Here is a 112,560-nt window from a genome sequence, read left to right on the forward strand (position 1 = left end):
GCAGGCCGCCGTGGTGCTGACCGGCGCGGACACCGTACTGGCCGACGGCGCACGCCTGACCGTGCGCGCCGACGAACTGGGTCTGGATGCCGAACAAACCGCACTGGCCATCAGCCGTCCGCCGCTGCGGGTGCTGATCGACGGGCGCTTGCGGGTGCCATTGGACGCGCCGTTCTTCAAGGCCGGCCCGGCGCTAGTCGCCACCTGCATGGCGGTCGAAGAGCAATATGCCAATGGCCCTGAATGTTTGATCGTGCCGGGTGACGACGGTCAGGTCGATCTGCATCAACTGCTGATCGAACTGGCCAACCGTGGCGTCAACGAAGTGCTGGTCGAGGCCGGCCCGCGTCTGGCCGGCGCGTTTGCCCAACTCGGTCTGGTCGACGAGTTCGTGATCTTCATCGCCGGCAAGTTCCTCGGCTCCACGGCGCGGCCGTTGCTGGACTGGCCGCTGGCCTATATGAAGGACGCCCCGGAGCTGAAAATCACTGAAATCCGCGCGGTTGGCGATGACTGGCGAGTCACTGCGACGCCAGTCGTTTCGGCGAGCGTATAATTCCCGGCCATCGCCTTAGCGCTGGCTTCGTTCTCAAGGAGAACCCCATGTTTACCGGCATCATCGAATCCATCGGCAGTATCCGTGCACTGACCCCCAAGGGCGGTGATGTGCGGGTGCATGTCGAAACCGGCAAGCTCGACCTGAGCGACGTCAAACTCGGCGACAGCATCGCGGTCAACGGCGTGTGCCTGACGGCGGTTGAACTGCCGGGCAACGGCTTTGCCGCCGACGTCAGCCGCGAAACCCTCGACTGCACCGCGATGAATGACCTGAAAAGCGGCAGCCCGGTCAATCTGGAAAAAGCCCTGACCCCGACCACTCGTCTCGGTGGGCATCTGGTCAGCGGTCACGTCGACGGTGTCGGCGAAGTGGTGTCGCGCAGCGACAATGCCCGCGCCGTGGAATTTCGCATTCGCGCGCCGAAGGAACTGGCCAAGTACATCGCCCATAAAGGCTCGATCACCGTCGACGGCACCAGCCTCACCGTGAATGCGGTGGATGGCGCCGAATTCCTGCTGACGATCATTCCGCACACCCTGAGCGAAACCATCATGGCGTCCTACAAGCCGGGCCGCCGGGTAAATCTGGAAGTCGACTTGCTGGCGCGCTACCTGGAGCGTCTGCTCCTCGGCGACAAGGCTGCTGAGCCAAGCGCTGGCGGCATTACCGAAAGCTTTCTGGCCGCCAACGGCTACCTCAAATCCTGACTGAAGGGGGTGCCTTGTGGCGCTCAATAGCATCGAAGAACTGGTTGAAGACATCCGCCAAGGCAAGATGGTCATCCTCATGGATGACGAAGACCGCGAGAACGAAGGCGACCTGATCATGGCCGCCGAATGCTGCAAGGCCGAGCACATCAACTTCATGGCCAAGCACGCCCGTGGCCTGATCTGCATGCCGATGAGCCGCGAGCGCTGCGAGCTGTTGAAGCTGCCACTGATGGCCCCGCGCAACGGTTCCGGTTTCGGCACCAAGTTCACCGTATCGATCGAAGCCGCCGAAGGCGTCACCACCGGTATCTCCGCCGCCGACCGTGCGCGCACCGTGCAAGCGGCTGCGGCAAAAGACGCCAAGGCTGAAGACATCGTCAGTCCGGGCCACATCTTCCCGCTGATGGCTCAGGCCGGCGGCACCCTTGCCCGCGCCGGCCACACCGAAGCCGCCTGCGACTTGGCGCGCATGGCCGGTTTCGAGCCGAGCGGCGTGATCTGCGAAGTGATGAACGACGACGGCACCATGTCCCGTCGCGCCGAACTGGAAGCGTTTGCTGCCGAACACAACATCAAGATCGGCACCATCGCCGACCTGATTCACTACCGGATGATCCACGAACGTACCGTTCAGCGGATTGCCGAGCAGCCGCTGGACAGCGAACTGGGCCAATTCAACCTGGTGACCTATCGTGATTCGGTGGAAGGCGACGTGCACATGGCCCTGACGCTGGGCACCGTTTGCGCCGAGGAACCGACTCTGGTTCGTGTACACAACATGGACCCGCTGCGCGACCTGCTGATGGTCAAGCAACCGGGCCGCTGGAGCCTGCGCGCCGCGATGGCTGCGGTGGCCGAGGCCGGCAGCGGTGTGGTGCTGTTGCTCGGTCACCCGCTGGACGGCGATGTACTGCTGGCGCACATCCGCGAGACCGGTGAGCAGGCGGCGGTGAAAAAACCGACCACTTACAGCATTGTCGGCGCCGGTTCGCAGATCCTGCGTGACCTCGGCGTACGCAAAATGCGCCTGATGTCTGCGCCAATGAAATTTAATGCGATATCCGGTTTCGATCTGGAAGTTGTAGAATACGTGCCCTCCGAATAATGACCCGGTTGTTTCCGGCATTGTTGACATGGATTCTTGTGGTGAGGGGATGAATCCCCTCGCCACAGGGGTGTAGTCGAACAGCAATGCGGTGTTTCCGGTCATGAATTTGTGGCTAATATCACTGAGGGATGCGTACGAAACGCGTCCCGGCTCTTTAAGAGATCTGACGAATGACCCTGAAGACCATCGAAGGTACCTTCATCGCCCCTAAAGGCCGCTACGCTCTGGTAGTGGGCCGTTTCAACAGTTTCGTGGTTGAAAGCCTGGTCAGCGGTGCAGTTGATGCCCTGGTTCGCCACGGCGTGAGCGAAAGCGACATCACCATCATCCGCGCGCCTGGCGCCTTCGAAATCCCGCTGGTTGCGCAGAAAGTCGCCCAGAAAGGCGAGTTCGCAGCCATCATCGCCCTCGGCGCGGTCATTCGTGGCGGCACTCCGCACTTCGAATACGTGGCAGGCGAGTGCACCAAGGGTCTGGCCCAGGTGTCCATGGAGTTCGGCGTACCGGTCGCGTTCGGCGTCCTGACCGTTGATTCCATCGAGCAAGCCATCGAACGTTCCGGCACCAAGGCCGGCAACAAAGGTGCTGAAGCTGCCCTGTCCGCTCTGGAAATGGTCAGCCTGCTGGCGCAGTTGGAGGCCAAGTGATTAGCGACGATAGCGATCGTTTCAACCCGCGCGATCCGAAACCTGCGGATGCCGGCAAGCCGTCGAAAAGCGCCAAGCGTCGCGAAGCTCGTCAGCTCGCCACTCAGGCCCTGTATCAATGGCACATGGCCAAGCAGTCGCTGAACGAGATCGAAGCGCAGTTCCGCGTTGATAACGATTTCATCGATGTCGATGGCGCTTACTTCCGCGAGATCCTTCACGGGGTTCCGCAGTTCAAGAGCGAAATCGACACCGCCCTGGCGCCTTGCCTGGATCTGCCGATCGAAGAGCTGGACCCGGTTGAACTGGCCGTGCTGCGCCTGTCCACCTGGGAGCTGCTCAAGCGCGTCGACGTGCCGTACCGCGTTGTGATCAACGAAGGTATCGAGTTGGCCAAAGTCTTCGGTTCGACCGACGGCCACAAGTTCGTCAACGGCGTTCTCGACAAGCTGGCTCCGCGCCTGCGTGAAGCTGAAGTGAAGGCGTTCAAGCGCTGATACGCGCTTGAGACCTCATGGGCGAGTTTGAGCTGATCCGCAATTTCTTCGCTGCCGCGCCTTGTGCGCAGGGCGGCGAGGGCGTTGCTCTGGGGATCGGCGACGACTGCGCCTTGCTGGCGGTTCCCCCCGGGGAACAGCTGGCGATCTCCACCGATACGCTGGTGGCCGGCGTGCACTTCGCCGATCCCTGCGATCCGTTTCTGCTCGGTCAGCGCTCGCTGGCCGTCGCGGTCAGCGACCTGGCCGCCATGGGCGCCACGCCCGTTGCCTTTACCCTTGCCCTGACTGTGCCGACGGTGACCGCCGATTGGCTGCAAGCTTACGCTCGCGGTTTGAACCGCATGGCGCAGGGCTGCGGCGTCGCGTTGGTCGGCGGCGATACCACGCGCGGGCCGTTGAGCCTGACGGTCACCGTGTTCGGTCGGGTTCCGGCCGGGCAGGCGTTGACCCGTAGCTGCGCGCAACCGGGCGATCTGCTCTGTGTCGGCGGCGAGTTGGGCAATGCCGCCGGTGCCTTGCCGCTGGTGCTTGGCCAGCGTGAAGCCGATCCGCAGATCGCCCAACCGTTGCTCGATCATTACTGGTCGCCTCAGCCGCAAATTGCGCTCGGTCAGGCCTTACGCGGCAAGGCCACTGCGGCTCTCGATATCTCCGACGGCCTGCTCGCCGACTGCGGGCATATCGCTCTGGCTTCGCAGGTTCGACTCGAAGTTGAACGTGAGCGCGTACCGTTGTCCGATGCTTTAGTGGCGTTTCTCGGCCAGCGCGGCGCGGAACGGGCGGCGTTGAGCGGCGGCGATGACTATGTGCTGGCCTTCACGCTACCGTCCGTCGAGTTGCCGGCGCTGCTGGCCGATGGCTGGCCGATCCATGTGATCGGGCGTGTGGCGCAGGGTCAGGGCGTGGTGCTGCTGGATCGCGCAGGACACGACATCACCCCGCAAATCCGGGGTTATCAACATTTTCAGGAGACACCGTGACAGATCACCCGAAACAGGTTCCGGCCGAATTCGTTCCGCCGTCGGTCTGGCGCAATCCCTGGCATTTTCTCGCGTTCGGCTTCGGCTCCGGCACCCTGCCGAAAGCGCCGGGCACGTGGGGTTCGTTAGTTGCGCTACCCTTTATCCCGTTGTGGCAGATGCTGCCCGACTGGGGTTACTGGCTGATGCTCGGGATCACCATGCTGTTCGGCTTCTGGCTGTGCGGCAAGGTCGCCGATGATCTGCGGGTCCACGACCACGAAGGCATCGTCTGGGACGAAATGGTCGGGATGTGGATCACTCTGTGGCTGGTGCCGGAAGGCTGGTACTGGTTGCTGGCGGGTTTTCTGGTGTTCCGCTTCTTCGACATTCTCAAGCCATGGCCGATCCGCTGGATCGACCGGCATGTTCACGGTGGCGTCGGCATCATGCTCGACGACGTGCTGGCCGGCGTGTTCGCCTGGCTGGCGATGCAGGGGCTGGTGTGGATTTTCGCCTGATCCGCAGCAGCCGGGTTCAGTGAGGAGACCAGGGATGGCTCGATGCTGGCTGGCGCTGGTGTTTCTGACTTTGCTGGGCACTGTCGCCAGTGCGCAGGAAGTCGCGCACGCGCCGTCGGTCATCCACCTGGCCAGCGAGGACTGGGAAGATTACACCGCCGCCGACGGTCATGGCCTGGGCTGGGACGTGCTGCGCAAGGTGTTCGAACCGGCCGGGGTGAAACTCGACATTCGCAGCGAACCTTACACCCGCTCGGTCGGGCTGGCTGAGCGCGGCGAAGTCGACGCCTGTGTCGGCTCCTATCATGACGAGGACAGTGAGCTACTGTATCCGCGCTGGAATTTCGACACCGACCACATCTACGCCCTGGGCCTTGCGAGCAATCCGCCGGCGAGCCTGGACACCCTTGGCAACTATCGACTGGCCTGGGTTCGCGGTTACGACTATCAGAAATACCTGCCCAATGTACGTAACTACAATGAAGTCATCCGGCGTACCGGGATCCTGTCGATGCTCACCCACAACCGCGCCGACTATTACATCGATGCTTTGACCGAAATCGATTACGTGCTTGGCCGGGCCAGGGATCCGACGCAGTTTCGCAAGACGCATATCGCCGAATTGCCGCTGTACCTGTGCTTCGCCAACACACCGCAGGCCCGAACCCTGATGGCGCTGTTCGACAGGCGTATGGAGCAGTTGGTAAAAAGTGGCGAGCTTAAGCCGATTTTCGAGCGGTGGAAGCAACCGTATCCATTCGAGCCGAACTGACAGCACCTTCCCCCCTGTGGGAGCGGGCTTGCTCGCGAATGCGGTGTTTCCGCCGGCCTATTGATCAACTGACACGACGCTTTCGCGAGCAAGCCCGCTCCCACAGGGGGCCACGCAAACCGGGTGTCATCAAACTTTTTGATCGTTATGCCCGATAATTCAGCCTAAGCGTCTGCGGGAACCTGCTGTTACAATGCCGGCCTGCGAATCTTCAGACTTTTTAGATCAGGAGCACACCGGTGCCTGTCGTTTTTGTCGCCGCTTCCAAGCTGCCAACGCCTTTTGCGCAATTCACCATGCACGGTTTTCTCGATGAGGCCACCGGCCGCGAGCACGTTGTGCTGAGCCTGGGTGATTTCGCCGACAGTGCCCCGGTTCTCGGCCGGTTGCACTCCGAGTGCCTGACCGGTGATGCCCTGTTCAGCCAGCGCTGCGACTGCGGTTCGCAACTGGAAGGCGCCCTTAAAGCCATTGCCCGTGAAGGCCGTGGCGTGCTGCTGTACCTGCGTCAGGAAGGTCGCGGCATCGGTCTGTTGAACAAGATCCGCGCCTATGAATTGCAGGACGGCGGCGCCGACACTGTAGAAGCCAACGAGCGCCTGGGCTTCGCCGCCGATCAGCGCGACTACGCCATGTGCCTGCCGATGCTCGAGCATCTGGGTGTGAAGTCGCTGCGCCTGATGACCAACAACCCGCGCAAGGTCAAAGCCCTGACCGACATGGGCATCGTCGTCGCCGAGCGCGTGCCGCTGCACACCGGCCACAACCCACACAACAAACTGTACCTGGCGACCAAGGCCAGCAAGCTCGACCACATGATGGGCAACGAGCATCAGGGCGAGGTCGACCGCGCGTGACCCGCGGTCAGGTGCGACGCCGCCTGGCGGTCGACTGGTGGAAATACCTGGCGCTGGCGCTGGTACCGCTGTTTGTCCTCAATGGCCTGTTCGGCCAGGGCGAAGGCATTCTGCCGGTGCTGGCCATGCCGTTGTTCATTGCCGGCGTGGCCTCGATGTTTGTCAGTCTGAAGTTTTTCGGCCGCTACAAGCACGCGCTGATCGCCACGCAAAAAGCCCTTGATACCCCCGACGAACCGGCGGCCTGGATTGCCTTGGCGGCCCGGCGTCGCAGTGCATTTCTCGCGGCCGCATTGCCGGCATGGATCGGCGCGCTGGCGGTGTTCGTCGGCCTTGAAGCCGTACCGCTGATGCTGCTGGCGTTGTCCACGGCGGTGCTGTTCTACCTCTATCGCATCCCGCGTCAACTCGGCTGATGCGTCATCTGTGGCTGGCGGTTCTGCTGCTGGCCTGCGCCGGCCCGGTGCTGGCGAACCTGCGAGTGGTCAGTCTCGCGCCTTCTCTGTCTGAAATCGTTGTTGAGCTGGGCTCGGCCGATCTGCTGGTTGGTGTGCTCGATGCCGGCGAGCGTCCGGCTGCCATTGCCGATGTTCCCTCGGTGGGGCGTTATGGCCAACTCGACATGGAGCGCTTGCTCAGCCTCAAGCCGGATTTACTGCTGCTGTGGCCCGGCAGTGTCGGCCCGGCGCAACGCGATCAGCTCAAACGCCTGAACATCCCGACTTACGTCGCCGAACCGCACAATCTCGAACAATTGTCTGCACAGATCGAAGCGATTGCCGCGCAACTGGGGCGACCTGAGCGTGGGACGAAACTGGCGGCGGACTTACGCAGGAAGCTCGATGACCTGCGCCAGCGCTATCGTCGGGACACGCCGCTGAAGGTGTTCTATCAAGTCTGGGACAAGCCCCTGTACACCGTCGGTGGCGGGCAGATCATCAGCGATGCTCTTGAAGTCTGCGGCGCACGCAATGTGTTTGCCGACCTGAGTTTGCCGGCGCCACAGGTGAGTATCGAGGCGGTGCTGCAGCGTAATCCGCAGGTGATTCTGGCCGGTGATCAGGGCCAGCTCGATGCGTGGAAGGCCTGGCCGCAGGTGAGTGCGGTGGCACATGGTCAGTTGCTGCTGATCAGCGACAAAGGCCTGGAGCGCCCAAGCGGCCAGATGATCGAAGCGACCGCCAAGCTCTGCCAACTCATTCAGCCACACCGCTAGTTTGTGGCGAGGGAGCTTGCTCCCGCTGGGTTGCGAAGCAACCCCAAAACCTGTCCCCCCAATCCGTCTGTCACTCTGAGCAAGCCGGGGTTGCGACTGCTGCGCAGCCGAGCGGGAGCAAGCTCCCTCGCCACAGTTGATTGAGGTTTACCTTAGAGCTCCGGTGTCCAGGTCACCCCAAACACCCACACCCGACCTTCCTCGCGGTAGCCATACTGGCTGCCGTCATAGCTGTACAGCGCACGGCTGTAGCCTTTGTCCAGCAGGTTATCGACCTTCAAATCCAGTTTGATCTCGCGATTCAGCGCCCAACTGCTGCGCAAACCGATCAAGCCGTAGCCGCCCAGTGAGTGGGTGTTGTCCTTGTCGTCGTAACTGCCGCTGACCAATTGCCAACTGGCGCCCAGCCCCAACCGGTCGAACTGGCGATCCAGATCCCAACTGGCTGTGCGCCGCGCACGCCGCGCCAGGGTGTGCCCAGTATCGCGATCACGCGGATCGATAAACGCCACACCGAGGCTGCTCTGCCAGCCGAACAGTTCCTGTTTCAGCGCCGCTTCGAAACCATTGATCCGCGCCGAGGCCACGTTCTCCGGGCGTGAGTTGCTGCCGAAGATGATCGCGTCTTGCAGATCCGTGCGGTAAATCGACGTCTCCAGTCGGCTGCTATCGCTCAACTGACTGCGCCATTGCAGCTCGTAGCTTTTCGAGGTTTCCGGCTTCAGATCCGGGTTGCTGAAGTCCGGGTAGTACAGGTCGTTGAAGGTCGGCGCGCGGAAGCCTTCGCTGTAGCTCAGCAGCAGATCGTTGTCCGGGTTCAGCGGCAGGGTGAAGGTGCCGCTCCAGGTGTTCTGGCTACCGAATTGCTGGTTGTCGTCGTGACGCAGACCCAGTTCCGTGGAGAAGCTGTCGGCCTGATAGCGATGCTGTATGAACGCGGCACGGTTCCAGCGGCTGTCCTCGTTGAATGCGGTGCTGCTGTTGACCTGGTCTTCGTACCAGTCGCCGCCGAGGATCAGGCTGTTGCGCGCATCCAGAGTCAGGTCGTTCTGCCAGTTCACCGAATCGCGATAGGTATTGAACACCGTGCGCTCGTCGCTGAGCTTGTCGAAGGTTTTTTCGCGATTCTCGCTGTGGCCGAATTCGACGCGGGTTTTCCAGATTTCGTTGACCCGGGCATCGACGTAGCTGCTGACACTGCTGACGTTGAAGTCGCTGTAAGGCTGCTGTTGCACCGACTCGAAAGTGCTCGTATCAAAGCGGCCGAACGGGTTGTCGAACTCGCTTTTGCCACGGTTATCCAGCAGGTTGGCGCCGACTTCGATGTCGTCGGTCAGCGCATGGCTGAGACTCAGGCTGACGGATTTATTGCGATAGGCATCGTGATCGCTGTCGCTCGGGTAAGACTCGTGGGTACGGTCTATACCGGCGGTGTCATCGAGGCTGGCGCCAAGATTGAAGCGGGTCTTCTCGTCGCCACCGGACAGGCCGAGGCTGCGTTCCCTGGTCTGGTTGCTGCCGAAGCCGACGTGCAAGCGCGGTTGCAGGCCTTGCTCGGTGCCGCGCCGGGTGAAGATCTGAATCACCCCGCCAATCGCATCGCTGCCGTAAATCACCGAACGCGAACCGCGCAACACTTCCACGCGTTCGATCTGGTTGATGTTCAGGTGCTGCAGGTTGCTGTCGCCGGAGGTCGAACTGCCGATGCGCTGACCGTCGACCAGCACCAGACTCTGCGCCGATTGCGTGCCGCGAATGTAGATCCCCGGCAGACTGCCGCGTCCGCCAGCCTGCGCCACTTGCACGCCCGGCACCCGTTGCAGCAGATCGGTGACGCTGCCCGGTTGCAGGCGGTCGATGTCTTCGCGGGTGAACACGGTGTTGGCGGCGCTGCTGTCGTTGCGCGCTTCGACCTGGCGGTTGGCGCTGATCAGCGTATCCGGCAGCTTCAGCGCTTCGTCGCGTTCGAAGGTGTCGGCGAGAGCGCTGGCGGCTGGCAGCAGGAGGAGGGGCAGGGCGAGGCGCGAGAGGTTCATCGGTGTTCCCGTGGGTATTTCTGATGTACACAAATCAAATGTGGGAGCGGGCTTGCTCGCGAAGACGGTGTATCAGTCAACTCATCATCGACTGATCCGACGCCTTCGCGAGCAAGCCCGCTCCCACATGGGTATTGCGTGTTACTTGTTGAGCAGTTCCAGACGCTCGCGAATCGACGCTTCGATCCCCGCTTCATCCAGCCCGCACTCGGCCAGCATCTGCGCCGGTTTGGCGTGCTCGACGTAGATGTCCGGCAAGCCCAGGTGCAGCATCGACTTGAGAATGTTCTCGCGCGCCAGGAACTCGCTGACCGCGCCACCGGCGCCGCCCATGATCGCGTTCTCTTCGATGGTCACCAGCAACTCGTGGCTGCCGGCGATCTCGCGCACCAACGCTTCATCCAGCGGCTTGACGAAACGCATGTCAACCACGGTCGCATCGAGCTTCTCGGCGACTTTCAGTGCTTCGGTCAGTTGCACGCCGAACACCAGCAGAGCGACTTTGCTGCCCTGGCGGCGGACGATGCCCTTGCCGATTTCGATCGGCTCGAGATCCTTGTCGATGGTCGCGTTCGGGCCGGTGCCGCGCGGGTAGCGCACCGCCGCCGGGCCGTTATACAGGTGGCCGGTGGTGAGCATTTTGCGTAGTTCGTTTTCGTCGCTCGGGGTCATGATGACCATGCCCGGGATGCAGCGCAGGTAGGACAGATCGAAGCTGCCGGCGTGGGTCGGGCCGTCTTCGCCCACCAGACCGGCGCGGTCGATGGCGAACAGTACGTCGAGGTTCTGCACCGCCACGTCGTGCACCAACTGGTCGTAACCGCGTTGCAGGAACGTCGAGTAGATCGCCACCACCGGTTTGGCGCCTTCGCAGGCCATGCCCGCAGCGAACGTCACGGCGTGCTGTTCGGCAATCGCCACGTCGAAATAGCGCAGCGGGAAGCGTTCGCTGAACGCCACCAGGTCCGAGCCTTCCTTCATCGCCGGGGTGATCCCGACCAGACGCGGATCAGCTGTGGCCATGTCGCAAAGCCATTCGCCGAACACCGCCGAATACTTGGGCCCGCCGGCCTTTTTCGGCGCAGCGGCCGGGGCGTCGACCGGTTCGAGCTTGGTAATCGCGTGGTAACCGATCGGGTCGACTTCCGCCGGGGCGAAGCCTTTGCCTTTCTTGGTGACGATGTGCAGGAACTGCGGGCCCTTCAGATCGCGCATGTTGCGCAGGGTGGCGATCAGGGTCGGCAGGTCGTGGCCATCGATCGGGCCGATGTAGTTCCAGCCCAGCTCTTCGAACAGGGTGCCGGGAACCAGCATGCCCTTGGCGTATTCTTCGGTGCGACGGGCGATTTCCCAGGCGCCGGGCAGGCGCGACAGGACTTTCTTGCTGCCTTCACGCATGCTCGCGTAAGTGCGGCTGGAAAGGATCTTCGCCAGATAGTTGGACAAACCGCCAACGTTGCGCGAGATCGACATGTCGTTGTCGTTGAGGATCACCAGCATGTTGGCGTTGACTTCCGGCGCATGGTTCAGCGCCTCGAAGGCCATGCCGGCGGTCAGCGCGCCGTCACCGATCACCGCAATCGCCTTGCGATCGCTGTCTTGCAGGCGGGCGGCAATCGCCATGCCCAGCGCTGCGCTGATCGAGGTGCTCGAGTGGCCGACGCCAAAGGTGTCGTACTCGCTCTCGGCGCGACGCGGGAAGGCGGCGATGCCGTCCTTCTGACGCAGGGTTTCCATGCGCTGGCGGCGACCGGTGAGGATCTTGTGCGGATACGCCTGATGACCGACGTCCCACACCAGCCGGTCATCCGGGGTGTCGAAGACGTAATGCAACGCGATGGTCAGCTCGATGACGCCCAGGCCGGCACCGAAATGCCCACCGGTCTGGCCGACCGTGTAGAGCAATTCCAGGCGCAACTCATCGGCCAGGGTTTCCAGCTCGGCTTCGCCTAACCGGCGCAGGCCGTCCGGCGTGTTCGCGCGGTCGAGCAGGGGCGTGGTCGGGCGCTTGCGGGGAATCTCATGAAACGTCGTGGGCATCAGGCGAATCGTTATAGGTATAAAAGATGCGGCAGTTTACCTGATGCATCGCCCCCTGCCCACGCGTTGGTCTTTTTTGGCAGGTTGGCGTTCAGTTACGCCGCTCGACGATATACCGGGCCAGGTCGCGCAAAGGCTCGGCAGCCGCGTCAAACGGTCGCAGTGCGTGCAGGGCCTGATCGCGCAGTTCCAGAGCGTAGACCTTGGCCGCGTCCAGCCCCAGCAGGGCCGGGTAGGTCGGCTTGTCGCGGGCGATGTCGGCGCCCTGGCGTTTGCCAAGGGTTTCGGTATCGCTTTCGACGTCGAGAATATCGTCCTGCACTTGGAAGGCCAGACCAATGGCCTGTGCATAAATCTGCAGGGCCTTGAGTTCATCCTGCTCGGCACGGCCGCTGGCCAGGGCGCCGAGCTTGACGCTGACTTCGATCAGCGCGCCGGTCTTGTGTCGGTGCATCTGCTCCAGCGCTTGCTGATCCAGCTTCAGGCCGACCGAACCGAGATCGATGGCCTGACCGCCGACCATGCCCGCCGGGCCTGCCGCGTGCGCCAGCGCCGTGACCTGTTGCAGGCGAATCTCGGCGTCGAGGTTACTCAGACGCGGGTCGAGCAGAGCGCTGAAGGCCAGGCTCTGCAAACCGTCGCCAGCGAGGATCGCGCAGGCTTCGTCGAACTTCTTATGAGTCGTTGGCTGGCCGCGACGCAGATCGTCGTCGTCCATCGCCGGCAAATCGTCGTGCACCAGCGAATAAGCGTGGATCAGCTCCACCGCGCAGGCCGCGCCGTTGGCTTGCTCAGCCTTGCCGCCCAGCGCTTCGCACGCGGCGTAGGCCAGCAGCGGACGCACGCGCTTGCCGCCGATCATCACGCTGTAGTGCATCGCCTCATACAGGCGCGACAGCTCCGGCAGCGGAGCCTTGAAGAGGATTTCCAGTGCCGCATTGACCCGCGCCTGGCTGGTCGCCGAATACGCCGCAATCATTCTGGCTGTTCCGCGTCGAAGGGTTCCTCGGCGAGTTCGCCATCGCGCTCCAGCAGCACTTGCACCTTCTGCTCGGCCTGGGCCAGCGCTGCCTGGCAGTCACGGGTCAGACCGATGCCCTGCTCGAAAGCGGTCAGCGAGTCTTCCAGCGACAATTCACCGTTCTCCAGACGCTCGACCAGTGTTTGCAGGTCGGCGAGGGACTGTTCGAAATCCAGTGCAGCTTTTTTGCGGGCCATGGCGGCGATTTCCGGTTGACGTTAAACCGGCGCGACACTAGCAGATAGGGGGTTTATGGGCAAATGAGCGGCCCGCTACGTTCGTGCAAATTCTAATGTGCCAGACCAAGATTTTTCCTAGGTTTTTGTATTAACAGAATCAGCATGTGTTGGCATTCGATTAAGGTCGTAGAGAAGAAGGAGTGGCGGTGTGCCATCTTCAAGGTGTCTATAAAGGAGATAACCCAGATGGATGTTGCACGCTGCACTTTGAATGGTGAGAGCTACACCGTTCGGCAATTTGAAGGTTTAAGTGAACACCATGTCGCACAGCTTCGCCGTTTTTTGGCTTGCCCAGTATGCGCTGGCCCGGCGTTCTATCGAAAAGAGTCAACAAGTGGGCAGGCGGCTTGCTTTGGTGCTAGACCACACGCGCCTGGGTGTTCCTTGGCCGCCGCAGAACCACGATATCGTGGAGGTGCAGGACCTGATCAAGTCGAGCGCATTAATTCAGGTGAACGGATTGAAATCGATTTTGTTTACGGTGCAGGCCCAGTAACTCATGTAAATCCGAATGAACCAGCGAATCCACAAGGACGAGGAGGGCGATTCGTAGGAGGAGGAAGCGGTCCTAGTAATGCCGTCATGCATCGACGTCTAAGCACGTTGTTAAAAAATCTTATGCACAGTGATGGTTTCAGGAACTCAGACCAATTAATTGCCATGCCAGCAGGTGAGTTCCGAGTCAGGAACTTTTTTGTCGAGTTCTCTGATATCGACGGGAGTCATGAAGGGGCGTATCGCGGCTACTGGGGCATGATTTCCGATGCTAAGGGCGATGGTGGCGGAAGCCTTTGGTTAAACAGTGGCGGACGTGATGATGTGAGTATCGTGATTCCCAATGAACTTGTGAACGTGTTCGCGCAGCGGTTCAACGTCGACGATATTGAGGAATTGGCGGGTGCTTATGCGCTTTTCCTGGGTGAGCTAAAAATCTCGCAAAACGGTAAGGCTTATTTGGCGTGCAATGATATTCAGGCGATTTCCGTGAGTCTCGCCGAGTAACAATGGGTCGAGAGATCTCAACTTTGTAGCCCTTCACATGCTTATTCGGCTCATTATGTGAGCCGAATAAGTCCGCTATTCGGCTCACGCCCAACAACCCTGCGTGATTCCCACCGCAAATCCAGATGTATCCGATTGTTAAAAAACTGCCGAATCGCTAATCTTCGCGCCTTCTACGACCCTATATTCACGGGGTCTTTCAGACGAAACGCAGTTAACATCGCTGTGAAGTACCGAGGATCGGGTGCAAGGTTTCGTTCAGGCATGGCAGGAGGCAATACATGCGTTCATTTCTTTGGCTGCTGATCGGCCTGGCTTGCGCGCCTGCGCTGCTGGCGGCGCCGAGCGCTGAACTGTCGGAACCGTCCGGCGGCTGGCGTTACAACGGTCTGCTCGACCGCAGTGAAAACCCGCAAGTCGCCTACCCCACGCCGCCGATCGATCGCGGCATTCAGCGCAATCGCACGATGATCCAGGGCCAGCTCAAGGCCATCGGCAATCAGCGCGGGCCGCACACGCTGGCGGTCAACGGCAATCCATTGAATCTGTACACCGACGATGACGGGCGGTTCGCCCGGCCGTATGCGTTTGGCGCCGGTTCCAACAGTGTCGAAGTGCGCAGCGCCGAGGGCCAGTCGCTCAAGCGCGTGCAGTTCTATGAAGCGAACAACCTGCGCACCCCGGTGAAGATCCGTGTGGTGCTCGGCTGGGACGATCCCAAGGCCGAACTCGACCTGCACATCATTACGCCCGACGGCCAGCACGCGTTCTTCGCCCATACGGCGCTGAGCAACGGCGGTGGTCTGGACCCGGACGGTGTCGATGGCCCCGGCCCGGAAATGTTCACCATGACCGCGCCGCTGCATGGCACCTATCTGGTTTACGTCAACTATTGGGGCAACTTCGGCGACGGCGGCTATAACTTCGAGGAGGCCAGCAATCAGAACGAGGTGATCACCTCGCAAATCACGCTGGTGCTCAACGAAAACACGGTCGACGAAAGACGTGAAACGTTCATCGTGCCCCTGCGGGCGATCGGTGATCTGCTGCTGGTCAAGACTTTCAACTATTAAGCATCCCGCACCACGGATGAACTTCGGGTTTTGTGAACATGAGTGATAACGCTGCTTCTCCGGCCGTCCCGACAGCTGCCGGCCAACCTTCCCGGCGCTGGCCGGCGCTGCTGATCGGCCTGGTTCTGGTGGCCGGGGTGGCCGGTGGTCTTGGCTGGCTGCTGCATAAACCCAAGGTGCCGGCGGCCATACTGGCAAGTGACAAACTCGGCCTGAGTCGTCCGGATGCGCTGCTGGAAACCCGCTCCCTGAGCCAGTTGCCCAAGGACCTGCTGACGGTGCCGTTCCTCAAGGCCACGCTCACCGAGGATTTCGTCTTCTATTACGAAACCCACGCCGACCGCCTGGGGTTGATCGGCAGCCTGCGCCGGATCATTTACGAACACGACCTGAAGCTGCAGGACAGCCTGATCGAGCAGCTTTTCGATCAACCGGCCGACGTCGCGCTGTGGCGTGGCGTCGATGGCCGGCTCAAGAATTTTCTGTCGGTGATGGATCGCGGCGGCTTGGCGAAGCTGCTCGAACCGCTGGCGAAAGTGGCGCTGGACGATTCGCAACTCAGCGTCTTCGGCAGCCTCAAGGTCGGCAGCGACGAAGTGCCGCTTTACCAGCTCAGCTACAACGCCAGCAAATCGCTGCTGTTCGCTTCGCGCGGCGACAAACTGGTGGTGCTGTCCAACCCGAACAAATATTACGACCCGGCCAACGGCGAGTCCGAGGAGTCGGGACATGTCTCGCCGCAAGCGCTGGCGGCCTTACTCAATGGCGACAAACTGTTCCCCGAGGCCTTCGGATTGCCGGCCAAGGCGCCGGAGATCAAACAGCGTCTGTCGGTCAATTCCAGCGTCCTTGCGATGGGCTATCAGCGCTTCATCCCGAACTTCGCCGGGCTGCGTTTCGACATGGATGACAAGGGCTGGCACAGCTACCTGGCCATGGACGAACTGGAAAACCAGCCGGACTTCGATTTCAAACCGGTGTGGCAAGCCATGCCGCTGGGCGCCAGTGCCTGCGTGACCTTGCCGGTGGCGGCCGAACCGCAGAAACCGCTGTTGGTGAAACTCGGCGCCGACGAAGCCGTGGCGCAGAAACTCACCGAGCATGTGGCCGGTGCGGCGGGCCTGTGCTGGTACGCCGATTCGCGATTGTACACGCCGTTGCTGGTCGCCAGTCTGAAGGATGAGGACAGCAGCAAGCTCGATGGCGACCTGGGCACATTGTTCGGTTCGATGGTGGGCGCCTATGAGTCGAATGTCGCCGAACACGCGTTCCCGGTAGTCGAGAAACAGGAAGGGCAGAGCCATGTCTGGCAGCGTCAGGTCAGCTCGAACTTCGGCCCGTACGCCGCCAAGACTGCCGAGAACCCGGCCGCGATCAGCGGGCGCGCGTTCATGAAAGTCAGCCTCGCCCGCCATGGTTCGACGCTGCTGTTTTCCCTCGACGACAAACTGCTCGACAAGGCTCTCGGTACCCTCGACAAACGCTTCCCGCCGATGGCCGACGTGCTGCCGAAAGATGTGCTGATGCCGATCTACTTCGGCCCGGATTCGATGGCGCAACTGATGCAGCAGGAAACCCTCGACAGCCTGCCGCAGGACATGGAACCGGTGTTCTACAACGCCGCGCAAACCTACCTGATTCCGAAACTGCGCACCCTCGGCGGCTACGGCAAATACGCGTTGACCTTGCCTGAAGGCAGCGAGCCTGACGGCCACTGGCAATGGCTGCCGCTGGAATGGAAAGCGCTGTGACTGGATTGATCCGTAGCCTCGGCTTGCTCGCGCTGTTCTTGAGCGCGGGCGTGCGAGCCGTCGAATCCCCAGCGCTAGATCCGGCGCAATCCCAGGTCTTTCGCGCCTGGTTCGTGCGCATCGCTCAGGAGCAACTGAGCCAGGGCCCGAGCCCGCGCTGGTATCAGCAGGACTGCGCCGGGCTGGTGCGTTTCGCCGCCAACGAAGCGCTGAAAGTCCACGACGACAAATGGCTGCGCAGCAATGGCCTGTCCAATCGCTACCTGCCGCCGGAGCTGACGCTCAGCGACGAGCAGCGCAAGCTTGCCCAGCAATGGCAGCAGGGCGGCGGCAAGGTCGGGCCGTACGTCAACGCGATCAAACTGATTCAGTTCAACAGCCATCTGGTCAGCCGCGACGTGTCCCAGGCACGCCCCGGCGACCTGATGTTTTTCGATCAGGGCGACGACCAGCACCTGATGATCTGGATGGGCCGCTACATCGCCTATCACACCGGCACGACCACCCCCACTGACAACGGCATGCGTTCGGCAAGCCTGCAGCAACTCATGACATGGAAGGACACCCGATGGATACCCGACGCAGCCAACCCCAACTTCATCGGCGTCTATCGACTGAACTTTCTCTCCCAATGACCGGTGCCCGCATGTTGCGACTCTGCGCTCGAATTCCTCTGCTGCTGGCGCTGTTGCTGCCATTGGCGACCGTCAACGCTGAAGACTCGGTGGAACCGAGCGGCTACACGCCGGTCGCCGGTGAAAGTTTCTTCCTGCTGGCCGACAGCAGTTTCGCCGCCGACGAGCAGGCGATGGTGCGTCTCGAAGCACCGGGCCGCGACTATCGGCGCTTCCGCATGGAACCGTATGGCGGCGCCGACATTCGCGTGTACCGGATCGACAAACCGCTGGATTTCCTCAAGCGCCAGAAGAACCTGCATCGCGTGGTCAGCGACGGCCAGTTCAAGGGCGAAGGACTGTCCAACACCCTCGCGTACCTGTGGGACAACTGGTACCGCAAATCGCGGCGGGTGATGCAGCGTGCGTTCTCTTACGAGTCGCGCAAGCAGGTCACCGAAGAGGTGCCGGAGCTGAAGATGGGCACCGCCATCGCCGCGCCGACCCCGTACGACGCGCAGCCGCAATTCGCGCTGATTCCGGGTCTGCCGGTGGTCAGCCAGTTCCGCTATCCGCTGTGGCAGGCCAAACCGATCCAGCCGCCGGCCGGTGTCAATCTGGCCGGGTCTTCCAGCGAGTTCGTTAGCGTTGCACCGGGTAACGTGTACATCCCGCTGGGCAACCTGAAGCCGGGCCTGTACCTGGTCGAAGCGCTGATCGGCAAGTACCGCGCGACCACCATGGTGTTCGTTTCCAACACCGTGGCGGTGAGCAAGATTGCCGGTGACGAATTGCTGGTCTGGGCCGCACGCAAACACGAAGGCAGTTCGGTGCCGAAGGTCAATGTGCTGTGGACCGACGGCCTCGGCGTGATGAGCAGCGGCGCCACCGATGCCGATGGTTTGCTGCGTCTGAAACACGTCAGCCCCGAGCGTTCGTTCGTCATTGGCGAGGATGAGGAGGGCGGTGTATTCGTCTCCGAGAACTTCTACTACGACAGCGAAATCTACGACACCAAACTCTATGCGTTCACTGATCGACCGCTGTATCGCCCGGGGGATTGGGTGTCACTGAAGATCGTCGGTCGCGAGTTCAAGAATGCGCGGGATTCGGTGCTGCCGGGCGCTGCTGACGTCAACGTCAGTGTGCTTGATGCCACCGGCACCGAGCTGCAACGCCTCGACCTGAAACTCGATTCCAAGGCCGGTACTCAAGGCCGGTTCCAGTTGCCGGATAACGCCGTGGCCGGTGGTTACGAGATCCGTTTCAACTACAAGGATCAAGCCTACAGCAGCGCCTTCCGCGTGGCCGAATACATCAAGCCGCACTTCGAGATTTCGCTGAATCTGGCCAAGCAGGATTACCGCACCGGCGAGCCGGTGAAGGGCAGTCTGGTGCTGCTGTACCCGGACGGCAAACCGGTCGCCAACGCCAAACTGAGCCTGAGCCTGCGTGCCCAGCAACTGTCGATGGTCGACAACGAGCTGCAATACCTCGGGCAATTCCCGGTGGAGTTGACCAGCACCGAACTGACCACTGACAGCAAGGGCAACGCGACCCTCGACCTGCCGGCCGCCGACAAACCGAGCCGCTACATGCTCACCGTGTTTGCCAGCGATGGCGCGGCGTATCGGGTCAAGACCACCAAGGAAATCCTCATCGACCGTGGCGCCGCGAGCTTCCGTCTGAGCGCGCCGCAACGCTTCAGCGCGGTCAACGATAAGGTCGCGTTCAGCTACGCCAACGAAGGTGGCAGCGAGCAGAGCAAAGCCGTGACCCCGAGCAGCTACAGCTGGGTGCGCCTGGAAGACCAGAGCACCGGTGAAGGCAAACTGGCGGCGACGGACAAGGGCTTCAACATCGCCTTCGAACGTCCGGGCACTTACAACCTGACGCTGAAAGATCAGCACGGTCGCGTCCTCGGCGCCACCGGCCATTCGGTCACCGGCGACGGTGTCAAAGCGGTGCCCGGCACCGTGGAGATCGTCCTCGACAAGCCCGAGTACAAGGCCGGCGATGAAGCGCTGGCGCTGATCACGTTCCCCGAGCCGGTCAGCGATGCACTGCTGTCGCTGGAGCGCGACAAGGTCGAAGCCACTGCGTTGCTGGCCAAGGGCGGCGACTGGCTGAAACTGGAAAAACTCAGCGACACCCAATACCGCGCGCGCATTCCGGTGAAGGACAACTTCGCGCCGAACCTGACCTTCTCCGTGCTGTACACCAAAGGCGGTCAGTACAGTTTCCAGAACGCCGGGATCAAGGTGATCGCGCCGCAAATCGACGTGGCGATCAGCACCGACAAAGCGGTGTATCTGCCGGGTGATACCGTGACCGTTGACCTGACCACGCAGTTCGCCGGCAAAGCGGTACCGGCGCACCTGACCGTCAGCGTCGTCGATGAAATGGTCTACGCGCTGCAACCGGAAGTCGCACCGACCATTGACCAGTTTTTCTATCACCCACGGCGTAACAACGTGCGCACCAGCGCCAGCCTCTCGTTCATCAGCTATGACGTGGCGTTGCCGGGCAGCCCCGGCGCGCCGGGCAAGGCCAATCGCAGCGAACGTGGCGTGAAAGTACTGGAGCGGCCGCGTCGTGAAGACGTCGACACCGCCGCATGGCAGCCAGAGTTGTTGACCGGTGCCGACGGCAAAACCCGTTTCACCTTCAAGATGCCGGACTCGCTGACCCGCTGGCGCATCACTGCCCGGGCCATTGCCGATGACGGTCAGGTCGGGCAGAAGAAGCAGTTCGTCCGTTCGGAAAAACCGCTGTATCTGAAGTGGAGCGGGCCGAGCAAATTCCGCAAAGGCGATCAGCCACAACTTGGTGTATTCGCCTTCAGCCAGGCCGAAAAACCGGTCAAGGCTGAACTGGTCACCCATTACGCTGGCGCCGAACAGCGCCTGCCGGTGACTCTGAACAACGGCATCAACTATGTGCCGCTGCCAGCGTTCGCCCTGGCCTCGGGTGAGTGGACCGCCGAGCTGGTGCAGGACGGCAAAACCGCTGACGCCCTCGCCGTGCGCCTGAGCGCGACCGGTGACGGCTGGCAAGTCACGCAAACCCAGAGCCTCGATGTGGCCAGCGGCGACACCCCGTTGAGCCTGCCGGCTGACGCCACGGACATTCGTCTGCGTCTGGATGACAGTCCGCAAGCGCTGTTCCGTTCCGCGCTCGACGATCTGCTGAACTACCCCTACGGCGGTGTCGAGCAGACCGCCAGCCGCTTGCTGCCGCTGAGCATCGCTTATCCGTCGCTGGCGTCGAGCCCGCAGATCCGCGATCGCCTGCGCCTGATCATGCAGAACAGCCGTCTGCGTCTGGTGCAAATGGCCGGGCCGTCGGCGAGCTTCACCTGGTGGGGCTTCGACGGTGAACCGGACGCCTTCCTCACTGCTTACGCCTACTACGCCGACTGGAACGCCAGTCAGGTGCTGGAACTGACCCTGCCGCCGGAGCATTGGCAGCGAGTGCTGGAGGTTTACGCCAAGCAGGCGCCGAACACGCCGCTGCTGCAGCGGGCGCTGATCCTGTCGTTTGCCAAGCAGATGCACCTGCCGGTGAACACCTTGCTCAGCGGTTTGATGGACGATCTGGCCAAGGCCGGTGAGGGCAACGCCGAAACCCTGATGGACGACGGCGAAGACAGCCTGGTGATGAGCGACCCGGATTCGGCGCTCGGTCTGGCGGCGGCGCGGGTGTTGACCGCGGCGCTGGCGACCCAGTCGAAAGTCGCGTTGCCGGAGGCATTCAATCGTCAGGTCGGCGCTGCGCAACAGCGTCTGGCGGTGAGTTCGCAGCCATTCGCCGAAGCGCTGAACCTGTCGCTGCAAGCGTTCGATCAGACCCGCGCGACGGCGTTGCTGCAACGTCTGTTGCCGCAGCAATCGACCCTCGAACGCGCCCTGGCGCTGAGCTGGTTGCAACGCAGCATCGCTCAGGCGTCGCCGACCATCGCGCTGCTGCCGGGTGAAGGCTGGAAGAAAAACTACGGCGCGACCGGCGAGATGTTCTGGACCTGGCAGGGGGCGACACCAGTGCCGAGCGTGTTGTCGGTGTCCGGTACTCAGGAGCGTCCGCTGCGCGCGGCGCTGAGCTTCCAGACCCAGCAACCGGCCGTCGATCCAATGGCCGTGACCATCACCCGGCGCCTGTCGCGACTGGTGCCGGGCGATGAAGCGTTCACCTTCAAACTGGAGCCGGTCGGTAGCAAACCGCTGTCCAGCGACAGCCTGTATCTGGACGAAGTGATCCTCACCAGCAAGGCGCCGAAACCGCTGCGCTACGGCATGCTCGAAGTGCCGCTGCCACCGGGCGCCGATGTCGAGCGCACCACCTGGGGCATCAAGTTGCAGGGCAAGGACGGCACCGAGCCGACCGCGCTGGAAAAGGCACGCTTCGAGCCGGGGCAATTGGCTTACGCGGTGCCGGTGGATGCGCTGAGCGGCGAACTGCGTCTGCGCCATCTGGTGCGCTTCTCGCAGAAGGGCCAGTTCAACTTGCCGCCGGTGCGTTTCACTCAGGTCTACGCGCCGCAGCATCAGGCCCAAGAAGCGAAAGCCGCCCTCGGTCAGGTCACGGTCAACTGACATGAACCGGCCGCTGCTGTGGCTGCTGATGTGTGTGATGCCTGCGCTGGCGACGGCGCAGGATGAGCAGTTGCGGCTGGCGTACAAGGGCGAGTTGCTGTCGTTGAATCAGACGCAACTGATCGCTCGCGAGCCATTGTCGCCGACGCTGGATACGCCGCTGGGCAGTCTGTGGAAATTGTTCGTCTACGCGTGGCTGGTGGATACCGCTGCGCACGAGCCGGCGTATGAATGTCGCGGGCAGTCCAAGGAAGAGGTTTATTGCTGTTCGGCGGGCGGCAAGATCGAGCGTGATCAGGCGTTGGTCAAATCCTGCGGCTTGTACTTTGAGCCGGCGCGGTTGGGCATTGCTGCTGCCGATTGGCGCACGTATTGGCAGGCGCGGCAGGCGCCTTCGTGGTTGCTGGATTTGCCGTCCGTGCAACCGGCTACCCGGGTTTCCGTGGCTGATTTGCTGAAGGTGTTGTCGTTGCTGCCAGCGCAGGAGCAGATGCGCCGCGTGTTGCTCGACGTCGTGCTGAATGCGGCAGACGGCAATGTGGTTGGTGAGCTGGGTGGCCGCCTGCGGGTGAAAACCTGGAGCTGGCTCGGTGATCAGGATCGGCAATCGCGGCAGGGCGGTTTCGCCGGTTGGACGGCGGACGGCTCGCCGACCTGGGCCGGTGGGCGTGGCACCAGTCAGATGGTTTTGCGCCATTACGGGCAGGCGTTGGCGACGGTGCTGCCTGCTTCCTGGCCGGCGGAAGCAGGGCGTTGTGTTGAGGTTGGACTGTTCTCGCGTTATCCGCTTTCGCGAGTCCTGTCGGGTGAGCGCGTTGCTGGCTCCGGGCCTTTGCGGGGCGACTACCGCGTCGAATTCGCCAACGGTAACGCGCTGGATATCCACAGCGCCGGCGAACTGTTTCTGCTCAACGACAAACTCGTCGCACGGCTCGATCGTGAAGAATACGTTGCCCGCGTCCTTGAGCGCGAAGCCAGACCCGAACCCGCCGAAGCCGCCAAAGCGCTGGCGGTGGCGATCCGCACCTATCTGCTGCAAAACGCCACGCGCAACGGCGATTGCCTGAGCATCGACGACAGCAGCAACCGTCAGCGCGTCGCCCCGCGTCCTGCTTCCGCCGAGTCGCGCAACATCGCGGCGTGGACCGCGGATCTGGTGCTGGCCGGCAGCACCGTCACCTATCACTCCGATCAACCCGGCCCGGACAAACTCGCCTGGCAACAAGCCGTCGAACAGGCCAACGCCGGCCAGCGTTATGACGCGATTCTGCTGCACGCCTATCCGCGCGCCAGCCTCAGCCGTTGGGACAACCCGGTCGCCTCCTGCGAAGCACTGCCCGCCGCGCAAGACTGGCTCCAAAAGCAGCGTCGCGGCTGGCGTCCGACACTGGAAAGCGAAACTGGCTACAACGAAGTCAGCACCTTTGCCGTGTGCAAACTGGCGTTCGGCCGCCCGTTTGTCGACCGCGAACGCCAGCGCATCTACGTGCGCGGCGTGCTGACGCTGCAGGATCGCCTCGACCTGACTCACGAATATCTGCACCTGGCCTTTGAAGCACATCCCAATGGCCAGGATGAAACCTACATCGAAGGGCTCGCCCGTCACCTCTTGCTGGAATAGACCATGACACTCCGTTATCCACAGGTCTTGCTGCTGCTCTGCGCATTCAATGCATTGCCGATGGCAGTGGCCGCTGACAGCGTCAAACTCGACACCCCGGTCGGCGGCTGGCGCACCGGCGCGCCCGAGGGCGAAGGCGAGAGCTTCCGCCAGACCGTCAATTACCCGGCCTCCTCGGTCAACACCCCGCTCGGCCAGGCCAACACCGCGCGCATCAGCGGTGAAATCAAAGCCACCCCCAAGAGCAAGGAACCCGGCCGGCTGATCGTCAACGGCGTCAGCATGCCGCTGAAAATCGACGACAGCGGCCGCTTCGACCGCCCGTTCTCCTTCCCTAATGGCAGCAACAGCGTCGAAGTGCGCAGCCCCAACGGCCAGCAACGGCACCGCACGCAGTTCCTCAACACCAGCGGCGGCGCGACCCCGGCCAAACTGCGCGTGCTACTGGCCTGGGACAGCGATGGCACCGACCTCGACCTGCACCTGATCACCCCTGATGGCGCGCACATCTGGTACGGCGACCGCACCGCACCCAATGGCGCCGCGCTCGACGTCGACGTCACCACCGGCTACGGCCCGGAGATCTTCGCCATGCCGGCACCGATCAAGGGCCAGTATCTGGTGTATGTGAATTATTTCGGCGGTGGGTATCGCGTGGATGATGAAGGCGGGGAAGAGGCGGTGCAGCCGCTGACCACGGCGCAGGTGACGGTGATTACCGAGGAAGGCACGCCAAGCGAGAAAATGGAGACGTTTCTGGTGCCGATGCGGGCGGTGGGTGAACTGACGTTGGTGAAATCGTTCAGTTATCCCTGAGCAGCTGCCTGCTCAGGGGGGCACTAGAAACCAGGCGGAATATAACCAGGCACGAACGGCACGTTGAGGCACTTGCCGTGAATGATCTTTCCGTCTTCGATCCTGAACAGCACGATCTTTTTCGCCTTGTTGACGGTGGCTTCGAGTTTGCAATCGGAACTGTGACCGACCGTCTCGTAGTACTCGGTGTAAACCATGCCGTTGCCGGTGTGATTCATTGAGGTACCGGCCGCTTCCGTGGTGGTCCAGCTGGACGATTTGTACCAGGTGAGCACCGCCAGATTCTCACCGTTGGCCACGGTCTGTTTTTTCATCGAGTCGGGTTTGCCAAACAGATCGAGCGCTTCCTGCACATCGCGTCCCTCCCAGCGCGACTGGGCAATCAAGTGGCAACCATTGATCAGCAAAACAGCGGGCGTTATCAGCAGCGCCAATAACGTTTTAGTCCATGGGGTCATCGTGATTCCCGCCGCTTACTTGTTGCCCAGGATCGAGTCGAGGTTGTCCATCATCTGGCCTTTCTCCTGAATCGGCGCCAGCTTGAAGAACATCTGCTGCAGACCCTGAATCATCTGCAGATACTCCATCTTGCCCAACGCGATCATGTCCTTTTTGGCAGGTGAGCAAACGAACTCGCTGGTGCGCTGCACCCAGAACTCCTTCGGCTGCTGCCATTGGTCATTAACTTTCAGGTTGCGCATCATGTAGGCGATGCGATCTACGGACTGGCCGTTGAGAATTCGGACCTTGTTCGTCGAACACTGAACTTCGAGGTTGTAGGCATCGATCATCGGTTTGCCGGGTTCTTCATATACCAGCGTCACGGCCACCAACTTGGCCCCCTTGGTTTGCTTCGACGGCACGACTGAAGTGCTGTCGGCTACATACATGATGTTCTTGTGGGGTATGCCGTTACCGTAAATGATCCACCAGTCACCGACGAGCTTCGGCTCCTCTGCCAAGGCTGAACTGGTAGCGGTCAGGAGTGCGGTCAGTAGAACAACGGATTGATTGAGTTTGAAAAACGATGACATGGTGTTGCTCCATTCCTTGGCGCTTTTGTAATGCACAAAAACAGAATGGAAATTTAGTGGTGAGGTTGGGCACGGGGCAATTAGGGCGGATGTGCTAATGGCTTATTGCGATGCCTGAGTGGCGGGCGCTGCCCGGTTAATCTTGCGAAAGGCTCAGGTATAAAGAACGCAGGGTTTGCAATAGGAGCAGGTCAATTCCATGAGGTCCCATGAGGAATCAATAACGTAATCCGGTCGGAGGATGAGGATAGAAAACACTGGGATTTGCGCTTGACGGGATTTAGCACTCTGGGTCTTAGAGGTTACAGGTCATCCAGGCTTATCTTGATCCTTTGCGGAGCTACAAGACGTTTGATGACTGCAGCGATGAGAGCCTTATCCTCTACAAAATTCAATTCTGTTTTGAGCGGTGGCTGATACTGATCAGCGAAGCGCTGCTTCAGATCGTCGTCAGTAGAGGGTTTAGAAAATGCCACGATGGAAACCCGTAATGAAGTTTGTCTTTACGATAACAAGGGGGCCTTCCTGGCGGTAGGCTTGGCTTTCTTTCAGGCATTAAAAAGCCGGCTTGTGGCCGGCTTCTCGGGGACTGGCTTGGTTTATTTTTGGTAAACCGCGTCAGCCTTCAAAACGTACACCCGGATCTGCGTCCGGCTGTGGGACTTGGTCAGACGTTGGTCTGCCGCGTCGGGCGTCATCTGAGCCGCGGGAGCGGGGCGATGCGCAAATGTGGGGCGCAGGATACTGAGTTTTGTTGGGGATTCCCAGTCTCAACTGCGGAATAGAGCCACTGCGGTGGTCGATATTTGTAATTTGTACTGATTTTCGGGGCCTCTTCGCGAGCAGGCTCGCTCCCACAGGGTTTGGTGCAGGGTTGAAGATCCGTATCCGATCAGAGAAACGGTACCACCGGCCGGCGTTTGCCCAGGGTCGACCACCAGAATACCCAGCCCAGAATATGGATCCGCTGCTCATCGATCTGCGCTGCGCGGAAGATTTCGTCCGGGTATTCGGCGCTGTTGTGGCTGCGCAGGCGCAGGGCGTTGCCGGGCATGCGGTGCAGGTATTTGATGCGCAGCATGCCGTCGTGTTCGATGGCGTAGATTTCGCCGTCGACCACCTGGGTCAGGCCGCGGTCGATGCCGACGATGGAGCCGTCTTCGATGCGCTCGGCCATGCTGTTGCCGATCATGTGCGCGCAGATGGCGTCGCCGGGGCGGATTTCCAGTTGGGCGAGATGGGCCCGGGGCAGGCGGACGGTTTGCTCGGGGTCGAGGATGACGTGGGTTTTGTCGGCGCCGGCGCTGAGCGGTGTTTCCTTGAAAAACGGCAGTTCGATGTCGTTGGGATTGATGATGGAATAGACGCCGTTGACGGACTGCGCGTCAAAGGTGTCGCCGTTGCTGGCAGGCGTTTGCAGGCGGGGTGACTCTTTGCTGCCTTCGCCGGTTTTCAGCCACTCGCTGTTGACCGAGAGCAGGCGTGAGACTTCCTCCATGCGATACGCCGGGACGCCCCGGGTGTACCAGTTATGAATGTTTTGGGCTTCCGTGCCCCAGAACTTTGCGAATCCCGTGGTGGTGATGTTCGCTGCTTCCAGGAGTGCCTTGAATCTTGGACCGCTAGTGTTCTTTCTCATAAACACCGAGTCTACGGCCGTGCCAGAGCGGTTTGAATAAACCGGCTGTTCAAAAAAAGCCTGTATTTTGCGACTGGATGTAAGGCGTGCTTGTGGGAAATCACTCACTTCGAAACTTTTCTGTAGTCCGCGATAAACACACTGTTTAAAGGGGCGTTTTTCAGGCACAAAAAACCCCGGATCAACCGGGGTTTTCTTCAAGCGTCATGCAGCCAGCCGGCGCTTAGCCCTTGTAGGCAGCAACCGACTTGGTGATCGCGTCGCGAGCAGCATCAGCGCCAGCCCAGCCTTCGATCTTGACCCACTTGCCTTTTTCGAGATCTTTGTAGTTCGCGAAGAAGTGCTCGATCTGCTGGATCAGCAGCGGTGGCAGGTCGGTGTATTCCTTCACGTCGACATACAGCTGGGACAGCTTGTCGTGTGGGACTGCGATGACTTTGGCATCGCCGCCGCCGTCGTCGGTCATGTTCAGGATGCCGACTGGACGCGCGCGGATCACCGAGCCTGGGGCAACCGGGTAAGGGGTCACAACCAGCACGTCGAGGGGATCACCGTCGTCAGCCAGGGTGTTCGGGATGTAACCGTAGTTGGCCGGGTAGAACATTGGGGTGGCCATGAAACGGTCAACGAACAGGCAATCGCTGTCTTTGTCGATTTCGTATTTGATCGGCGCGTGGTTGGCCGGGATCTCGATCGCGACGTAGATGTCGTTCGGCAGGTCTTTGCCAGCCGGAATCTTGCTGTAGCTCATTGGGCGTTGCCCCCGTAGTTGACCAAAAACACTTGGCCGGATTGACCAAAAAGTGGCGGCGATTATAGGCATATTCCTACGCCGATGCCACGTACCAGAAGTCGTGCAGCGCTTACTCGTGCGCCTGATAGACCGGGTCTGTGGCCTGAAGTTGCCGCAGCCTGCCCAACGGATCCTGCCGGTAGAAAAGCTGCAGTTGCAAGTAGACATGTGGATAAGCCGCGTGCAGCAGATCCGGAGCGCTGAAGAAGTATTCGCTGGTGACCGCGAAGAACTCCGCCGGGTTTTCCGCGGCGTAGGGGTCGATGGCGGTTTCGGCATCGGGGTTGTGGTCGAGCTGGCGGTTGAGGTCGTCGTAGGCGTGCTGCATGACTTCGGCCCAGTCGCTGACGCGCATGTCGGTGTGCAGCGGCGGCAAGCCATTGGCGTCGCCGTTGAGCATGTCGAGTTTGTGCGCCAGTTCGTGGATCACCAGGTTGTAGCCTTCCCAGCCACCACTGGCCATCACCCCCGGCCAGGCGAGGATGATCGGCCCCTGTTGCCAGGCTTCGCCGCTGTGCTCGCCGTCCCACTCGTGCTCGACGCCGCTGGCATCGCGATGGCGTTGCGGGCTGAGGAAGTCGTCGGGATAAAGGACGACTTCGTGGAATCCCTGATACCAGTTCAGCTCACCCAGATTGAGCAACGGCAACTGGGCCTGAGCGGCGAGCAGCAGGCGTTGTTCCTGATGCAGTTCGACGCCAGGCAGGGCGGTCAGGTGTTTTTCTTCGAGAAACAGCACACTGGCTTCACGCAGCCACTGGTCTTCGGCGGCGCTAATGCCGTCGAGAAAGCTCAGGTGATGGCGCACCCGTTGCCACATATCGTCGGCAATCGGGTGTCTGGCCAGGATGCGCCGGCGACGCCAGGCGCTCAACGACCACATCGGCTTAGTGCGATTGGGCTTTGGTGCCGCCAAAGCGGCTGCGCACCACACCGATGATCATCGGTATCAGCGACAGCAGGATGATGCCGACCACCAGCAGCGACAGGTTCTTCTTGATGAACGGTACATTGCCAAAGAAGTAACCCAGGGTCACCAGGCCGCCGACCCACAGCACGGTGCCGAACACGCTGAACGCGAAGAAGCGCGGATAAGGCATTTTCCCCACACCCGCGACGAACGGTGCAAACGTACGGATGATCGGCAGGAAACGCGCCAGGGTTACGGTCTTGCCGCCGTGCCTGTCGTAGAAATCGTGGGTTTTCTGCAGGTAATCGCGACGGAAAATTTTCGAGTTCGGGTTGCTGAAGAGTTTTTCACCCGCCGTTCGGCCAATCACATAGTTGGTGCTGTCGCCGAGGATCGCCGCGAGCATCAGCAGACCGCCCAACAGCACCGGATCCATACCACCGCCCGCTGCCACGGCACCGGCGATGAACAGCAGCGAATCACCCGGCAGGAACGGCATCACCACCAGACCGGTTTCACAGAAGATGACAGCGAACAGAATCGCGTAGATCCACGGCCCGTAGTTGGTTACCAGCAAATCGAGGTACACATCGAGATGCAGGATAAGGTCGAGCGGGTTGAAATCCATGGGGGCACCTGTGGTGACGGCCCGACTCGGCAGGCCTGTGCGGATGGTTCGGGTGTAAGCCTACAGCGGGATGTAGTTTTTCTTACAAGCCGGAAAGCACGGGATTATACGGTCTGAGAGGTGAAAAGCGCGTTGGTTTTGTAGCGAGGGATGTCGGGGTGTGAACAAATGTCAGGCAGGCATTGATGGTGGCGGCAAGGTTGGTGTGGCGAGGGAGCTTGCTCCCGCTGGAGGGCGGAGCACTCCCAAGCCTTGATTTGCCTGACCTGTTGAGATGACTGAGGTGGGGCCGCTTCGCAGCCCGGCGGGAGCAAGCTCCCTCGCCACAACAGGCCCTTGATGAGCGCTAGAGCTCGTCGCTGATCGGCAGCACGTAGTTCTTGAACTCAGTGTCTTCCTTGAAGCCGATCGATTCGTAGGTTTTCTGCGCCACTTCGTTGTCGGCACTGGTGGAAACGCGCATGCGCACGGCCTGGGTTTCCTTGGCCATTTTCTTCGCGGTGCGGATCAGGTTATCGGCCACCAGTTGGCGGCGGGCGTCTTCGGCGACGTAAATGTCGTTGAGGATCCACACGCGCTTGAGCGACAGCGAGGAGAAGCTTGGGTAGAGCTGGCAGAAACCCATCAGTTTCTTGTCGTCATCATCGGCCAAGGCCAGATAAATCACCGATTCCTTGCGGCGCAGGCGTTTTTCGAGAAACGCGCGGGAGGAATCCGGGTAGGGCAGGGAACCGTAGAACTCGCGATATTTGACGAACAACGGGGTCAGCAAATCCAGGTGCTCGAGGGTCGCTTGAATAATCCGCATGATAGGTCTCGTCTTCAAGTGGCTGTCTTCAACTGCTCTGACGGCGATGGGAAACCCTGCGGCCGTGCATCGATCCTGCCTGAAAGCACCGCAGAAACGCAATGCGGAAACGGTTCAGGTTGTGGGTGGATCAAGCAGGAAGTTTCCCTTCATGTCCGCACTGGTGTCCGACTCCAGCGTCTGCACCTGTGCTTCGTCCTTCAGATTGACCCCCGACAGCTGCCGCCGACAGGCTTCGCGCATCAGATACAGCAAGCGATGCGCCGCCATGCCGTAGCTCAAGCCCTCAAGCCGCACGTTGGAGATGCAATTGCGGTAGGCATCGGTCAGCCCGACTTTTGGATTGTAGGTGAAATATAAACCGAGGCTGTCGGGCGAGCTGAGGCCCGGACGCTCTCCGATCAGCATGACGACCATTTTTGCACCCAGCAACTGGCCGATCTCGTCACCGATGGCGACGCGACCCTGTTCCACCAGCACTACCGGGGCAAGCGACCAGCCGTCGGCGCTCATCTGCTCCTCCAGGCGGGTCAGAAACGGCAGGGTATGCCGATGCACCGCCAGTGCCGACAGGCCGTCCGCCACCACAATCGCCAGATCGACCCCACCGGGGTTGGCCTGCGCGTAATCCCGCAGGCTCTGCGCCGAGGTGTCGCTGAGCTTGCGCCCCAGATCCGGGCGTTGCAGGTAGCTGTTGCGATCGGTCGCCGCGCTGTGCAGCAACAAACTGTCACGCCCGCGTTCGCTCAATTGCGCGCTGAGCCCGGCATGATCGAACGGCAGATGCACCGCATCTCGCGCCTGAGCGTGAGCGAACTGGAAATCCAGCTGGGCGCTGGTCGGCAGGCTGGTGCCGGTGCGGCCCAGAGCGATGCGCGCCGGGGTCAGGCGGCGCAGCTCCAGCCATGGGTTTTGCGGGTCGACAGGCGGTTTTTCCATCACACTCATCCCAGTTGCGCCAGCGCCTGGCGGAAGGCCGGCGGCAGGTTGTTGCCAAAGCGAACCTTGCCGTCCGCCTGGGTGAAAATGCCCATGTTCGCCAGCCATTGCTCAAACTCCGGCGCCGGTTTCAGGCCCAGGGTCTGACGGGCGTAGAGCGCGTCGTGGAACGAGGTGGTCTGGTAGTTGAGCATGATGTCGTCGGAGCCGGGGATGCCCATGATGAAGTTGATCCCGGCCACACCGAGCAGGGTCAGCAGGGTGTCCATGTCATCCTGATCGGCTTCGGCGTGATTGGTGTAGCAGATGTCGCAACCCATCGGCACGCCGAGCAACTTGCCGCAGAAATGATCTTCGAGGCCGGCGCGGATGATCTGCTTGCCGTTGTACAGATATTCCGGGCCGATGAAGCCGACCACGGTGTTCACCAGAAACGGCTTGAAGTGCCGCGCCACGGCATAGGCCCGGGTCTCGCAGGTCTGCTGGTCGACACCGTGGTGGGCGTTGGCCGACAGCGCGCTGCCCTGACCGGTCTCGAAATACATCAGGTTCTGTCCGAGGGTGCCGCGTTTGAGGCTCAGCCCGGCGTCATAGCCTTCTTGCAATACGTTGAGGTTGATGCCGAAACTTGCGTTGGCCGCTTCGGTGCCGGCAATCGACTGGAACACCAGATCCAGCGGCACACCCCGGTTGATCGCCTCGATCGAGGTGGTGACGTGGGTCAGTACGCACGCCTGGGTCGGGATGTCGTAGCGCTGGATGATCGCGTCGAGCATCTCCAGCATCGCGCAGATCGAGGCGATGCTGTCGGTGGCCGGGTTGATCCCGATCATCGCGTCACCGTTGCCGTACAGCAGGCCGTCGAGAATGCTCGCGGCGATGCCGGACGGCTCGTCGGTCGGATGATTCGGTTGCAACCGGGTCGACAGACGCCCGCGTAGGCCGAGGGTGCCGCGAAACTTCGTCACTACGCGTATCTTCTGCGCCACCAGCACCAGATCCTGCACGCGCATGATCTTCGACACGGCGGCGACCATTTCCGGGGTCAGGCCGGGCGCGAGGGCGCGCAGGCTGGTTTCGTCAGCCGCGTCGCTGAGCAGCCAGTCGCGGAAACCACCGACGGTGAGGTGGCTGACCACGGCGAAGGCCTGTTTGTCGTGGGTGTCGATGATCAGTCGGGTGACTTCATCGCTTTCGTAGGGAATCAGCGCTTCCTGCAAAAAATGCGTGAGCGGGATGTCGGCCAGCGCCATTTGTGCGGCTACGCGTTCGCCGTCATTGAGCGCGGCAACGCCTGCCAGGAAGTCCCCGGAGCGCGCCGGGCTGGCCTTGGCCATGACATCCTTGAGGCTGTCGAAGCGGTAAGTCTGGGCGCCGACCGTGTGAGCGAAACTCGCCATACAGAAATCTCCGTGACGGCACAGGCCAGGCCCGCGCCGTGGTTTTCGACCGTCAGTGCAGGGCTTGTTCGGCCTTCTGAATCGCCGCAAATTCTTCTTCCGGCGTACCTGCTACCAAGTGATGTCGACTGTAGAAAGCAAAGTAAGCAATTAACACTCCATAGATGATAGCGGCGCCGATCACGACCCGTGGATCGACGAGGAACCCCGCGATCACGGCGATGCAGGCCAATACCAGCGCCACACCCGAGGTAAAGATGCCCCCGGGCGTGCGGTACGGGCGATCCATTTTGGGGCGGCGGATGCGCAGCGTGATGTGCGCGGCCATCATCAGTACGTAGGAAATGGTCGCGCCAAACACCGCCACCAGAATCAGCAGGTCGCCCTGGCCGGTCAGCGACAGCCCGAAACCGATGACTCCGGGGATCACCAGCGCAAGTACCGGGGCCTTGCTTTTATTGGTCTCGGATAATTTGCGCGGCAGGTAGCCTGCGCGGGACAAGGCGAAAATCTGTCGCGAATAGGCATAGATGATCGAGAAGAAACTGGCGATCAGCCCGGCCAGGCCCACGAGGTTGACGAAACCGCCCATCCAGGTCGAGCCGCCGTAGGCTTTGCTCAACGCTTCAACCAGCGGGTTGCCCGACGTCAACAGCGAGTTTGCACCTGCGCCGCCGGGCCCGACGATCAAAATCAGCAGGGCAAACGCCAGCAGCACCAACATGGCGCCGATGAGCCCGCGTGGCAGGTCGCGTTTCGGATTTTTGGTTTCTTCAGCGGCCAGCGGCACACCTTCCACCGCGAGGAAAAACCAGATCGCGTAAGGAATTGCCGCCCACACGCCGACGTAGCCGAACGGCAGGAAAGGGCTGGCGCCGGTAGCGCTGGTCACTGGGATGTCGAGCAAATTGGCGACGTCAAAGTGCGGCACCATGGCCACCAGAAATACACCGAGCGCCAGAGCGGCGATGGCCGTGATGACGAACATCAGCTTCAACGCTTCGCCAACCCCGAAAATGTGGATGGCGATAAAAATGATGTAGAACGCCAGATAAATCATCCAGCCGCCGATGCCAAACAACGATTCGCAGTAAGCGCCGATGAACACGGCAATCGCGGCAGGAGCGATGGCGTATTCGATCAGGATCGCGGTTCCGGTCAGGAAGCCGCCCCAGGGGCCGAAGGCGCTACGGGCAAACCCGTAACCGCCCCCCGCCGTGGGAATCATCGAGGACAGTTCGGCCAGGGAAAAGCACATGCACAAATACATGGTGGCCATCAGCAGTGTCGCGAGGAACATGCCGCCCCACCCGCCCTGAGCCAGGCCAAAGTTCCAGCCTGCATAGTCGCCGGAGATCACATAAGCGACCCCAAGCCCCACCAGCAGCACCCAGCCGGCGGCGCCTTTTTTCAATTCGCGTTGTTGGAAATAGTCCGAACCGACTTTTTCGAAGTCTACGGAAGAGCCGGTCGCCGGAGCGCCAGCAGGGGATTCGCCAGGCATAGGGTTCACCATTTTTATTGTTGTATTGGCCCGGCTGTTCCGTCAGGAACTATCGGGTTGAATGGCACGCAGCTTTCGCGAGCAAGCTCGCTCCCACAGATTTCCGTGGTTAGCTCAACATTGAGATCTGATACAGATCCCTGTGGGAGCGAGCTTGCTCGCGAAAGCGGACGAGAGGGCGACACAGAAATATCTGTGTCGCCCAAGGGCTTTAGAAGAAACCCAACGGATTGATGTCGTAGCTCACCAGCAGGTTTTTGGTCTGCTGATAGTGATCGAGCATCATCTTGTGGGTTTCACGGCCGACGCCGGACTTCTTGTACCCGCCGAACGCGGCGTGCGCCGGGTACAGGTGGTAGCAGTTGGTCCACACGCGACCGGCCTTGATCGCGCGGCCCATGCGGTAGGCGCGGTTGATGTCGCGGGTCCACAGGCCGGCGCCGAGGCCGAACTCGGTGTCGTTGGCAATCGCCAGGGCTTCGGCTTCGTCCTTGAAGGTGGTGATGCTCACTACCGGGCCGAAGATTTCTTCCTGGAACACGCGCATTTTGTTGGTGCCCTTGAGCAGGGTCGGCTGGATGTAATAGCCGGTCGCCAGATTGCCCTCGAGTTTTTCCACCTTGCCGCCGGTCAGCAGCTCGGCGCCTTCGCCCTTGGCGATTTCCAGGTACGACAGAATCTTGTCGAATTGCTGCTCGGACGCCTGCGCGCCGACCATGGTGTCGGTGTCGAGCGGGTCGCCACGTTTGATCTGCAGGACTTTCTTCATCACCACTTGCATGAATTCGTCGTAGATCGATTCCTGTACCAGTGCGCGGGACGGGCAGGTGCAGACTTCGCCCTGGTTGAAGAATGCCAGCACCAGACCTTCGGCAGCCTTCTCGATGAAGGTTGGTTCGGCCTGCATGATGTCTTCGAAGAAGATGTTCGGCGACTTGCCGCCCAGTTCCACGGTCGACGGAATGATGTTCTCGGCCGCGCATTTCATGATGTGCGAGCCAACCGGGGTCGAGCCGGTGAAGGCGATCTTGGCGATGCGCTTGCTGGTGGCCAGCGCTTCGCCGGCTTCTTTGCCGAAACCTTGCACCACGTTGAGCACGCCCGGTGGCAGCAGATCACCGATCAGCTCCATTAGCACGCAGATGCCCAGCGGGGTTTGCTCGGCAGGCTTGAGCACCACGCAGTTGCCGGCGGCCAGTGCCGGGGCGAGTTTCCACGCGGCCATCAGCAGCGGGAAGTTCCACGGGATGATCTGGCCGACCACGCCCAGCGGTTCATGGATGTGATAGGCCACGGTGTTGCCGTCGATTTCGGCTGCGCTGCCTTCCTGGGCGCGCAGGCAGCCGGCGAAGTAGCGGAAATGGTCGGCCGCCAGCGGGATATCGGCGTTGAGGGTTTCGCGGATGGCTTTGCCGTTGTCCCAGGTTTCGGTGATCGCCAGCAGTTCGAGGTTCTGTTCGATGCGGTCGGCGATTTTCAGCAGGATCAGCGAGCGCGCCTGCACTGAGGTCGCGCCCCACGCATCGGCTGCGGCGTGGGCGGCGTCCAGTGCCTTGTCGATGTCTTCGGCAGTGGAGCGGGGGAATTCGGCAATCGGTTGGCCATTCACTGGCGAGGTATTGGTGAAGTACTGACCTTTGACAGGCGCGACGAACTCGCCGCCGATGTAGTTACCGTACTTGCTCTTGAACGAGACTTTGGCGCCTTCAGTACCGGGGTGAGCGTAACGCATGATGTTGTTCTCCTTGGCTTTGTACTTATTAGAGAAACGCGCAAGTGCGCTTGCTATAAGCGTAGAGCAAAGGTCGGGCCACTGCCGTGCAGCTCAGGCAAATCAAGGCCTTGCGTGTTTTTTGTCGGACAGGCGGACGGCGCCTGTGATGGTTTCGGTACAGAGGGGGTGACAGTTTGTACCGCTTTTGGCACAGCCTGTGACCGACCGGTCTTGCCAGCATTGCAATGCGCCGATGGCTGGAGGATGCTGGCTGCGAATCGCCCAGCGGTTGATTTTTGTGGCGAGGGAGCTTGCTCCCGCCGGGCTGCGCAGCAGTCCTGAAATGTTTACTGCTCATATACTTTGGCGAGCGCTTCGCACTCGAGCGGGAGCAAGCTCCCTCGCCACAGGTCAGTGTTGGTAGTCTGGAAGGGCCGACCTTTCGGGGAGAACAATAATAAATGCACGACAACCATTTGAGTCGCCATGCCCAGCAGGTGCTCACCGTCAGTCAGGGCAAGCCGCACCTGCACGGGCCCGGTGCCGATCCGTCGATTGCCCGTTCGTGGCTGCGCTGTCTTGAGGACTATCACCTCGATCCGGCCCTGACCATGGCGCCCACCGTACTCGAACACGGGCGCGTGCTTGAAAGCCGCGAACGCCTGCAACAGGTGTTGCAGATCGCCGGTAATGAAATGAGCAGCCTGCATCAACAACTGTCCGGCGCCGGTCATGCGGTGCTGCTGACCGACGCGCGCGGGGTGATCCTCAACTGCGTCACCGCGCCGGCCGAGCGCAAGATTTTCGAACGCGCCGGTCTCTGGCTCGGCGCCGACTGGAGCGAAGCCTGCGAAGGCACCAACGGCATCGGCACCTGTCTGGTCGAACGTCAGGCACTGACCATCCATCAGGACGAACACTTTCGCGGCCGCCACACCGGCCTGACCTGCTCGGCGAGCCCGGTGTTCGACCCGCACGGCGAATTGCTTGCGGTGCTCGACGTGTCCTCGGCGCGTCACGACGTTTCGCGGCAGAGCCAGTTCCACACCATGGCGCTGGTCAATCTGTCGGCGAAGATGATCGAGAGCTGTTATTTCCTGCGTTGCTTCGATAACCAATGGCTGCTGCGTTTCCATCTTCAGGCCGAATCCGTCGGCTTGTTCAGCGAAGGGCTGCTGGCGTTTGACGGGGAAGGGCGGATCAGCGCGGTCAACCAGAGTGCGCTGAACCTGCTCGGACATATTCGCGGAGGCTTGCTCGGCAAGCCAGTGGAAGCGTTTTTCGATTGCTCGCTGGATGAGCTGCTCGGTCGTGCCAGCGCCAATGCCAGCGCCAGTTGGCCGCTGCGCACCCGCGACGGCCGGCATCTGTTCGCCTTGCTGCGCGGCGAATCGCGCAAACCGGCGCCGGTCCTGTCGGCCCCGGTCGTGGCCAAGCCGCAAGCGCTGGCGGGCATTTGCCTCGGCGACGCGGCGCTGCAAGCGGATTTTCGCAAGGCGCTGCGGGTGTTCGAGCGCGACGTGCCGCTGCTGATTAACGGCGAAACCGGCTCTGGCAAGGAAGCCTTCGCCAAGGCTGTGCATCACGCCAGCCAGCGCGCCAACAAAGCTTTTGTCGCGCTCAATTGCGCGGCGATTCCCGAAAGCCTGATCGAGAGCGAGCTGTTCGGTTATCGCGGCGGCAGTTTCACCGGCGCGCGCAAGGACGGCATGCGCGGCAAGTTGCAGCAGGCCGATGGCGGCACGCTGTTTCTCGACGAAATCGGCGACATGCCGCTGGCGCTGCAAACCCGTTTGTTAAGGGTGCTGGAAGACCGGCAGGTGGTGCCGATTGGTGGCGAGCCGGAGGCGGTCAACGTGCGGATCATCAGCGCCACGCATCGCAATCTGCTGGAGCGCGTGGCGGACGGCAATTTCCGCGAAGATCTGTATTACCGGCTCAATGGCCTCGAAGTTGCGTTACCGGCGTTGCGCGAACGCAGTGATAAATCGCAGTTGCTGGATTTCCTGCTGGCCGAGGAGGCTGGCGGCGAAACAATCGTGATCGACGAACCGGCACGCCAGGCGTTGCTGGCCTTCAACTGGCCGGGCAACGTTCGGCAGTTGCGCAATGTCCTGCGCACATTGGCGGCATTGTGTGATGACGGGCGGATCGGGCTGGAGGATTTGCCGGTGATGATTCGGCAGGGGCGGCCGCCGTTGGAGCTGAAGTCGGTTGAGTCCGAGCATCCGCTGGAAGACGCCGAACGTCTGGCGTTGCTCAATGTGCTGGAACAAACGCGCTGGCACATGACCCAGACCGCGCAGCAGCTCGGGGTCAGCCGTAATACGCTCTACAGAAAGCTGCGTAAGCACGCGATCTCCCGTTAAACCGCGTCGCGCCAATCGCGAGCAAGCCCGCTCCCACAGGATCCGCGCCAACCTTGTGGGAGCGGGCTTGCTCGCGAAGGCGTCGGTGCAGGCGAAACACCAGGTGCGATTTCCCCCTCCCTGCGCTAACCTGCGGCCATGTTTTACGAGGTCGACTATGCACATTCATATTCTGGGTATCTGCGGGACTTTCATGGGCTCGATGGCGGTTCTGGCCAAAGAGCTGGGCCACCACGTGACCGGTTCCGACGCCAACGTCTATCCGCCGATGAGCACGCAGCTTGAGGCCCAGGGCATTCAACTGACCCAGGGCTACGACCCGGCCCAGCTCGATCCGGCACCGGATCTGGTGGTGATCGGCAACGCCATGTCCCGTGGCAACCCGGCGGTGGAATATGTGCTGAACAAAGGCCTGCCGTACGTCTCCGGCCCACAATGGCTGGCGGATCACGTGCTGCAAGGGCGCTGGGTGCTGGCGGTTGCCGGTACGCACGGCAAGACCACCACCAGCAGCATGCTCGCCTGGGTGCTGGAACACGCCGGCATGAGCCCGGGGTTCCTGATTGGCGGCGTGCCGCAGAACTTCTCGGTGTCCGCGCGTCTGGGCGGCACGCCGTTCTTCGTGATCGAGGCGGACGAGTACGACAGCGCGTTCTTCGACAAGCGTTCGAAGTTTGTCCACTACCGCCCGCGCACCGCGATCCTCAACAACCTTGAGTTCGATCACGCCGACATCTTCCCCGATCTGCCGGCCATCGAGCGGCAGTTCCACCATTTGGTGCGGACTATTCCGAGCGAAGGTCTGGTGATCCACCCGACCACCGAACCGGCCTTGCAGCGCGTGATCGAAATGGGTTGCTGGACCCCGGTACAGACCACCGGTGCCGGCGGGCAGTGGCAGGTCAAGTTGCTCAAGGACGATGGCTCGGCTTTCGAAGTAATGTTCGAAGGCGTGTCCCAAGGCACCGTCGAGTGGGAGCTGACCGGTCAGCACAACGTCGCCAACGCCCTGGCTGCGCTGGCAGCGGCGCGGCATGTCGGTGTGGTGCCTTCGATGGGCATCGCCGGGTTGAGCGCATTCAAGAACGTCAAACGCCGGATGGAGAAAGTCGCCGAAGTGCGCGGCATCACCATCTACGACGACTTCGCCCACCACCCGACCGCGATCGCCACCACCCTTGATGGCTTGCGCAAGCGCATCGGCGACGCACCGCTGATAGCGATCATCGAACCGCGCTCCAACTCGATGAAGCTCGGTGCGCACCGCGACGGCTTGCCGGACAGCGTGGTCGATGCCGATCAGGTGATCTGGTACGCCCCGGCCAACCTCGGTTGGGATCTGGCAGCCACTGCGGCACTGTGCAGCGTGCCGTCGATTGTCAGCGATTCGCTCGAAGGCATCATCGAACGCGTGAAGAGCCAGGCCCAGCCCGGTACTCACGTGGTGATCATGAGCAACGGCGGCTTCGGCGGCCTGCACGGCAAACTCGCCGAGGCGCTGCAATGAACACTTTCGCCCAGAGCGGCGGCCCGGAACGCATCACGCTGGCGATGACCGGCGCGTCCGGCGCGCAGTACGGTTTGCGCCTGCTCGATTGTCTGGTGCGGGAAGATCGTGAAGTGCACTTCCTGATTTCCAAGGCTGCGCAACTGGTGATGGCCACCGAGACCGATGTCACGCTGCCGCCCAAGCCGCAGATGATGCAGTCGTTCCTCACCGAGTACACCGGGGCGGCCGCCGGGCAGATCCGCGTGTACGGCAAGGAAGACTGGATGTCGCCGGTGGCCTCGGGCTCCGGCGCGCCAGCGGCGATGGTGGTGGTGCCGTGTTCCACCGGGACCTTGTCGGCGATTGCCACCGGTGCCTGCAACAACCTGATCGAGCGCGCAGCGGACGTCACCTTGAAGGAGCGTCGCCAGTTGATTCTGGTGCCGCGCGAGGCGCCGTATTCGAGTATTCATCTGGAACACATGCTCAAGCTGTCGAACATGGGCGTGACCATCCTGCCGGCCTCGCCGGGCTTCTATCACCAGCCGCAGACTATCGATGACCTGATCGATTTCGTCGTCGCGCGGATTCTCAATCTGTTGGGCATTCCTCAGGACATGCTGCCGCGTTGGGGCGAGCATCATCTGAGCAGCGATGAATAAGCTGCTGGCAATTGTGCTGGCGCTGCAACTGGTCGGCTGCGCCACCGCGCGCACGCTGGATGCGGCCAAACCGGGGGCGCCGGTGGTGTATTCCGGAACGCGCCTGGATTTGTACGCGATGAATGGCGGGTGTTGTGCGATGGACCGCTTCGGGGCCGAGGCGCCGAGTTATCCGGGAGTGGACCTGCCGGCGAGTGCGTTGCTTGATACGCTGCTGTTGCCGTTGTCTTTGCTGACCGTGATTGGCGTTGGATTTCAGGCGACGGGCGGATTGTAAATCAAAAGATCGCAGCCTTCGGCAGCTCCTACAGGGTTAACGGAAATCCCGTGTAGGAGCTGCCGAAGGCTGCGATCTTTTGATTCTGGGAGTGCGTTGCACTCCAGCGCCAGCAGGTATACGCAGTGCAAATGTGGGAGCGGGCTTGCCCGCGAAGAGGCCAGCCCAGACACCACAAAACTACTTGCCGAGCTTGCGTAATTCATCCGACTCGACGACCCGCACGCCATCCTGTTCTTCCAGCGCCAGGCGCCACATCGCCCGGGCCAGTTGGCAGGCTTCGATGCCGCGATATTTGCCGGGAATCAGTTTGGAGAACGGCGCCGCCAGTTGTTCGCCCAAGCGCGGCTCGGTGCGATCTCCCAGCAATAGCGATGGTCGGCAGATGGTCAGCTGCGGCCAGTCCTGCGCGCGCAATGCCTGCTCCATCTCGCCTTTGACCCGGTTGTAGAAAATCGACGATTTCGGATCGGCGCCCAGTGCACTGATCACGATCAGGTGCCGTGCGCCCATCTCCCGCGCGCGTTTGGCGAACGCCACCACCATGTCCAGATCCACCGCGCGGAACGCGGCTTCGGAGCCGGCCTGTTTGATGGTGGTGCCGAGGCAGCAGTAGGCGATATCGACGCGACCACTGAGTTGCGGCAGAAACGCCTGTGGGTCGCCCACCGGGTTTTCCAGGTGCGGATGCTCCGCCAATGGACGACGGGACGGGGCGAGCACGCGGGTGATCGTCGGCTCGTTGAGCAAACGGTCGAGCAGATGTTCACCGGTCAGTCCGGTGGCTCCGGCAAGCAATACGTGCTGAGGCGTCAAGTACATAGTGTTTCTCCCTTGATACTGTTCAGCTTAGTTGCTGTTTGTTGCTCCGTCGTTCAATGCAGCGCTTTGCAACGCTTTTCTCGCTTGCTGTTTGCGTAGCAGTTGCCAGTGCGACAGCACGGTTTTCGGTGCCCAGATCTGCGGTTCCGAGGCTTCGAAGTTGTCTGCCAGTTCGCGTTCGGCGACGGTGGCCTTGGCCAGTTTGAAGGCCTGCTCCAGATCGTCGGTCTGGTTCAGTGCCTGAGCGAACAAGGCATCGCCGAAGTAGGTGAAGTTGGCTTCTTCCGAGCAACCGAACGACACGCGATCGGCACGCGAGGCGGTCATGATCAGGGTGCGCTCATCTTTCAGCGCGGGGATGAAACCGCCGGAATAGCACGATGAAATCACGATCACCTTGTCGCGGTTTTTCAGTGGCGCGAGCACGGCGGCAAGTTCGTCGGCGGGCAGATCGGCGAGCTCCATGCGCGGCTGGTCGAGTACCAGCTCGTGTTCGGCAGTGCCGTGGCTGGTCAGGTAGATGAAGATCAGGTCTTCCGGGCCGCTGCGTTCAGCGAGGGTCTGCGCGGCGCGGCGCAGGTTTTCGCGGGTGGCCATCGGCCGGTCGGCGAGATGCTCGCGGTGGTTGACCAGACGAATCTGGCCATAAGCGCCGAAACGCGTAGTGAGCATGTTGGCGACGTAATCGGACTCGCGCAGGAACACGCTTTGCTTGCCGTCGCCGCCGAGGGTCAGGGTGTACAGCTCGACTGCTGGCGTCGACGCAGGCACGGCGGCCAGTGCGTCATCGAGCAGACGCCCTTGGGCCAGCAAGCCGAGTTCGAGGGTGTCGGGCAACAGCTTGCCGTCGGCGTCACGTACGCGCTGGCCGTTGATCCAGGTGCCGCTGAGCACGGTGCCGTCGGTCAGCACCAGAGTGCCGCGTCCGGCGTAGCTGTCGCCGTCGAACCCGCCGATGTAGAAGCTGCCGTCAGACAGGTTCAAGCGGCCCTGACCGCTGAAGCGCCAGTCGTTGAAGTAGCCGATGTAGTGGCTGCCGTCGGCACCGATCAGCTCGCCCTTGCCGGTCAGCGCACCTTCCTTGAACTGGCCGAGCCACACGTCGCCGTCGGCGTTCTCGTAGCGGCCCTTGCCGTGCAGTTGGCTGTTCTTGAAACCGCCGACATAGATGTCGCCATCGGCACTGTTGAACGTGCCATTGCCTTCGAGCTGGCCGTTGACGAAATGGCCGCTGAACGTATTGCCGCTGGAGTCGCCGCGCTGGCCTTCGCCGTTGGGTTTGCCGTGGGCGAACTGGCCCTGATAGGAACTGCCGTCGTCCATTTCCAGACGACCCAGCCCGGAATACTGGTCAGCCTTGAACTCGCCACGGTAGGTCATGGCGTTTTCTTTCAGCGTACCTTCGCCATCGCGCCGGCCCTGCTTGAAACCGCCGGTGTAACTGCTGGCGTTGGTGGTCAGGCTACCCTGGCCATCGAACAGGCCCTGCAGGAACTGGCCACGATAGACCTCGCCGTTGCTGCCGTGCCACTCGCCCTGGCCATGCCATTGGCCCTTGTCGAACTGCCCGGCATACCAACTGCCGTTAGGGTAGTCGACGCGGCCCTGGCCTTGCAGCAAGCCGTTGACCAGTTCACCGCGATAGCGTCCGCCGTCCGGCAGCCGTGCATCCGGGGGCAACAGCGATTCGCCGTCGCCGCACGCGGTGAGCATCAGGGTCAGGGCAAGGGGTGCAAGAGAAGCGAGTGGGCGCATAGCGGGATCCGGGCAATTAGGCGACCGAGTATGCCGCAGCTATGTGACCTTATACAGCCGGTAAAAACAGCGCTGATGCGAAACAGCGTGCGCTGTTTCGCATCCCGTGACTTAAACGAAGCAGAGCGACAGCGGTTCAGCGATATAGGCCGGTTTGTCCGAGCCTTCTATCTCAAGCGTCGCGGTGGCCTTGAGCAGCCATTGACCGGGTTTTTTCTCGGTCACTTCGGCCAGATCGACCTTCAGGCGCACTTTTGAGTTGACCTTCACCGGCTGGATGAAACGCACGCTGTCCAGACCGTAATTGACCACCATCTTCAGGCCTTGCGGCAGCACGAGGATGTCCTCCATCAGTTTCGGGATCAGCGACAGTGACAGGAAACCGTGGGCAATGGTGCTGCCAAATGGCGTTTGCGCGGCTTTGACCGGGTCGACATGGATGAACTGATAATCCCCGGTGGCTTCGGCGAACAGGTTGATGCGCTCCTGATCGATGGTGAGCCATTCGGAACGTCCGAGTTCCTTGCCGACATAATCTTTGAGCTCTGCAACGGGAACATAGGGCATTGAGACTCTCCTTGGGTTCATCGGTTTTATAGTTTTTCAGGTGGGGGATTTGACCGCCCTGCGAACCACTGTAGATCAACATGGCGATTTGCTCCGGTCAACCGACCATGCTTTTGGCGAATGCCGATCCATAGCGCAGCCGTGCTTATAATGCCGAGGACTTGCGGGGGGAGATGTCTGATGTTGTTACGTGGCCTGACCATGCTGGTGCTGTTCCAATTGCTCGGCACGGCACTCAACCATTTGCTGTTGCCTGTGCTGCCGGGGCCGATCATCGGCTTGCTGCTGTTGCTGGTGTTCCTGATCATTCGCGGTGAAGTCGGCGAGCCGCTGAACCTCGCGGCCGGCAGCCTGCTGCGTTATCTGCCATTGCTGCTGGTGCCGCCGGCGGTGGGCGTGATGGTTTATGCGAGCGACATTGCCGCCGATTTCTGGGCGATCGTCGGCGCGCTGGTGCTGTCGTTGATCCTGTCGATGGCCTTCGCCGGGGTGCTGATGCAACGCCTGGTCAAGCGTCACGCGCCGCACTCGGAGGAGTCCTGATGCTCTTCGACTGGCAAGGTGCCTGGGCCTCGGTCATCCATCATCCGCTGTTCGGCATCGGCATCACTCTCGGTGCCTATCAACTGGTGCTGGCGGCGTTCGAGAAAACCCGCTGGATCTTTCTGCAACCGGTGCTGGTCTCGATGCTATTAGTGATTGGCGTGCTGGTCGGCTGCGGCCTGACCTACGCCGAGTACCGCAAGAGCACCGAGATCCTCAGCATTCTGCTGGGGCCAGCGACGGTGGCGCTGGCGGTGCCGCTGTATCTCAACCTCAAGCGCATCCGCCAATTGTTCTGGCCGATTTTTACTACGCTGGTGATAGGCGGGGTGGTCGCCACGGGCATGGGCGTATTGCTGGGCTGGTGGTTCGGTGCCGAGCACATGATCCTGATGACCATGGCGCCGAAGTCGGTGACTTCGCCGATTGCCATGCTGGTGGCCGAGCAGATCGGTGGTGTTGCGGCGCTGGCGGCGGTGTTCGTGCTGATCACCGGGGTGATCGGCGCGATCTTCGGCCCGGCGTTGCTGACCCGCCTCGGCGTGCACAGCCCTGAAGCGCGCGGCATGGCGCTGGGCATGACCGCGCACGCGGTCGGCACTTCGGTGGCGCTGCAGGAAAGCGATGAGTGCGGCGCCTTCGCGGCGCTGGCGATGAGTCTGATGGGCGTGGCCACGGCGGTGTTCCTGCCGTTGGCGGTGTCGATGGTGGTGTAAGGAAATGTCTATGAGTCTGCCGCTTTTTCCGCTGAACACAGTGCTGTTTCCCGGCTGCAACCTCGACTTGCAGATCTTCGAGGCACGCTACCTGGACATGATCGGCCGCTGCATGAAACAGGGCGGCGGTTTCGGCGTGGTGTGCATCCTCGACGGCCACGAAGTCGGCGTTGCCCCAGAAGGCTTTGCCCTGGTCGGCTGCGAAGCGCGGATCACCGATTTCCAGCAGCAGGACAACGGTCTGCTCGGGATTCGCGTACAGGGCGGGCGGCGTTTTCGGGTATTGCGCACTGAAGTGCAGCGCGATCAGTTGATCCTCGCCGACGTCGAGTGGCTGGACGATGAGCCGGAGCAACCGCTGCAGGACGAAGACGCCGATCTGGTGGCGCTGCTCAAGGCCTTGGCCGAGCACCCGATGGTCGAGGCGTTGAACATGGGCAGCGAAGCGCTGGGGCAGCAGTCGCTGGCCAACCAGCTGGCGTATCTGCTGCCGTTCGCCGAAGAAGACAAGATCGACCTGCTGCAACTCGACGATCCGCAGCAGCGACTGGATGCGATCCAGGCGCTGCTTGATGAGTTGCAGGGCGAGCTGTTCGCCTGATCGAAAAGGATCGCAGCCTGCGGCAGCTCCTACAGGGTTTTGGTTTCACATTCGCGCGATGGCGTGGGTGTGAAACGAAATCTCATGTAGGAGCTGCCGCAGGCTGCGATCTTTTGATTCTCAATAAGCGTAACGCAACATCGTTTGCGGCAGATGCCTGAAGACAAACAGGCTGAACAGCAACAGCAGCGCCGGCAGAATCAGCCACCAGACCTTGAACGGCATGGCATTGAGCGGCGTCTGGCGCTGGCTCAGCCACAGACCCGCCGCACACACGCATGCCGCCAGCATTGCGCCGGCCAGAATATCCGTCGGCCAATGCGCACCCAGGTACACCCGTGACAGGGCAATCGACAGCGCTGGAATACAGCCGAGCAGCAGCCAGGTCAGGCGCATGCGTGGCGGTTGGCCGCGACCGGCGAGAACCGCCAGCACCAGAAACAGCGCGAAAGCCCCCGACGCATGGCCGCTGGGCATGCTGTAACTGGTCAGCGGATCGGTCAGCACCTCCGGGCGGACCCGGGCGAAAAACTGTTTGGTGACGGTATTGAGCAGTGCGGTGCACAGCAGCACGCCACCGGCAAAGATTGCCTGGCGCCATTGCCGGCACAGCAGCAACAGGCCGGTAAGCAGGGCGCTGAACATCAGCATGTTGCGAAATTCACCGATCAGGGTGAACGTCACCGCGATCTCGTCCAGCATCGGTTGGCGATGTTCCTGCACCAGAGTCATCACGCCTTGGTCGAGGGCGTGCAGATACGGATAGCCAGTAAACAGGCCGATCAGAATCAACAGGCTCATGCTGCTGATCCAGATCGTCGCCCGGCGATGCTGGCGCAAGCTGCTGTTGACGCTCATGCCGACCATCACCGCAATACTGGCGGCAACGATGCCGGCCTGCAGCCAGAAACCTTCCGGCAGCGGCAAGCGGATCGCCGCGCCGGTGGCCCAACCCGGCAACAGGTAGGCGACGCTCCAGCCGGCGGCGGCCAGCAGGCTGACGGCGGCGAAACGCGGGAAGGGCATGTCGCACATCCCGGCGACCATCGGCAGCATCGGCCGCAACGGCCCGATGAAGCGCCCGACCAGCAGGCTGGCAATGCCGTAACGCTGGAAGTAGGTTTCGGCCCCGGCCATCCATTCCGGATGGTGGCGCAGCCCTGGCAAACGGCGGATATTCTGGTGGAAGTGGCGGCCGAGGAAGTACGAGATCACGTCGCCGAGAATCCCGCCGAGAAAGCCCAGCAGCAGCGTTTCGCTCAGCGACAGCGCGCCACTGCCGGCCAGTACCGCGACGGCAAACAGCAACACCGTGCCGGGCACGATCAGCCCGGCAATCGCCAGGCACTCCACGCAAGCGACGATAAATACCGCAGCCGCCAGCCACTGCGGATTGGCGGCGAGCCACCCGGTCACGCTATCGAGCCATGGGCCCATACACTCAACTCCATCAAATCTTCAAATTGATCCTTGTAGGAGTGAGCCTGCTCGCGATGGCGCCTGGTCAGTCGACTTCTTCGTTGACTGATGCACCGCTATCGCGAGCAGGCTCACTCCTACAGTGAATTCCTTTTACTTCAGCCCTGCCTCTAACCCCGGCAGCAAAAAATAATCGCGACCTTCGACCTGGCCCCGGCGCAGCGGGTTCCGCGTACACCATTGCGCATAGCTGGCGTCGACGAAGCGATACATCAGGTGTTCGTCGCGGCCCTGGGGGATGCCCAGGCGGGTGGTCTGAATGATCTGCGTCGGCGCCGGCCCGGTGTCTTCCACCAGCATCAGCTCATGATCGAAACGCTTGGCGTCCCACATCGGCACCTTCAGCCCGAGCGCCTTGCACAGCAGCGTCTGCCCGGCGCAAAGCTTTTGCGAAGGGCGCGGTCGACCTTGAGCATCGGGATTGTTCAGCAGCATCTGCGCCAGACTCGCCGGCCCGCTGATTTCATCGACCCACGGGTAGGCGGACTTGATCAGCACCGCGTTGCCCGGCCCCTGAGCGCTGAAGTTCAGCGAATCACCACCCCGTGCGTAATACATATAGATGTGTCCGCCATCCAGAAACAAAGCCTTACGCTTTTCCGTGTAGCCGAGCGATGCATGACTGCCTTTCTCCGCGCAGTAATAGGCTTCGGTTTCGATGATCCGGGCGCTGAGCCACAGATCGCCGACCCGGTGGCGGATGACTTTGCCGAGCAGATCGCGGGCCAGCACTTGCGCGTCACGGTCGAAAAAAGCGTCTGGAAGGCCCAGAGGCAGGCGCTCGTCGTTGGCGCGAACGGTCAGGTTGGACATGGCAAACGGTGGTTATCCAGGCGAAGGAGGTCGTGATGATAACAATCCGCGGCTTAATTACGGCTGAACGTCGGCAAATTGCAGTCCATTTCGACCATCCGCCTGTCACCGCTGTTAGTCCCGGGACGCGACAGCTATAATCTGCCGCTTTCCTCTTTGCCAAGACCCCAGCAGACCATGACTGAGTCCGTTCTTGACTACATGACCCGATTGGGTCGCGCCGCCCGCGAAGCTTCCCGGGTCATCGGCCGTGCCAGCACCGCGCAGAAGAACCGCGCCCTGCAGGCTGCTGCCAATGCGCTGGACGCTGCTCGCGCCGAGCTGGCCGCAGCCAATGAACAGGATCTGGCCGCCGGTCGCGCCAACGGTCTGGAGCCGGCACTGCTGGAGCGTCTGGAACTGACCCCGGCGCGCATCGACGGCATGATCGTCGGCCTGCGTCAGGTGGCAGCACTGCCCGACCCGGTCGGTGCGATCCGTGACATGAGCTTCCGCCCGTCCGGGATTCAGGTCGGCAAGATGCGCGTACCGCTGGGCGTGATCGGGATCATCTACGAATCCCGGCCCAACGTGACCATCGATGCCGCCAGCCTGTGCCTGAAGTCCGGCAACGCGACCATCCTGCGTGGTGGCTCCGAGGCGATTCATTCCAACCGGGCGATTGCCGCTTGCATTCAGCGCGGTCTGGCCGAGGCCGAATTGCCGGCAGCCGTGGTGCAAGTGGTCGAAACCACAGACCGTGCCGCCGTCGGCGCGATGATCAGCATGCCCGAGTACGTCGACGTCATCGTGCCACGCGGTGGTCGAGGCCTGATCGAACGCATCAGCCGCGATGCGCGCGTGCCGGTGATCAAGCACCTGGACGGCATCTGCCACGTATTTGTCAGCGAGCACGCCGATCTGGCGAAGGCCCAGCGCATCGCCTTCAATGCCAAGACTTACCGTTATGGCATCTGCGGCGCGATGGAGACTTTGCTCGTCGATCAAAGTGTTGCCAAGGATTTCCTGCCGTCGATGGCTGCCCAGTTCCGCGAGAAAGGCGTCGAGCTGCGTGGCTGCGAACGCACCCGGGCGATCATCGACGCGGTGGCGGCCAGCGAAGACGACTGGAGCACCGAGTATCTGGCGCCGATCCTGTCGATCCGGGTGGTCGACGGACTGGATCAGGCCATCGAACACATCAACCATTACGGCTCGCATCACACCGACTCGATCGTCAGCGAAAACCTCGCCGACACCCGGCGTTTCGTCGCGGAAGTCGACTCGGCGTCGGTGATGATCAACACCCCGACGTGCTTCGCCGATGGATTCGAGTACGGATTGGGTGCCGAGATCGGCATTTCTACTGATAAGCTGCACGCCCGCGGCCCGGTGGGTCTCGAAGGACTGACCTGCGAGAAGTACATCGTGGTCGGTGATGGCCAGTTGCGCGGCCAGGCGACGGTCTGACTTGACCGACCTCGACCTGACAGCGCCGCTGCCTGACGGCGAACTCCGACCCCGGCGCATCGGCATACTGGGCGGCACGTTCGATCCAGTGCACATCGGCCATTTGCGCGGTGCGCTGGAAGTCGCCGAAGCGCTGCTGCTCGACGAGCTGCGCATGATGCCCAGCGCCCGGCCGCCGCACCGCGATACGCCGCAGGTGTCGGCGCAGGATCGGTTGGCAATGGTTGAGTGCGCGGTGGCCGGAGTGCCGCCGCTGGTGGTGGATGCCCGCGAATTGCAGCGGGACAAACCGTCCTACACCATTGATACCCTGGAGTTGATGCGTGCCGAAATGGCCGCCGAGACCCAGGTTTTTCTGCTTTTGGGCTGGGACGCATTTTGCGGCCTGCCCACTTGGCACCGCTGGGAAGAGTTGCTCCAGCATTGCCATATCCTGGTGCTACAGCGCCCGGACGCCGACAGCGAACCGCCGGATGCCTTGCGCAACCTGCTGGCAGCGCGTTCGGTGAGCGACCCGCTGGCCCTGAAAGGGCCGAGCGGACAGATTGCATTCGTCTGGCAGACACCGCTCGCGGTTTCCGCCACCCAGATCCGTCAACTGCTGGCCAGCGGTAAGTCGGTACGTTTCCTGGTGCCCGACGCGGTCCTGGCCTACATCGATGCGCACGGTCTGTACCGTGCGTCGAACTGAACAAGGCGTGCTTCACTGATACGAATCCACGTATCGCCAAGCCGCCGAATACATGAGCAAAACGAGTTTTATATGACCGACAAAGATGTAAGCAAAGTTAAGCGCAAAGGCACCTTCAAGAGCGCGCCGCTGCCGGAAGTCGCCAACACCAACGAGCCGCTCAAGGGCGACGAGCTGGTCAAGGTTGCCGTGGCAGCCCTGGAAGACGTCAAGGCGCAAGACATCCAGATCATCGATGTGCGTGACAAGCAGAGCATCACCGACTACATGATCATCGCCACCGGTACCTCCAATCGCCAGATCAACGCGATGCTGGACAAGGTCCGTGAAGAAGTCAAAAAGCAGGGCGCCAAGCCGCTGGGCGAAGAAGGCAAGGGCGACAGCGACTGGGTTCTGCTCGACCTCGACCTGGTGATCGTGCACATGATGACTGCCTCGGCGCGTCAGTTCTACGACCTGGAACGCCTGTGGGCCGGCGCCGAGCAAAGCCGTGCGGCAGATGCCAAGCACCACAGCCCGGAAAACACCCACGAGCATTTCACCAAGCTCAACAAAGACCAGCTGTAAGGGATTGCTGTGCGACTGCGACTGATCGCCGTCGGTTCACGCATGCCCAAGTGGGTGGAAGAAGGCTGGCATGAATATGCCAAGCGTCTTCCGTCCGAGCTGGCGCTGGAACTGGTGGAAATTCCGCTCAATACCCGTGGCAAGAACGCCGACGTGGCCCGTTTCATCCGCCAGGAAGGCGAAGCCATGCTGGCCAAGGTCGGGCCGAACGAGCGGATTGTCACGCTGGAAGTCCACGGCAAGCCCTGGAGCACCGAGCAACTGGCGGTCGAACTCGACCGTTGGCGGCTGGATTCGCGCACGGTCAACTTCATGGTCGGCGGCCCCGAAGGGCTGGCGCCGGAAGTCTGCGCCCGCGCCGATCAGCGCTGGTCGTTGTCGCCGCTGACCTTGCCGCACCCGCTGGTGCGGATCCTGATCGGCGAACAGCTGTACCGTGCCTGGACCGTGCTGTCCGGTCACCCTTACCACAAGTAGTCCTGCCCTCATGTCTCAGCCGATCCGCATCAAGGACCACGAAAAGGACGCCCGCCTGGTGCGTAGCCGCGTCGTGTTCGGGGCCGTGGCGATCATGCTGTTGATCGGCGTGCTGATTGCGCGGCTGTACTACTTGCAGGTGATCCAGTACGAGTACCACTCGACGCTCTCGGAAAACAACCGGGTCCATGTGCAGCCGATACCGCCGACCCGTGGGCTGATCTTCGACCGCAACGGCGTGGTGGTGGCGGACAACCGCCCCAGCTTCAGCCTGAGCATGACCCGCGAGCGCTCCGGCGACTGGCAGCAAGTGCTCGACGTGATCGTCGAAGTGCTGCAGCTGACGCCCGAGGACCGGGTGATCTTCGAGAAGCGCATGCGTCAGGGGCGCCGGCCGTTCGAGCCGGTGCCGATCCTGTTCGAGCTGACCGAAGAGCAGATCGCCCGGATCGCGGTGAACCAGTTCCGCCTGCCTGGGGTGGAAGTGGTTGCGCAGCTGGTGCGCCACTACCCGCAGGGCGCACACTTTGCGCACTCGGTGGGTTACATGGGGCGGATCAACGAGAAAGAGCTGAAGACCCTCGATCCGGTCAACTACAGCGGCACCCACCACATCGGCAAGACCGGCATCGAGCGTTTCTACGAGCCGGAACTGCACGGCCAGGTGGGTTACGAGGAAGTCGAGACCAACGCCCGGGGCCGCGTGTTGCGCGTGCTGAAGCGGACCGATCCGATTCCCGGCAAGGACATCGTCCTGAGTCTGGACATCAAACTGCAGGAAGCAGCGGAAGCTGCACTGGGCGGGCGTCGCGGCGCGGTGGTTGCGCTCGATCCGAACACCGGCGAAGTGCTGGCGATGGTCAGTCAGCCGAGTTTCGACCCGAACCTGTTTGTCACCGGCATCAGCTTCAAGGCCTATGCCGAGCTGCGCGATTCCATCGACCGGCCGCTGTTCAACCGCGTTCTGCGCGGTCTGTACCCCCCGGGTTCGACGATCAAGCCGGCGGTGGCGATTGCCGGTCTTGATGCCGGAGTGGTGACGGCGTCGAGCCGGGTGTTCGACCCCGGTTACTACATGCTGCCCAACTACGATCACAAATACCGCAACTGGAACCGCACCGGTGACGGCTTCGTCGACCTCGACACGGCGATCATGCGTTCCAACGACACCTACTTCTATGACCTGGCGCACAAGCTGGGCATCGATCGGCTGTCGGCCTACATGAACAAGTTCGGCATCGGCCAGAAGGTCTCGCTGGACATGTTCGAAGAATCCCCTGGCCTGATGCCGTCCCGCGAGTGGAAACGTGCGACGCGCAAGCAGGCGTGGTTCCCGGGTGAAACCCTGATTCTGGGGATTGGCCAGGGTTATATGCAGTCCACACCGTTGCAACTGGCGCAGGCCACGGCGCTGGTCGCCAACAAAGGCATCTGGAACCGCCCGCACTTGGCCAAGACCATCGAAGGCGCAAAACCTGTGGATGAGAACCCGATGCCGAACATCGTCCTGCGCGATCCGTCGGACTGGACCAAGGTCAACCACGGCATGCAGCAGGTGATGCACGGCGCCCGGGGTACCGCGCGCAAGGCGGCGATCGGTGCGCAATATCGTATTGCCGGCAAGTCGGGTACAGCTCAAGTCGTCGCGATCAAGCAAGGCGAGAAATACGACCGTTCCAAGGTTCAGGAGCGCCACCGCGACCACGCCTTGTTCGTCGGATTCGCCCCGGCCGACAACCCGAAAATAGTCGTTTCGGTGATGGTCGAGAACGGTGAGTCCGGTTCCGGAGTCGCCGCGCCAGTGGTGCGTCAGGTCATGGATGCCTGGCTTCTGGATCAGGATGGTCGGTTGAAGGCCGAATACGCCGGTCCTATCAGTGCGGAGGCTACGGCCCGTGATGAATAATTTTGATCGCATGCTCTCCAGCGAGGATGTGATGCGTCGCCGGGCGACGCTGCTGCAACGTCTGCATATCGATGGTCCGCTGTTGATCCTGCTGCTGATCCTCGCCGCAGGCAGTCTGTTCGTGCTGTATTCGGCCAGTGGCAAGAGCTGGGATCTGCTGGGTAAACAGGCCACCTCGTTCGGCATCGGTCTGGTGTCGATGATCGTCATTGCCCAGTTCGAACCGCGCTTCATGGCGCGTTGGGTGCCGCTCGGTTACGTGATCGGCGTGGTGCTGCTGTTGGTGGTGGACATCATGGGCCACAACGCCATGGGCGCGACGCGCTGGATCAACATCCCCGGGGTGATCCGCTTCCAGCCCTCGGAGTTCATGAAGATTCTGATGCCGGCGACGATTGCCTGGTATCTGTCCAAGCGCACGCTGCCGCCGCAGCTCAAGCACGTCGGCATCAGCCTGATGCTGATCGGCGTGCCGTTCATTCTGATCGTGCGCCAACCTGACCTCGGGACTTCGCTGCTGATTCTGGCCGGCGGTGCGTTCGTGCTGTTCATGGGCGGCCTGCGCTGGCGCTGGATCCTCAGCGTACTGGCTGCCGCCGTGCCGGTGGCGATCGCCATGTGGTTCTTCATCATGCACGACTACCAGAAGCAGCGGATCCTCACGTTCCTCGACCCGGAAAGCGATCCGCTCGGCACCGGCTGGAACATCATCCAGTCGAAAGCCGCGATCGGTTCCGGCGGTGTGTTCGGCAAGGGCTGGCTGCTGGGCACCCAGTCCCACCTGGACTTTTTGCCGGAAAGCCACACCGACTTCATCATCGCCGTACTGGGCGAAGAGTTCGGTCTGGTGGGCATCTGCGCGCTGCTGCTGATCTATCTGTTGCTGATCGGTCGCGGCCTGGTGATTACCGCCCAGGCGCAGACGCTGTTCGGCAAACTGCTCGCCGGCGCGCTGACCATGACGTTTTTTGTTTATGTTTTCGTCAACATCGGTATGGTCAGTGGCCTGTTGCCGGTGGTGGGGGTGCCGTTGCCCTTCATTAGCTACGGAGGAACTTCGCTGGTGACACTGCTGTCAGCGTTTGGGGTTTTGATGTCGATTCATACGCATCGCAAGTGGATCGCACAGGTTTGAATAAGGTGAAGAGTTCAATGCAAGTCATGCGCAGCTGGGCGACTCGTTACGCGCCGTGGGTCGGCCTGGTCGGCATCCTTGGCAGCGCGCAGGAAGCGCTGGCCGGCGATTACGAAGGTTCACCGCAGGTGGCCGAATTCGTCGGTGAAATGACCCGCGACTACGGTTTTGCCGGCGAGCAACTGATGGCGGTGTTCCGCGAGGCCCAGCGCAAGCAGGCGATTCTCGACGCGATCTCCAAACCCGCCGAGCGGGTCAAACAGTGGAAAGAATATCGCCCGATGTTCATCACCGACGCGCGCATCGCCCGTGGTGTGGACTTCTGGCGCCAGCACGAGGCTGTACTGGCCCGTGCCGAGCAGGAATATGGCGTACCGGCACAAGTCATCGTGTCGATCATCGGCGTCGAGACCTTTTTCGGACGTAATACCGGCAATTACCGGGTGATTGATGCGTTGTCCACGCTCGGTTTCGACTATCCTCCCCGTGCCGAATTTTTCCGCAAGGAATTGCGTGAGTTCCTGCTGCTGGCCCGCGAAGAACAGGTCGATCCGTTGACCCTCAAGGGCTCGTACGCCGGGGCGATGGGCTTGCCGCAGTTCATGCCGAGCAGCTTTCGCGCCTATGCGGTGGATTTCGACGGTGACGGTCACATCAATATCTGGACCAATCCGGACGATGCGATCGGCAGCGTGGCCAGTTACTTCAAGCGGCATGGCTGGGTCGCCGGGGAACCGGTGGTCAGCCGCGCCGATGTGCGCGGCGAGCAGGTCGATGAAGGCCTGACCACCGGCATCGAGCCAACGAAAACGGTCGGAGAGTTGCGAGCGCTGGGCTGGTCAAGTCATGATGCGCTGCGCGATGATATGCCGGTTACTGCATTTCGCCTCGAAGGCGACAACGGCCCTGAATACTGGATGGGCCTGAAGAATTTCTACGCGATCACGCGTTATAACCGCAGCGTGATGTACGCCATGGCTGTACATCAACTGTCTGAAGAGCTGGTAAAAGCACGGGGCGTCAAGTAATGCGGGCATTGCCTATCAATAAACCCCTGAAGCTGGTGGCATTCGCTGCGTTGGCGGTGCTGGTCGCCAGCTGTTCGACCAGCCGCGCGCCGACCCAGAAGACCCCGTCCACTGCCGTACGTGCGCAGCCGGGGCTGGACATCAACCGCGCGCACAAAGACGGCGCGCCGTGGTGGGATGTCGATGTTTCGCGCATCCCGGACGCCACGCCGACCCTGCACACCGGTCCGTACAAGGCCAACCCGTACACCGTGCTGGGCAAGACCTATTTCCCGTTGCAGGAATCCAAGACCTACGTCGCCTCGGGCACGGCGTCCTGGTACGGCACCAAGTTCCACGGGCAGAACACCGCCAACGGCGAAGTGTATGACCTGTACGGCATGAGTGCCGCCCACAAGACTCTGCCACTGCCAAGTTACGTTCGGGTGACCAATCTGGACAACAACAAGAGCGTGATCCTGCGGGTCAACGATCGCGGGCCGTTCTATTCGGACCGGATCATCGACTTGTCCTACGCGGCCGCGAAGAAGCTCGGTTATGCCGAAACCGGCACCGCGCGGGTCAAGGTCGAGGGCATCGATCCGCAGCAATGGTGGGCCGCCAAGGGCCGTCCGGCGCCGCTGATGCTCAACGAGCCGCAAGTCGCGCAGAATAGCGCCCCGGTGATCACGGCGTCGGCCGGTACCATCGAGCAGTGGACTCCGCCGCCGCAGCAACATGCCTCTGACACTGTCCCTGTACAGATCAGCGCAAAAAAAAACGCTTCTGCACCAGCGTCTGGCCAGTATCTGCAGGTGGGCGCGTTCGCCAACCCGGACGCTGCAGAACTCCTGAGGTCGAAGCTCAGCGGGATGGTGAGCGCTCCGGTGTTCATCAGCTCGATCGTGCGCAATCAGCAGACCCTGCACCGGGTACGCCTGGGGCCGATCGGTTCGCCGGGTGAAATCGCCCAGGTGCAGAACAGTGTGCGCCTGGCCAATCTCGGCTCGCCGAGCGTGGTCACCGAGTAAGAAACGTAGCACTTGATTGACGGTTCACCTGCGGTTTTGGGGGGTGAACCAGGTTGTTGGCTCGTCGAAGAACAAAAGCCCGGCAAGGGTGACTGGAGTGAGCAACTGAACACGCGATGGCCCGTTAGAAGGCTGTCTGAATAGTTTTGCCCTCGGGCAAGTTTCCATTAGCGATTTCGAGAGACGGATGAACATCACCACCTTTGCCAAACGCCTGTGTCTGCTAGTCCCGCTGCTCCTCTCGCCAGCCGCTTTCGCGGCCGAGATGATGCCGTCGCCACCTCAACTGGCTGCAAAAGCTTACGTGCTCATGGACGCCAGCAGCGGCAACGTGCTGGTGGAGAACAACGGTGACCAGCGTCTGCCGCCAGCCAGCCTGACCAAACTGATGACCGCGTACATCGCTACGCTGGAAATCCGTCGTGGCCAGATCGGTGAGAACGACCCGGTGACCGTCAGCGAAAACGCCTGGCGTACCGGCGGTTCGCGGATGTTCATCAAAGTCGGCTCGCAAGTGACCGTCAGCGACCTGCTGCACGGCATCATCATCCAGTCCGGCAACGACGCCAGCGTGGCGCTGTCCGAGCACATCGCCGGCAGCGAAGACGCGTTCGCCGACCTGATGAACAAGACGGTCACCGATCTGGGCATGACCAACTCGCACTTCATGAACCCCACCGGTCTGCCGAACCCTGAGCACTACTCGTCGGCTCACGACATGGCGATCCTGGCGCGCGCGATCATCCACGAAGACCCGGCTCACTACGCGATCTATTCGCAGAAAGAGTTCTTCTGGAACGGCATCAAGCAGCCTAACCGCAACCTGCTGCTGTGGCGCGACAAGACCGTTGACGGTCTGAAAACCGGTCACACCGACGAAGCCGGCTACTGCATGGTGTCCTCGGCTGTCCGTGACGGCCAGCGTCTGATCGCCGTGGTGTTCGGCACCAACAGCGAAGTGGCGCGCGCCGCTGAAACCCAGAAACTGCTGACCTACGGCTTCCGTTTCTTCGAAACCCAGACCTTCTACCAGAAGGGCACCGAACTGGCTCAGGCCCCGGTGTGGAAAGGCACCACCAGTCAAGTCAAGGCCGGCCTGGCTCAAGACCTGACCATGACTCTGCCAAAAGGCCAGCTGAAAAAGCTCGCTGCCAGCATGACCATGAACCCGCAACTGATCGCGCCGATCGCCAAGGGCGATGTGATCGGTAAAGTCGAAGTGAAACTGGACGACAAGGTAGTGCACAGCGCCGACCTGATCGCCCTGGACGCTGTCGAGGAGGGTGGTATCTTCCGCCGCATGTGGGATAGCATCCGTCTATTCTTCTACGGCTTGTTCAACTGATTGAGTGTTGACCTGCATGGCCCCGTTCCTGTCCGGTTCGGGGCCATGTGCGTTACCACGGCTTACGCTTACGAGGCCGTTACGCCATGACCGATACCGAAGTAAAGGCGCCAAAGATCGAATTCCCCGCTAAGGACTACCCGATTAAAGTGATCGGTGAGACAGGTGTTGGGAACAAGGACAAGATCGTCGCAATCGTTGAGAAGCATGCGGACATCAATCATAGCCTTGATGTCGAACGCCAAAGCACCAACGGCAAGTACACCACCATCCAGTTGCACATCGTCGCGACCGATCAGGATCAGCTGTACAACATCAACAGCGAACTGCGGGCGACCGGTTTCGTGCACATGGTGTTGTGATGCCGGGCACGCTGGGCTTTCGCGAACTTGGCCAGATGGCTTACGAGCCGGTCTGGCATGCCATGCAACGCTTCACCAACGAACGTGGCAGCAATGCCGCCGACGAAATCTGGCTGGTCGAGCACCCTCCAGTGTTCACCCAGGGCCAGGCCGGCAAAGCCGAACATCTGTTGCTGCCGGGCGATATCCCGGTGGTACAGGTCGATCGCGGCGGGCAGGTGACTTATCATGGCCCGGGCCAGTTGGTCGCCTACCTGTTGCTGGACGTACGCAAGCTTGGCTTCGGCGTACGTGATCTGGTCACGCGCATGGAACAGTGCCTGATCGAACTGCTGGCCAGCTACGGCGTCACCGCCGCCGCCAAGCCAGATGCTCCCGGCGTCTACGTCGACGGAGCGAAAATCGCTTCTCTGGGTTTGCGGATTCGCCACGGTTGCTCCTTTCATGGCCTGGCCCTGAACGTGGATATGAACCTGGAGCCGTTTCGACGGATTAATCCCTGCGGCTATGCCGGGCTGGCGATGACCCAGCTGAGCGATCACGCAGGATCGATTGAATTTGCCGAGGTAAGTGCCCGGCTGCGCGCGCAGCTCGTCAAACACCTCGACTATGCTGAGCAGACGACCCTGACGGGCGGAATCGACTGATATGACTACTGATGCAGTGCAAACCATGATCCCGACGCTCGACGTGACCGAGCGCCCGGCCCCGCGTCCCAAGGTTGAAGCCGGCGTCAAGCTGCGCGGCGCCGAGAAGGTTGCACGCATCCCGGTAAAGATCATTCCGACTACCGAACTGCCGAAGAAACCCGACTGGATTCGCGTGCGCATCCCGGTTTCGCCGGAAGTCGACCGTATCAAGAGCCTGCTGCGCAAGCACAAGCTGCACAGCGTCTGCGAAGAAGCCTCCTGCCCGAACCTGGGCGAGTGCTTCTCCGGCGGCACCGCGACCTTCATGATCATGGGCGACATCTGCACCCGTCGTTGCCCGTTCTGCGACGTTGGCCACGGTCGTCCGAAGCCACTGGACGTCAACGAGCCGGAAAGCCTGGCGATCGCCATTGCCGACCTCAAGCTCAAGTACGTGGTGATCACCTCGGTTGACCGCGACGACCTGCGCGACGGCGGTGCCCAGCACTTCGCCGACTGCATCCGCGAGATCCGCAAGCTGTCGCCGAACGTGCAGCTGGAAACCCTGGTTCCGGACTACCGTGGCCGCATGGACATCGCCCTGGAAATCACCGCCGCCGAGCCGCCGGATGTGTTCAACCACAACCTGGAAACCGTGCCGCGCCTGTACAAGGCTGCGCGTCCGGGTTCGGACTACCAGTGGTCGCTGACCCTGTTGCAACGCTTCAAGCAGATGATGCCGCACATTCCGACCAAGTCCGGCCTGATGCTGGGTCTGGGTGAGACCGACGAAGAAGTCATCGAAGTCATGAAGCGCATGCGCGAACACGACATCGACATGCTGACCCTCGGCCAGTACCTGCAACCGTCGCGCAGCCACTTGCCGGTGCAGCGTTTCGTGCACCCGGACACCTTCGCCTGGTTCGCCGAGGAAGGTTACAAGATGGGCTTCAAGAACGTCGCTTCCGGTCCGCTGGTACGTTCCTCGTACCACGCCGACGAGCAGGCGAAACTGGTCAAGGCCGAGCTGCTCGGTTCCTGATCCGGCGCTGATAGCCTCGAAAAATACCCGCTTCGGCGGGTATTTTTGTTTGGGCCTGTGAAAACCTGTGGCGAGGGAGCTTGCTCCCGCCAGGGTGCGATGCAGTCCAAAATCTTGGGGTCGCTGCGCAACCCAGCGGGAGCAAGCTCCCTTGCCACGGGTTATTGGGTAGTTCACCTCTTTTGTTTATTTCTGTTCCTGACTACTGTGTCTGCAAGACTTCACACAGGGAGACCCATGGATGACCGTTCGACCGACCCACACCCTTTTTCCGCACAAACCCGTACCGGCGCTGCCATCCGAAGGGCTGATCGGCGTGATCGCCCCTGCTGGCCCCGGTGCGCTGGACACGGAAAAGGCTGTGCAATGGATGCGCGCCCGCGGGTATGCGCTGAAAGTGTTCCCCGGTGTCTACGAGAAAGATGGCTATCTGGCCGGCAGCGACGACGTACGCCTCAATGACCTGCACGCCGCATTCGCTGACCCCGAAGTCGACGCGATCATCTGCCTGCGCGGCGGCTACGGTACGCCGCGCCTGCTGGACCGGATCGATTACGATCTGCTCAGCCGTCATGCCAAACCATTTGTCGGCTACAGCGATATCACCGCGCTGCATCTGGCGATCAGCCGCTACGCCGGGTTCGTGACCTTCCACGGCCCGCTGCTCAACGCCGATTTGCTGGGCGACAAGGAGCCGCCGACCGTCACCTCATTCTTCGCCATGCTGCGCGGTCAGTTGAAGGCGGGCAGTGTGCTGAGTCATCCGGTGGCTTATCCGTTGACCACGGTCGAACCGGGCATCGCGCATGGGCGCTTGCTTGGCGGCAATCTGGCGATGATTGCTTCGACGTTGGGCACGCCTTATGAAATCGACGTGGAAGGGGTAATCCTGCTGATCGAGGACGTCAACGAGCCGTTGTACAGGATCGATCGTTTGCTCACGCAGATGCGTCTGGCCGGCAATCTGGCCCGATTGCGTGGGGTGCTGGTCGGTGATGTGGCCGGGGTCGATATCGAGGCGCTGAATCGCTTGCTCAAGCAGACGTTCGAACCGTTACGGATTCCGGTGCTGTCGGGGTGGCGCAGCGGGCATTGCAACCCGAACCTGACGCTGCCGATGGGGGCGCTGGTGCGACTGGATGCGGGGAAGAAGGAATTGATGTTGGAACAGGATGTAGTGATCAAACGCTAGGGTTTGGTTGCCAGTGAGTCAGTCTTCGGGAGCAAGCCCCCTCCCACATTTGATTCGTGTCGTACACAGAACCAATGTGGGAGCGGGCTTGCTCGCGAAGGTGGCATCAGCCATACGATTATCGTTCTATTGGTTACGCAGGCTCTCAAGCAACCTATGCGTCGGATACCCGTCCGCCGGCCAGCCAAACGACTGCTGGGCGCTGCGAATCGCTTTACGCGTATTGGCGCCGATAATCCCGTCCGCGGTGCCTGCATCGTAGTTACGCGCGCTCAACAGGGTCTGCAATTCAATACGCTCGGTACGGCTCAATGGCAGGTCATCTTTCGGCCAGGTGCCGTTGATCAGGCCTGCGCCGTTGAAACGCTCGGACAACAGGCTCACCGCCAGCGCATAGGACGACGAGTTGTTGTACTTGAGGATCGCCCGGAAGTTGTCGAGGATCAGGAACGCCGGGCCACGGTAACCGGCCGGCAGCAGCAGGGCCGCGGACAGCTGTTCCGAACCGGCCGGGGCCTGACCGCCATTGGGCAGGATCACACCCAGTTGCCGCCATTCGGCGACGGTCTTGCGAATCGCGCCATCGGCCAGCGTGTAGTTGAAGCTGCTCGGCAATTGCACTTCGAAGCCCCATGGCTGACCACGCTGCCAGCCGGAGCTTTGCAGGTAATGCGCGGTGGAGGCCAGGGCGTCGGCCGGGCTGCCCCAGATGTCGCGGCGCCCGTCACCGTCGAAATCCACGGCGTGGGTGTTGTAGGTGGTCGGAATGAACTGGGTCTGGCCCATCGCCCCGGCCCACGAGCCGAGCATCTTCTCAGGGGTGATATCGCCCTGTTGCAGAATCTGCAGGGCTGCGATCAGTTGCGCATGAGCAAAGCCCGGGCGGCGGCCTTCATAGGCCAGGGTCGCCAACGAGTTGATCACCGATTTGCTGCCCTGGAACTGGCCGAAATTGCTTTCCATGCCCCACACCGACACCAGTGCCTGGCGATCCACGCCATAACGCTGCTCGATGCTTTGCAGGATGTCGGCGTACTGGCTGATCAGCGCCTGACCCTTGCGCACCCGCAGCGGCGACAGGGCGCCGTCGAGGTATTCCCAGACCGGACGGGAGAACTCTGGTTGACTGCGGTCGGCTTTGATCACACTGGCATCGAAGCTGACATTGGCAAAGGCGCGATCAAACAGATCGGCGCGGATCCCGGCGGCGAGGGCGTCCTTGCGGAAACCCGCCTGCCATTCGGCAAACGTCTGGGTTGGCTGAAGATCAAGCGGGTCAGCGGACGGCACTACCGGCGGGATGATCGCTGGGGCTGTGGCGACTGGGGCGGCTTGCAGGGGTTGCGCATCGGCGGCGGTAGGTTTTTCCGCGCAGGCGACAAGCAGAATGAAGCTGGAGGCAGCGATCAGTTGGCGAACGGGCCAACGACGGGAAAGACTGAAGGGCATGCACGGTTCCAGAGGATACGAATCAGGTGCAGACCTTAACATGACCGGGGGGTGGTGTGCTTCAGGCAGCCAGAAAGTAAGAAGCCTCCCAGTTGTCAGACTGGAAGGCTTCGCGGCGGTAGCTGCCTTTACCCTTGGCTGGTCGTTCCTGGCGGCTGCGGAACAGGGGTTGGGCGATGATGGATTTGGCCTTGTTCGGGCCATGTTTCGATGGCTTTTTGCTCATGAGGGTTCTCTCGGTAGGTGGGTGCTGCGGGGCGAATAATCTGCCGAAGCCGCGCGTCTGTCCAGCCTCTATTGCGTAGGAATATTCTGACGCCTTCGCGAGCAAGCCCGCTCCCACAGTCGATCGCATTCACCTGATAGAACTCGGTCGACTGTGGGAGCGGGCTTGCTCGCGAAGGGGGGGATGCGGTTGAACGTCTTACTCGGCGGGCAGTGAAAGGCGTTGGCCCGACATCAACAGCGCCAACCGGCTCAGGCTCATCCAGGGTGAGCCGGCGGCCTGACCCTTGATCTGCGCATCGATGCGTTGCGCTTCGAGCAACAACTGCGCCCAGCGTTGCGCCGAGTAGCGTTGCAGGGCTTTGCTCATCAGGGGTTTGCGCTTGTCCCAGACTGGCGGTTTCGCCTGGCTGAAGCACTTGTCCAGCGGCGTGCCCTGGCTGTACTGCAGCGAGATATTGGCCAGCAGGCGCAACTCCCGCGCCAGTGCCCAGAGAATCACCGGTGGCTCGACGCCTTCACCGCGCAGCCCTTCAAGCATGCGCAAGGCGTGTGCCGGCTCGCCGTTGAGCACGGCGTCAGTCAGGCCAAACACGTCGAAGCGCGCACTGTCGGCCACTGCGGCCTGCACGGTTTCGACGGTGATCTGCCCACCTTCGGCCATCAGTTTGAGCTTTTCGATTTCCTGCGCGGCGGCGAGCAGGTTGCCCTCGACGCGTGCGGCAATCAGTTCGACCGCGTCCTGGCTGGCCGATAAACCGGCTTGCGACAGACGCTGGCGGATCCAGCTCGGTAGCTGATTGGCGTCCACCGGCCAGATCTGGATGAACTGGGTCTGCTGGCCTTCGACCAGCGCCTTGCCCCACTTGGTCTTCTGCGCACTGCCATCGAGCTTGGGCAAGCTGATCAGCAGCACCGTGTCTTCGGCGGGGCGCGAGCAGTATTCGATCAGCGCGGCAGCGCCCTTGTCACCGGGTTTGCCTGACGGCAAGCGCAGTTCCAGCAGGCGCTTTTCAGCGAACAGGGACATGCTGGCGCCGGCCTGCAACAAGGTACCCCAATCGAAATTGGCGTCGGCGGCGAACACCTGGCGTTCGTCGAAACCTTGCTGGCGGGCAGCGCTGCGGATGGCGTCGGCGGCTTCCTGGCACAACAGCGGGTCATCGCCGCTGATGATATAGACGGGCGCAAGCGCGCCTTGCAGGTGTTTGCCGAGTTGAGCGGGAGCGAGCTTCATAAGAGAGGGCGAACGGGGCGCCTGAGCGCCCCGTACGTCTTACTGCTGCGGCAGTTCGAGCGGCGACTGGCGCGGGGTTTCCGCTTCAGCCTTCTGTGCCGCCTTCAGCGCGTCGGCTTCAGCCCGGGCACGGTCGTTGGCCGCTTGCTGCAGCTGCTCCAGTTGGCCCGGAGTCAGCTGTTGCAGGCGCAGCATCATGCGCTGAACCAGTTCGCGACGGGTTTCAGTGCGGGCGTCGTTGGCTTCCTGGTCGGAGCCGACCAGGTTGTTGCCGTCGTGGATGAACACCTTCTGCACTTCAAGCTTGTCGCTCAACAGGTTCAGGTTGTGTTCGCCGACGATGTCGTAGTTCAGCACGGTACTGACTTGATATTCGCCAGTACGGCCCGCGCCAGCGTAGCTGAGGATGCGCTGGCTTTCCTGCTCGTCAGCCAGATACAGCTTGTACGGCGCACCGCTGTAGACTTTGACGCCGCTGGCCTCCAGCACTTGACGCAGTTGGGTGACGGTCTCGCCATAAGCGTTGCGGGCGCTCAGATCGAGCTCCTTGATCGTCAGTTCGTTGGTGCCGGTGCCACGCAGCTGGAAACCGCAGGCGCTCAGCAGAACGGCGAGGCCCATCACCAGCAGATTGCGTTTGATCATTGTGTTGCTCCCCTTGAAACCATGTGGGCCGACCCTGCGGCCCGAAAGGTTTTACAGTGCGTCAGGCGAACCTGACGCCCAATCCAATTTAGCTGGCGACGATGTTGACCAGTTTCCCCGGTACAACGATCACTTTGCGAATGGTCAGACCGTCGACGAAACGCAGCACGTTTTCGTTGGCACGGGCCGCCGCTTCAACTTCTTCGCGGGTGGCGCTGGCCGGCATTTCGATCTGGCCACGCAGCTTGCCGTTCACTTGAATGACCAGTTGCAGGCTGTCCTGTACCAATGCGCTTTCATCGACCGCAGGCCAGCCGGCATCGATCACCGGGTCAGCGTGGCCCAGTTGATTCCACAGCTCATGGCTGATGTGCGGCGTGATCGGAGCCAGCAGCAAGGTCACGGCTTCCAGGCCTTCGTGAATCAGCGCGCGATCCTGTTCGGTGTCTTGCGCGGCTTTTTCCAGCACGTTCATCAGCGTCATCACCTGAGCGATGGCGGTGTTGAATTTGTGGTTCAGGCCGACGTCATGGCTAGCCTGTTTGATGGCCAGGTGGATGGCGCGGCGCACGGCTTTCTGCTCGTCGTTCAGGCCGGCGACGTCCAGCTTGCCCGGCAGGCCCTGGGTGACGTGGGCCTGCGCCAGACGCCAGACGCGCTTGAGGAAGCGGTGCGAGCCTTCAACGCCGGAGTCCGACCATTCGGCGCTCATGTCAGGCGGCGAAGCGAACATCATGAACAGGCGGCAGGTGTCGGCGCCGAACTGGTCGATCATCGACTGTGGGTCGACGCCGTTGTTCTTGGACTTGGCCATTTTCTCGGTGCCACCGATTTCCACCGGCAGGCCGTCGGATTTCAGTTTGGCGCTGATGACCTTGGCTTTGCTGTCACGCTCCAGTTCCACGTCCGCCGGGTTGAACCAGGTGTAGGCACCATTGGCTTCGCGACGATAGTAAGTCTCGGCGATTACCATGCCTTGGGTCAGCAGGTTCTTGAACGGCTCGTTGGAGCTGACCAGACCTTCGTCACGCATCAGCTTGTGGAAGAAGCGCGCGTACAGCAGGTGAAGAATGGCGTGTTCGATACCGCCGATGTACTGATCCACCGGCAACCAGTGGTCGGCCGCGGATTTTTCCACCAGGCCACCTTCGAAATGCGGCGAGGCGTAACGGGCGTAGTACCACGAGGACTCGACGAAGGTGTCCATGGTGTCGGTTTCACGCTTGGCAGGCTGGCCGCATTTCGGGCAGCTGCATTCGTAAAACTCAGGCATGCGTGCCAGCGGCGAACCGGCGCCGTCCGGCACCACGTCTTCCGGGAGAACTACCGGCAACTGGTCTTCCGGCACCGGCACGTCACCGCAGGTGGCGCAGTGGATGATCGGGATCGGGCAGCCCCAGTAGCGCTGACGGCTGATGCCCCAGTCGCGCAGGCGGAACTGGGTGCGCGAGGCGCCGAGGTTTTTCTTGATCAGGGCGACTTCCATGGCGTCGAACGCGCCGGTGAAGTCCAGGCCGTCGAACTCGCCGGAGTTGATCAGCGTGCCGTGCTCGCCGTAGGCGTCTTGCCACGGAGCCGGGTTGGTGTCACCGGAGCTGGTGCGCACCACCGATTTGACCGGCAGGTTGTACTTGTGGGCGAATTCGAAGTCGCGCTCGTCGTGCGCCGGTACCGCCATCACGGCGCCGTCGCCGTAGTGCATCAACACGTAGTTGGCGACCCATACCGGGAGTTTCTCACCGGTCAGCGGGTGCTCGACGAACAGGCCGGTCGGCAGGCCTTTTTTCTCTTGAGTGGCGACGTCGGCTTCAGCCACGCTGCCGCCCTTGCATTCAGCGATGAACGCTTGCAGCTCAGGGTTGTTCTGCGCGGCCTGGGTGGCCAGCGGGTGCTCGGCAGCCACGGCGACGTAGGTCGCGCCCATCAGGGTGTCCGGACGGGTGGTGAAGACCTTGAGGGTGCCGGCTTCGCCGATCGAGTCGACGTTGTACGGGAACTGCACTTCCATGCCGCGGGATTTGCCGATCCAGTTGCGCTGCATGGTCTTGACCTGTTCCGGCCAGCCAGTCAGTTCGTCAAGGCTCTCCAGCAGCTCATCCGCGTAAGCGGTGATCTTGAAGTAGTACATCGGGATTTCGCGCTTTTCGATCAGCGCGCCGGAACGCCAGCCGCGACCGTCGATCACCTGTTCGTTGGCCAGAACAGTCTGGTCGACCGGGTCCCAGTTCACGGTACCGTTCTTGCGGTAGATCACGCCTTTTTCGAACAGGCGAGTGAACAGCCATTGTTCCCAGCGGTAGTAATCCGGTTTGCAGGTAGTCACTTCGCGGGACCAGTCCACCGCCAGGCCCAGGCTGCGCAGCTGGGACTTCATGTAGGCGATGTTTTCGTAGGTCCACTTGGCGGGTGCCACGTTGTTCTTCATCGCGGCGTTTTCTGCCGGCATGCCGAAGGCGTCCCAACCCATTGGTTGCAGAACGTTCTTGCCTTGCATGCGCTGGTAGCGGGAGATCACGTCGCCGATGGTGTAGTTGCGCACGTGCCCCATGTGTAGCTTGCCGCTGGGGTAAGGGAACATCGACAGGCAGTAGTAGGTTTCCTTGCCTGGCTGTTCACTGACTTCAAAGGACTTTTGCTCGTCCCAGAACGACTGGGCGGCGGCTTCGATTTCACGGGGCTGATATTGTTCGTGCATGGCTACTTTTGTACTGGATAGGGGTGGCCTAATCCTCTTCAACGCGCCCTCCGGGGGATGCTCCGGACAGGCTGGAAGTGGAATGACAGGAAGCGCCGTAGCATACATGACCGCGCTTGGCCTAGGGAAACCCTGATTACAGCTGTCTGGCCCCGGAAAACCTTGGCGAGGGCCGTTGGTCGCGGCGTTCAGCCGGTTTGTGCAGCGAAGCTAAGCTCTTATTGGGGAGTGAGTCTTATCTTCAATGAGGTGAGGGATGGTGGAGCAACGGCAAAAAAACGTGACGAAACCCGAGTTGTACGAGCGGTTGATGGATCGTCTGGGCATGGCCCTCGACGCTGCCAAAACCGCTGGCCGGCTGCGCGACGAGCGCCCCGTGGAACTGGAATTGCGTGGCTTGAGCCCCGCCGAGTTCAAACTGGTCAAGGCCTATCTGGATCGCAGTGAGCGTGAATCGCATGGCAGCTTGTCACAGGCAGTGAAGCAGCTCGATGCACCACAATCGGCCAAGGTCATCTGGCTCAAGGACAAGGCGCCCGGCAGAGACACCGTCAAGGTTCGTTCTGTGCAGGCCAAGTAAACGCATGGCAGGTCAAATAACGGATCTTTTCCAACAGGATCCTACCTATCGGTTGTAACGCGTCATTAACACTCTTAGGCTTCGGGCATCTCTGGAGATGCCCCGATGCCTTTTCGTTATTTCATCAAACAACTGCTCTTGCCGCCCGGCATTCTTTTGCTGCTATTGCTGGTCGCCTGGTGGCTGCGTCGCTCCCGGCCACGGCTGGCCGGCCTGTGTTTTGCCCTTGGCTTGGGTGGTTTCTGGCTGATGAGCCTGCCGGTGGTGGTGCAGTGGGGCGCCAAGGCGCTGGAGCGTGAGCCGCCGCTGCCCCGTGACGCGTGGTCGATGTTGGCGCAGCGCGCCGATGCCATCGTGGTGCTGGGTTCCGGGCGCGAGCGCGGCGATCTGGCCTGGGGTGAGGATCAGCCAACTGGCGTGGGGCTGGAGCGTCAGCGCTATGCGGCGCAACTGACCAAGGCCTCCGGGCTACCGATTCTGACCAGTGGTGGCCTGCATTACGGCACGCCGCCGACCGAGGCGAAGCTGATGGCCGATTCGCTGCGCGATGATTTCGGCGTGACCACGCGCTGGCAGGAAGGCGAGAGCCGTACCACTTGGGAAAACGCCAAATTCAGCGCCGACCTCTTGTTGCCGCAAGGCATCAAGCGCGTCGTGGTGGTGACGCAGGCCTGGCACATGCCGCGCGCCGTGTGGTGTTTCCAGCAGGCAGGATTCGAAGTGGTGCCGGCGCCCGTCGGGTTTCTCGGGACCGATAATGCGCGCCCGTTTGGTGGCTGGCTGCCGGAGTTCAAGTCGATCTGGCAGAGCGGACAGTTGCTGAATGAGGCGGTGGGGCAGGTGGGGTATTCGTTGTTTTACCGAGGGGATGCCCACCCTGATTGATTGGGTGCTGCTGATGTCCATTCGCGAGCAAGCCCGCTCCCACATTTGAATTGCATTCCAAATGTGGGAGCGGGCTTGCTCGCGAAGCTTTTTAAAGGGTTTTCGACATCCGGCTCGCCATCAGTGCCCAGCCAAACAGCAGCACACAGACGATGATCAGCGGCCACGAACGCCATTGCAGATACGGCGTCAGGTTGTGCATCGGCACCACTTCGCCATAGAGAATGCCCTGTTCGAACTGCGGAATCTGCTCAGTGATCTGCCCGAACGGGTTGATCAGCCCAGTCACGCCGTTGTTCGTAGCACGGATCATCCAGCGGCCGGCCTCAAGCGCGCGCATCTGCGCCATTTGCAGGTGTTGCAGCGGGCCGATCGAGGTGCCGAACCAGGTGTCGTTGCTGATCGTCAGCAGCAGATCGCTGCTGGCTGACAGGCCAGCGGCGAATTCCGGGTACACCACTTCATAGCAGATGAACGGCGCAATCTGATAACCCTTGGCTTGCAGCAGCGCCTGATCGGCCGGGCCACGGGCAAAGTCGGACATCGGCAAGTCAAAGAACGCAATCAACCCGCGCAACAGATCCTGCAACGGCACGTACTCACCGAACGGCACCAGTTTCTGCTTGAGGTAGGTGCCATCGCCTTCGCCGACCACGGTAATGCCGTTGAAGAAGCGTTTTTCGTGACGAACCGTCTCGCGGATCGGCACCCCGGTGATCAGCGCCGATTTACGCTCGGCGGCGAAGTTGCCCATCATGTTCAAGTAGCCCTCGGCGGACTCCTTGAGCACCGGTACCGCGGTTTCCGGCCAGATCAGCAGGTCCACCGGTTTTGAGCGGAAACTCAGGTCGCGATACAGCGCCAGTTGCGCGTTAAGCTGCGCCGGATCCCATTTCATGCTTTGTTCGACGTTGCCCTGAATCGCAGCGACGCTCAGTGCCGGGCCGGACGGACTGGTCCAGGCATGGCCCTTGAGCGCAACACCCGCCACCCAAGGCCCGACCAACAACACCAAGCCAGCCGCGATGAAGCCTTTACGACCGGTTTGCAGCAGGCGCGGTGCGTTGTAGATCAGCGCCGCAGTCAGCGCCAGAACGAACGACACCAGCCACATGCCGCCCACCGGCGCGAGCCCGGCCAATGGGCCGTCGAGCTGGCTGTAGCCGGAGTAGAGCCACGGAAAACCGGTGAGGAACCAGCCACGAAACGCTTCCTGGCCGACCCACAGTGCGGCAAACGCCAGCGCATCGGCCAGCGGTGCTTCATTTCGGCGCAACCAGCGTGCCCAGACCCAGGCGGGCAGGGCGAAGAAAAACGCGATCGCTGCGGTGAACAGCAGCATCAGGAACCCGGCCAGCAGCACCGACGCGCCACCGAAATGGTGGATGCTGTAGTAGATCCAGCTGGTACCGGCGCCGAACAGGCCAAAACCGAAGCACCAGCCACGGCCCAGTGCCTGACGCGGTTTCAGCTCGCGCAGGCCGGCATAGAACAGGCCGACCGCGAGCAAAGCCAGCGGCCAGATGTTGAACGGGGCGAGGGCGAAGGTGGTGATTGCACCGGCCGCCACGGCCAGCAGGTTACCGGGCCAGCCGGGGCGGGTTGTCCAGCGCAGGGGGTATGTCATCAGCTATTTCCTGTATCGCGCCGGGTCTGCTGTTACGCAGGGCAAGGCGCGAGGAGTGAAGTTTGGTTTTTCAAATGAACGACGAGCAACGCAGCCCTGCGTAACAGCAGGCCCGGCCCTCCGGGTTACGCCTGAAAGCGGGCCATGCTGCGTTGCAGTCCTTGGAAAGGGAATGCCATTCCCTGCGGACTGCGCCTTGCCTGGCCCGCTTTCAGGCGCAACGCGATGCAGGAAATAGCTGATGACATACCCCAATCCTTAATGATTACCGGGCGATGGGTGTCAGTCGCAGCAAATGAATCCGACGGCTGTCGGCATTCAGGATGCGGAAACGATAGGCGCCGATTTCAGTGATTTCGTTACGTTTTGGCAAGTGCCCGAACGCGCTCATCACCAGACCGCCAACGGTGTCGAATTCGTCGTCGGAGAACTCGCTGTCGAAAAACTCGTTGAAGTTCTCGATCGGCGTCAGGGCCTTGATCAGGAAGTCACCGCTGGGCAGCGGCTTGATGTAGCTGTCTTCTTCGACGTCGTGCTCGTCTTCGATGTCGCCGACGATCTGTTCGAGCACGTCTTCAATCGTCACCAGACCCGCCACGCCGCCGTACTCGTCAATGACGATGGCCATGTGGTTGTGGTTGGCGCGGAATTCACGCAGCAACACGTTCAGACGCTTGGACTCCGGCACGAAGGTGGCCGGGCGCAGCAGGTCCTTGATGTTGAAGCTGTCGCCGTTCTCCTTGAGGATCAGCGGCAGCAGATCCTTGGCCAGCAGCACGCCCATCACGTCGTCATGGCTTTCACCGATGACCGGATAGCGCGAGTGGGCCGAGTCGACCACGGCCGGGAGGAATTCACGGGGTGTCTGGTTCGCCTTGATGCTGATCATCTGCGAACGCGGCACCATGATGTCGCGTACTTGCAGGTCAGCCACCTGAATGGCGCCTTCGACGATGGCCAGCGCTTCGCTGTCCAGCAGTTTGTTCTGATGTGCATCACGCAGCAGCTCAAGCAGCTCCTGACGGTTCTTCGGCTCGTGGGCAAAAGCCTGGGTCAGTTTACCCAGCCATGACTTCTGCCCGTTGCTCGATCGATCTTCGCTCATAGCGATTACTCTGAATCCTTTGTTGTAACGATAGGGGAGGTTTCGGGTTCGTCGTCCGCGTACGGATCGGGGTAGCCCAGTTCGGCAAGCAACTCGCGTTCCAGTGCTTCCATTTCTTCGGCTTCGTCGTCATCTATATGGTCGTAACCGAGCAGATGCAAGCAGCCGTGAATGACTAGATGTGCCCAATGGGCCTGGAGTTCCTTGCCTTGTTCGGCAGCTTCGCGCTCGACCACCGCTACGCAGATCACCAGATCGCCGAGCAGCGGGATGTCGAGAAACTCGTCCGGGACTTCGGCCGGGAACGACAGGACGTTGGTCGCGTAATCCTTGTGGCGCCAGGTGTGATTCAGCTCACGACCTTCTTCCTCGTCAACCAGACGGATGGTCATTTCCGAGTCGGCGCTGCGCTGGCGCAGGGCCAGTTCGCACCATTTGCGGAAGTCGGCTTCACTCGGGGCATTCGCTTCGGTAGCGATTTGCAGATCCAGCTCAAGCATCGCGCGAGGTTTCCTTGGCGGCTTCGGCACGGGTCTCGAAGCGCTCGTAGGCCTCGACGATCCGCTGCACCAACGGGTGACGCACGACGTCTTTGGGCTGGAAGTGCGTGAAGCTGATGCCCGGAACGTCCTTGAGCACTTCGATCACATGATGCAGCCCGGACTTGGTGCCGCGCGGCAGGTCGACCTGGGTGATGTCGCCAGTGATGACGGCGGTGGAGCCGAAGCCGATCCGGGTCAGGAACATCTTCATCTGCTCGACGGTGGTGTTCTGGCTTTCGTCGAGAATGATGAAGCTGTTGTTCAGCGTACGACCGCGCATGTAAGCCAGCGGCGCGACTTCGATCACCTGGCGCTCGATCAGCTTGGCCACGTATTCGAAGCCGAGCATTTCGTAGAGAGCGTCGTACAGCGGGCGCAGGTACGGGTCGATCTTCTGGGCGAGGTCGCCGGGCAGGAAGCCGAGCTTTTCACCCGCTTCAACCGCCGGACGCACCAGCAGGATGCGGCGGATCTGCTCGCGCTCCAGGGCATCGACGGCGCAAGCCACGGCCAGATAGGTCTTGCCGGTACCGGCCGGACCAATGCCGAAGTTGATGTCGTTGCCGAGGATTTCCTTCACGTAGCGCAGTTGATTCAGGCCGCGTGGGCGAATCATGCCTTTCTTGGTGCGCAGGGCGACGGAGGCTTCGGCGGGGGCGTGGTTGTCCAATTCGACGACGGCCGATTCTTGGAGGAACAGGTGCACCATGTCCGGCGACAGCTCGGTACCCTTGGTTTCGCGGTACAGGCGGCGCAGCAGGTTTTCCGCAGACGTGGTGTGCTTGGGGTCGCCGATCAGCTCGAACTGGTTTCCGCGGTTGCGGATCTCGATGGCCAGGCGCTGTTCGATCAAGCGCAGATGCTCGTCGAATTGCCCGCACAGATTGGCGAAGCGGCGAGCCTCAAAGGGCTCGAGGATAAAACGATGTGGTTCTATGGGTGCGTTCAAGGTCGTATTTAGCCGCCCTGGGGCAATTAAGATGAAATCAAGGATAACGCCAGTGGCGTGGGTGCGAAAGCTCTTAAATATCGATGCGAGTTTGGAGCGCCTTTCTGTGGCGGGTGGATTTATCTGTGGCGAGGGGATTCATCCCCGATGGGCCGCGGAGCGGCCCCAAAACCAGAGCTCTCGGTATGGCAGGTTCACCACAACTTCAGCTTTGGGTCGGCTGCGCCAACCATCGGGGATAAATCCCCTCACCACAACAGCCCTACTACAGAAGACGCGCGGTGTTACTGGATCAGCGAGCCGCGCAGCGAGTGCGGTTGTGCCGCGTCGATGTGCACGTCGGCGAACTGGCCGATCAGGGTCGGATTATCGCAGCGGAAGTTGACGATACGATTATTCTCGGTACGCCCTTGCAGCTCGCCCGGGTCTTTCTTCGAGTAGTCGGTAACCAGAATGCGCTGGATCGAGCCGACCATTTGTCGGCTGATCTCGAACCCTTGCTGATTCAATCGATGTTGCAGGGCGTTCAAGCGTTCTTTCTTCAGCTCTTCCGGGGTGTCGTCGGCCAGATCGGCCGCCGGGGTGCCCGGGCGCTGGCTGTAGACGAACGAGTAGGAGAAGTCGAAACCGACGTCGGCAATCAGCTTCATGGTCTGTTCGAAGTCTTTCTCGGTTTCGCCGGGGAAGCCGACGATGAAGTCCGAACTGATGCAGATCCCCGGTACCGCAGCGCGCAGTTTGCGCAGCTTGGATTTGTACTCCAGCGCGGTGTGGTTGCGCTTCATCGCCGCCAGAATCCGGTCCGAACCCGACTGCACCGGCAAGTGCAGGTGTTTGACCAGTTCCGGCACTTCGGCGTGGGCCTGGATCAGGCTGTCGGAGAACTCCAGCGGGTGCGAAGTGGTATAGCGGATGCGGTCGATGCCATCGACGGCGGCGACCACGCGGATCAGTTCGGCCAGATCGGCCAGGCGACCGTCATGAGTCGTACCGCGATAACCGTTGACGTTCTGCCCGAGCAAGGTCACTTCACGCACGCCGTTTTCGGCGAGGTGGATGATCTCGGCGATTACGTCATCGAACGGCCGGCTGACTTCTTCACCACGGGTGTAAGGCACCACGCAGAACGTGCAGTACTTGCTGCAGCCTTCCATCACCGACACGTAGGCGCTCGGGCCGTCGATGCGCGGTTCGGGCAAGTGGTCGAATTTTTCGATTTCCGGGAACGAAACGTCGACCTGCGGCAGCTTGCTGCTGCGCGCGGCGTCGATCATTTCCGGCAGACGGTGCAGGGTCTGCGGGCCGAATACCACGTCGACATACGGGGCGCGATCACGGATCGCCGCGCCTTCCTGGCTGGCCACGCAACCGCCGACGGCGATCACCATGTCCGGGTTGGCCAGCTTCAGTTCGCGCCAGCGGCCCAACTGCGAGTACACCCGATCCTGTGCACGTTCGCGGATCGAGCAGGTGTTGAGCAGAATCACGTCGGCGTCTTCTGCACGGGCGGTGACTTCCAGGGCCTGATGTTCGCCCAGCAGATCGACCATGCGCGAGCTGTCGTACTCGTTCATCTGGCAACCGTGGGTTTCGATGTAAAGCTTCTTGGCCATGGATTTTGGTCGTCACGTGATTCAAAGAACCGCGCATTATAGGGAACAAGCCCTCAGGTTCCTACCGCTGTGCGTCCGGTGGCTATGCTATAGTTTGCGCCCTCATTTTTATCCCCGATGTTATCCCCCGCCATGACCAAACGCGAAGCTCCAATCTATAAGGTGATTTTCCTCAACCAGGGCCAGGTGTTCGAAATGTACGCCAAGCAGATCTATCAAAGTGATCTGTGGGGTTTTCTGGAAGTGGAAGAGTTCGTCTTTGGCGAGCGCACGCAAGTGGTGGTCGATCCGAGCGAAGAGAAGCTCAAGGCGCAGTTCGAAGGCGTGGTGCGCAGCTTCGTACCGATGCATTCGATCGTGCGCATCGACGAGGTGGAACGTCTGGGCACCCCGAAAATCAGCGAAGCCCGTGGCGCGGTCGGCAATGTGATGCCGTTTCCGATGCCGATGCCTGAGAAGTAACAGCAGATTCTGGATAGGAATGAGTTTGTGGCGAGGGAGCTTGCTCCCGCTCGACTGCCCCAGCAGTCGCAAGATCAGGCTCTATGGTGTATCAGGAAAAAAGTGCTTGCAGGGTTTAGGGTTGCTTCGCAACCCAGCGGGAGCAAGCTCCCTCGCCACAAAAGCTCTTATGGCAATGGCGAAAACGGCGTACGCCCATCGGCGCTCTGCAGTTCCATCAGGTATTTACGGAAAATTTGCCCGAGCACCTGGGTTGCGGTTTCGAGGTCTTCGCGGGACATTTTTTCGGAGACTTCGTCGGCGGTGTCCAGCGCATCTTCGGCGCCGTTGACCGCGGCCATCTTCAGCACGATGTACGCCTGAATGTTGTTGGCCTGCACGCCTTCACCGTGGAAGAACATGGTACCGAGCTTGAACTGCGCCTGAGCGTGGCCTTGCAACGAGGCTTTTTCGAAATAGCTCAGGGCTTGATTGAGATCGCGCGGCGCATTCTTGCCGTCGTAATAGAACTCACCCAACTCGTATTGCGCTTGCGCATCCCCTTCGTCCGCCGCTTTCTGGCAGGCGGCCAGTGCCTGCGTGACGTCTTGCGGCTGAGTGTTGAGGGTGCAACGACCCATCGCCGGGATCAACAACGAGTTGCCGCCTGCTTGTGCATGCGCGAGCAGGGGCTGAAGGAGCAACAGGCAGCCCAAGGCAAGGGTGCGGCCGGTGCGGTTCATGGGAATCGACTTACCTCTGAAGGGCACGCGGACCCATCGAGGGATCCAATAAGCGCGCATTATGAAATAAGCAGGGCCAACCTTACAAAGTCTTTACTCGTTTTTCTGCTGCGCGGGGAATTTATCGGCCACTTTCTGCTGGATTTTTAGCAGAGGCGTGGGAAAAACGGCGTGAGTGTAGGTGAAAGCTGACGCTGGCCATGGCCAACGTCAGCGGTACGGCGATTACTTCAGTGCAGCGAAGGCGCGCTCGGCAGCGTCCAGGGTGATTTTCAGCTCGGCTTCGCCGTGGGCGATCGAGGTGAAACCGGCTTCGAATGCGCTCGGCGCCAGGTACACGCCACCTTCGAGCATCAGGTGGAAGAAGCGACCGAACAGCGCAGCGTCGCTGGCCATCACGTCTTCAAAGGTGACGATGTCGTCGGCGCCGCTGAAGTACAGACCGAACATGCCACCCGCTTGCGTGGTCACGAACGGAATGCCCGCCGCATCGGCGCGTTGTTGCAGGCCGTCGAGCAGGCGCGTGGTGTAGTCGGTCAGCTCGGCGTGGAACCCTGGGCGGCTGATCAGGCGCAGCGTGGTCAGACCGGCGGCCATCGCCAGCGGGTTACCCGACAGGGTGCCGGCCTGGTACACCGGACCAAGCGGCGCGATGCGTTCCATGATTTCACGCTTGCCGCCGAAGCAGCCGACCGGCATGCCGCCGCCGATGATCTTGCCGAAGGTGGTCAGATCCGGGGTTACACCGTAGTACGCCTGAGCGCCACCGAGGGCGACACGGAAACCGGTCATCACTTCGTCGAAAATCAGCACCACGCCATGTTTGTCGCACAGCGAGCGCAGGCCTTCGAGGAAACCTGGTGCCGGCGGCACGCAGTTCATGTTGCCAGCGACTGGCTCGACGATGATGCAGGCGACGTCCTGACCAGCTTCGGCGAGCATCTTCTCCACGGCGTCGATGTCGTTGAACGGCAGAGTCAGGGTGTGTTTGGCGAACGCGGCCGGCACACCGGCGGAGCTTGGTACGCCCTGGGTCAGCGCCCCGGAGCCGGCCTTGACCAGCAGGCTGTCGGAGTGACCGTGGTAGCAGCCTTCGAACTTGATGATGCTGTCACGACCGGTGTAGCCACGGGCCAGACGAATCGCACTCATGGTCGCTTCGGTGCCGGAGCTGACCATGCGCACCATGTCCATCGATGGCACCAGCGAGCAGACCAGATCGGCCATCTCGGTTTCCATCGCGGTCGGCGCGCCGTAGGACAGGCCGTGTTGCAGTTGATTGCGCACTGCGTCGAGCACGTCCGGGTGGCTGTGGCCGAGAATCATCGGCCCCCACGAACCGACATAATCCACATAGCGCTTGTCGTCTTCGTCAGTGACGTAGGCGCCTTCGGCATGTTTGAAGAACAGCGGCGTGCCGCCCACGCTCTTGAACGCGCGAACCGGCGAGTTGACGCCACCGGGAATGTGTTTCTGGGCATTGGCAAACAGGGTTTCGGAACGAGACATGTTCGGGCTCTCAAATCAGATTTTCAGAAGTTCGTTGAAGGCGCGGGCGCGGCGGGTCACTTCGGCGGTGCTCTCGGCACCGAACAAACCGTGGACCACCGCCAGCAGGTCGACCCCGTGGGCCACCAGCGGCGCGGCGTTGTCGAGGGTGATGCCGCCAATCGCGCAAACCGGCAGATGCAGCTTGCGTTTGGCCTCGTCGAGCAGATCGAGGCTGCAGCTTGGCGCGCCGGGTTTGGTGCTGGAATTGAAGAAGCGACCGAAGGCGACATAACTCGCGCCTTCTTTGGCGGCCTGTTCAGCCAGTTCGAGTTGCGCGTGGCAGGTCGAACCGATGATGGCTTTGGAGCCGAGCAGGGCGCGGGTCGGCGACAGCGGGCCGTCGGTCTGCCCCAGGTGCACGCCGACGTTGAGGCGCGCAGCCAGTTCGGCGTCATCGTTGATGATCAGTTGCGTCTTGTAGCGCTCGCACAGATTGCGCAGGGCTTCGGCCTCGCGCAGACGGCGGGCCTCGTCGCTGCTTTTGTCGCGGTATTGCAGCAGGGTGACGCCGCCTTCCAGCGCCGCCTCCACGTACGACAGAAACTTGCCCGCCAGCAATTGGCTGTCGGTGATGGCGTACAGGCCACGTAGTTTCATCAGGCAGACCTCACGACGTTACGAGCAAAAATCCAGCGGCAGGCGACGCGGCACGAACTGGCCTTTGCCCAGTTGTTCGGCATCGCGCAGGGTGCGCCAGGTGTAATCCAGTGCCGTACGCACGGCGCTGGCGAGGTTTTCACCCTGGGCCAGCCGACCGGCGAGGGCGCTGGCCAATGTGCAGCCGGAACCGTGGTAACTGCCCGGCAAACGCTGGCAATAGAAGGTTTCACGCAGGCCGTCACGGCTGTACAGGCGATTGTGGATTTCAGTTTCGTCGCCATGGCCGCCGGTGATCAGCAGGTTTTTGACGAACGGCAGGAGTTTTTCCGCGCACTCATCCGCAGTGCCTTCGGGCAGTTCGGCGAGAATCCGCGCTTCGGGAAGGTTGGGGGTGGCAATGATCGACAGCGGCAGCAGACGCTCGCGCATCGCATAACCGACTTCATCCTTGCCCAGGCGTCCGCCGCCGCCGGCCCGCAGCACCGGGTCGCAGACCACCGGCAGATGCGGGTGCGCGGAAAGCAGTTCGACCACGGTGTCGACCATTTCCAGCGAACCGAGCATGCCCAGTTTGACCGCTGCGACTTCGGAGTCGTTGAGCACGGCATTGGCTTGCGCCAGCACCCACTCGCGGTCGAGGACGCGGAAGTCAGTGACGTTGACGGTGTCTTGCACGGTCAGGGCGGTGACGGCCGGAGCCGCATGGCAACCCTGCGCGAGCAGGGCTTCGATATCTGCCTGCAAGCCGGCGCCACCACTGGGGTCGTGGCCGGAGAGACAGAGGACAACGGGGCGGGAGCTGTAGATATTCATGGTGCGCGAGCTTACCACCAAAGCTGATTTTCGGGTTCAGTCCTGACGGTGTTTGCGAGCAGATTGTCGGACAACACTGCAGCTACCATTGTGGCGAGGGAGCTTGCTCCCGCTGGGTTGCGAAGCAACCCCCTGCATTTATTCAGGCACAGCGCATTTACAGATTTCACGACTGCTGTGCAGCCGAGCGGGAGCAAGCTCCCTCGCCACAAAAGCGGATCGCAATGATTGAGTTGACCAACTCAACAGCTCTAGTCCGCCGCTTTGCTCTGAAACGCCCGTTCTAGAGCCTTTGTAGGAAAAATTTCGATGGTGCTCAATGGCCATCAACGGCTATGCTAGTCTGGATCCAAACCAATAACAGGTAATACCGGTTTTACGTCTACTCAAAGGGAATGGGGGGCTTCCTGACACAACCGGACGAGCCACGCTGGGGCTTCAATGCGCTATTTGCTGATGTTGCTGTTCTGCTTGCCCCTCCTCGCAAGCGCCGTCGAGTTCGACGAAAATACCCAGAGCCTTCCCCTGGGCCGCTCCTTGCAAGTGTTCGAAGACCCGAGCGGTCAGGCGAACATCGCCGACGTCCGCGCTCAAGCGGCGGCGGGCAATTTCAAACCTCACGACAAAGCCACGCTCAATGCCGGTTACTCGCGCTCGGCATTCTGGCTGAAGATCGACCTGCATTACCGTCCGAACAACCCGGCCGCGCAGCGCACCTGGCTGCTGGAGCTGGCATATCCGCCGCTCGATCACCTCGACCTTTATATGGCCGATGTCAATGGCGACTACCGGCTGATCCGGCAGACCGGCGACGCCTTGCCGTTCGCCAGTCGCGAGATTCGCCAGAACAATTACCTGTTCGACCTGACCTTCGCCCCTGATCAGCAAAAAACCGTGTATCTGCGCCTGGCCAGTGAAGGCTCGATCCAGGCACCGGTGACGTTATGGTCGAGCACCGCCTACCTGGAAGATCAACCGGTGCGCCTGTATGTACTGGGGATCATTTATGGCGTGCTGCTGGGGATGCTGGTCTACAACCTGTTCATCTACCTGAGCGTGCGCGACACCAGCTACCTCTATTACATCTTCTACATCGCCTCGTTCGGCCTTTATCAACTGTCGGTGAACGGCGCGGCGGTCGAGTATTTCTGGCCGGACAATCCGTGGTGGGCCAACGCCGCCACGCCGTTTTTCATCGGTTGCGCCGGGCTGTTCGGCAGCCAGTTCGCCCGCAGTTTCCTGCAGACCAGAATCCACAGCCGCTGGCTCGACTATCTGCTGATCGCTCTGATCGCGTTCGGCGCGCTGGTGGTCGGGCTGTCGCTGATGACCAGTTACGCATTGTCGCTACGCCTGGCGACCCTGTTGGCGCTGGTGTTCACCGTGGTGATCTTCGCCGCCGGGATTCTCGCCTGGTGGCGTGGCCTGCGGGTGGCGCGTTATTTCATTATTGCCTGGTCGGCGTTCCTGCTCGGCGGCATCGTCAATACGCTGATGGTGCTGGGCCTGCTGCCGAACGTGTTCCTGACCATGTACGCCAGCCAGATCGGCTCGGCGATCGAAGTCGCGCTGCTGTCGCTGGCGCTGGCTGATCGCATCAACGCGATGCGCGAACAACAGGCGCAAACCCTGTTCGATGCCGGGCAGAAACTCGAAGTGCTCAACCAGCAACTGGCCCACAGCAACAAGCTCAAGGATGAATTCCTCGCAACCCTGACCCATGAGTTGCGCACGCCGATGAACGGGGTGATCGGATCGCTGGAGCTGATGCAGACCGTCGAGCTGGAGCCTGAACTGGAGCAATACCAGCAAACCGCTGCCGGCTCCGCGCGGGACATGATGCGCATGGTCAACGGCATCCTCACCCTCACCGAATTGCAGGCCGGCAAGCTCAAGGCGACGCCGGGCAGTTTCAGCCTGCGCGCGGTGGTCGAGGCCTTGCGCGTGCAGTTCGACGGTAACGCGGCGAGCAAGTCGCTGGACTTCAAGGTCGAGGTGCTGCCGACCCTGCCGGATCGCTTGCACGGCGACAGCGCAAAACTGGCGCAGTGCCTGGAGTGCCTGCTGGACAACGCGATCAAGTTCACTCGGGTTGGCGGTCTGGCGCTGCGGGTCACTGGCAAACCGGCGACGGACAACCGCCTGGCGCTGTCGTTTGCGGTCATCGATACCGGCATCGGTTTCACCGATCTGGGCGAGGCGACGATGTATCAGCGCTTCTTCCAGCTCGACGGCTCGATGACCCGCGAATACGGCGGCCTGGGCGTGGGGCTGGCGATCTGTCGGCAACTGGTGGAACTGCTCGGCGGCAAGCTGACTCATCGCTCCCAGCCTGGCAGCGGCAGCCGTTTTCAACTGGATGTCGAGTTCGAACTGCCGCCGCTCGAAGCGGTGCCAACTCCGGACACGCTGCACGAGCGCAGCCGTGCACCGCAGGACTGCACGGTGTTGCTGGTGGACGACAACAGCGTCAACCAACTGGTGATGCGCGGCATGCTGCTCAAACTGGGGTTTCGCGTACGTACTGCAGATAACGGCGCGGCGGCGCTGGACTGTCTGCAACGGGAAACCTTCGATGCGGTGCTGATTGATTGCCAGTTGCCCAATCATGAAGGTGCGTCGTTGTGCTGCCAGATTCATGCGTTGCCCGGCTGCGCCAATCTGCCGGTGTTCATGCTGGCGCTGGGCACGGATCGCGAGCACTGCGCGCCGGGTACACGCATCGATTACTTGAACAAACCGGTGAAATTCGAAGACCTGCAGACGGCGCTGGAGCGTCGGGTGCTCAGCGCGTAATAGGGTGAAAGCGCCGACAGTTCGGCGCATATGACACTTTGATCAGTCTCGGGCCGGTGCTTAACTGAATCCCTTGGCTGACCAAAGGAGCCCCGTCATGAACCTGCATCAGTTCGCCGAAACCCACGAAGTCACCAACCAGCCACCGTCGCTGGACGGTGCCAACCTGTATCGCATCGACCTGCCATTGCAGGAGTGGTCGCGCCGCTTTGGCGCCGGGTGGGCCGAGTCGCGGATCGATGCCTACGGTGCGCTGGCCGGCGGGCCGTTGATGGAGGCCGGGTTCCTTGCCAATCAGAACAAACCGGTGTTCGTCAGCCATGACCGCTACGGCCATCGCATCGATCTGGTGGAATTCCATCCCGCTTATCACGAGCTGATGCGCACCGCGATCGAACATGGCCTGACTTCATTGCCATGGGCCCATACGCAGGACGGCGCGCATGTCGCCCGCGCCTCGATGAGCTATCTGCACAGCCAGGCCGAGGCGGGCAGCGGTTGCCCGTTGACCATGACCTTCGCCAGCGTCCCGGCCATGCGTCTGCAGCCGGATCTGGCCGGACAGTGGGTGCCGAAAATCCTCGCCACCGAATACGACCCGCGCAACGTCAGCATGGCGCACAAGGCCGGCGTGACCATCGGCATGGCGATGACCGAGAAACAGGGCGGCACCGATGTGCGGGCCAACACCACCAAGGCCTATCCGGTTGGCGCCAGTGGCCCGGGGCAGGCCTATGAACTGGTCGGGCACAAGTGGTTCTGCTCGGCGCCGATGTGCGATGCGTTCCTGACGCTGGCGCAGACCGACAAGGGCCTGACCTGCTTCCTGTTGCCGCGCCATCGCCCGGACGACACGCGCAATCAGTTCTACATCCAGCGCCTGAAAAACAAACTCGGCAATCAGTCCAACGCCTCCAGCGAAGTTGAATTCCGTGGCGCTCTGGCGTGGATGGTCGGCGAAGAAGGGCGCGGTGTGCCGACCATCATCGAGATGGTGGCGATGACCCGTTTCGATTGCATGGTCGGCTCCAGCTCGCTGATGCGTCAGGCGCTGACTCAGGCCAGCCACCACTGCGCGCACCGCAAGGTCGGCGGCAAACTGCTCAGCGAACAGCCGTTGATGCAGAACGTGCTGGCCGATCTGGCGCTGGAAAGCGAGGCTGCACTGGCCCTGAGCCTGCGTATGGGCAAGGCGCTGGATCATCTGGATGATCGCCACGAAGCACAATTCGCCCGGCTGGTGACGGCGGTGGGCAAGTACTGGATCTGCAAACGCGCCCCCGGAATGATCAACGAAGCCGCCGAATGCATGGGCGGCGCCGGGTATGTCGAGGAGAGCATCCTGCCACGGCTGTATCGCGAGGCGCCGGTCAACTCGACGTGGGAAGGCTCGGGGAATGTGCAGTGCCTCGACGTGTTGCGCGCACTGTCGAAAGAACCGGGTGTGCTCGATGTGTTGTTCAGTGAGTTGGGCGACGGCCATGGCGACAAACGCCTGGCCGCGCATATCCAGCAGTTGCAGGCGCAGTTCAAGGACACCAGCGACATTCAGTATCGGGCGCGCCAACTCACCGAAGACATCGCGCTCGGCTTGCAGGCCAAGCTATTGCTGGAAGCCGGCAACTCGGCGGTCAGCGACGCGTTCATTGCCAGCCGCCTGAGCGGTGGCGGCCGCGTCTACGGCGCCTTGCCGCGTGGGCTGGACGTTGAGTCCATCGTCGCCCGCTCGACCCCGCAGATTCTCTGACCCACCACAAATCCCCTTGTGGGAGCGGGCTTGCTCGCGAATGCGGTGTGTCAGTCAATGGATAGGTCGACTGACACAGCGCATTCGCGAGCAAGCCCGCTCCCACAGGGGATCTCCATTGACAGGGAGATTTGGGTACACCCACAACGCCACTGTTCCCGTGAGACCACGATGCAGGCAAGATGAAGCCCTGCAAGTCAGAACACAGGAAGCTGATCGTGACCGAAGCGTTTATTGTCGTTCAAACCGCCGAACAAGCCGTGGATCGTCTGGCCGAGCTGCATGAGCGGGCCACCACTGCGCTGAATTCGGCGCTCAAGCGTTACCTCAAGGATCGCGTCGAGCCTGACGCCGAACAGCGTGCTCTGTTTCGTTACCCCGAACTGCGTCTGACCTACCTGTGTCAGGGCGAAGTCCCGCAGACCACCCGCGCCTACGCCAAGGTGCAACTGCCGGGCACTTACAGCGTCACCGTCACCCACCCAAAGGCGTTCCGCAAATACCTGCTGGAACAGCTGGTGCCGTTGATGCATGACTTCACGGTGACCGTGGAAGTCGGTGTCAGCCAACAGAACATTCCGTACCCGTACGTAGTCGAGCAAGGCGATGAACTGGCCGGCTCCGGCGTCACCGCTGCGGTGCTGGCGCGGGTGTTCCCGAGTACCGACCTGTCCGCGGCCACCGATGGCATCGCCGACGGCCTCTACGATTGGGAAAACACTGATCCGCTGCCACTGGCGCTGTTCGACGCCGCACGGGTCGACTTCTCCCTGCGCCGTCTGGTGCACTACACCGGCAGCGACTGGCGGCATGTGCAGCCGTGGATTCTGCTGACCAACTATCACCGCTACGTCGACCAGTTCATCGTTCATGGCCTGGAACAACTGCGCAACGATCCGCGTTTCGTGCGCATGGTTCTGCCGGGCAACGTGATCATCGAGAAGGGCATGGATCACGGCGAAGCCTCGGCGATCGCCGCTGGCGTGGTCTGGCACCGCTACCAGATGCCGGCCTATCACCTGATCGCCAATGACGGCCACGGTGTGACCCTGGTCAACATCGGTGTCGGCCCGTCCAACGCCAAGAACATCACCGACCACCTGGCGGTGCTGCGTCCGCATTGCTGGCTGATGATCGGTCACTGCGGCGGTCTGCGTCAGTCGCAGACCATCGGCGATTACGTGCTGGCCCACGCCTACATGCGTCGTGACGGGATTCTCGACCGCGTGGTGCCTCCTAACATTCCGATCCCGGCGCTGGCCGAAGTGCAACTGGCGCTGCAGCAAGCAGCCGCCAATATCACCGGCGAGAAGGGCGAGGAGCTGAAAAAACGTCTGCGCACCGGCACCGTGCTGACCTACGACGACCGCAACTGGGAACTGCGCTGGGCGCAGGAGCGTCCGCTGATCAACCTGTCCCGCGCCGTGGCCGTGGACATGGAAAGCGGCACCATCGCCGCCCAGGGTTATCGCCTGCGGGTGCCTTACGGCACGTTGCTGTGCGTTTCGGACAAACCGCTGCACAGCGAAATCAAGCTGCCGGGTTCGGCCAACGCGTTCTACGAGCGTGCGGTCAGCCAGCACTTGAAGATCGGCATCGCGGCGGTGGATCTGCTGCGCACCGAACTCAACTCGTTGCATTCGCGCAAACTGCGCAGCTTCGACGAGCCGCCGTTCCGCTAACGGTTAGTCGTGGTCATTTGGCGGTCGGGGCACTAGCATTAGCAGCCCTGATCGCTAAATGTCTGTTCTCTTATGTCCCGTCCCCCGCGTCCACCTTCCCGCCGTCCCGGCGCGAAGCCTCCGTCGTCCCCTGCGCGCCGTGTCGCCAAGGCGCCGCCGGCCGAGCCGAAGCTGATCCTGTTCAACAAACCGTTCGATGTGCTGACGCAGTTCAGCGACGAAGGCGGGCGGGCAACGCTCAAGGATTTTATAGATCTGCCTGGCATTTATCCGGCCGGACGCCTTGATCGCGACAGCGAAGGTTTGCTGCTGCTGACCAACGACGGCCAGTTGCAGGCGCGGATTGCCGACCCGAAACACAAGTTGCCGAAGACCTACTGGGTACAGGTCGAAGGCGAGCCGACGGTCGAGCAATTGCAGCGTTTGCGTGATGGCGTCGAGCTGAATGACGGCATGACCCTGCCCGCCGAGGCGCGGCAACTGGAAGAACCTGAACTGTGGCCACGCAATCCGCCGGTACGCTTTCGCAAAAGCGTGCCGACCAGTTGGCTGGAGTTGGTGATTCGTGAAGGGCGCAACCGTCAGGTGCGGCGGATGACCGCTGCGGTGGGGCTGCCGACGTTGCGGCTGGTGCGGGTGCGGATTGGCGACTGGACGCTCGAAGGGCTCGATCAGGGCCAATGGAAAGAAGTACCGGCGCGGTTATAGAGCGCCGGATTCGATCAGGCCGATCACCACACTCTTGATGATGAACGCAGCCACGCCCAGGCCCAGCACGAAGAACAGAATGAACGAGCCGAAACGCCCGGCCTTGGACTTCTTCGCCAGATCCCAGACGATGAAACCCATGAAAATGATCAGGATGCTGACCAGGCCAGTCATCATCCATTCTTCGAATACTGCTGGATCCATCGGGCATCTCCGGCGCGCACAGGGCTGAAAAAGGGCTGGGCGATTATACGCCGAGGGTGGCGGAGGCCGCATTGATCTGCGTCGGTGTGCCGCAGTTATGGGGTGCCTGTACCGGCCTCTTCGCGAGCAAGCCCGCTCCCACAGTGGATCTCGGTTGAACACAAATTGTGTGCTTGACGAAGCTCAACTGTGGGGTGCCTGTACCGGCCTCTTCGCGAGCAAGCTCGCTCCCACAGTGGGTCTCGGTTGAACACAAATTGTGTGCTTGACGAAGCTCAACTGTGGGGTGCCTGTACCGGCCTCTTCGCGAGCAAGCCCGCTCCCACAGTGGATCTCGGTTGAACACAAATTGTGTGCTTGACGAAGCTCAACTGTGGGGTGCCTGTACCGGCCTCTTCGCGAGCAAGCTCGCTCCCACAGTGGATCTCGGTTGAACACAGATAGTGTGCTTGACGAAGCTCAACTGTGGGGTGCCTGTACCGGCCTCTTCGCGAGCAAGCCCGCTCCCACAGGGGATCTCGGTTGAACACAGATAGTGTGCTTGACGAAGCTCAACTGTGGGAGCGGGCTTGCTCGCGAAGGCGATGTCAGTTGCGCAGATGCGTCAGCGGCAGTTCGGTGCTGTTGAGCACCTGATTCAGCACAAAACTCGAGCGCACGCTGGTCACCCCTTCAATCCGGGTCAGATGCCCCAGCAGCAGCTTCTGATAGTGATCCATGTCCGGCACCACGACTTTCAATTGGTAGTCGGCATCCACGCCGGTCACCAGGCTGCACTCCAGCACCTGCGGCAGGGTGCGGATCGCCGCTTCGAAGTTCTCGAAACGCTCCGGTGTGTGCCGGTCCATGCCGATCAGCACGTAGGCGGTCAGGCTCAGGCCGAGCATCTTGCGGTCGAGCAGAGCGACCTGGCGCGAAATGTAGCCGTCGTCCTCCAGTTGCTTGACCCGGCGCGAGCAGGGCGAGGGCGACAGACCGATGCGCTCGGCCAGTTCCTGGTTGGAGATGCGGGCGTCGCGCTGCAATTCCGCCAAAATACTCAGGTCGTAACGGTCGAGTTTGCTCATGAAACAGTCCTTGGTTGTAACTATTGCGGAGGATTATCTATCCAGGGTTAAAAATTGCGCAAGCAGTGTTTATTTGAGCAATCTTCGCAATCCTCTGTCGCGCCTTGCGGCCTATTCTTATCACCAGAATCACTGCTCGGTAACACAGTCCACTGCGGCCCGCCCAATCAGGCCCGCCGCGGCGGCCACCCCCACCGGGGATGTGCCGGCCCCCGAGCTGCACACTGTCCAGAAGACGGCGTGAGGTGAGCCGACGTCAAAAGCGTCGAGCCAGGACGAAGTTCTCTAAAGGGAGGCCGACGGGTCTCCCTTTTTTCTTGCCCGCGATTTTTGTGCCTTGCCGCGTGGCCACCCTCAATAAATAAGTCTCGTGACTGATAACCTGTCGCAGAACCCGGTGTGCGTATTCCCGGTCTTAGCTACAAGCCCTCTTAATACCCGCAGTGAGGAAAAGCATGAAGTCGCGCATCTGGCGTCTGGCCGGTGTTGGTTTGCTGTGTGTGAGTGTCGGTGCGCAAGCGCTGGCCGACGAGCCACAGAATCGTGGCCCCGATAATAACGGGCGCGGCGGTGAGCATCAGGGCAATCAGGGCCGTGGCGGCGATCATCAGCCCCGCGGGCAGAACAATCCGCCGCCGCAAAATCAGCCGCGGCCGCAGAACAACGAAATCATTCGGGGCGACAATAGCCGCCAGTTCGAGCACAACGGCCAGCAGTACAACAATGGCCAGTGGCAGAACCAGAACCGCGCGCCGAACCCGCCTGGTCCGGTGCATCAGGCACCACCGTCGAACAACCTGCCGATCCAGCCACGGCCCGACACCGTGCGCCAGACTCAGGAACCACGTCAGGGTTACTACCGTGACGAACGTCCGCAGAATGGTTACCACAACCAGCAATGGCAAACCGGCAACCGGCCCAATGACAATCGCTGGCCGGGTCGCCCGGACGGACACGGCAACGGTTGGGGCCCAGGCCCGCAATACCGTCCGGGGCATGTGATCGACCGTTTCCCGGACCGTGAATATCGCGTGCCGTATCGCGGTCAGGATTACTTCTATTCCGGCGGCTACTGGTACCGCCCGCAAGGCCCGCGCTACATCGTCGTGCAACCGCCGCGCGGGATCCGCGTTCAGTATCTGCCGGATTACGCCCGTGAAGTGTGGATCGGCGGTGCGCTGCTGTTCCTCGCTGCCGGTTCCTACTATGCGTATCAGGAAGCCACCCAGGATTACGTCGTGGTCGAGCCGCCGGTGCAGCCGCCGCAGCCGCAGTCCCAAGGCTACGACGTCGTAGCGTACCCGGCCAACGGCCAGTCGCCCGAGCAGGTGCAGCAAGACGGTTACCAGTGCTATCAGTACGCCGTGCAGCAAAGCGGTTTCGATCCGCGGACCGCGACGTATCAACCGGCGCCCGAAGTGGTTCAGGCCTATCGTCAGGCGCAGGGCAATTGCCTGAGCAGTCGCGGTTATCAGGTCAGTTACTGAAGCCGGGTTTGCGCCCGTTCTGACTTGACCACTTCCTGCGGGTCGGCGTGCACCAGCACTTCGGCTCGCGGGTAGGCTTTGTGAATGGCATCGGCGGCTTGGTCGCTGATGCCGTGCGCCACCGACAACGTCAATTCCCCCGGCAATTCCAGGTGCAACTGCACAAACCAGTGGTTGCCGGAGATCCGCGTGCGCAAGTCATGCGCGCCCAACACACCCGGCACGCTGCAGGCCAGTTCGAGCATGTGCTGACTGACATCGGTTGGCAGCTCCTCATCCATCAGCACCGAAAAACTTTCCCGGGCGATCTGGATTGCACTCCACAGAATGTAGGCGGCAATTCCCAGTCCGAACCAGGCATCCAGTTGATGCCAGCCGAATCCGGCCAGCATCAGCGCCACCAGAATACTGCCGTTGAGTAACAGATCGGATCGGTAATGCAGTGAGTCGGCACGCACGGCGTTGGAGCCGGTCTGCTTGATCACTCGATGCTGCAGCACCAGCAAGGCCACCGTCAGCAGCAATGAGAAAATGATCACGCCAATGCTGATCCACGGCGCGCCGAGCGGTTCCGGGCGCTGGATGCGTTCGTATGCCTGAAACGCGATCAACATCGCACTGCCACCGATAAACAGCGCCTGCGCCATGCCTGCCAGCGATTCAGCCTTGCCGTGGCCGTAACGGTGATCGTCATCGGCCGGGCGCAGCGCGTAATGCACCGCTAGCAGATTGAGCAGCGAAGTGACGCCATCCAGCGCCGAGTCGGTGAGGCCGGCGAGCATGCTGACCGAACCGCTCAGCCACCAGGCGATGGCTTTGGCGATGATCAGCGTGCAGGCCACCGCCACCGAGGCGCGGGTTGCCAGCCGCAGCAGGCGGGCGTGTTCGGGGCTGGAGGTCATGGGGCAGGAATGTCCTTATGCGGCAGGTTGCAGGCCAAACATCGCCAGTTGTTGCGTGCTGCCCTTGTGCTGGATCAGGCGCGGATCGTCCAGCGGCAGATTGCGGCCCAGTTCTGTTTCGAGAATAGCCTGCAACTTGAGGTTATCGACCTGACCGTCCGGGCCGATGGCTTGTTTGAGTTTGGCCGGATCGACCTGAGCGGTGTGGCCCGGTTCGAAATAGATCGCGCCAGTGGCGAAGTCCACCGCAAAGGCGATCAGCCCGGGAATCACGTAGAACAGCAGGCCCACAGCGTCGAGTACGGCAATCGCCGGGTCAATCTTGCCATCGATCTGCCCGCGACGATCCGGATAGAAAATCGATCCGCAGGCCGTGAGTTGAGTGAGCAGGGTGGCGACCAGTACACCGCCGATCAGGCGAGAAGGTAAGCGCATGTGATGGATCTCCTGAGTCATCTAAAAACGAAGCAGCGTTGTGTGGAATTAAGACCCTGACAAACGCCTGGCAGTTCGCCGTTATACTCGCGCCTCTGTTTGGGAGCCAGCATGATTTCTTTGCCGATTGATGAAGTTTTACCCGCCCTGCGTGAAGCCTTGGCGACACGCCACGAAGCCGTGCTCGAAGCACCGCCCGGCGCTGGTAAAACCACCCGCGTGCCTTTGGCCTTGCTCGATGAAGCGTGGCTGGCCGGGCAGACCATTCTGATGCTCGAACCACGCCGTCTCGCCGCGCGAGCCGCTGCCGAACGGTTGGCCAGCGAACTGGGTGAGAAGGTCGGTGAAACCGTCGGTTATCGCATCCGCCTCGACAGCAAGGTCGGCCCCAATACCCGTATCGAAGTGGTCACCGAGGGGATTCTCACCCGACGTCTGCAGGATGATCCGGCGCTGGAAGGCGTCGGTCTGCTGATCTTCGACGAATTTCACGAACGCAGTCTTGATGCCGATCTGGCCTTGGCTCTGAGTTTGAACGGTCGTGAACTGTTCCGCGCTGAACAGCCGCTGAAGATTCTGCTGATGTCCGCCACGCTGGAAGGCGAGCGTCTGGCCGGGTTGCTGGATGACGCGCCGATCCTGCGCAGCGAAGGGCGCATGTACCCGGTGACGATGCGCTGGGGCCGGCCGTTCCAGCCCGGCGAATACATCGACCAGCGCGTGACCCAGACCGTCCTCGAAGCGCTGCACGATGAGACTGGCAGCCTGCTGGTGTTCTTGCCGGGGCAGGCGGAAATCCGTCGGGTGCATCAGCAACTGAGCGATGCCATCGGCGAGCGTAAAGACGTATTGCTCTGCCCGTTACACGGTGAACTGGACCTGAATGCCCAGCGCGCTGCCATCGACCCGGCCCCGGCCGGCCAGCGCAAAGTGGTGCTGGCGACCAACATCGCCGAGACCAGCCTGACCATAAACGGCGTGCGCGTGGTGATCGACGCCGGGCTGGCGCGGGTGCCGCGTTTCGACCCAGGCAGCGGCATGACCCGCCTCGATACGCAGCGCATTTCCAGGGCCAGCGCCACCCAGCGTGCGGGCCGGGCCGGACGTCTGGAGCCGGGTGTGTGTTACCGCTTGTGGTCGCAGGATCAGCACGAGCAACTCGCCGCTTACGGCAGTGCCGAAATTCTGTCGGCGGATCTGGCGAGTCTGGCGCTGCAACTCGGACGCTGGGGCGTGACGCCGGGCGAACTGGTCTGGCTCGATGTGCCGCCGGCTGCAGCTTTTGCACAGGCACAGGATTTGTTGCAGCGCCTGGGCGCACTCGAAGGCGATGCGCTGACTGCACACGGTCAGGCCATGGCCGAGCTGCCGGCGCATCCGCGCATCGCCCACCTGTTGCTGCGCGGTCAGGCGCTGGGGCTGGCGAACATGGCGTGCGACGTCGCGGCACTGCTCGGCGAGCGCGATATCCTGCGCGGTGCCGGTGCCGATCTGCACAGCCGCCTGGCGCTGCTCTGCGGCGAAGAGCGCGCGGCACGCGGGGCTCAGGGCGGCGTACAACGCGCCCGGCAACTGGCGCGGCAATATCGCGGTTACCTGCGCGGCAAGGCCAGCGCACCGGTCAGCGATCCCGATCATCCGCGCTGGCTCGGTGCGCTGCTGGCGCTAGCCTACCCGGATCGTGTCGCCCAACAGCGGCGTGCCGGTGGCGCCGAATATCGTCTGGCCAATGGTCGCGCTGCGCTGTTCGCCGAAGCCGACAGCCTGATGAAGGAGGCGTGGATCGTCATCGCCGACCTCGGCAGTCGTCAGGGCCAGCGTGAGGAGCGGATTTACCTGGCGGCGGATTTCGATCCGGCGCTGTTCGATTCGGTGCTCGCCGAACAGGTGCACGCCGTCGATCAACTGGACTGGGACGAGCGCGAAGGCGTGCTGCGCGCCGAGCGTCAGCGCAAGGTAGGCGAACTGATCCTCAGCCGCGAGCCGTTGACCGGTCTCGACGAAGCGGCGCGCAGTCAGGCGCTGGTCAATCTGGTGCGGCGCAAGGGGCTGGAGTTGTTGCCATGGACGCCGGAGTTGCGCCAGTGGCAGGCGCGGGTCGCGTTGCTGCGGCAACTGGATCTGAACGCTCAGGCCGAAAGCCAATGGCCGGATGTCAGCGATGCAACGTTGCTGAACACTCTTGAGCATTGGTTAATGCCTTACTTGGGCAAGGTCTCGCGGCTCAGCCATTTCGCCAATCTGGACCTGTCGAGCATCGTCCGCAATCTGCTGCCGTGGCCGTTGCCGCAGAGGCTTGATGAGCTGGCGCCGCATCACATCAGCGTGCCGTCGGGGTCATCGATTCGTCTGGATTACAGCGAGTTTCCGCCGATTCTCGCGGTGCGTTTGCAGGAGCTGTTTGGTCTGGCCGAGACGCCGCGAATTGCTGGCGGCCGGCAAGTGGTCAAGCTGCACCTGTTGTCCCCGGCGCGCCGGCCGGTGCAGGTGACGCAGGATCTGGCCAACTTCTGGCGCAGCACCTATGCCGAGGTGAAGAAGGATCTGAAGGGGCGCTATCCGAAGCATTATTGGCCGGATGATCCGTTGGTGGCCGAGGCGACTGCGCGGGCCAAACCGCGCGGCACCTGAAGAGCAAAACATCGCAGCCTGCCACCCAATCACGGTACGACATAAATCTACTGTGGGAGCGGGCTTGCTCGCGAAGGCGGTGCGCCAGGCACGGATGCATCAACTGACACAACGCTTTCGCGAGCAAGCCCGCTCCCACAGGGGGATATCGTGTTAACTGGCTACTGGGCCGCGGGCAGCAGGAACCGCGCAATCACCGGCAAGTGATCGGAAATGCGCAACGTATCGTCCTGGCGCACCCGCGCTTCGACCCGTTTGATTTTCGGGCTGTAGAACAGATAGTCGACGGTGCGATCCGGGCCATTCAGTCCGGGGTCGTTGGGGTAGTGGGTCAGCCAGTGGGCGCGGTCGATGCCGCTGGCTTCGTTGTTGGTCGGGATCATCGGGTACTTGTCCCATAACAGATGCAGGGCGCTGTCGATCGCGTAGGGCGTGCGCTGCTCGGCGGGCAGACGCTGATACTGGCCCAGCGGCAACAGATTGAAGTCGCCGCCGATCAGCCATGGCAGGCCCTGGCTTTCGTACTTGTCGAGCACCTTGGTCACCGCTGTCACCTGTGCCTGCAAGGTATCGTCCGGTTGACGGGCGCGATCCAGATGGGTGTTGAATACCGTCAGTTGCCCTCCGTCGCTCAGCGGCAGCTTGGTGGCGAGCAAGGCGTCTTTGGGTTGGAACTGACGGGAGATGAAATTCGCCGGGGGCACCGGCAATTGCAGGCGTTCGGCGTGTTCGATGCGGTAACGGCTCAGGGTCACCAGTTGCCGGCCAACGCTGCCGAAGATATGCGGGTCGGGGACGAACTCGGCTTTCCAGTCGAAAGCATGGGCGCTGCACGGGTAGAGATCGGTGACCCGTTCCTGCAGCAGCTTGAGCTGATTCTGGTAATCACTGGCCTTGGCGCCGTCATCCAGCTCCTGCAGCAGCACCACGTCGGGCTGCTCGTCGCGGATCACCCGTGCCACTTCGTCGAGACTGAAGGCCATGTCTTCCGGGGATGGTGCTTCATCAGAGCCTTGGGCGAGATCGTTCCAGAACACGTAGCGCTTGCCAGCCAGATACTGCACGTTCCAGGTCATGACTTTCAGCGCTTGCCCGGGCACCAGGGTCGGCGGCGTACCGCTGCAGGTGACGGGCAAGGTTTCTCGCGCATCGGGGCGCCAGGTCAGGCTGTAGATCAGCCCGCCGATCACGGCGATGGCGAGCACAATCAGCAACAGGGTGTAGCGCAGCAGACGGGGCATGGCTCGGCTTATCGCGTTACAAAAGTGATCCCGAGCATACCCGACCGCGGACCCTTGTCCCAAGGGCCGCGAGGTCAGACCGCTCCGTTACGTTTGTCAGGCAATTCGCTGATCAGCATGAACAGGCGGAACAGCACCACGCTGGTGAACAGTTGCAGGAAACTGTGCGCACTGTCGATCAGTACCGCGATCAGCGGATTCTGCGGGTCGGGGTACACCGCCAGCGTTGCACCCTTGAGCAGCCACAGCGGCCCCATCACACACAGAATGCACAGCAGGATCCGCCAGAAATGCCCACGGGTCAGGCGCAGGCTTTCCTTCATCGCCTGCAACGGCCCCATCCCGCGCAGCACCAGCAGGTATTCAGCGAATGCGAGCATGACCATCAGCATCAGGCCCGGCAGGAAGTACAGCGACAACCCCAGCAGAATCAGCAAGGTATTGAGCGCCGTGAGCAGGGCGAGGCGCGGCCACAGGCGGACGGACATTGCCAGCAGGTCGAGGTTGCGCGGAGCGTCGCCACGGGTGCGGGCGTCGAGGAACAGGATCAGCGCGGCGGTGTACAGCGGATACACCAGCAGACCGACGACCACGCTGGCGGCGGAGAAACCGTCGGGGTCAGTGGCGCGATCCACCACTTGCTGCAGCACGGCCTCGAAGATCACCAGCGGCAGGCATAACTGCACGATGCTGACCAGGTGGCGTTTGAAAAAATACAGAGAGTCGCGCAGTACATCGAAGGCATTCATCAGTCGGTATCGCAGGTCGAAAACAGTGGCTCACTTTAACCGATGACGCGCGGGCCGACACAAACGTAAACATTCGGTAAAGGTCGTTGAAACATCCTGTCACTGCCTCCATTACAGAGGTGCGCCATGTCCGCAGTGGGCACGGGCAACGTTATCCCCGGCAATCTACGAGGTCGCCATGAACAGCGAAGAGCAAACCCTGATCGATGGACTGTTTTCCCGGCTGCAACAGGCCGAAACGGAGGCAGCCCCGCGCGACGCCCAGGCCGAGGCGCGGATCAAGGAACACCTGACCCGCCAGCCGGCGGCAGGTTATTTCATGACCCAGGCGATTCTGGTGCAAGAGGCGGCGATCAAGAGCCTCGACGAACAGAACAAGCAACTGACCCGACAAGTCCAGCAGTTGCAGGCTGAACTGCAAGCGTCCAAATCCCAGACTGCGGCCCCGGCGCCAAGCGGCGGCGGTGGTTTCCTGTCGAGCATCTTCGGCGGCGGCAACTCGCGTCCGGCGCCGACCCAAAGCGCTCCGGCGTCCACCGGTGGCTGGCGTGAACCGGCACCGCAGCAGAACTTCGGTGCGCCAGCGCCACAACAGAACTATGCTGCGCCGCCGCCGAACTACGCCCAGCAAGCCGCTCCGGCCGCGGGCAGCAGCTTCCTCGGCGGCGCCCTGAAAACTGCCGCTGGCGTGGCCGGTGGCGTGATGCTGGCGCAGGGCATCAGCAGCCTGTTCCATCACAACCAGCAGCCTGAAGAAATCGTTGAAGTGATCAAGGAAGAGCCGGCGCAGGTGGCTGACCAGAGCGGCAACGATTGGGGCAATGACCAGCGTGTGGCCGATAACGGTTTCACTGGCAATGACCAGGGCGGATTTACCGATACAGACTACAGCGATGACAACTCGTCGTTCTTTGATGACGACGATTCGTTCGTCTGAGTGATAGGCCGCCAGTATCAAACCTGTGGTGAGGGGATTTATCCCCGATGGAGTGCGCAGCAGTCCCATTTTCGGGGCCGCTGCGCTGCCCATCGGGGATAAATCCCCTCGCCACAAGCCACCATCCGTCCGGAGTGGTGGGTCGATTATTCGCGCCACCTTCCTGTGGGCTGGCATACTGAGCGCCTTTTTCGGGCCTGGTGCCTGATTCCGCTTCGTGCGCTCGCGCGCTCACAGGAATTCCGGTGAAAAAAATCGCAGTGTTCGCCGACGTGCAGAACCTCTACTACACCGTGCGTCAGGCCTATGGTTGCCATTTCAACTACGCCGCGCTGTGGGCTGACATTAGCAAGCAAGGGCAGATCGTCGAGGCCTATGCCTATGCCATCGACCGTGGCGACAGCAAGCAGCAGCAGTTCCAGCAGATCCTGCGCAACCTCGGTTTCACCGTGAAGCTCAAACCCTATATCCAGCGCAGCGACGGCTCGGCCAAGGGCGACTGGGACGTGGGCATCACCCTCGACATCATGGACGCCGCCGACCATGTCGACGAAATCGTCCTGGCCTCCGGTGACGGTGATTTCGACATGCTGCTCGAACGCATCATCAGCAAGCACGGCGTACAGGCAGTGGCCTACGGCGTGCCGGGCCTGACCGCCAACTCGCTGATCCGCGCTGCCAGCCGTTATGTGCCAATTGAAGGCGCGCTGTTGCTCAAAAATTGATTTTTGTACGGAGTTGAACCCGGTTTGGAACGCATTGCAGTCATCGACTTTGAAACCACCGGCCTGTCGCCGAACAGCAGCTGTCGCGCCACGGAAATCGCCGTGGTCATGCTGGAAAACGGCCGTATCGTCGAGCGTTACCAGAGCCTGATGAACGCCGGCGTCCGCGTTCCAGCGTTCATCGAACAACTGACCGGCATCAGCAACGCCATGCTGCGCAGCGCGCCGCCGGCAGAGCGGGTGATGGAAGAGGTCAACGAATTCGTCGGCTGCACGCCACTGGTCGCGCACAATGCCTCGTTCGACCAGAAGTTTTGGGACTTCGAGCTTGGACGGATCAAACGCACCCGTCTGCAGAATTTCGCCTGTTCGTTGCTGCTGGCCCGGCGCCTGATGCCGGCGGCTCCGAATCACAAGCTCGGCACGCTCACCACGTTCGCTCGCCTGCCGCACACCGGCCAGGCGCACAGGGCGATGGCGGATGCCGAGATGGCAGCCAATCTGATGGCGCATCTGGCGGAAGAACTGCGGCACAAGCATGGGGTGCGGGAGCTGAACCATGATCTGCTGTGCAAACTGCAGAAAGTCCCGGCCGCGAAAGTCAGCGAACACCTGCTGCGCTACCGCTGATCTCGAAGTCACCAAAAATCCCCTGTGGGAGCGGGTTTGCTCGCGAAAACGGTGTGTCATTCGGCAAATATGTTGTCTGACATTCCCTCTTCGCGAGCAAGCCCGCTCCCACATTTGGAACTTCTGAATTCCTGACTATTTACCGTTACCTTCGATGTGGCTCAGCGGCACGCGCTTCTCGATTGCGCTCGACAACACAATCGAGGTCTTGCTGAAGCCGAACTTCGCCACGCGATTGATCAGCTCTTCCAGCTCCGTCATCGAACCCACCGCACCCTTCATCATCACGCACGGATCCCCTGTCACTCGAAAGCATTCGGTCAACTGCGGGATTTTTACCAGTTCGTCGTAGACCTTCTGGCTGCCGTTCTGGTGCAGGCGCAATTCGATCATGCACTGGATCGGCAAGCCGATTTTCGACAGGTCGATGTTCGCCTGATACCCGGTGATCACTCCGGCTGCTTCAAGCTTGGCCACGCGCTCGGCCACTGCCGGGGCGGACAGGTTCACCTTGCGCGCGAGATCGGCGTAGGACGCGCGACCGTTTTCCAACAGGGCGCTGAGCAGCATGCGGTCGTATTTGTCCAAGGCCGGACTCCTGAAATTGCCAGACTTTCGAAATCGCGGTTTATCCCGTCGATCTCCGTTGTTTCAAAAGTGTACTGGCTCGATAAACAGGTTTTGTAGCTTATTTTTGCTCGCCGGCCTTTCTAGAATAATTCACACCCTGCCTCTGACTGTCGAGCTGCCCATGCCTGCCTTGCGCCGTTTTTCCTTGCCGTTGATCGCCGCGTTTTTCGCGCTGTATGTGATTTGGGGATCGACGTATCTGGTGATCCGCCTCGGCGTCGAATACTGGCCACCGCTGATGCTTGGCGGGGTGCGCTTCGTGATTGCCGGCAGCCTGATGTACGCCTTCCTGCGCTGGCGCGGGGCACCGGCGCCGACCTGGGCGCAGTGGAAAGCGGCGGGGATCATCGGGATTCTGTTGCTCAGCTTCGGTAACGGCGCGGTCAGTGTCGCCGAGCACACGGGGGTGGCTTCCGGCGTGGCGGCACTGGCGGTGGCGACGGTGCCGTTGTTCACGTTGCTCTTCGGGTATTTCTGGGGCGCGCGCAATACGCGCCTGGAGTGGGCCGGGGTGGCGTTGGGGATTGTCGGCATCGCCATGCTCAACATGGGTTCCAACCTGCAATCGAGTCCGATGGGCGCGGCGCTGTTGATTTTTGCGGCGGCGACCTGGGCGTTCGGTTCGGTGTGGAGCAAGCACCTGCCGCTGCCGCAAGGGGCGATGGCCAGTGCCGTGGAGATGCTGGTGGGCGGCGTGGTGCTGTTGATCGGCAGCGCAGTGAGCGGCGAGCACCTGCAAGCCATGCCGCCGGTGGAAGGCTGGCTGGCCCTGGGTTATCTGATCTTCTTCGGCTCGATCATCGCTTTCAATTCCTACATGTACCTGCTCAAACACGTGCGTCCGGCGGCGGCCACCAGCTATGCCTACGTCAACCCGGCGGTGGCGGTGTTGCTGGGGATCGTGTTTGTCGGCGAGACCATCGGCATGGAAGAAGCGCTGGCGATGCTGGTGATCATCAGTGCCGTGGTGCTGATCGGTCTGCCGCAGTGGCGGCGGCCGGCGCAGCCGCTCGTCGCTGAGCCACCGAAGACCGCCGTTCCAGCATAACAGCGTGTGAATTAGGGTAAACTGCGCGCCATTGCACACTCGTGTCGCACAATTGCGCTGAATTTTCCTACGGTACTCCCATGACTTTCGCCACCCTTGGCCTGATCGAACCCTTGCTGCGCTCCCTCGAGACGCTCGGCTACCAGACTCCAACGCCGGTTCAGGCGCAAGCCATTCCGGCCGTGCTGGCCGGTCGCGACCTGATGGCTGCGGCCCAGACCGGCACCGGCAAGACCGCCGGTTTCGCCTTGCCGCTGCTGCAGTTGCTGGCCATGGAAGGGCCGAAAGTCACCGCCAACTCGGTTCGCGCGCTGATTCTGGTGCCGACCCGCGAACTCGCCGAGCAGGTGCACGAATCCGTGCGCCAGTACGCCGAAAATGTGCCACTGCGCACTTATGCGGTGTACGGCGGCGTCAGCATCAACCCGCAAATGATGAAGCTGCGCGGCGGCGTCGATCTGCTGGTGGCGACACCGGGCCGTCTGCTCGACCTGTTCCGTCAGAACGCGCTGAAATTCAATCAGTTGCAAACCCTGGTGCTCGACGAAGCCGACCGCATGCTCGACCTCGGCTTCTCCGAAGAGCTGGCGAACATCTACCGTGCGTTGCCGAAGAAGCGCCAGACGTTGTTGTTCTCCGCGACCTTCTCCGATGACATCCGACTGCTGGCCGGCCAGATGCTCAACGATCCGCTGAGTATTGAAGTCAGCCCGCGCAACGTCGCGGCCAACACCGTCAAGCAGTGGGTGGTGACGGTGGACAAGAAGCGCAAGCCGGAACTGTTCGTGCACCTGATGCGCAAGAACAAGTGGAAGCAGGTGCTGGTGTTTGCCAAAACCCGCAATGGAGTGGACGCGCTGGTGGAAAAACTCCAAGGCCTCGGTGTGAACGCCGACGGTATCCACGGCGACAAGCCGCAGGCTACCCGTCAGCGTGCGCTGGATCGTTTCAAACTCAGTGAAGTGCAGATTCTGGTGGCGACCGATGTCGCGGCCCGTGGTCTGGATATCGAAGACCTGCCGTTGGTGGTCAACTTCGACCTGCCGATCGTGGCCGAGGATTACATCCACCGCATTGGTCGTACCGGCCGTGCCGGGGCGACGGGCGAGGCGATTTCGCTGGTGTGTGCCGATGAAGTGAACATGCTCTCCGCAATCGAGATGCTCACGCGTCAGACCCTGAAGCGCCAGAACGAGCCGGACTTCGAACCTGAGCACCGCGTGCCGGATACCGATGCCAGCGGTCAGGTGATCAAGAAGCCGAAGAAACCGAAAAAGCCGAAAACGTCCGGCGGCGGTGGCGGCAAGCGCAATCTGGGCAAGTGGGTCGACAGTGGAGACACTCAGGCACCGGAGCCGTCGATCAAGCCTGTGCGTAAAGTGCCGGTGTTCAATACCGGGCCACGCAAGCGCAAGCCGTGATGTGATGTGGCGTCTGTAGAGGCGCCTTCGCGAGCAAGCCCGCTCCCACATTGGTCTTCAGTGAAATGCAGACCTCCTGTGGGAGCGGGCTTGCTCGCGAAGGGCGCGCCGCGGTCTTCAGCCCTTACTCTGCAACCACTCCAACATTGCCAATCCCGCCGCACGCCCGCTGGCAAAACACGCCGTCAGCAGATACCCGCCAGTTGGCGCCTCCCAATCCAGCATCTCCCCCGCACAAAACACCCCCGGCAACGCCTTGAGCATCAAGCGCTCGTCCATCGCCTCAAACGTCACGCCACCGGCGCTGCTGATGGCTTCGTCCAGGGGCCGCGCTTTCACCAATGTCAGCGGCAACGCCTTGATCGCCCGCGCCAACAACGTCGGATCAGCGAAGGTTGCCGCGTCAGTCAATTCCCGCAACAACGCCGCTTTCACCCCATCAATCCCAACCTGACTGTGCAGATGCTTGGCCATCGAACGCGAGCCGCGCGGTTTGCTCAACGCTGCCTGCAATTTATCCACAGGTCGGCCGGGCAACAGATCGATGTGCACCGTGGCTGAGCCATACGCATTGATCGCCTCGCGAATCTGCGCCGACAGCGCGTAGATCAGGCTGCCTTCAACCCCGGTCGCGGTGATCACGCATTCGCCCAAGCGTGGCACGTCGTCGTTCAAACCGATGGCGACATTTTTCAGCGGTGCGCCGGCAAATTTGCTGACAAGCAATTCGCTCCAGGCCTGCACCTCGAATCCGCAATTGCTCGGCTGCAAGGGCGCCAGTCCAACGCCTTTTTGCTCCAGAGGCAGTATCCACGCGCCATCCGAACCCAGGCGCGACCAGCTGCCGCCGCCGAGGGCGAGCAGGGTGGTGTCGGGTTTGACGGTGATTTCGCCGTCGGGGCTGCTGATGCGCAGTGCACCGTGTTCATCCCAGCCGATCCAGCGATGACGGGTGTGGATAACCACGCCACTGTCGCGCAGGCGCTTGAGCCAGGCGCGCAGCAGCGGCGCGGCTTTCATGTCGGTGGGGAACACCCGGCCGGAGCTGCCGATAAAGGTTTCGATACCCAGATCATGAATCCAGCGGCACAACGCGTCGGCGTCGAAGCCGCGCAGCAAGGGCGCGATCTGCGGCGCGCGTTCGGCGTAGCGCGCGAGGAATGCCGGGTAAGGCTCGGAGTGGGTGATGTTCATGCCGCCAACCCCGGCCAGCAGGAACTTGCGCCCCACCGAGGGCATGCCGTCGTACAGATCGACGCGCACGCCGGCCTGGCTCAGCACTTCGGCGGCCATCAGGCCGGCGGGGCCACCGCCAATGATGGCGACGTGAGCGGGGAAGGGGGCGGAGGTCTGGGTCATGGCGTGCGCTGCGGTATGGCGGGATAAGGCGCGCATTCTAACAGCGCAGACCTTTGTAGGAGTGAGCCTGCTCGCGATGGCGGTTTATCAGGCGACATAAGTGCTGAATGTTGGTCCGCCATCGCGAGCAGGCTCACTCCTACAAAGAGATCGAGGTGAATTCAGTATGTGGTTAAAAAATAACCATCGTGCTGCAGGCCATGTTCGATATGGCCTGTAGTCCCTTTCGCTCAGGTTATCCACAGGCCGTTCCACAGCCATTGTGGGTAACGCAGCACAGCTTAGTGACAACCGTGTGACGTCCAGACCCGTTGCGCGCTGTGATGGAGGATGCCGTGGCGGCGGGCGAGGGCGTGGCGATCCTTGCTGTAGCCGCCGCCGATCACGCCGACTACCGGGATGTCGCGGCCCAGGCAATGGCGCATCACGCTTTCATCGCGGGCGGCGACGCCTTCGTCTGTCAGCTGCAGATAACCGAGTGCGTCGTCCTTGTGCACATCGACCCCGGCGTCGTACAGCACCAGGTCCGGTTGATACAGCGGCAGCAGGTAGTTGAGGGTGTCATCCACCACCTTCAGATAGTCGCCATCGCCCATGCCTTTGGGCAGCGGAATGTCCCAGTCGCTTTCGGCCTTGCGTGCAGGAAAATTCTTTTCGCAATGCAGGGAAACGGTGATCGCCTCCGGGGTGTCATGCAGGATCCGCGCGGTGCCATCGCCCTGATGCACGTCGCAATCGAAGATCAGCACCCGGTTCACCCGGCCGCTTTGCAGCAGGTAATGGCTGATGATCGCTAGGTCGTTGAAAATGCAGAACCCGGCCGGGTAGTCGTAGTGGGCGTGATGGGTGCCGCCGGCGAGGTGACAGGCCAGACCGTGCTCCAGGGCTTTTTCTGCCGCCAGAATCGAGCCGCCGACCGCCCGTACCGTGCGCCGCGCCAGGGCTTCGTTCCACGGCAGGCCGAGGCGCCGCTGGTCTTCGCGGGACAACTCGCCGCTCATGTAGCGTTCGATATAGCGACGGTCATGGGCGAGGGCGAGGATGTCGTTGGGGCAGATCTCGGGACGCAGCAGGTCGGCGTCGCGGGTCAGGCCGCTGTCGACCAGGTGATCGCGCAGCAAGCGGAACTTGTCCATTGGAAAGCGGTGATCCGCCGGAAACTCGGGGCTGTAGTCTTCGTGATAGATCAGCGGCAGTGGCATGGCGACTTCATGTAGGAACGATGGAAAGAGTGAAGGATCCTACCAGCGATGTAGACTTGCGGCATGGAAACGGAGGGGCACGATGGAGCCGATACTGCAACTGGAAAGTGCACGATTGCTGCTGCGCCAATGGCAGGACGAGGATTTGCCGGCATTTGCGGCGATGTGTGCCGATCCGCAGGTCATGCGTTACTTTCCACAGCCCTTGAGCCGTCTGGAAAGTGCATCGCTCATTGGGCGGGTGCGCGGACATTTTGCCGAACACGGTTTCGGATTATGGGCGCTGGAGCGCAAGGACAGCGGTGAGTTCATCGGTTTCACTGGTCTGGGTGTGGTCGGTTTCGATGCCCCATTCACCCCGGCGGTGGAAATCGGCTGGCGTCTGGCCCGCGAGCATTGGGGCCTGGGCTATGCCAGTGAAGCGGCCTGGACCGCTCTGCGTTGCGGCTTTGACCGGTTGTCGCTGAAGGAAATCGTGTCTTTCACCGCCCAGAGCAATCTGCCCTCGGAGAAAGTCATGCAGGCGATTGGCATGCATCACGATCCGGCCGATGATTTCGATCACCCCAAACTTGCCGTCGATCACCCGTTGCGTCGGCATCTGTTGTACCGCATCACCCGGGAGCAATGGCTGCAGACCTTGCATGGCTAAGCCGACACGGACGTTTACAATGGCGCGACAATGGCTCGCGCCAGAACCTGAATGGGCCGCCGCAGCCAAGACTGCGCGGCATAGCGTTGTGTGAGGAGAGTCTGAATGAGCCAAGTGTTGGAAGATCTGGTCGACCTGCTGACCCTGGAGCCGATCGAGGAAAACCTGTTCCGTGGCCGCAGCCAGGACTTGGGTTTCCGTCAGTTGTTCGGTGGCCAGGTGCTCGGTCAGTCGCTGTCGGCGGCCAGTCAGACGGTTGAAGAGGCGCGTCATGTGCATTCGATGCACGGCTATTTTTTGCGCCCGGGCGACGCCAAGTTGCCGGTGGTGTACTCGGTAGATCGCGTGCGTGACGGCGGCAGTTTCAGCACCCGGCGGGTCACGGCCATTCAGAAGGGGCACCCGATCTTTACCTGCAGCGCGTCGTTTCAATATGACGAGGCAGGCTTCGAGCACCAGAGCCAGATGCCAGTGGTGGTCGGCCCGGAAAACCTGCCGTCGGAGCTGGAACTGACCCAGCAACGTGCGCACCTGATCCCCGAGCACATGCGCGAAAAACTGCTGTGCCCGAAGCCGATCGAAGTGCGCCCGGTCACTGAAAAAGACCCGTATAACCCGCAGCCCGCCGATCCGGTGAAGTATGTGTGGTTCCGTGCCGACGGTGCACTGGCCGACATTCCGGCGCTGCACAAATACCTGCTGGCCTACGCCTCGGACTTCGGCTTGCTGACCACCTCGATGCTGCCCCACGGCAAGTCGGTCTGGCAGAAAGACATGCAGGTCGCCAGCCTTGATCACGCGTTGTGGTTCCACAACGATCTGCGCGCCGATGACTGGTTGCTCTACGCGATGGACAGCCCGTGGGCCGGCAATTCCCGGGGTTTCTCCCGTGGCAGCGTGTACAACCGCGCCGGGCAACTGGTGGCGTCGGTGACCCAGGAAGGCCTGATTCGTCACCGCAAGGACTGGGCATGAGCCTGAGCGATGTGAAGCACTGGGTGTTCGACATGGACGGCACCCTGACCATCGCCGTGCATGACTTTGCGGCGATCCGCGTGGCGCTGGCAATTCCTCCCGAGGACGACATTCTCACCCATCTCGCGGCGCTGCCTGCTGATGAAGCCGCAGCGAAACACGCGTGGTTGCTGGAGCATGAGCGCGATCTGGCGCTGGGTTCAAAACCGGCGGTGGGTGCGGTGGAGCTGGTGCGCGACCTGCACGGGCGCGGTTATCGGCTCGGCATCCTGACGCGCAATGCACGGGAGCTGGCGCATGTGACGCTTGACGCAATTGGCCTGGCCGACTGTTTCGCCGTGGACGATGTGCTGGGCCGTGATGAAGCACCGCCGAAGCCGCATCCCGGCGGGTTGCTGAAACTGGCCGAGGCCTGGAGCGTGCCGGCCAGCGAGATGGTGATGGTCGGTGATTACCGCTTCGATCTGGATTGCGGGCGAGCGGCCGGGGCGCGGACAGTGCTGGTGAATCTGCCGGACAACCCGTGGCCGGAGCTGACGGATTGGCATGCGCAGGATTGTGTCGAGTTGCGGCGGATGCTTTTGGCCTGAGATCTTCGGTGCCTGTCAGATTGCCTTCGCGAGCAAGCTCGCTCCCACAGGGGAATGCATTCCAAATGTGGGAGCGGGCTTGCTCGCGAAGAGGCCAGAACGGCCAGCGCAAGAATTACTGATCAAACAGCGCTTTCAGCCCCTCCGGCGACGTCAACATCCCATCGCCGTCATGCCCGACCCCGGGCACTTCAACCAGCCGCTGATTGACCCCTTCCGGATGGCGGCGCAGCAGGTAGCCGAAAAACAGTTTGCCGCGCTCCAGCCGATACGCGCCCTGCGCCTCGGCGGCGCAACTCTTGTCCAGCGCCGGGTGCTGCGGGTCGGTGTCCTGCTGCCCCAGCAGATAAATCACTTCGCGTTTGATGTAACTGCTCTCAAGCTGCAACGGCGTTTGCCCACCGGCGTAGACCGGCATGTCTGCCAGCCCGTACTTCCAGCGATTGAATCCCGGACACTGTGCATGATCGAACGCCACCGGCCGTTGTTCGTTGAAATAAGCGTACGACGACGGATTGGCCACCACGTACCGCAGGCGAATGCCGTTAGCCTTCAGCGCCGGTTGCTCCTTGGCCAGCAGGGCATAACGCTGCACCACTTGACCGCCACCGGAATGGCCGAAAATCACGATCTGCTGCACGTCCGGAAACTGCTTGCGGTCGCTGACACGGGCGACGATTTCATCCAGCGCGGCGTAGGAACTCAGCGGATTCGGCCCTGTGGATAACCCGCCGCCCATCCACTCGTTGCCGTTCCAGCGCAGCAAGGTGTTGGGCAGGGAGTAAAGGGCGACGTCGCTTTCATTGAGAAACTGCGGCGCGATCACCAGCGTGTGCGCGGTTTGCCCGGCCAATTCGGTGGCGCGCTCGGCACTCTTGCGATAGGTCTCGGCGTTGCGCAGACGACCGTGAATGACGATCAGCACCCGTTCGATCTTTTCCGGCGCCGGGCCGATGCCCACGGCCATTTCGCCGGCCTTGAATTGCAGACGCCCGGAGCTGATGGCATCGACGCCCGCCGCGTGCGCGCTGCCGCCGATGATCAGTAAAGCCAAAAGCCATTTGCGCATTTACAGGTTTTTCGCCGCGAAGGTATCGCACTGGCCGACCTGGCCTTGAGCGAATCCGGTTTTGAACCAGCGCACCCTTTGCGCCGACGTGCCATGGGTAAACGAGTCCGGCACCACACGGCCCTGACCCTGTTGTTGCAGGCGATCATCACCGATGGCGTTGGCCGCGTTCAAGGCTTCTTCGATATCGCCCGGTTCCAGCCAGTTCAAACGCTTCTGCGCGTTGTAGGCCCAGACGCCGGCGAGGCAGTCGGCCTGCAGTTCCTGACGCACCAGCAAACCGCCGTCGCCTTCCATTTGCCGACCTTGCTGACGAGCCGTCTGAATTTTCGCCGAGACGCCGAGCAGCGTCTGCACATGGTGGCCGACTTCGTGCGCGATCACGTAGGCCTGGGCGAAGTCGCCGGCGGCCTTGAAGCGCTGGGCCATTTCCTGAAAGAACGCCATGTCCAGATAGACTTTCTGATCCGCCGGGCAATAGAACGGGCCGGTCGCCGAAGTCGCCAGCCCGCAGGCGGAATTCACCCGGTTGCTGAACAGCACCAGGGTCGGATCCTTATATTGGCGCCCGGCCTGCTGGAAAATCGCACCCCAGGTGTCTTCGGTATCGCCGAGGATCGAACGCACGAATTCGGCCTGCTGGTCGTTGACCGGTGGCGCCTGACGGGTTTGCGTCGAGGCCGGTGCCGATTGTTCGGTCATTTGCCCGGTGAGCTGGCCGAGGATCTGCAACGGATCCTGTCCGGTGATCCAGCCGATGCCGACGATCAGCAGGATCGCTCCCAGGCTAAGGCCTTTGCCGCCACCGAACCGCATGCCACCACCACCGCCGCCGCTATCATCGCCACGGGCATCGACGACGTTGTCACTGCGTCGGCCTTTTTTCCATAGCATGTGGGAATCCTCTTTTCTGTTCGTGGTGATGAGTGTTGCTTGTGTGGGAGTGTGGCGCCAGTCCGGTCGTCCGTCTATTGGCGTACACGCAAACAGGCCCGGCCTCGGGTGACGAGGGCGGGCCTGTTATTGACGAGCGTGTGGGCGACTAATTCAATCCGTTGACGGATTTCTCCTTTCGCACTGTGTGTCAGCGATCAAAGGCATCCCACACCGGGGCGAAATCCGGGCTGACCTGACGCTGATTCTTCGGCAGGGCGGCGATCAGTGCGCGGTCTTCAGCGTCCAGCTCAACCTGCAGCGAAGCCAGATTCGCCAGTTGATTGGCCCGGCTGCTGGCCTTGGGAATCGCCGCGACGTTGGGCTGATCCAGCAGCCATTTCAACGCCACCTGAGTCGGTAGCACACGGTGTTTTTTCGCGATCTGCTGAATCTGCGCAATGTCCGAGACCTTGTTGCGCGCCAGCGGTGTGTAGGCGGTCAGCGCCAGGTCGTGTTGGCGCGTGTAGTCGAGCAGGGCGTTCTGGCCGAGGAGGACGTGGTACTCGACCTGAATGGCTGACAGCGCAATTCCATATTCCTCGACAACTGTGCGCAGCAGCGGCAGAGGAAAATTCGCCACACCGATGTTGCGCGCCAGACCCTGTTCCTTGAACGAGGCCAACGTGTCGAGAGTGCGCGGCAGATCCCAATCGGTACTCGGCCAGTGGATCATGAACAGGTCGACGTACTCGCTGCGCAAAGCCTTGAGGCTTCGTTCCATCGAGTGGCGCATGGCGTCGGGTTGCAACTGGTCCCACCAGACCTTGGTGGTGACATGAATCTGCTCGCGGGGTGTCGGTGTGTTCGCCAATGCTTGTCCGACCGCGTCTTCGTTGTTGTAGGCCGCTGCCGTGTCGATGTGCCGGTAGCCGAGTTCCAGTGCCTGCTCGACGGCACGGGTGCATTCGTCGCCGAGCATCGGCCAGGTGCCGAGGCCGAGTTTCGGCATGTTCAAACCCTGGGCGTTAACGATGTGCTGCATGGTCGATCTCCTGTTCGAAAGCAGTGATGTCGGCGATATGCCGGGCGGCGATGTAGCCGAAAGTCAGCGCCGGGCCGAGGTTGATTCCGCCCGCCGGATAGTGCCCGCCCATGATGCTGGCCATGTCACCGCCGGCGGCGTAGAGCCCGGCGATGGGCTGGGCATGGGCATCGAGCACTTGCGCCTGCGGGTTGACCTTGAGCCCGGCAAAGGTGCCGAAGCAGCCCGGTTGGACTTTCACGGCATAGAACGGGCCGGCCTCTATTGGGGCAACGCAAGGGTTGGGAAGGTTCGCCGGATCGCCCTGTTTGCGGTTGTAGGACGTGGAACCGCGACCGAACAACGGATCGTCGCCAAGGCGAGCCTGCAGGTTGTAGTGATCCACCGTGCGGCGTAATCCGCCGGGATCGATGCCGCAGGCGCTGGCCAATTCTTCAAGGGTGTTGCCGGTTTTCAGATAGCCGCTGCGGATAAACCCTGACACCGGAACGGGAAATGGCCGCGACATGCCCAGGCCATATCGCCGTTGAAAGGCGCGGCTGCAGATCAGCCACGAGGCGACTTCTTCGCCTTCAGGCGTGGCGGCGATCATGGCGCTGACGTAGTCGTAGTAACCGTTGGCCTCGTTGACGAAGCGCTGGCCGTTGCGCAGTACGCCGATGATTCCCGGTTTGCCGCGTTCGATGATGTGCGGGAAATGGCCGATGCTGCCGTCGGCATGTGGCACTTGCGAGACCGGCGCCCAGGCCACGGGCGACGCCATGTCGGTGTTGACCGTGGCGCCGACGCTTTCGCCGAGGCGCAGGCCATCGCCGTTCACCGCCAGCGGCGGCAGCACCCAGTGTTCATGACCCGTGGGCGTGCGCGGAAACAAGGCCTTGCGCCGCTCGACGTCGTTGGCGAATCCGCCGGCGGCCAGCACCACGGCTTTGCGTGCATGAATGCGGATCGGGCCTTTGGCGCTGCTGACCATTGCGCCGCAAACCCCTGCTTCATCGTGCAGCAGTTCGGTCACGGGTGCCGACTCCCAAAGCAAGACGCCAAGGTCCTCGGCGGACTTCGCCAGCCTTGCGACCAGCGCCACTCCGTTGACCAATTGCATGGCCCGGCCGTGTAGCGCGAGATCCAGCAGATGTCGGGTAAAGCGACGGGTTACGTGCCACGCGGCTTTCAATGATCGGCTGAGATTGAGGAACGCCGAAAGGTCGGCGCCGGCCATGATCGGCATGCCCATGAAGGACGTTTCGCGCATCGTTGTACGCAGGCGCCTGAGCAGGCGTCCGACTTTTCGTCCGTCGTAAGGCGCCGCGATGACCGAGCGACCGCCCGTGCCCGCGCCGGGCGTATCGCCATGAATGTCGGCAATAGCGTTGCCGTCGGCAAATTGCAGAGCAGTGTGCTGTTCGAAAAACGCCACCATGTGCGGCCCGGCAGTGAGGAAAGCGTCGACCATTGCCGGGTCGTAATGCTCGCCGAGTTCATGGCGCAGGTACGTGCGCGGTTGCTCGACGTCTTCGACGATGCCGGCGCGCCGAGCCAGCGGATTGCACGGCACCCATGCCCAGCCGCCGGACCACGCAGTAGCACCACCGAACACCGGATCTTTTTCAACCACGATGACCTTCAGTCCGTGCCACGCGGCAGTGATCGCGGTGGATAAACCGGCGGCACCGGAGCCGACGACCAAAACGTCACAGTCGATTTCGGGAAGTTCGGCAGACATCAGGCAAAGCTCCGCAGCTGGGTTTTATTGGAATCAGGTTCCAGAAATTAACCAATGATGTGCAGTTGCAACAAGGCATGGTTCAGTAAAGTGGGCGGTTATCGCACAACCAGTTCCGGATTTCGCTTTGTCTCGGATGTCTTCTAGAATCGGCAAAATTTCACTTGGACCTTCCCATGGCCGGCAGTCAGATCGAACGGGTTTTCAGCGTGCTGGAAAGCCTCACCAGTGCGCCGCGCGGGCTGCCGATGCAGACCTTGGCCGAGCAACTGGACATCCCGAAAAGTGCCACGCACCGGATGCTCGCGGAGCTGATTCGCCTGGGCTACGTGCGGCAGAATGCCGACACTTTGCGCTATCACCTGTCGACCAAACTGGTGGCGATGGGGTTTCAGTACCTGTCGAGCAGCGGTGCCGACATCGTGCAACCGGTGCTGGATCGACTGGCTCAGGAAACCGGCGAACTGGTGCGCCTGGGGGTGATCGATGGCGAGCGCCAGACCTGGATCGCCAAGGCGCAGGGCGCACGCACGGGCCTGCGTTATGACCCGGACATGGGCCGCGACGCGCCGTTGTTCTACACCGCTTCCGGGCACGCCTGGCTGGCCTGCATGAGCGACGCCGAAGCGTTGTCGCTGGTTGAACGCCAGGGCGCGGAAGTGCCGGTGGGCGTCGGGCCGAATGCGCCGCGCTCCAATATCGAACTGCTGGAGCGCTTACGGCTGGCGCGGGAGCAGGGTTATGCCTGTGTCGAGGAAAGCTCGGCGGTGGGCACCTCGGCGATTGCCGCGGTGGTAAAGCATCCCGTTGACGGGCGGGTAATCGGTGTACTGAGCATTGCCGGGCCAAGCGCACGGATGCCCGGCGCGCGGCTGCACGAATTGGCGCCTTTGCTGATGACGTTTGCCGAGGAATTGTCGGCGGCAAGTCTTGCGTCCGAATTGTTCGTCTGACCGATCCCTTGTAGGAGCTGCCGAAGGCTGCGATCTTTTGATCTTGAAAATCAAAGTCAAAAGATCGCAGCCTGCGGCAGCTCCTACAGGTTGAGCGTCAAGTACAAAGTTGTGCGGTGTCCGCACGGTTTTCCCACCACTGGGTGTTGGATTGTGGAACGTGGTTCTAAATTGTTGCTGGAGTGACATTTCCAACAACAATCAAAAGAGGATCGCCCCTTGACTTCGCCCCTTCGTATCGCCCTGATCGGCGCTGGCAACATGGGCCAGCAGCATTACCAGCACCTGCGAACCCTCGATGAAGCCCGGTTGTGCGCAGTGGCCGATCCCGGCCCGCAGGCTCCCGCGCTGGCGGCGCAGTGGGGCGTGGCGCATTTCGCCGATCACCGGCAGATGCTGGAGCAGGTGAGGCCAGATGCGGTGATCGTGGCCAATCCGAATAATCAGCACGTCAGCACGGCGCTGGATTGCCTCGCCGCCAGGGTTCCGGTGTTGCTGGAGAAACCGCTCGGCGTGCACCTGGATGAGGTGCGTGAGCTGGTGGCGGCAGTCAAACGCAGTGGTGTGCCGGTGCTGGTCGGCCATCATCGGCGGCACAATCCGTTGATCGTGCGTGCCCACGAGTTGTTGCTCAGCGGCGCGCTCGGGCGGCTGACCACGGTTACTGCACTGTTCCAGTTACGCAAACCCGACCGATATTTCGAGGTCCCGTGGCGCCGTGAACCGGGCGCGGGCCTGTTGCTGACCAATCTGATTCACGACCTCGATCTGCTGCGTCACCTGTGCGGTGAAGTGCAGTCGGTGCAGGCCGTCGCCGACAACGCGGTGCGTGGGTTTGCCAACGAAGACAGCGTCGCTGTGTTACTGCAATTTGCCGACGGTGCACTGGGCACGCTGAGCGGTTCCGATGCGGTTGCCGCGCCGTGGAGCTGGGAGCTGAACTCCGGGGAGAACCCGGTCTATCCGCGTCAGGACGATCAGCCGTGTTATCTGCTGGCGGGAACCGCCGGGGCGCTGAGCATTCCGCAACTCAAGCGCTGGCATTACGCTGCCGATCAAGTGGATGCCGGCTGGCACGAACCGCTGATCGCGCAGCAAGAACAGTGTGAGGCCGGGGACGCATTGCGGTTGCAGCTGCAGCATTTTGTGCAGGTCGCGCGGCGTGAGGTCGAACCCTTGGTCAGTGCCGCCGATGCCGCGCGAACCCTGGCGCTGGTCGAGGCGATTCGCGAGGCGGCGGCCAGCGGTCGTGCCTGTTCCCCGGCAGCGGTCGAGGCTTGAGCATGAACGAACGAATTCTGTCTCTGGCCAGTCTCACCGTACTCGAGTTGTCACCGCCGCACATGGTCGAGGTGGCGGCGCGTGCCGGTTACAGCCATGTCGGCCTGCGCCTGGAGCCGGCGACGCCGGAGGAATATCACTTTCCATTGGTGGCCGATGGCGGATTACGGCGTCAGACGTTGGCGCGTTTGCGCGACACTGGCATCGCTGTGCTCGATGTGGAAATCCTGCGTCTGAAACCGCACACCGTGGTTGCCGATTTCGAGAAGCTGCTGGCCGTCGGCGCGGAGTTTGGCGCCAGTGAATTACTGGTCGCCGGCAATGATCCTGACGAGCAACGGCTCACCGACAACTTTGCCGCGCTATGTGATCTGGCGGCGCCTTACGGTTTGCATCCGCATCTGGAGTTCATGCCCTGGACCGATGCGCGCAACCTCGAACAGGCGTTGCGCATCGTTGCCAATGCCGACCGGGAAAACGCCGCGGTGCTGGTCGATGCCTTTCATTTCGATCGCTCCGGTTCACGGCTGGAGGATCTGGCCCACGTCGCGCCTGCGCGCCTGCGTTATGCGCAATTGTGTGATGTGGCGGGACCGCGACCGGCGGACATGGCCGAGATCTTGCGTCAGGCTCGCAACGAACGGCGGTTTCCCGGCGAGGGCGATTGCGACCTGCACGGTTTGTTGCGCAGTCTGCCAGCTAATATTCCACTGAGCCTGGAGATCCCCACGGTAAAACTGCTGGAGCAGGGCGTAAGCGGATTGCAGCGAGCGCAGATGGCGCTCGACAGGACGCGGGAATTGTTGGCGCAGTTGTAAGTCAGTTTTTGTGGCGGGACGCCAGCGTCGCCGCCACTGTTTATTTTTTCTTCAGAGATATCCAATGACCGTCAGCACCCCGCTCTCCGGTGTCAACCAACCCTTCAAGGGGATCTTGCTGATTGTCGTGGCGACTTTCCTGTTTTCCAGCCACGACGCGCTGTCGAAATACCTTTCGGGCTTCTACCCGATCGTCATGGTGGTGTGGGCGCGGTATCTGGTGCACACCTTGCTGATGGCGGGGATTTTCCTGCCGCAATCAGGGCTGCGTGTGCTGCGCACCAAACGGCCGTCATGGCAGTTGGCGCGGGCGCTGTGCCTGCTCGGCACC

The 112,560-nt window shown here is 61.6% G+C and carries 106 protein-coding genes (2 of these 106 running past the window's edge); 59 read left to right on the plus strand and 47 right to left on the minus strand.

Annotation, left to right across the window (positions count from 1 at the left end):
* The 11 genes from ribD to CKW11_RS20610 form a co-directional block, all read left to right on the plus strand.
* Window positions 1-556: the 3' portion of a bifunctional diaminohydroxyphosphoribosylaminopyrimidine deaminase/5-amino-6-(5-phosphoribosylamino)uracil reductase RibD gene (ribD, locus tag CKW11_RS20560; protein ID WP_095139115.1), read on the plus strand. 578 nt of this gene lie to the left of the window's left edge; the window shows 556 of its 1,134 coding nt (coding positions 579-1,134); the start codon falls outside the window, past its left edge; its stop codon occupies window positions 554-556.
* Window positions 557-603: 47 nt separating this feature from the next.
* Window positions 604-1,266, plus strand: coding sequence for a riboflavin synthase (locus CKW11_RS20565; RefSeq protein WP_095139117.1), 663 nt, complete (start codon window positions 604-606; stop codon window positions 1,264-1,266).
* Between the two features lie 16 nt (window positions 1,267-1,282).
* The gene (gene ribBA / locus CKW11_RS20570; protein ID WP_003228650.1) at window positions 1,283-2,374 is read left to right on the plus strand and encodes a bifunctional 3,4-dihydroxy-2-butanone-4-phosphate synthase/GTP cyclohydrolase II; all 1,092 of its coding nucleotides are present in this window, start codon (window positions 1,283-1,285) and stop codon (window positions 2,372-2,374) included.
* 173 nt (window positions 2,375-2,547) lie between these two features.
* Entirely contained in the window at window positions 2,548-3,024 is a 477-nt protein-coding gene (ribE, locus tag CKW11_RS20575) for a 6,7-dimethyl-8-ribityllumazine synthase (protein ID WP_003228649.1), read from the plus strand.
* Entirely contained in the window at window positions 3,021-3,521 is a 501-nt protein-coding gene (gene nusB, locus CKW11_RS20580) for a transcription antitermination factor NusB (RefSeq protein WP_095139119.1), read from the plus strand. Before ribE ends, nusB begins: the two co-directional genes overlap by 4 nt.
* Window positions 3,522-3,538: 17 nt before the next feature.
* On the plus strand, window positions 3,539-4,504 hold the full coding sequence (gene thiL, locus CKW11_RS20585; protein ID WP_095139121.1) for a thiamine-phosphate kinase: 966 nt from the start codon (window positions 3,539-3,541) through the stop codon (window positions 4,502-4,504).
* Complete coding sequence (locus CKW11_RS20590) at window positions 4,501-5,004, plus strand: phosphatidylglycerophosphatase A (RefSeq protein ID WP_007910933.1); 504 nt, start codon at window positions 4,501-4,503, stop codon at window positions 5,002-5,004. The genes thiL and CKW11_RS20590 overlap by 4 nt, the downstream gene beginning before the upstream one ends.
* A 34-nt stretch (window positions 5,005-5,038) precedes the next feature.
* On the plus strand, window positions 5,039-5,776 hold the full coding sequence (locus CKW11_RS20595; protein WP_095139123.1) for an ABC transporter substrate-binding protein: 738 nt from the start codon (window positions 5,039-5,041) through the stop codon (window positions 5,774-5,776).
* 239 nt (window positions 5,777-6,015) lie between these two features.
* The gene (gene ribA, locus CKW11_RS20600; RefSeq protein ID WP_095139125.1) at window positions 6,016-6,633 is read left to right on the plus strand and encodes a GTP cyclohydrolase II; all 618 of its coding nucleotides are present in this window, start codon (window positions 6,016-6,018) and stop codon (window positions 6,631-6,633) included.
* Window positions 6,630-7,049 carry a hypothetical protein gene (locus CKW11_RS20605; RefSeq protein ID WP_047602513.1) on the plus strand — a complete coding sequence of 140 codons (420 nt, stop codon included), beginning with the start codon at window positions 6,630-6,632 and terminating at the stop codon, window positions 7,047-7,049. The genes ribA and CKW11_RS20605 overlap by 4 nt, the downstream gene beginning before the upstream one ends.
* Entirely contained in the window at window positions 7,049-7,849 is an 801-nt protein-coding gene (locus tag CKW11_RS20610) for a cobalamin-binding protein (RefSeq protein ID WP_095139126.1), read from the plus strand. The genes CKW11_RS20605 and CKW11_RS20610 overlap by 1 nt, the downstream gene beginning before the upstream one ends.
* 152 nt (window positions 7,850-8,001) lie before the next feature.
* On the opposite strand, the gene CKW11_RS20615 is transcribed toward CKW11_RS20610, so the two are convergent.
* The 4 genes from CKW11_RS20615 to CKW11_RS20630 all read right to left on the minus strand — a co-directional run bounded on the left by CKW11_RS20615 (window position 8,002) and on the right by CKW11_RS20630 (window position 13,143).
* Window positions 8,002-9,885 (minus strand): TonB-dependent receptor domain-containing protein, encoded by a 1,884-nt coding sequence (locus tag CKW11_RS20615; protein ID WP_095139128.1) that lies wholly within the window; start codon window positions 9,883-9,885, stop codon window positions 8,002-8,004.
* A gap of 141 nt (window positions 9,886-10,026) precedes the next feature.
* Entirely contained in the window at window positions 10,027-11,925 is a 1,899-nt protein-coding gene (dxs, locus tag CKW11_RS20620) for a 1-deoxy-D-xylulose-5-phosphate synthase (RefSeq protein ID WP_095139130.1), read from the minus strand.
* Window positions 11,926-12,016: 91 nt separating this feature from the next.
* On the minus strand, window positions 12,017-12,904 hold the full coding sequence (gene ispA / locus CKW11_RS20625; RefSeq protein ID WP_095139132.1) for a (2E,6E)-farnesyl diphosphate synthase: 888 nt from the start codon (window positions 12,902-12,904) through the stop codon (window positions 12,017-12,019).
* Window positions 12,901-13,143, minus strand: coding sequence for an exodeoxyribonuclease VII small subunit (locus CKW11_RS20630; protein WP_003228627.1), 243 nt, complete (start codon window positions 13,141-13,143; stop codon window positions 12,901-12,903). Before CKW11_RS20630 ends, ispA begins: the two co-directional genes overlap by 4 nt.
* A 228-nt stretch (window positions 13,144-13,371) precedes the next feature.
* Between CKW11_RS20630 and CKW11_RS28245 the strand changes: the two genes are divergently transcribed.
* The 7 genes from CKW11_RS28245 (at window position 13,372) to CKW11_RS20670 (ending at window position 24,654) form a co-directional block, all read left to right on the plus strand.
* Complete coding sequence (locus CKW11_RS28245) at window positions 13,372-14,187, plus strand: hypothetical protein (protein WP_143500063.1); 816 nt, start codon at window positions 13,372-13,374, stop codon at window positions 14,185-14,187.
* Window positions 14,188-14,468: 281 nt separating this feature from the next.
* The gene (locus CKW11_RS20645; protein ID WP_095139138.1) at window positions 14,469-15,260 is read left to right on the plus strand and encodes a YfaP family protein; all 792 of its coding nucleotides are present in this window, start codon (window positions 14,469-14,471) and stop codon (window positions 15,258-15,260) included.
* Between the two features lie 38 nt (window positions 15,261-15,298).
* Window positions 15,299-17,011 carry a DUF2138 domain-containing protein gene (locus CKW11_RS20650; protein WP_095139140.1) on the plus strand — a complete coding sequence of 571 codons (1,713 nt, stop codon included), beginning with the start codon at window positions 15,299-15,301 and terminating at the stop codon, window positions 17,009-17,011.
* Entirely contained in the window at window positions 16,996-17,646 is a 651-nt protein-coding gene (locus CKW11_RS20655; protein ID WP_095139142.1) for a DUF1175 domain-containing protein, read from the plus strand. Before CKW11_RS20650 ends, CKW11_RS20655 begins: the two co-directional genes overlap by 16 nt.
* Window positions 17,643-22,217 carry an alpha-2-macroglobulin gene (locus tag CKW11_RS20660; protein ID WP_095139144.1) on the plus strand — a complete coding sequence of 1,525 codons (4,575 nt, stop codon included), beginning with the start codon at window positions 17,643-17,645 and terminating at the stop codon, window positions 22,215-22,217. The genes CKW11_RS20655 and CKW11_RS20660 overlap by 4 nt, the downstream gene beginning before the upstream one ends.
* 1 nt (window position 22,218) lies before the next feature.
* On the plus strand, window positions 22,219-23,838 hold the full coding sequence (locus tag CKW11_RS20665; RefSeq protein ID WP_095139146.1) for a DUF2300 domain-containing protein: 1,620 nt from the start codon (window positions 22,219-22,221) through the stop codon (window positions 23,836-23,838).
* 3 nt (window positions 23,839-23,841) lie between these two features.
* Window positions 23,842-24,654, plus strand: a complete 813-nt coding sequence (locus CKW11_RS20670) for a YfaP family protein (RefSeq protein ID WP_095139148.1) — start codon at window positions 23,842-23,844, stop codon at window positions 24,652-24,654.
* Between the two features lie 23 nt (window positions 24,655-24,677).
* Here CKW11_RS20670 and CKW11_RS20675 read toward each other — a convergent pair whose 3' ends face one another.
* From CKW11_RS20675 to CKW11_RS20725, 11 genes are all read right to left on the minus strand, one after another.
* The gene (locus CKW11_RS20675; RefSeq protein ID WP_095139150.1) at window positions 24,678-25,112 is read right to left on the minus strand and encodes a hypothetical protein; all 435 of its coding nucleotides are present in this window, start codon (window positions 25,110-25,112) and stop codon (window positions 24,678-24,680) included.
* Between the two features lie 15 nt (window positions 25,113-25,127).
* The gene (locus CKW11_RS20680) at window positions 25,128-25,688 is read right to left on the minus strand and encodes a hypothetical protein (RefSeq protein ID WP_095139152.1); all 561 of its coding nucleotides are present in this window, start codon (window positions 25,686-25,688) and stop codon (window positions 25,128-25,130) included.
* 892 nt (window positions 25,689-26,580) lie between these two features.
* A complete protein-coding gene (locus CKW11_RS20685) occupies window positions 26,581-27,327 on the minus strand; it encodes a helix-turn-helix transcriptional regulator (protein ID WP_095139154.1) in 747 nt (248 codons plus the stop codon).
* A gap of 223 nt (window positions 27,328-27,550) precedes the next feature.
* Window positions 27,551-28,078: an inorganic diphosphatase gene (gene ppa / locus CKW11_RS20690; protein WP_008052339.1), complete on the minus strand. Its 528-nt coding sequence runs from the start codon at window positions 28,076-28,078 to the stop codon at window positions 27,551-27,553.
* 112 nt (window positions 28,079-28,190) lie between these two features.
* The gene (locus CKW11_RS20695) at window positions 28,191-29,003 is read right to left on the minus strand and encodes a zinc-dependent peptidase (protein ID WP_095139156.1); all 813 of its coding nucleotides are present in this window, start codon (window positions 29,001-29,003) and stop codon (window positions 28,191-28,193) included.
* A 4-nt stretch (window positions 29,004-29,007) separates the two neighbouring features.
* Complete coding sequence (locus tag CKW11_RS20700; protein ID WP_095139158.1) at window positions 29,008-29,658, minus strand: DedA family protein; 651 nt, start codon at window positions 29,656-29,658, stop codon at window positions 29,008-29,010.
* A 346-nt stretch (window positions 29,659-30,004) separates the two neighbouring features.
* Window positions 30,005-30,466, minus strand: a complete 462-nt coding sequence (locus CKW11_RS20705) for an N-acetyltransferase (RefSeq protein WP_007958617.1) — start codon at window positions 30,464-30,466, stop codon at window positions 30,005-30,007.
* Between the two features lie 114 nt (window positions 30,467-30,580).
* Window positions 30,581-31,405, minus strand: a complete 825-nt coding sequence (eutC, locus tag CKW11_RS20710) for an ethanolamine ammonia-lyase subunit EutC (protein ID WP_095139313.1) — start codon at window positions 31,403-31,405, stop codon at window positions 30,581-30,583.
* A 5-nt stretch (window positions 31,406-31,410) separates the two neighbouring features.
* Window positions 31,411-32,805: an ethanolamine ammonia-lyase subunit EutB gene (locus tag CKW11_RS20715; RefSeq protein WP_095139160.1), complete on the minus strand. Its 1,395-nt coding sequence runs from the start codon at window positions 32,803-32,805 to the stop codon at window positions 31,411-31,413.
* Window positions 32,806-32,857: 52 nt separating this feature from the next.
* Window positions 32,858-34,309, minus strand: coding sequence for an ethanolamine permease (gene eat, locus CKW11_RS20720; protein WP_095139162.1), 1,452 nt, complete (start codon window positions 34,307-34,309; stop codon window positions 32,858-32,860).
* Window positions 34,310-34,520: 211 nt separating this feature from the next.
* The gene (locus tag CKW11_RS20725; RefSeq protein WP_025108675.1) at window positions 34,521-36,041 is read right to left on the minus strand and encodes an aldehyde dehydrogenase family protein; all 1,521 of its coding nucleotides are present in this window, start codon (window positions 36,039-36,041) and stop codon (window positions 34,521-34,523) included.
* Window positions 36,042-36,484: 443 nt separating this feature from the next.
* Between CKW11_RS20725 and CKW11_RS20730 the strand changes: the two genes are divergently transcribed.
* The 4 genes from CKW11_RS20730 to CKW11_RS20745 all read left to right on the plus strand — a co-directional run bounded on the left by CKW11_RS20730 (window position 36,485) and on the right by CKW11_RS20745 (window position 40,820).
* Window positions 36,485-38,392: a sigma-54-dependent Fis family transcriptional regulator gene (locus CKW11_RS20730; protein ID WP_095139164.1), complete on the plus strand. Its 1,908-nt coding sequence runs from the start codon at window positions 36,485-36,487 to the stop codon at window positions 38,390-38,392.
* 157 nt (window positions 38,393-38,549) lie between these two features.
* Complete coding sequence (gene mpl / locus CKW11_RS20735; protein ID WP_095139165.1) at window positions 38,550-39,899, plus strand: UDP-N-acetylmuramate:L-alanyl-gamma-D-glutamyl-meso-diaminopimelate ligase; 1,350 nt, start codon at window positions 38,550-38,552, stop codon at window positions 39,897-39,899.
* Window positions 39,896-40,543 carry a flavin prenyltransferase UbiX gene (ubiX, locus tag CKW11_RS20740; RefSeq protein WP_095139167.1) on the plus strand — a complete coding sequence of 216 codons (648 nt, stop codon included), beginning with the start codon at window positions 39,896-39,898 and terminating at the stop codon, window positions 40,541-40,543. Before mpl ends, ubiX begins: the two co-directional genes overlap by 4 nt.
* Window positions 40,536-40,820, plus strand: a complete 285-nt coding sequence (locus CKW11_RS20745) for a YceK/YidQ family lipoprotein (protein WP_095139169.1) — start codon at window positions 40,536-40,538, stop codon at window positions 40,818-40,820. Before ubiX ends, CKW11_RS20745 begins: the two co-directional genes overlap by 8 nt.
* Window positions 40,821-41,000: 180 nt before the next feature.
* Here the strand turns inward: CKW11_RS20745 and CKW11_RS20750 are convergent, their stop codons facing one another.
* The 3 genes from CKW11_RS20750 to CKW11_RS20760 form a co-directional block, all read right to left on the minus strand.
* Window positions 41,001-41,642, minus strand: a complete 642-nt coding sequence (locus CKW11_RS20750; RefSeq protein WP_095139170.1) for an oxidoreductase — start codon at window positions 41,640-41,642, stop codon at window positions 41,001-41,003.
* 27 nt (window positions 41,643-41,669) lie between these two features.
* Window positions 41,670-43,397, minus strand: a complete 1,728-nt coding sequence (locus CKW11_RS20755) for a C13 family peptidase (protein ID WP_095139171.1) — start codon at window positions 43,395-43,397, stop codon at window positions 41,670-41,672.
* 111 nt (window positions 43,398-43,508) lie between these two features.
* On the minus strand, window positions 43,509-43,964 hold the full coding sequence (locus CKW11_RS20760; RefSeq protein ID WP_003228575.1) for a MaoC family dehydratase: 456 nt from the start codon (window positions 43,962-43,964) through the stop codon (window positions 43,509-43,511).
* A gap of 180 nt (window positions 43,965-44,144) precedes the next feature.
* Between CKW11_RS20760 and CKW11_RS20765 the strand changes: the two genes are divergently transcribed.
* From CKW11_RS20765 to CKW11_RS20775, 3 genes are read left to right on the plus strand one after another with little or no spacing between them, the layout of a single operon-like run.
* A complete protein-coding gene (locus CKW11_RS20765; protein ID WP_095139173.1) occupies window positions 44,145-44,507 on the plus strand; it encodes a CidA/LrgA family protein in 363 nt (120 codons plus the stop codon).
* Window positions 44,507-45,223, plus strand: coding sequence for an LrgB family protein (locus CKW11_RS20770; protein WP_007960614.1), 717 nt, complete (start codon window positions 44,507-44,509; stop codon window positions 45,221-45,223). The genes CKW11_RS20765 and CKW11_RS20770 overlap by 1 nt, the downstream gene beginning before the upstream one ends.
* A gap of 10 nt (window positions 45,224-45,233) precedes the next feature.
* Complete coding sequence (locus CKW11_RS20775; protein WP_095139175.1) at window positions 45,234-45,824, plus strand: LON peptidase substrate-binding domain-containing protein; 591 nt, start codon at window positions 45,234-45,236, stop codon at window positions 45,822-45,824.
* Between the two features lie 120 nt (window positions 45,825-45,944).
* Here CKW11_RS20775 and CKW11_RS20780 read toward each other — a convergent pair whose 3' ends face one another.
* On the minus strand, window positions 45,945-47,261 hold the full coding sequence (locus CKW11_RS20780; RefSeq protein ID WP_095139177.1) for a bifunctional DedA family/phosphatase PAP2 family protein: 1,317 nt from the start codon (window positions 47,259-47,261) through the stop codon (window positions 45,945-45,947).
* A 135-nt stretch (window positions 47,262-47,396) separates the two neighbouring features.
* Window positions 47,397-48,116 (minus strand): DNA-3-methyladenine glycosylase, encoded by a 720-nt coding sequence (locus CKW11_RS20785; RefSeq protein ID WP_095139179.1) that lies wholly within the window; start codon window positions 48,114-48,116, stop codon window positions 47,397-47,399.
* Between the two features lie 177 nt (window positions 48,117-48,293).
* On the opposite strand from CKW11_RS20785, the gene CKW11_RS20790 reads away from it, so the two are divergent.
* The 13 genes from CKW11_RS20790 (at window position 48,294) to CKW11_RS20850 (ending at window position 60,949) form a co-directional block, all read left to right on the plus strand.
* A complete protein-coding gene (locus CKW11_RS20790) occupies window positions 48,294-49,565 on the plus strand; it encodes a glutamate-5-semialdehyde dehydrogenase (RefSeq protein WP_095139181.1) in 1,272 nt (423 codons plus the stop codon).
* A complete protein-coding gene (gene nadD / locus CKW11_RS20795) occupies window positions 49,534-50,256 on the plus strand; it encodes a nicotinate-nucleotide adenylyltransferase (protein WP_095139183.1) in 723 nt (240 codons plus the stop codon). Before CKW11_RS20790 ends, nadD begins: the two co-directional genes overlap by 32 nt.
* A 72-nt stretch (window positions 50,257-50,328) precedes the next feature.
* Window positions 50,329-50,823, plus strand: coding sequence for a ribosome silencing factor (gene rsfS, locus CKW11_RS20800; protein ID WP_007960601.1), 495 nt, complete (start codon window positions 50,329-50,331; stop codon window positions 50,821-50,823).
* 9 nt (window positions 50,824-50,832) lie between these two features.
* Window positions 50,833-51,300: a 23S rRNA (pseudouridine(1915)-N(3))-methyltransferase RlmH gene (gene rlmH, locus CKW11_RS20805; RefSeq protein WP_003185785.1), complete on the plus strand. Its 468-nt coding sequence runs from the start codon at window positions 50,833-50,835 to the stop codon at window positions 51,298-51,300.
* Window positions 51,301-51,310: 10 nt separating this feature from the next.
* Complete coding sequence (mrdA, locus tag CKW11_RS20810) at window positions 51,311-53,206, plus strand: penicillin-binding protein 2 (protein WP_095139185.1); 1,896 nt, start codon at window positions 51,311-51,313, stop codon at window positions 53,204-53,206.
* A 31-nt stretch (window positions 53,207-53,237) separates the two neighbouring features.
* A complete protein-coding gene (rodA, locus tag CKW11_RS20815) occupies window positions 53,238-54,341 on the plus strand; it encodes a rod shape-determining protein RodA (RefSeq protein ID WP_166497270.1) in 1,104 nt (367 codons plus the stop codon).
* Window positions 54,342-54,358: 17 nt separating this feature from the next.
* Window positions 54,359-55,369, plus strand: coding sequence for a lytic murein transglycosylase B (gene mltB, locus CKW11_RS20820; RefSeq protein WP_007960589.1), 1,011 nt, complete (start codon window positions 54,359-54,361; stop codon window positions 55,367-55,369).
* Window positions 55,369-56,379: a septal ring lytic transglycosylase RlpA family protein gene (locus CKW11_RS20825; protein ID WP_095139189.1), complete on the plus strand. Its 1,011-nt coding sequence runs from the start codon at window positions 55,369-55,371 to the stop codon at window positions 56,377-56,379. Before mltB ends, CKW11_RS20825 begins: the two co-directional genes overlap by 1 nt.
* Before the next feature lie 187 nt (window positions 56,380-56,566).
* Window positions 56,567-57,724, plus strand: a complete 1,158-nt coding sequence (locus tag CKW11_RS20830) for a D-alanyl-D-alanine carboxypeptidase family protein (RefSeq protein WP_095139191.1) — start codon at window positions 56,567-56,569, stop codon at window positions 57,722-57,724.
* A gap of 86 nt (window positions 57,725-57,810) precedes the next feature.
* Window positions 57,811-58,086, plus strand: a complete 276-nt coding sequence (locus tag CKW11_RS20835) for a DUF493 domain-containing protein (RefSeq protein ID WP_095139193.1) — start codon at window positions 57,811-57,813, stop codon at window positions 58,084-58,086.
* Window positions 58,086-58,733: a lipoyl(octanoyl) transferase LipB gene (gene lipB, locus CKW11_RS20840; protein ID WP_025108695.1), complete on the plus strand. Its 648-nt coding sequence runs from the start codon at window positions 58,086-58,088 to the stop codon at window positions 58,731-58,733. Before CKW11_RS20835 ends, lipB begins: the two co-directional genes overlap by 1 nt.
* A gap of 25 nt (window positions 58,734-58,758) precedes the next feature.
* Complete coding sequence (lipA, locus tag CKW11_RS20845; RefSeq protein ID WP_160768663.1) at window positions 58,759-59,757, plus strand: lipoyl synthase; 999 nt, start codon at window positions 58,759-58,761, stop codon at window positions 59,755-59,757.
* A 241-nt stretch (window positions 59,758-59,998) separates the two neighbouring features.
* On the plus strand, window positions 59,999-60,949 hold the full coding sequence (locus CKW11_RS20850; RefSeq protein WP_095139195.1) for an LD-carboxypeptidase: 951 nt from the start codon (window positions 59,999-60,001) through the stop codon (window positions 60,947-60,949).
* Window positions 60,950-61,075: 126 nt separating this feature from the next.
* On the opposite strand, the gene CKW11_RS20855 is transcribed toward CKW11_RS20850, so the two are convergent.
* The 5 genes from CKW11_RS20855 to leuS form a co-directional block, all read right to left on the minus strand.
* Window positions 61,076-62,398 (minus strand): lytic murein transglycosylase, encoded by a 1,323-nt coding sequence (locus tag CKW11_RS20855; RefSeq protein ID WP_095139197.1) that lies wholly within the window; start codon window positions 62,396-62,398, stop codon window positions 61,076-61,078.
* A gap of 61 nt (window positions 62,399-62,459) precedes the next feature.
* A complete protein-coding gene (gene arfA, locus CKW11_RS20860) occupies window positions 62,460-62,624 on the minus strand; it encodes an alternative ribosome rescue factor ArfA (RefSeq protein WP_007975872.1) in 165 nt (54 codons plus the stop codon).
* A 198-nt stretch (window positions 62,625-62,822) separates the two neighbouring features.
* Window positions 62,823-63,860, minus strand: coding sequence for a DNA polymerase III subunit delta (holA, locus tag CKW11_RS20865; protein ID WP_003228535.1), 1,038 nt, complete (start codon window positions 63,858-63,860; stop codon window positions 62,823-62,825).
* Between the two features lie 39 nt (window positions 63,861-63,899).
* Window positions 63,900-64,505: an LPS assembly lipoprotein LptE gene (gene lptE / locus CKW11_RS20870; protein WP_095139199.1), complete on the minus strand. Its 606-nt coding sequence runs from the start codon at window positions 64,503-64,505 to the stop codon at window positions 63,900-63,902.
* A gap of 88 nt (window positions 64,506-64,593) precedes the next feature.
* Entirely contained in the window at window positions 64,594-67,200 is a 2,607-nt protein-coding gene (gene leuS / locus CKW11_RS20875) for a leucine--tRNA ligase (protein WP_095139201.1), read from the minus strand.
* Between the two features lie 256 nt (window positions 67,201-67,456).
* Here leuS and CKW11_RS20880 point away from each other — a divergent pair, with 256 nt between their 5' ends.
* Window positions 67,457-67,780 carry a hypothetical protein gene (locus CKW11_RS20880; RefSeq protein ID WP_095139203.1) on the plus strand — a complete coding sequence of 108 codons (324 nt, stop codon included), beginning with the start codon at window positions 67,457-67,459 and terminating at the stop codon, window positions 67,778-67,780.
* Between the two features lie 105 nt (window positions 67,781-67,885).
* Window positions 67,886-68,665, plus strand: coding sequence for a YdcF family protein (locus tag CKW11_RS20885; RefSeq protein ID WP_095139204.1), 780 nt, complete (start codon window positions 67,886-67,888; stop codon window positions 68,663-68,665).
* Between the two features lie 91 nt (window positions 68,666-68,756).
* Here CKW11_RS20885 and lnt read toward each other — a convergent pair whose 3' ends face one another.
* From lnt to miaB, 5 genes are all read right to left on the minus strand, one after another.
* A complete protein-coding gene (lnt, locus tag CKW11_RS20890; RefSeq protein ID WP_095139314.1) occupies window positions 68,757-70,280 on the minus strand; it encodes an apolipoprotein N-acyltransferase in 1,524 nt (507 codons plus the stop codon).
* A 277-nt stretch (window positions 70,281-70,557) separates the two neighbouring features.
* A complete protein-coding gene (locus CKW11_RS20895; RefSeq protein WP_027612886.1) occupies window positions 70,558-71,397 on the minus strand; it encodes an HlyC/CorC family transporter in 840 nt (279 codons plus the stop codon).
* Window positions 71,398-71,402: 5 nt separating this feature from the next.
* Window positions 71,403-71,897: an rRNA maturation RNase YbeY gene (gene ybeY, locus CKW11_RS20900; protein WP_095139206.1), complete on the minus strand. Its 495-nt coding sequence runs from the start codon at window positions 71,895-71,897 to the stop codon at window positions 71,403-71,405.
* On the minus strand, window positions 71,890-72,888 hold the full coding sequence (locus tag CKW11_RS20905) for a PhoH family protein (RefSeq protein ID WP_095139208.1): 999 nt from the start codon (window positions 72,886-72,888) through the stop codon (window positions 71,890-71,892). The genes ybeY and CKW11_RS20905 overlap by 8 nt, the downstream gene beginning before the upstream one ends.
* A 284-nt stretch (window positions 72,889-73,172) precedes the next feature.
* Window positions 73,173-74,501 (minus strand): tRNA (N6-isopentenyl adenosine(37)-C2)-methylthiotransferase MiaB, encoded by a 1,329-nt coding sequence (gene miaB, locus CKW11_RS20910; RefSeq protein WP_064589373.1) that lies wholly within the window; start codon window positions 74,499-74,501, stop codon window positions 73,173-73,175.
* A 132-nt stretch (window positions 74,502-74,633) separates the two neighbouring features.
* Between miaB and CKW11_RS20915 the strand changes: the two genes are divergently transcribed.
* On the plus strand, window positions 74,634-74,963 hold the full coding sequence (locus tag CKW11_RS20915) for a DUF1820 family protein (RefSeq protein ID WP_003185742.1): 330 nt from the start codon (window positions 74,634-74,636) through the stop codon (window positions 74,961-74,963).
* Window positions 74,964-75,130: 167 nt separating this feature from the next.
* Here CKW11_RS20915 and CKW11_RS20920 read toward each other — a convergent pair whose 3' ends face one another.
* The 4 genes from CKW11_RS20920 to CKW11_RS20935 form a co-directional block, all read right to left on the minus strand.
* On the minus strand, window positions 75,131-75,685 hold the full coding sequence (locus CKW11_RS20920; RefSeq protein WP_003228518.1) for a tetratricopeptide repeat protein: 555 nt from the start codon (window positions 75,683-75,685) through the stop codon (window positions 75,131-75,133).
* A 225-nt stretch (window positions 75,686-75,910) separates the two neighbouring features.
* Complete coding sequence (gene hemL, locus CKW11_RS20925) at window positions 75,911-77,194, minus strand: glutamate-1-semialdehyde 2,1-aminomutase (protein ID WP_095139210.1); 1,284 nt, start codon at window positions 77,192-77,194, stop codon at window positions 75,911-75,913.
* Between the two features lie 15 nt (window positions 77,195-77,209).
* Window positions 77,210-77,833, minus strand: coding sequence for a thiamine phosphate synthase (gene thiE / locus CKW11_RS20930; protein WP_095139211.1), 624 nt, complete (start codon window positions 77,831-77,833; stop codon window positions 77,210-77,212).
* Between the two features lie 18 nt (window positions 77,834-77,851).
* Window positions 77,852-78,649 carry a hydroxymethylpyrimidine/phosphomethylpyrimidine kinase gene (locus tag CKW11_RS20935; RefSeq protein WP_007960553.1) on the minus strand — a complete coding sequence of 266 codons (798 nt, stop codon included), beginning with the start codon at window positions 78,647-78,649 and terminating at the stop codon, window positions 77,852-77,854.
* A gap of 441 nt (window positions 78,650-79,090) precedes the next feature.
* On the opposite strand from CKW11_RS20935, the gene CKW11_RS20940 reads away from it, so the two are divergent.
* From CKW11_RS20940 to CKW11_RS20960, 4 genes are all read left to right on the plus strand, one after another.
* Entirely contained in the window at window positions 79,091-81,445 is a 2,355-nt protein-coding gene (locus CKW11_RS20940) for a hybrid sensor histidine kinase/response regulator (protein WP_095139224.1), read from the plus strand.
* A gap of 97 nt (window positions 81,446-81,542) precedes the next feature.
* Window positions 81,543-83,192 (plus strand): acyl-CoA dehydrogenase family protein, encoded by a 1,650-nt coding sequence (locus tag CKW11_RS20945; RefSeq protein ID WP_095139225.1) that lies wholly within the window; start codon window positions 81,543-81,545, stop codon window positions 83,190-83,192.
* A gap of 182 nt (window positions 83,193-83,374) precedes the next feature.
* Entirely contained in the window at window positions 83,375-84,874 is a 1,500-nt protein-coding gene (gene amn, locus CKW11_RS20955) for an AMP nucleosidase (RefSeq protein WP_177440024.1), read from the plus strand.
* A gap of 72 nt (window positions 84,875-84,946) precedes the next feature.
* Entirely contained in the window at window positions 84,947-85,582 is a 636-nt protein-coding gene (locus CKW11_RS20960; RefSeq protein ID WP_095139229.1) for a pseudouridine synthase, read from the plus strand.
* Here the strand turns inward: CKW11_RS20960 and CKW11_RS20965 are convergent.
* The gene (locus CKW11_RS20965) at window positions 85,577-85,786 is read right to left on the minus strand and encodes a DUF2788 domain-containing protein (protein ID WP_003228500.1); all 210 of its coding nucleotides are present in this window, start codon (window positions 85,784-85,786) and stop codon (window positions 85,577-85,579) included. The genes CKW11_RS20960 and CKW11_RS20965 overlap by 6 nt on opposite strands.
* Window positions 85,787-86,373: 587 nt before the next feature.
* Entirely contained in the window at window positions 86,374-86,853 is a 480-nt protein-coding gene (locus CKW11_RS20970) for an Lrp/AsnC family transcriptional regulator (protein WP_008081091.1), read from the minus strand.
* A gap of 455 nt (window positions 86,854-87,308) precedes the next feature.
* Between CKW11_RS20970 and CKW11_RS20975 the strand changes: the two genes are divergently transcribed.
* Window positions 87,309-88,340, plus strand: coding sequence for a DUF6515 family protein (locus tag CKW11_RS20975; RefSeq protein ID WP_095139231.1), 1,032 nt, complete (start codon window positions 87,309-87,311; stop codon window positions 88,338-88,340).
* Here CKW11_RS20975 and CKW11_RS20980 read toward each other — a convergent pair.
* The gene (locus CKW11_RS20980; RefSeq protein WP_095139233.1) at window positions 88,334-89,242 is read right to left on the minus strand and encodes a cation diffusion facilitator family transporter; all 909 of its coding nucleotides are present in this window, start codon (window positions 89,240-89,242) and stop codon (window positions 88,334-88,336) included. The genes CKW11_RS20975 and CKW11_RS20980 overlap by 7 nt on opposite strands.
* A gap of 15 nt (window positions 89,243-89,257) precedes the next feature.
* Window positions 89,258-89,677 carry a polyribonucleotide nucleotidyltransferase gene (locus CKW11_RS20985; RefSeq protein ID WP_095139235.1) on the minus strand — a complete coding sequence of 140 codons (420 nt, stop codon included), beginning with the start codon at window positions 89,675-89,677 and terminating at the stop codon, window positions 89,258-89,260.
* 111 nt (window positions 89,678-89,788) lie between these two features.
* Here CKW11_RS20985 and hrpB point away from each other — a divergent pair, with 111 nt between their 5' ends.
* On the plus strand, window positions 89,789-92,308 hold the full coding sequence (hrpB, locus tag CKW11_RS20990) for an ATP-dependent helicase HrpB (RefSeq protein ID WP_095139237.1): 2,520 nt from the start codon (window positions 89,789-89,791) through the stop codon (window positions 92,306-92,308).
* Window positions 92,309-92,469: 161 nt separating this feature from the next.
* Here the strand turns inward: hrpB and CKW11_RS20995 are convergent, their stop codons facing one another.
* Both CKW11_RS20995 and CKW11_RS21000 read right to left on the minus strand, forming a co-directional pair.
* Window positions 92,470-93,549, minus strand: a complete 1,080-nt coding sequence (locus CKW11_RS20995; RefSeq protein WP_095139239.1) for an endonuclease/exonuclease/phosphatase family protein — start codon at window positions 93,547-93,549, stop codon at window positions 92,470-92,472.
* 74 nt (window positions 93,550-93,623) lie between these two features.
* Window positions 93,624-94,298, minus strand: a complete 675-nt coding sequence (locus tag CKW11_RS21000) for a YciC family protein (protein ID WP_095139241.1) — start codon at window positions 94,296-94,298, stop codon at window positions 93,624-93,626.
* 178 nt (window positions 94,299-94,476) lie between these two features.
* Here CKW11_RS21000 and CKW11_RS21005 point away from each other — a divergent pair, with 178 nt between their 5' ends.
* The 3 genes from CKW11_RS21005 (at window position 94,477) to CKW11_RS21015 (ending at window position 96,590) form a co-directional block, all read left to right on the plus strand.
* A complete protein-coding gene (locus tag CKW11_RS21005; RefSeq protein WP_095139243.1) occupies window positions 94,477-95,235 on the plus strand; it encodes a DUF2076 domain-containing protein in 759 nt (252 codons plus the stop codon).
* 245 nt (window positions 95,236-95,480) lie between these two features.
* Window positions 95,481-95,960 (plus strand): NYN domain-containing protein, encoded by a 480-nt coding sequence (locus CKW11_RS21010; protein WP_007963710.1) that lies wholly within the window; start codon window positions 95,481-95,483, stop codon window positions 95,958-95,960.
* Window positions 95,961-95,984: 24 nt separating this feature from the next.
* On the plus strand, window positions 95,985-96,590 hold the full coding sequence (locus tag CKW11_RS21015) for a PolC-type DNA polymerase III (protein WP_095139244.1): 606 nt from the start codon (window positions 95,985-95,987) through the stop codon (window positions 96,588-96,590).
* A gap of 135 nt (window positions 96,591-96,725) precedes the next feature.
* Here the strand turns inward: CKW11_RS21015 and CKW11_RS21020 are convergent, their stop codons facing one another.
* On the minus strand, window positions 96,726-97,178 hold the full coding sequence (locus tag CKW11_RS21020) for an Lrp/AsnC family transcriptional regulator (protein ID WP_095139246.1): 453 nt from the start codon (window positions 97,176-97,178) through the stop codon (window positions 96,726-96,728).
* Window positions 97,179-97,341: 163 nt separating this feature from the next.
* Between CKW11_RS21020 and yedA the strand changes: the two genes are divergently transcribed.
* Together yedA and CKW11_RS21030 are read left to right on the plus strand one after the other, a co-directional pair.
* On the plus strand, window positions 97,342-98,268 hold the full coding sequence (gene yedA / locus CKW11_RS21025) for a drug/metabolite exporter YedA (RefSeq protein ID WP_095139248.1): 927 nt from the start codon (window positions 97,342-97,344) through the stop codon (window positions 98,266-98,268).
* Window positions 98,269-98,348: 80 nt separating this feature from the next.
* The gene (locus CKW11_RS21030) at window positions 98,349-99,689 is read left to right on the plus strand and encodes a DEAD/DEAH box helicase (protein ID WP_095139250.1); all 1,341 of its coding nucleotides are present in this window, start codon (window positions 98,349-98,351) and stop codon (window positions 99,687-99,689) included.
* A gap of 117 nt (window positions 99,690-99,806) precedes the next feature.
* Here the strand turns inward: CKW11_RS21030 and CKW11_RS21035 are convergent, their stop codons facing one another.
* Window positions 99,807-101,048, minus strand: coding sequence for a TIGR03862 family flavoprotein (locus CKW11_RS21035; protein ID WP_095139252.1), 1,242 nt, complete (start codon window positions 101,046-101,048; stop codon window positions 99,807-99,809).
* 281 nt (window positions 101,049-101,329) lie between these two features.
* Window positions 101,330-102,250 carry a histone deacetylase gene (locus CKW11_RS21040; RefSeq protein WP_047296732.1) on the minus strand — a complete coding sequence of 307 codons (921 nt, stop codon included), beginning with the start codon at window positions 102,248-102,250 and terminating at the stop codon, window positions 101,330-101,332.
* Window positions 102,251-102,332: 82 nt separating this feature from the next.
* On the opposite strand from CKW11_RS21040, the gene CKW11_RS21045 reads away from it, so the two are divergent.
* From CKW11_RS21045 to CKW11_RS21055, 3 genes are all read left to right on the plus strand, one after another.
* On the plus strand, window positions 102,333-102,902 hold the full coding sequence (locus tag CKW11_RS21045; protein ID WP_095139254.1) for a GNAT family N-acetyltransferase: 570 nt from the start codon (window positions 102,333-102,335) through the stop codon (window positions 102,900-102,902).
* Window positions 102,903-103,007: 105 nt separating this feature from the next.
* Window positions 103,008-103,877 carry an acyl-CoA thioesterase II gene (gene tesB, locus CKW11_RS21050; RefSeq protein WP_003228466.1) on the plus strand — a complete coding sequence of 290 codons (870 nt, stop codon included), beginning with the start codon at window positions 103,008-103,010 and terminating at the stop codon, window positions 103,875-103,877.
* On the plus strand, window positions 103,874-104,467 hold the full coding sequence (locus tag CKW11_RS21055) for an HAD family hydrolase (RefSeq protein ID WP_095139255.1): 594 nt from the start codon (window positions 103,874-103,876) through the stop codon (window positions 104,465-104,467). The genes tesB and CKW11_RS21055 overlap by 4 nt, the downstream gene beginning before the upstream one ends.
* Window positions 104,468-104,582: 115 nt before the next feature.
* Here CKW11_RS21055 and CKW11_RS21060 read toward each other — a convergent pair whose 3' ends face one another.
* The 4 genes from CKW11_RS21060 to CKW11_RS21075 all read right to left on the minus strand — a co-directional run bounded on the left by CKW11_RS21060 (window position 104,583) and on the right by CKW11_RS21075 (window position 109,177).
* Complete coding sequence (locus CKW11_RS21060) at window positions 104,583-105,536, minus strand: alpha/beta hydrolase (RefSeq protein WP_095139256.1); 954 nt, start codon at window positions 105,534-105,536, stop codon at window positions 104,583-104,585.
* On the minus strand, window positions 105,537-106,430 hold the full coding sequence (locus CKW11_RS21065) for a neutral zinc metallopeptidase (RefSeq protein ID WP_095139257.1): 894 nt from the start codon (window positions 106,428-106,430) through the stop codon (window positions 105,537-105,539). It abuts the gene before it with no gap.
* A gap of 190 nt (window positions 106,431-106,620) precedes the next feature.
* Window positions 106,621-107,454, minus strand: a complete 834-nt coding sequence (locus tag CKW11_RS21070) for an aldo/keto reductase (RefSeq protein WP_095139258.1) — start codon at window positions 107,452-107,454, stop codon at window positions 106,621-106,623.
* Window positions 107,438-109,177, minus strand: coding sequence for an FAD-dependent oxidoreductase (locus CKW11_RS21075; protein WP_095139259.1), 1,740 nt, complete (start codon window positions 109,175-109,177; stop codon window positions 107,438-107,440). Before CKW11_RS21075 ends, CKW11_RS21070 begins: the two co-directional genes overlap by 17 nt.
* 176 nt (window positions 109,178-109,353) lie before the next feature.
* On the opposite strand from CKW11_RS21075, the gene CKW11_RS21080 reads away from it, so the two are divergent.
* From CKW11_RS21080 to CKW11_RS21095, 4 genes are all read left to right on the plus strand, one after another.
* On the plus strand, window positions 109,354-110,130 hold the full coding sequence (locus CKW11_RS21080; protein ID WP_095139260.1) for an IclR family transcriptional regulator: 777 nt from the start codon (window positions 109,354-109,356) through the stop codon (window positions 110,128-110,130).
* Window positions 110,131-110,349: 219 nt separating this feature from the next.
* Complete coding sequence (locus tag CKW11_RS21085; protein ID WP_095139261.1) at window positions 110,350-111,411, plus strand: Gfo/Idh/MocA family protein; 1,062 nt, start codon at window positions 110,350-110,352, stop codon at window positions 111,409-111,411.
* 2 nt (window positions 111,412-111,413) lie between these two features.
* Window positions 111,414-112,229: a sugar phosphate isomerase/epimerase gene (locus tag CKW11_RS21090; RefSeq protein WP_095139262.1), complete on the plus strand. Its 816-nt coding sequence runs from the start codon at window positions 111,414-111,416 to the stop codon at window positions 112,227-112,229.
* 64 nt (window positions 112,230-112,293) lie between these two features.
* Window positions 112,294-112,560, plus strand: the beginning of a protein-coding gene (locus CKW11_RS21095; protein WP_095139263.1) for a DMT family transporter. It continues 612 nt past the right edge of the window; 267 of the gene's 879 nt are visible here — the first part of the coding sequence; the start codon lies at window positions 112,294-112,296; its stop codon lies beyond the right edge, outside the window.

The sequence above is a fragment of the Pseudomonas sp. Irchel s3a10 genome (assembly GCF_900187525.1).
In the GTDB taxonomy this organism is placed as follows: domain Bacteria; phylum Pseudomonadota; class Gammaproteobacteria; order Pseudomonadales; family Pseudomonadaceae; genus Aquipseudomonas; species Aquipseudomonas koreensis_G.

What these genes read in the sequence shown, in the direction of transcription:
- CKW11_RS20565 (WP_095139117.1), top strand. Translation starts at nt 604, where the DNA reads ATGTTTACCGGCATCATCGAATCCATCGGCAGTATCCGTGCACTGACC.
- ribE (WP_003228649.1), top strand. Translation starts at nt 2,548, where the DNA reads ATGACCCTGAAGACCATCGAAGGTACCTTCATCGCCCCTAAAGGCCGC.
- thiL (WP_095139121.1), top strand. Translation starts at nt 3,539, where the DNA reads ATGGGCGAGTTTGAGCTGATCCGCAATTTCTTCGCTGCCGCGCCTTGT.
- CKW11_RS20595 (WP_095139123.1), top strand. Translation starts at nt 5,039, where the DNA reads ATGGCTCGATGCTGGCTGGCGCTGGTGTTTCTGACTTTGCTGGGCACT.
- CKW11_RS20610 (WP_095139126.1), top strand. Translation starts at nt 7,049, where the DNA reads ATGCGTCATCTGTGGCTGGCGGTTCTGCTGCTGGCCTGCGCCGGCCCG.
- CKW11_RS20615 (WP_095139128.1), bottom strand. Translation starts at nt 9,885, where the DNA reads ATGAACCTCTCGCGCCTCGCCCTGCCCCTCCTCCTGCTGCCAGCCGCC.
- dxs (WP_095139130.1), bottom strand. Translation starts at nt 11,925, where the DNA reads ATGCCCACGACGTTTCATGAGATTCCCCGCAAGCGCCCGACCACGCCC.
- ispA (WP_095139132.1), bottom strand. Translation starts at nt 12,904, where the DNA reads ATGATTGCGGCGTATTCGGCGACCAGCCAGGCGCGGGTCAATGCGGCA.
- CKW11_RS20630 (WP_003228627.1), bottom strand. Translation starts at nt 13,143, where the DNA reads ATGGCCCGCAAAAAAGCTGCACTGGATTTCGAACAGTCCCTCGCCGAC.
- CKW11_RS28245 (WP_143500063.1), top strand. Translation starts at nt 13,372, where the DNA reads ATGGATGTTGCACGCTGCACTTTGAATGGTGAGAGCTACACCGTTCGG.
- CKW11_RS20645 (WP_095139138.1), top strand. Translation starts at nt 14,469, where the DNA reads ATGCGTTCATTTCTTTGGCTGCTGATCGGCCTGGCTTGCGCGCCTGCG.
- CKW11_RS20650 (WP_095139140.1), top strand. Translation starts at nt 15,299, where the DNA reads ATGAGTGATAACGCTGCTTCTCCGGCCGTCCCGACAGCTGCCGGCCAA.
- CKW11_RS20655 (WP_095139142.1), top strand. Translation starts at nt 16,996, where the DNA reads ATGGAAAGCGCTGTGACTGGATTGATCCGTAGCCTCGGCTTGCTCGCG.
- CKW11_RS20660 (WP_095139144.1), top strand. Translation starts at nt 17,643, where the DNA reads ATGACCGGTGCCCGCATGTTGCGACTCTGCGCTCGAATTCCTCTGCTG.
- CKW11_RS20665 (WP_095139146.1), top strand. Translation starts at nt 22,219, where the DNA reads ATGAACCGGCCGCTGCTGTGGCTGCTGATGTGTGTGATGCCTGCGCTG.
- CKW11_RS20670 (WP_095139148.1), top strand. Translation starts at nt 23,842, where the DNA reads ATGACACTCCGTTATCCACAGGTCTTGCTGCTGCTCTGCGCATTCAAT.
- CKW11_RS20675 (WP_095139150.1), bottom strand. Translation starts at nt 25,112, where the DNA reads ATGACCCCATGGACTAAAACGTTATTGGCGCTGCTGATAACGCCCGCT.
- CKW11_RS20680 (WP_095139152.1), bottom strand. Translation starts at nt 25,688, where the DNA reads ATGTCATCGTTTTTCAAACTCAATCAATCCGTTGTTCTACTGACCGCA.
- CKW11_RS20685 (WP_095139154.1), bottom strand. Translation starts at nt 27,327, where the DNA reads ATGAGAAAGAACACTAGCGGTCCAAGATTCAAGGCACTCCTGGAAGCA.
- ppa (WP_008052339.1), bottom strand. Translation starts at nt 28,078, where the DNA reads ATGAGCTACAGCAAGATTCCGGCTGGCAAAGACCTGCCGAACGACATC.
- CKW11_RS20695 (WP_095139156.1), bottom strand. Translation starts at nt 29,003, where the DNA reads ATGTGGTCGTTGAGCGCCTGGCGTCGCCGGCGCATCCTGGCCAGACAC.
- CKW11_RS20700 (WP_095139158.1), bottom strand. Translation starts at nt 29,658, where the DNA reads ATGGATTTCAACCCGCTCGACCTTATCCTGCATCTCGATGTGTACCTC.
- CKW11_RS20705 (WP_007958617.1), bottom strand. Translation starts at nt 30,466, where the DNA reads ATGCGGATTATTCAAGCGACCCTCGAGCACCTGGATTTGCTGACCCCG.
- eutC (WP_095139313.1), bottom strand. Translation starts at nt 31,405, where the DNA reads ATGGAAAAACCGCCTGTCGACCCGCAAAACCCATGGCTGGAGCTGCGC.
- CKW11_RS20715 (WP_095139160.1), bottom strand. Translation starts at nt 32,805, where the DNA reads ATGGCGAGTTTCGCTCACACGGTCGGCGCCCAGACTTACCGCTTCGAC.
- eat (WP_095139162.1), bottom strand. Translation starts at nt 34,309, where the DNA reads ATGCCTGGCGAATCCCCTGCTGGCGCTCCGGCGACCGGCTCTTCCGTA.
- CKW11_RS20725 (WP_025108675.1), bottom strand. Translation starts at nt 36,041, where the DNA reads ATGCGTTACGCTCACCCCGGTACTGAAGGCGCCAAAGTCTCGTTCAAG.
- CKW11_RS20730 (WP_095139164.1), top strand. Translation starts at nt 36,485, where the DNA reads ATGCACGACAACCATTTGAGTCGCCATGCCCAGCAGGTGCTCACCGTC.
- mpl (WP_095139165.1), top strand. Translation starts at nt 38,550, where the DNA reads ATGCACATTCATATTCTGGGTATCTGCGGGACTTTCATGGGCTCGATG.
- ubiX (WP_095139167.1), top strand. Translation starts at nt 39,896, where the DNA reads ATGAACACTTTCGCCCAGAGCGGCGGCCCGGAACGCATCACGCTGGCG.
- CKW11_RS20745 (WP_095139169.1), top strand. Translation starts at nt 40,536, where the DNA reads ATGAATAAGCTGCTGGCAATTGTGCTGGCGCTGCAACTGGTCGGCTGC.
- CKW11_RS20750 (WP_095139170.1), bottom strand. Translation starts at nt 41,642, where the DNA reads ATGTACTTGACGCCTCAGCACGTATTGCTTGCCGGAGCCACCGGACTG.
- CKW11_RS20755 (WP_095139171.1), bottom strand. Translation starts at nt 43,397, where the DNA reads ATGCGCCCACTCGCTTCTCTTGCACCCCTTGCCCTGACCCTGATGCTC.
- CKW11_RS20760 (WP_003228575.1), bottom strand. Translation starts at nt 43,964, where the DNA reads ATGCCCTATGTTCCCGTTGCAGAGCTCAAAGATTATGTCGGCAAGGAA.
- CKW11_RS20765 (WP_095139173.1), top strand. Translation starts at nt 44,145, where the DNA reads ATGTTGTTACGTGGCCTGACCATGCTGGTGCTGTTCCAATTGCTCGGC.
- CKW11_RS20770 (WP_007960614.1), top strand. Translation starts at nt 44,507, where the DNA reads ATGCTCTTCGACTGGCAAGGTGCCTGGGCCTCGGTCATCCATCATCCG.
- CKW11_RS20775 (WP_095139175.1), top strand. Translation starts at nt 45,234, where the DNA reads ATGAGTCTGCCGCTTTTTCCGCTGAACACAGTGCTGTTTCCCGGCTGC.
- CKW11_RS20780 (WP_095139177.1), bottom strand. Translation starts at nt 47,261, where the DNA reads ATGGGCCCATGGCTCGATAGCGTGACCGGGTGGCTCGCCGCCAATCCG.
- CKW11_RS20785 (WP_095139179.1), bottom strand. Translation starts at nt 48,116, where the DNA reads ATGTCCAACCTGACCGTTCGCGCCAACGACGAGCGCCTGCCTCTGGGC.
- CKW11_RS20790 (WP_095139181.1), top strand. Translation starts at nt 48,294, where the DNA reads ATGACTGAGTCCGTTCTTGACTACATGACCCGATTGGGTCGCGCCGCC.
- nadD (WP_095139183.1), top strand. Translation starts at nt 49,534, where the DNA reads ATGGCCAGTTGCGCGGCCAGGCGACGGTCTGACTTGACCGACCTCGAC.
- rsfS (WP_007960601.1), top strand. Translation starts at nt 50,329, where the DNA reads ATGACCGACAAAGATGTAAGCAAAGTTAAGCGCAAAGGCACCTTCAAG.
- mrdA (WP_095139185.1), top strand. Translation starts at nt 51,311, where the DNA reads ATGTCTCAGCCGATCCGCATCAAGGACCACGAAAAGGACGCCCGCCTG.
- rodA (WP_166497270.1), top strand. Translation starts at nt 53,238, where the DNA reads ATGCGTCGCCGGGCGACGCTGCTGCAACGTCTGCATATCGATGGTCCG.
- mltB (WP_007960589.1), top strand. Translation starts at nt 54,359, where the DNA reads ATGCAAGTCATGCGCAGCTGGGCGACTCGTTACGCGCCGTGGGTCGGC.
- CKW11_RS20825 (WP_095139189.1), top strand. Translation starts at nt 55,369, where the DNA reads ATGCGGGCATTGCCTATCAATAAACCCCTGAAGCTGGTGGCATTCGCT.
- CKW11_RS20830 (WP_095139191.1), top strand. Translation starts at nt 56,567, where the DNA reads ATGAACATCACCACCTTTGCCAAACGCCTGTGTCTGCTAGTCCCGCTG.
- CKW11_RS20835 (WP_095139193.1), top strand. Translation starts at nt 57,811, where the DNA reads ATGACCGATACCGAAGTAAAGGCGCCAAAGATCGAATTCCCCGCTAAG.
- lipB (WP_025108695.1), top strand. Translation starts at nt 58,086, where the DNA reads ATGCCGGGCACGCTGGGCTTTCGCGAACTTGGCCAGATGGCTTACGAG.
- lipA (WP_160768663.1), top strand. Translation starts at nt 58,759, where the DNA reads ATGATCCCGACGCTCGACGTGACCGAGCGCCCGGCCCCGCGTCCCAAG.
- CKW11_RS20850 (WP_095139195.1), top strand. Translation starts at nt 59,999, where the DNA reads ATGACCGTTCGACCGACCCACACCCTTTTTCCGCACAAACCCGTACCG.
- CKW11_RS20855 (WP_095139197.1), bottom strand. Translation starts at nt 62,398, where the DNA reads ATGCCCTTCAGTCTTTCCCGTCGTTGGCCCGTTCGCCAACTGATCGCT.
- arfA (WP_007975872.1), bottom strand. Translation starts at nt 62,624, where the DNA reads ATGAGCAAAAAGCCATCGAAACATGGCCCGAACAAGGCCAAATCCATC.
- holA (WP_003228535.1), bottom strand. Translation starts at nt 63,860, where the DNA reads ATGAAGCTCGCTCCCGCTCAACTCGGCAAACACCTGCAAGGCGCGCTT.
- lptE (WP_095139199.1), bottom strand. Translation starts at nt 64,505, where the DNA reads ATGATCAAACGCAATCTGCTGGTGATGGGCCTCGCCGTTCTGCTGAGC.
- leuS (WP_095139201.1), bottom strand. Translation starts at nt 67,200, where the DNA reads ATGCACGAACAATATCAGCCCCGTGAAATCGAAGCCGCCGCCCAGTCG.
- CKW11_RS20880 (WP_095139203.1), top strand. Translation starts at nt 67,457, where the DNA reads ATGGTGGAGCAACGGCAAAAAAACGTGACGAAACCCGAGTTGTACGAG.
- CKW11_RS20885 (WP_095139204.1), top strand. Translation starts at nt 67,886, where the DNA reads ATGCCTTTTCGTTATTTCATCAAACAACTGCTCTTGCCGCCCGGCATT.
- CKW11_RS20895 (WP_027612886.1), bottom strand. Translation starts at nt 71,397, where the DNA reads ATGAGCGAAGATCGATCGAGCAACGGGCAGAAGTCATGGCTGGGTAAA.
- ybeY (WP_095139206.1), bottom strand. Translation starts at nt 71,897, where the DNA reads ATGCTTGAGCTGGATCTGCAAATCGCTACCGAAGCGAATGCCCCGAGT.
- miaB (WP_064589373.1), bottom strand. Translation starts at nt 74,501, where the DNA reads ATGGCCAAGAAGCTTTACATCGAAACCCACGGTTGCCAGATGAACGAG.
- CKW11_RS20915 (WP_003185742.1), top strand. Translation starts at nt 74,634, where the DNA reads ATGACCAAACGCGAAGCTCCAATCTATAAGGTGATTTTCCTCAACCAG.
- CKW11_RS20920 (WP_003228518.1), bottom strand. Translation starts at nt 75,685, where the DNA reads ATGAACCGCACCGGCCGCACCCTTGCCTTGGGCTGCCTGTTGCTCCTT.
- hemL (WP_095139210.1), bottom strand. Translation starts at nt 77,194, where the DNA reads ATGTCTCGTTCCGAAACCCTGTTTGCCAATGCCCAGAAACACATTCCC.
- thiE (WP_095139211.1), bottom strand. Translation starts at nt 77,833, where the DNA reads ATGAAACTACGTGGCCTGTACGCCATCACCGACAGCCAATTGCTGGCG.
- CKW11_RS20935 (WP_007960553.1), bottom strand. Translation starts at nt 78,649, where the DNA reads ATGAATATCTACAGCTCCCGCCCCGTTGTCCTCTGTCTCTCCGGCCAC.
- CKW11_RS20940 (WP_095139224.1), top strand. Translation starts at nt 79,091, where the DNA reads ATGCGCTATTTGCTGATGTTGCTGTTCTGCTTGCCCCTCCTCGCAAGC.
- CKW11_RS20945 (WP_095139225.1), top strand. Translation starts at nt 81,543, where the DNA reads ATGAACCTGCATCAGTTCGCCGAAACCCACGAAGTCACCAACCAGCCA.
- amn (WP_177440024.1), top strand. Translation starts at nt 83,375, where the DNA reads ATGAAGCCCTGCAAGTCAGAACACAGGAAGCTGATCGTGACCGAAGCG.
- CKW11_RS20960 (WP_095139229.1), top strand. Translation starts at nt 84,947, where the DNA reads ATGTCCCGTCCCCCGCGTCCACCTTCCCGCCGTCCCGGCGCGAAGCCT.
- CKW11_RS20965 (WP_003228500.1), bottom strand. Translation starts at nt 85,786, where the DNA reads ATGGATCCAGCAGTATTCGAAGAATGGATGATGACTGGCCTGGTCAGC.
- CKW11_RS20970 (WP_008081091.1), bottom strand. Translation starts at nt 86,853, where the DNA reads ATGAGCAAACTCGACCGTTACGACCTGAGTATTTTGGCGGAATTGCAG.
- CKW11_RS20975 (WP_095139231.1), top strand. Translation starts at nt 87,309, where the DNA reads ATGAAGTCGCGCATCTGGCGTCTGGCCGGTGTTGGTTTGCTGTGTGTG.
- CKW11_RS20980 (WP_095139233.1), bottom strand. Translation starts at nt 89,242, where the DNA reads ATGACCTCCAGCCCCGAACACGCCCGCCTGCTGCGGCTGGCAACCCGC.
- CKW11_RS20985 (WP_095139235.1), bottom strand. Translation starts at nt 89,677, where the DNA reads ATGCGCTTACCTTCTCGCCTGATCGGCGGTGTACTGGTCGCCACCCTG.
- hrpB (WP_095139237.1), top strand. Translation starts at nt 89,789, where the DNA reads ATGATTTCTTTGCCGATTGATGAAGTTTTACCCGCCCTGCGTGAAGCC.
- CKW11_RS20995 (WP_095139239.1), bottom strand. Translation starts at nt 93,549, where the DNA reads ATGCCCCGTCTGCTGCGCTACACCCTGTTGCTGATTGTGCTCGCCATC.
- CKW11_RS21000 (WP_095139241.1), bottom strand. Translation starts at nt 94,298, where the DNA reads ATGAATGCCTTCGATGTACTGCGCGACTCTCTGTATTTTTTCAAACGC.
- CKW11_RS21005 (WP_095139243.1), top strand. Translation starts at nt 94,477, where the DNA reads ATGAACAGCGAAGAGCAAACCCTGATCGATGGACTGTTTTCCCGGCTG.
- yedA (WP_095139248.1), top strand. Translation starts at nt 97,342, where the DNA reads ATGCCTGCCTTGCGCCGTTTTTCCTTGCCGTTGATCGCCGCGTTTTTC.
- CKW11_RS21030 (WP_095139250.1), top strand. Translation starts at nt 98,349, where the DNA reads ATGACTTTCGCCACCCTTGGCCTGATCGAACCCTTGCTGCGCTCCCTC.
- CKW11_RS21035 (WP_095139252.1), bottom strand. Translation starts at nt 101,048, where the DNA reads ATGACCCAGACCTCCGCCCCCTTCCCCGCTCACGTCGCCATCATTGGC.
- CKW11_RS21040 (WP_047296732.1), bottom strand. Translation starts at nt 102,250, where the DNA reads ATGCCACTGCCGCTGATCTATCACGAAGACTACAGCCCCGAGTTTCCG.
- CKW11_RS21045 (WP_095139254.1), top strand. Translation starts at nt 102,333, where the DNA reads ATGGAGCCGATACTGCAACTGGAAAGTGCACGATTGCTGCTGCGCCAA.
- tesB (WP_003228466.1), top strand. Translation starts at nt 103,008, where the DNA reads ATGAGCCAAGTGTTGGAAGATCTGGTCGACCTGCTGACCCTGGAGCCG.
- CKW11_RS21055 (WP_095139255.1), top strand. Translation starts at nt 103,874, where the DNA reads ATGAGCCTGAGCGATGTGAAGCACTGGGTGTTCGACATGGACGGCACC.
- CKW11_RS21060 (WP_095139256.1), bottom strand. Translation starts at nt 105,536, where the DNA reads ATGCGCAAATGGCTTTTGGCTTTACTGATCATCGGCGGCAGCGCGCAC.
- CKW11_RS21065 (WP_095139257.1), bottom strand. Translation starts at nt 106,430, where the DNA reads ATGCTATGGAAAAAAGGCCGACGCAGTGACAACGTCGTCGATGCCCGT.
- CKW11_RS21070 (WP_095139258.1), bottom strand. Translation starts at nt 107,454, where the DNA reads ATGCAGCACATCGTTAACGCCCAGGGTTTGAACATGCCGAAACTCGGC.
- CKW11_RS21075 (WP_095139259.1), bottom strand. Translation starts at nt 109,177, where the DNA reads ATGTCTGCCGAACTTCCCGAAATCGACTGTGACGTTTTGGTCGTCGGC.
- CKW11_RS21080 (WP_095139260.1), top strand. Translation starts at nt 109,354, where the DNA reads ATGGCCGGCAGTCAGATCGAACGGGTTTTCAGCGTGCTGGAAAGCCTC.
- CKW11_RS21090 (WP_095139262.1), top strand. Translation starts at nt 111,414, where the DNA reads ATGAACGAACGAATTCTGTCTCTGGCCAGTCTCACCGTACTCGAGTTG.